Source organism: Caballeronia zhejiangensis (genome assembly GCF_022879815.1).
GTDB classification, from domain to species: Bacteria; Pseudomonadota; Gammaproteobacteria; order Burkholderiales; family Burkholderiaceae; genus Caballeronia; species Caballeronia zhejiangensis.
Genome location: NZ_CP084285.1, coordinates 961,702 through 1,076,434, shown reverse-complemented (window position 1 = coordinate 1,076,434; position 114,733 = coordinate 961,702). Strand labels below are relative to the sequence as shown.

General features: G+C 62.3%; 99 protein-coding genes and 3 pseudogenes. 49 read left to right on the top strand and 53 right to left on the bottom strand.

From position 1 onward, the window contains the following. The first annotated feature begins 122 nt into the window (after positions 1-122). Together LDZ23_RS26060 and LDZ23_RS26055 are read left to right on the top strand one after the other, a co-directional pair. Positions 123-878 carry a GntR family transcriptional regulator gene (locus LDZ23_RS26060; protein WP_034470980.1) on the top strand — a complete coding sequence of 252 codons (756 nt, stop codon included), beginning with the start codon at positions 123-125 and terminating at the stop codon, positions 876-878. Positions 879-956: 78 nt separating this feature from the next. Then, entirely contained in the window at positions 957-1,319 is a 363-nt protein-coding gene (locus tag LDZ23_RS26055) for a hypothetical protein (RefSeq protein ID WP_244808264.1), read from the top strand. Between the two features lie 12 nt (positions 1,320-1,331). Here LDZ23_RS26055 and LDZ23_RS26050 read toward each other — a convergent pair whose 3' ends face one another. Then, complete coding sequence (locus tag LDZ23_RS26050; RefSeq protein ID WP_167561845.1) at positions 1,332-1,499, bottom strand: hypothetical protein; 168 nt, start codon at positions 1,497-1,499, stop codon at positions 1,332-1,334. A 160-nt stretch (positions 1,500-1,659) separates the two neighbouring features. Here LDZ23_RS26050 and LDZ23_RS26045 point away from each other — a divergent pair, with 160 nt between their 5' ends. Together LDZ23_RS26045 and LDZ23_RS26040 are read left to right on the top strand one after the other, a co-directional pair. Further along, a complete protein-coding gene (locus LDZ23_RS26045) occupies positions 1,660-2,583 on the top strand; it encodes a DNA-3-methyladenine glycosylase family protein (protein WP_008347822.1) in 924 nt (307 codons plus the stop codon). A 193-nt stretch (positions 2,584-2,776) separates the two neighbouring features. Continuing rightward, positions 2,777-4,747: an MFS transporter gene (locus LDZ23_RS26040; protein ID WP_008347821.1), complete on the top strand. Its 1,971-nt coding sequence runs from the start codon at positions 2,777-2,779 to the stop codon at positions 4,745-4,747. Between the two features lie 5 nt (positions 4,748-4,752). Here LDZ23_RS26040 and LDZ23_RS26035 read toward each other — a convergent pair whose 3' ends face one another. Beyond that, the gene (locus tag LDZ23_RS26035; RefSeq protein ID WP_425306904.1) at positions 4,753-5,862 is read right to left on the bottom strand and encodes a peptidyl-alpha-hydroxyglycine alpha-amidating lyase family protein; all 1,110 of its coding nucleotides are present in this window, start codon (positions 5,860-5,862) and stop codon (positions 4,753-4,755) included. Between the two features lie 145 nt (positions 5,863-6,007). Here LDZ23_RS26035 and LDZ23_RS26030 point away from each other — a divergent pair, with 145 nt between their 5' ends. After that, on the top strand, positions 6,008-6,433 hold the full coding sequence (locus LDZ23_RS26030; RefSeq protein ID WP_008347819.1) for a hypothetical protein: 426 nt from the start codon (positions 6,008-6,010) through the stop codon (positions 6,431-6,433). 63 nt (positions 6,434-6,496) lie between these two features. Next, entirely contained in the window at positions 6,497-7,051 is a 555-nt protein-coding gene (locus LDZ23_RS26025; RefSeq protein WP_008347818.1) for a TetR/AcrR family transcriptional regulator, read from the top strand. A gap of 1 nt (position 7,052) precedes the next feature. Here LDZ23_RS26025 and LDZ23_RS26020 read toward each other — a convergent pair whose 3' ends face one another. Next, positions 7,053-8,006, bottom strand: coding sequence for a D-2-hydroxyacid dehydrogenase family protein (locus LDZ23_RS26020; protein ID WP_033536257.1), 954 nt, complete (start codon positions 8,004-8,006; stop codon positions 7,053-7,055). Between LDZ23_RS26020 and LDZ23_RS34885 the strand changes: the two genes are divergently transcribed. The 4 genes from LDZ23_RS34885 (at position 8,005) to LDZ23_RS26005 (ending at position 12,426) form a co-directional block, all read left to right on the top strand. Further along, on the top strand, positions 8,005-8,130 hold the full coding sequence (locus LDZ23_RS34885; RefSeq protein WP_268811657.1) for a hypothetical protein: 126 nt from the start codon (positions 8,005-8,007) through the stop codon (positions 8,128-8,130). The two genes, LDZ23_RS26020 and LDZ23_RS34885, sit on opposite strands and share 2 nt — an antisense overlap. A gap of 210 nt (positions 8,131-8,340) precedes the next feature. Beyond that, positions 8,341-9,330 carry a hypothetical protein gene (locus LDZ23_RS26015; RefSeq protein ID WP_008347816.1) on the top strand — a complete coding sequence of 330 codons (990 nt, stop codon included), beginning with the start codon at positions 8,341-8,343 and terminating at the stop codon, positions 9,328-9,330. Between the two features lie 171 nt (positions 9,331-9,501). Continuing rightward, positions 9,502-10,842 carry a TAXI family TRAP transporter solute-binding subunit gene (locus tag LDZ23_RS26010; protein ID WP_404989960.1) on the top strand — a complete coding sequence of 447 codons (1,341 nt, stop codon included), beginning with the start codon at positions 9,502-9,504 and terminating at the stop codon, positions 10,840-10,842. Positions 10,843-10,869: 27 nt separating this feature from the next. Beyond that, on the top strand, positions 10,870-12,426 hold the full coding sequence (locus tag LDZ23_RS26005; protein WP_034470988.1) for a phospholipase D family protein: 1,557 nt from the start codon (positions 10,870-10,872) through the stop codon (positions 12,424-12,426). 6 nt (positions 12,427-12,432) lie between these two features. On the opposite strand, the gene LDZ23_RS26000 is transcribed toward LDZ23_RS26005, so the two are convergent. From LDZ23_RS26000 to LDZ23_RS25985, 4 genes are all read right to left on the bottom strand, one after another. Beyond that, a complete protein-coding gene (locus LDZ23_RS26000; RefSeq protein WP_244808262.1) occupies positions 12,433-13,410 on the bottom strand; it encodes an aldo/keto reductase in 978 nt (325 codons plus the stop codon). 115 nt (positions 13,411-13,525) lie between these two features. After that, a complete protein-coding gene (locus LDZ23_RS25995) occupies positions 13,526-14,422 on the bottom strand; it encodes a transglutaminase family protein (protein WP_008347810.1) in 897 nt (298 codons plus the stop codon). After that, positions 14,419-17,043 (bottom strand): circularly permuted type 2 ATP-grasp protein, encoded by a 2,625-nt coding sequence (locus tag LDZ23_RS25990; RefSeq protein ID WP_008347809.1) that lies wholly within the window; start codon positions 17,041-17,043, stop codon positions 14,419-14,421. Before LDZ23_RS25990 ends, LDZ23_RS25995 begins: the two co-directional genes overlap by 4 nt. Before the next feature lie 37 nt (positions 17,044-17,080). Next, a complete protein-coding gene (locus tag LDZ23_RS25985) occupies positions 17,081-20,515 on the bottom strand; it encodes a transglutaminase family protein (RefSeq protein ID WP_008347808.1) in 3,435 nt (1,144 codons plus the stop codon). Positions 20,516-20,680: 165 nt separating this feature from the next. Between LDZ23_RS25985 and LDZ23_RS25980 the strand changes: the two genes are divergently transcribed. After that, on the top strand, positions 20,681-21,751 hold the full coding sequence (locus LDZ23_RS25980) for a zinc-binding metallopeptidase family protein (protein ID WP_008347807.1): 1,071 nt from the start codon (positions 20,681-20,683) through the stop codon (positions 21,749-21,751). Positions 21,752-21,761: 10 nt separating this feature from the next. Here the strand turns inward: LDZ23_RS25980 and LDZ23_RS25975 are convergent, their stop codons facing one another. After that, a complete protein-coding gene (locus tag LDZ23_RS25975) occupies positions 21,762-22,757 on the bottom strand; it encodes an alpha-E domain-containing protein (protein WP_008347806.1) in 996 nt (331 codons plus the stop codon). A 60-nt stretch (positions 22,758-22,817) separates the two neighbouring features. Next, positions 22,818-24,290 carry a circularly permuted type 2 ATP-grasp protein gene (locus LDZ23_RS25970; RefSeq protein WP_008347805.1) on the bottom strand — a complete coding sequence of 491 codons (1,473 nt, stop codon included), beginning with the start codon at positions 24,288-24,290 and terminating at the stop codon, positions 22,818-22,820. 430 nt (positions 24,291-24,720) lie between these two features. Between LDZ23_RS25970 and LDZ23_RS25965 the strand changes: the two genes are divergently transcribed. From LDZ23_RS25965 to LDZ23_RS25940, 6 genes and pseudogenes are all read left to right on the top strand, one after another. Continuing rightward, positions 24,721-25,428, top strand: coding sequence for a YceH family protein (locus tag LDZ23_RS25965; RefSeq protein ID WP_244808261.1), 708 nt, complete (start codon positions 24,721-24,723; stop codon positions 25,426-25,428). A gap of 3 nt (positions 25,429-25,431) precedes the next feature. Beyond that, positions 25,432-26,160 (top strand): annotated as a pseudogene (gene mnmC2 / locus LDZ23_RS25960) (tRNA (5-methylaminomethyl-2-thiouridine)(34)-methyltransferase MnmC2); the annotation flags it as partial. A gap of 270 nt (positions 26,161-26,430) precedes the next feature. Next, complete coding sequence (locus LDZ23_RS25955; RefSeq protein ID WP_008347802.1) at positions 26,431-26,631, top strand: DUF3311 domain-containing protein; 201 nt, start codon at positions 26,431-26,433, stop codon at positions 26,629-26,631. After that, on the top strand, positions 26,628-28,109 hold the full coding sequence (mctP, locus tag LDZ23_RS25950) for a monocarboxylate uptake permease MctP (RefSeq protein WP_008347801.1): 1,482 nt from the start codon (positions 26,628-26,630) through the stop codon (positions 28,107-28,109). The genes LDZ23_RS25955 and mctP overlap by 4 nt, the downstream gene beginning before the upstream one ends. 128 nt (positions 28,110-28,237) lie before the next feature. Further along, positions 28,238-29,173 (top strand): LLM class oxidoreductase, encoded by a 936-nt coding sequence (locus LDZ23_RS25945; RefSeq protein ID WP_008347800.1) that lies wholly within the window; start codon positions 28,238-28,240, stop codon positions 29,171-29,173. 26 nt (positions 29,174-29,199) lie between these two features. Beyond that, positions 29,200-30,672 (top strand): amidase, encoded by a 1,473-nt coding sequence (locus LDZ23_RS25940; RefSeq protein ID WP_008347799.1) that lies wholly within the window; start codon positions 29,200-29,202, stop codon positions 30,670-30,672. 14 nt (positions 30,673-30,686) lie between these two features. Here LDZ23_RS25940 and LDZ23_RS25935 read toward each other — a convergent pair whose 3' ends face one another. Continuing rightward, on the bottom strand, positions 30,687-31,088 hold the full coding sequence (locus LDZ23_RS25935; protein ID WP_008347797.1) for an H-NS histone family protein: 402 nt from the start codon (positions 31,086-31,088) through the stop codon (positions 30,687-30,689). A 296-nt stretch (positions 31,089-31,384) separates the two neighbouring features. Then, the gene (locus LDZ23_RS25930; protein ID WP_008347795.1) at positions 31,385-31,825 is read right to left on the bottom strand and encodes a DUF3331 domain-containing protein; all 441 of its coding nucleotides are present in this window, start codon (positions 31,823-31,825) and stop codon (positions 31,385-31,387) included. Positions 31,826-32,284: 459 nt separating this feature from the next. Here LDZ23_RS25930 and LDZ23_RS25925 point away from each other — a divergent pair, with 459 nt between their 5' ends. Beyond that, the gene (locus tag LDZ23_RS25925; RefSeq protein WP_008347794.1) at positions 32,285-32,554 is read left to right on the top strand and encodes a DUF1488 family protein; all 270 of its coding nucleotides are present in this window, start codon (positions 32,285-32,287) and stop codon (positions 32,552-32,554) included. 9 nt (positions 32,555-32,563) lie between these two features. Here LDZ23_RS25925 and LDZ23_RS25920 read toward each other — a convergent pair whose 3' ends face one another. Genes LDZ23_RS25920 through LDZ23_RS25910 form a run of 3 tightly spaced genes read right to left on the bottom strand, consistent with a single transcriptional unit; the run spans position 32,564 to position 36,525 of the window. Further along, on the bottom strand, positions 32,564-33,823 hold the full coding sequence (locus LDZ23_RS25920) for a c-type cytochrome (RefSeq protein WP_008347792.1): 1,260 nt from the start codon (positions 33,821-33,823) through the stop codon (positions 32,564-32,566). Positions 33,824-33,833: 10 nt separating this feature from the next. Further along, entirely contained in the window at positions 33,834-36,068 is a 2,235-nt protein-coding gene (locus tag LDZ23_RS25915; protein WP_008347790.1) for a xanthine dehydrogenase family protein molybdopterin-binding subunit, read from the bottom strand. A 1-nt stretch (position 36,069) separates the two neighbouring features. Continuing rightward, positions 36,070-36,525, bottom strand: a complete 456-nt coding sequence (locus LDZ23_RS25910; protein WP_008347788.1) for a (2Fe-2S)-binding protein — start codon at positions 36,523-36,525, stop codon at positions 36,070-36,072. Positions 36,526-37,294: 769 nt separating this feature from the next. Between LDZ23_RS25910 and LDZ23_RS25900 the strand changes: the two genes are divergently transcribed. After that, positions 37,295-38,419 carry a VIT1/CCC1 transporter family protein gene (locus tag LDZ23_RS25900; RefSeq protein ID WP_008347784.1) on the top strand — a complete coding sequence of 375 codons (1,125 nt, stop codon included), beginning with the start codon at positions 37,295-37,297 and terminating at the stop codon, positions 38,417-38,419. 120 nt (positions 38,420-38,539) lie between these two features. Here the strand turns inward: LDZ23_RS25900 and LDZ23_RS25895 are convergent, their stop codons facing one another. From LDZ23_RS25895 to LDZ23_RS25870, 6 genes are read right to left on the bottom strand one after another with little or no spacing between them, the layout of a single operon-like run. Further along, positions 38,540-39,610, bottom strand: coding sequence for an erythritol/L-threitol dehydrogenase (locus LDZ23_RS25895; RefSeq protein WP_008347782.1), 1,071 nt, complete (start codon positions 39,608-39,610; stop codon positions 38,540-38,542). A gap of 41 nt (positions 39,611-39,651) precedes the next feature. After that, positions 39,652-40,398, bottom strand: coding sequence for an SDR family oxidoreductase (locus LDZ23_RS25890; protein ID WP_008347780.1), 747 nt, complete (start codon positions 40,396-40,398; stop codon positions 39,652-39,654). 10 nt (positions 40,399-40,408) lie between these two features. Then, a complete protein-coding gene (locus LDZ23_RS25885) occupies positions 40,409-41,389 on the bottom strand; it encodes a sugar-binding transcriptional regulator (protein WP_008347778.1) in 981 nt (326 codons plus the stop codon). A gap of 34 nt (positions 41,390-41,423) precedes the next feature. Next, entirely contained in the window at positions 41,424-42,275 is an 852-nt protein-coding gene (locus LDZ23_RS25880; protein ID WP_008347776.1) for a carbohydrate ABC transporter permease, read from the bottom strand. Positions 42,276-42,286: 11 nt separating this feature from the next. Then, positions 42,287-43,201, bottom strand: coding sequence for a carbohydrate ABC transporter permease (locus tag LDZ23_RS25875; protein WP_008347774.1), 915 nt, complete (start codon positions 43,199-43,201; stop codon positions 42,287-42,289). A gap of 43 nt (positions 43,202-43,244) precedes the next feature. Beyond that, positions 43,245-44,615 carry an ABC transporter substrate-binding protein gene (locus tag LDZ23_RS25870; RefSeq protein WP_008347772.1) on the bottom strand — a complete coding sequence of 457 codons (1,371 nt, stop codon included), beginning with the start codon at positions 44,613-44,615 and terminating at the stop codon, positions 43,245-43,247. Positions 44,616-44,805: 190 nt separating this feature from the next. On the opposite strand from LDZ23_RS25870, the gene LDZ23_RS25865 reads away from it, so the two are divergent. Together LDZ23_RS25865 and LDZ23_RS25860 are read left to right on the top strand one after the other, a co-directional pair. Beyond that, positions 44,806-45,927 (top strand): ABC transporter ATP-binding protein, encoded by a 1,122-nt coding sequence (locus LDZ23_RS25865; protein ID WP_008347770.1) that lies wholly within the window; start codon positions 44,806-44,808, stop codon positions 45,925-45,927. Between the two features lie 452 nt (positions 45,928-46,379). Then, complete coding sequence (locus LDZ23_RS25860) at positions 46,380-47,249, top strand: EAL domain-containing protein (RefSeq protein WP_008347768.1); 870 nt, start codon at positions 46,380-46,382, stop codon at positions 47,247-47,249. A 77-nt stretch (positions 47,250-47,326) separates the two neighbouring features. Here the strand turns inward: LDZ23_RS25860 and LDZ23_RS25855 are convergent, their stop codons facing one another. After that, on the bottom strand, positions 47,327-49,234 hold the full coding sequence (locus LDZ23_RS25855; RefSeq protein WP_008347767.1) for a M60 family metallopeptidase: 1,908 nt from the start codon (positions 49,232-49,234) through the stop codon (positions 47,327-47,329). Here LDZ23_RS25855 and LDZ23_RS25850 point away from each other — a divergent pair. After that, positions 49,233-49,415 (top strand): hypothetical protein, encoded by a 183-nt coding sequence (locus LDZ23_RS25850; RefSeq protein ID WP_008347765.1) that lies wholly within the window; start codon positions 49,233-49,235, stop codon positions 49,413-49,415. The two genes, LDZ23_RS25855 and LDZ23_RS25850, sit on opposite strands and share 2 nt — an antisense overlap. A 45-nt stretch (positions 49,416-49,460) precedes the next feature. Here the strand turns inward: LDZ23_RS25850 and LDZ23_RS25845 are convergent, their stop codons facing one another. Together LDZ23_RS25845 and LDZ23_RS25840 are read right to left on the bottom strand one after the other, a co-directional pair. Further along, complete coding sequence (locus LDZ23_RS25845; protein WP_008347763.1) at positions 49,461-49,748, bottom strand: DUF4148 domain-containing protein; 288 nt, start codon at positions 49,746-49,748, stop codon at positions 49,461-49,463. Between the two features lie 87 nt (positions 49,749-49,835). After that, the gene (locus LDZ23_RS25840; RefSeq protein WP_008347760.1) at positions 49,836-50,279 is read right to left on the bottom strand and encodes a MarR family winged helix-turn-helix transcriptional regulator; all 444 of its coding nucleotides are present in this window, start codon (positions 50,277-50,279) and stop codon (positions 49,836-49,838) included. Positions 50,280-50,424: 145 nt separating this feature from the next. Between LDZ23_RS25840 and LDZ23_RS25835 the strand changes: the two genes are divergently transcribed. Next, positions 50,425-51,966, top strand: coding sequence for a DHA2 family efflux MFS transporter permease subunit (locus LDZ23_RS25835; RefSeq protein WP_033536180.1), 1,542 nt, complete (start codon positions 50,425-50,427; stop codon positions 51,964-51,966). An 83-nt stretch (positions 51,967-52,049) separates the two neighbouring features. Here LDZ23_RS25835 and LDZ23_RS25830 read toward each other — a convergent pair whose 3' ends face one another. From LDZ23_RS25830 to LDZ23_RS25820, 3 genes are all read right to left on the bottom strand, one after another. Next, positions 52,050-54,119: a putative bifunctional diguanylate cyclase/phosphodiesterase gene (locus LDZ23_RS25830; protein WP_008347756.1), complete on the bottom strand. Its 2,070-nt coding sequence runs from the start codon at positions 54,117-54,119 to the stop codon at positions 52,050-52,052. 106 nt (positions 54,120-54,225) lie between these two features. Beyond that, entirely contained in the window at positions 54,226-55,497 is a 1,272-nt protein-coding gene (gene cls / locus LDZ23_RS25825; RefSeq protein ID WP_008347754.1) for a cardiolipin synthase, read from the bottom strand. A 78-nt stretch (positions 55,498-55,575) separates the two neighbouring features. After that, positions 55,576-56,355: a DUF4410 domain-containing protein gene (locus LDZ23_RS25820; protein WP_008347752.1), complete on the bottom strand. Its 780-nt coding sequence runs from the start codon at positions 56,353-56,355 to the stop codon at positions 55,576-55,578. Positions 56,356-56,613: 258 nt separating this feature from the next. On the opposite strand from LDZ23_RS25820, the gene LDZ23_RS25815 reads away from it, so the two are divergent. Continuing rightward, positions 56,614-57,402, top strand: coding sequence for an SDR family NAD(P)-dependent oxidoreductase (locus LDZ23_RS25815; protein WP_008347750.1), 789 nt, complete (start codon positions 56,614-56,616; stop codon positions 57,400-57,402). A gap of 5 nt (positions 57,403-57,407) precedes the next feature. Here LDZ23_RS25815 and LDZ23_RS25810 read toward each other — a convergent pair whose 3' ends face one another. Continuing rightward, positions 57,408-58,829, bottom strand: coding sequence for a UdgX family uracil-DNA binding protein (locus LDZ23_RS25810; protein ID WP_034470996.1), 1,422 nt, complete (start codon positions 58,827-58,829; stop codon positions 57,408-57,410). Next, positions 58,829-60,040 (bottom strand): putative DNA modification/repair radical SAM protein, encoded by a 1,212-nt coding sequence (locus LDZ23_RS25805; protein WP_008347746.1) that lies wholly within the window; start codon positions 60,038-60,040, stop codon positions 58,829-58,831. The genes LDZ23_RS25810 and LDZ23_RS25805 overlap by 1 nt, the downstream gene beginning before the upstream one ends. 113 nt (positions 60,041-60,153) lie before the next feature. On the opposite strand from LDZ23_RS25805, the gene LDZ23_RS25800 reads away from it, so the two are divergent. The 3 genes from LDZ23_RS25800 (at position 60,154) to LDZ23_RS25790 (ending at position 61,411) form a co-directional block, all read left to right on the top strand. Then, positions 60,154-60,375 (top strand): hypothetical protein, encoded by a 222-nt coding sequence (locus LDZ23_RS25800; RefSeq protein WP_008347744.1) that lies wholly within the window; start codon positions 60,154-60,156, stop codon positions 60,373-60,375. Positions 60,376-60,482: 107 nt separating this feature from the next. Beyond that, on the top strand, positions 60,483-60,803 hold the full coding sequence (locus LDZ23_RS25795) for a hypothetical protein (RefSeq protein WP_033536253.1): 321 nt from the start codon (positions 60,483-60,485) through the stop codon (positions 60,801-60,803). A 308-nt stretch (positions 60,804-61,111) separates the two neighbouring features. Next, complete coding sequence (locus LDZ23_RS25790; RefSeq protein ID WP_008347741.1) at positions 61,112-61,411, top strand: hypothetical protein; 300 nt, start codon at positions 61,112-61,114, stop codon at positions 61,409-61,411. A gap of 10 nt (positions 61,412-61,421) precedes the next feature. On the opposite strand, the gene LDZ23_RS25785 is transcribed toward LDZ23_RS25790, so the two are convergent. Both LDZ23_RS25785 and LDZ23_RS25780 read right to left on the bottom strand, forming a co-directional pair. Further along, positions 61,422-62,354, bottom strand: a complete 933-nt coding sequence (locus LDZ23_RS25785; RefSeq protein WP_008347740.1) for an aldose 1-epimerase — start codon at positions 62,352-62,354, stop codon at positions 61,422-61,424. Further along, positions 62,351-63,151, bottom strand: a complete 801-nt coding sequence (locus LDZ23_RS25780) for a phytanoyl-CoA dioxygenase family protein (RefSeq protein WP_008347737.1) — start codon at positions 63,149-63,151, stop codon at positions 62,351-62,353. Before LDZ23_RS25780 ends, LDZ23_RS25785 begins: the two co-directional genes overlap by 4 nt. 211 nt (positions 63,152-63,362) lie before the next feature. On the opposite strand from LDZ23_RS25780, the gene LDZ23_RS25775 reads away from it, so the two are divergent. From LDZ23_RS25775 to LDZ23_RS25755, 5 genes are all read left to right on the top strand, one after another. Beyond that, positions 63,363-64,451: a LacI family DNA-binding transcriptional regulator gene (locus LDZ23_RS25775; protein WP_008347735.1), complete on the top strand. Its 1,089-nt coding sequence runs from the start codon at positions 63,363-63,365 to the stop codon at positions 64,449-64,451. Between the two features lie 138 nt (positions 64,452-64,589). Continuing rightward, the gene (locus tag LDZ23_RS25770) at positions 64,590-65,606 is read left to right on the top strand and encodes an ABC transporter substrate-binding protein (protein ID WP_008347733.1); all 1,017 of its coding nucleotides are present in this window, start codon (positions 64,590-64,592) and stop codon (positions 65,604-65,606) included. 71 nt (positions 65,607-65,677) lie between these two features. Beyond that, a complete protein-coding gene (locus tag LDZ23_RS25765) occupies positions 65,678-67,240 on the top strand; it encodes a sugar ABC transporter ATP-binding protein (protein WP_008347732.1) in 1,563 nt (520 codons plus the stop codon). After that, positions 67,230-68,210 carry an ABC transporter permease gene (locus LDZ23_RS25760; RefSeq protein ID WP_008347730.1) on the top strand — a complete coding sequence of 327 codons (981 nt, stop codon included), beginning with the start codon at positions 67,230-67,232 and terminating at the stop codon, positions 68,208-68,210. The genes LDZ23_RS25765 and LDZ23_RS25760 overlap by 11 nt, the downstream gene beginning before the upstream one ends. Before the next feature lie 8 nt (positions 68,211-68,218). Beyond that, on the top strand, positions 68,219-69,172 hold the full coding sequence (locus LDZ23_RS25755) for an ABC transporter permease (protein ID WP_033536250.1): 954 nt from the start codon (positions 68,219-68,221) through the stop codon (positions 69,170-69,172). 111 nt (positions 69,173-69,283) lie between these two features. Here the strand turns inward: LDZ23_RS25755 and LDZ23_RS25750 are convergent, their stop codons facing one another. Together LDZ23_RS25750 and LDZ23_RS25745 are read right to left on the bottom strand one after the other, a co-directional pair. Then, the gene (locus LDZ23_RS25750) at positions 69,284-70,705 is read right to left on the bottom strand and encodes an MFS transporter (protein WP_008347726.1); all 1,422 of its coding nucleotides are present in this window, start codon (positions 70,703-70,705) and stop codon (positions 69,284-69,286) included. A 278-nt stretch (positions 70,706-70,983) separates the two neighbouring features. Next, positions 70,984-71,238 carry a DUF6723 family protein gene (locus LDZ23_RS25745; protein ID WP_008347724.1) on the bottom strand — a complete coding sequence of 85 codons (255 nt, stop codon included), beginning with the start codon at positions 71,236-71,238 and terminating at the stop codon, positions 70,984-70,986. Positions 71,239-71,532: 294 nt separating this feature from the next. Between LDZ23_RS25745 and LDZ23_RS25740 the strand changes: the two genes are divergently transcribed. Beyond that, positions 71,533-76,404 (top strand): response regulator, encoded by a 4,872-nt coding sequence (locus LDZ23_RS25740; protein WP_008347722.1) that lies wholly within the window; start codon positions 71,533-71,535, stop codon positions 76,402-76,404. Positions 76,405-76,509: 105 nt separating this feature from the next. Here the strand turns inward: LDZ23_RS25740 and LDZ23_RS25735 are convergent, their stop codons facing one another. Continuing rightward, positions 76,510-77,628 carry a 3-deoxy-7-phosphoheptulonate synthase gene (locus LDZ23_RS25735; RefSeq protein ID WP_008347720.1) on the bottom strand — a complete coding sequence of 373 codons (1,119 nt, stop codon included), beginning with the start codon at positions 77,626-77,628 and terminating at the stop codon, positions 76,510-76,512. 176 nt (positions 77,629-77,804) lie between these two features. Here LDZ23_RS25735 and LDZ23_RS25730 point away from each other — a divergent pair, with 176 nt between their 5' ends. Together LDZ23_RS25730 and LDZ23_RS25725 are read left to right on the top strand one after the other, a co-directional pair. Beyond that, entirely contained in the window at positions 77,805-78,479 is a 675-nt protein-coding gene (locus LDZ23_RS25730; protein ID WP_008347718.1) for an HAD family hydrolase, read from the top strand. Positions 78,480-78,492: 13 nt separating this feature from the next. Continuing rightward, a complete protein-coding gene (locus tag LDZ23_RS25725) occupies positions 78,493-79,521 on the top strand; it encodes an aldose epimerase family protein (protein ID WP_174447711.1) in 1,029 nt (342 codons plus the stop codon). Between the two features lie 7 nt (positions 79,522-79,528). On the opposite strand, the gene LDZ23_RS25720 is transcribed toward LDZ23_RS25725, so the two are convergent. The 6 genes from LDZ23_RS25720 to LDZ23_RS25695 form a co-directional block, all read right to left on the bottom strand. Beyond that, on the bottom strand, positions 79,529-80,665 hold the full coding sequence (locus LDZ23_RS25720) for a porin (RefSeq protein ID WP_008347714.1): 1,137 nt from the start codon (positions 80,663-80,665) through the stop codon (positions 79,529-79,531). A 207-nt stretch (positions 80,666-80,872) separates the two neighbouring features. Beyond that, positions 80,873-82,387 carry an ATP-binding cassette domain-containing protein gene (locus LDZ23_RS25715; RefSeq protein WP_034470999.1) on the bottom strand — a complete coding sequence of 505 codons (1,515 nt, stop codon included), beginning with the start codon at positions 82,385-82,387 and terminating at the stop codon, positions 80,873-80,875. Then, positions 82,384-83,310: a branched-chain amino acid ABC transporter permease gene (locus LDZ23_RS25710; protein WP_008347710.1), complete on the bottom strand. Its 927-nt coding sequence runs from the start codon at positions 83,308-83,310 to the stop codon at positions 82,384-82,386. Before LDZ23_RS25710 ends, LDZ23_RS25715 begins: the two co-directional genes overlap by 4 nt. Beyond that, positions 83,307-84,188 carry a branched-chain amino acid ABC transporter permease gene (locus tag LDZ23_RS25705; RefSeq protein ID WP_244808260.1) on the bottom strand — a complete coding sequence of 294 codons (882 nt, stop codon included), beginning with the start codon at positions 84,186-84,188 and terminating at the stop codon, positions 83,307-83,309. The genes LDZ23_RS25710 and LDZ23_RS25705 overlap by 4 nt, the downstream gene beginning before the upstream one ends. A gap of 113 nt (positions 84,189-84,301) precedes the next feature. Continuing rightward, on the bottom strand, positions 84,302-85,540 hold the full coding sequence (locus LDZ23_RS25700; RefSeq protein ID WP_404989959.1) for an ABC transporter substrate-binding protein: 1,239 nt from the start codon (positions 85,538-85,540) through the stop codon (positions 84,302-84,304). A gap of 196 nt (positions 85,541-85,736) precedes the next feature. Continuing rightward, a complete protein-coding gene (locus LDZ23_RS25695) occupies positions 85,737-86,633 on the bottom strand; it encodes a LysR family transcriptional regulator (RefSeq protein ID WP_008347704.1) in 897 nt (298 codons plus the stop codon). Positions 86,634-86,725: 92 nt separating this feature from the next. Here LDZ23_RS25695 and LDZ23_RS25690 point away from each other — a divergent pair, with 92 nt between their 5' ends. The 5 genes from LDZ23_RS25690 (at position 86,726) to LDZ23_RS25670 (ending at position 91,397) form a co-directional block, all read left to right on the top strand. Further along, the gene (locus LDZ23_RS25690; protein WP_008347703.1) at positions 86,726-87,502 is read left to right on the top strand and encodes an NAD(P)H-dependent oxidoreductase; all 777 of its coding nucleotides are present in this window, start codon (positions 86,726-86,728) and stop codon (positions 87,500-87,502) included. 59 nt (positions 87,503-87,561) lie between these two features. Beyond that, positions 87,562-88,188 (top strand): glutathione S-transferase family protein, encoded by a 627-nt coding sequence (locus LDZ23_RS25685; RefSeq protein WP_008347701.1) that lies wholly within the window; start codon positions 87,562-87,564, stop codon positions 88,186-88,188. A 15-nt stretch (positions 88,189-88,203) separates the two neighbouring features. Further along, entirely contained in the window at positions 88,204-88,839 is a 636-nt protein-coding gene (locus LDZ23_RS25680) for a glutathione S-transferase family protein (protein ID WP_008347700.1), read from the top strand. 120 nt (positions 88,840-88,959) lie between these two features. After that, positions 88,960-90,603, top strand: a complete 1,644-nt coding sequence (locus tag LDZ23_RS25675; protein ID WP_008347698.1) for an acyl-CoA synthetase — start codon at positions 88,960-88,962, stop codon at positions 90,601-90,603. Positions 90,604-90,617: 14 nt separating this feature from the next. Further along, positions 90,618-91,397 (top strand): enoyl-CoA hydratase, encoded by a 780-nt coding sequence (locus tag LDZ23_RS25670; protein ID WP_008347695.1) that lies wholly within the window; start codon positions 90,618-90,620, stop codon positions 91,395-91,397. A gap of 3 nt (positions 91,398-91,400) precedes the next feature. On the opposite strand, the gene LDZ23_RS25665 is transcribed toward LDZ23_RS25670, so the two are convergent. Further along, on the bottom strand, positions 91,401-91,790 hold the full coding sequence (locus LDZ23_RS25665; RefSeq protein WP_033536247.1) for a DUF779 domain-containing protein: 390 nt from the start codon (positions 91,788-91,790) through the stop codon (positions 91,401-91,403). Between the two features lie 56 nt (positions 91,791-91,846). After that, a complete protein-coding gene (gene adh, locus LDZ23_RS25660) occupies positions 91,847-93,367 on the bottom strand; it encodes an aldehyde dehydrogenase (protein WP_008347691.1) in 1,521 nt (506 codons plus the stop codon). A gap of 552 nt (positions 93,368-93,919) precedes the next feature. Between adh and LDZ23_RS25655 the strand changes: the two genes are divergently transcribed. Both LDZ23_RS25655 and LDZ23_RS25650 read left to right on the top strand, forming a co-directional pair. Then, on the top strand, positions 93,920-95,317 hold the full coding sequence (locus LDZ23_RS25655) for an L-lactate MFS transporter (protein ID WP_008347689.1): 1,398 nt from the start codon (positions 93,920-93,922) through the stop codon (positions 95,315-95,317). 21 nt (positions 95,318-95,338) lie between these two features. Then, positions 95,339-95,476: an MFS transporter small subunit gene (locus LDZ23_RS25650; RefSeq protein WP_008347687.1), complete on the top strand. Its 138-nt coding sequence runs from the start codon at positions 95,339-95,341 to the stop codon at positions 95,474-95,476. An 82-nt stretch (positions 95,477-95,558) separates the two neighbouring features. Here LDZ23_RS25650 and LDZ23_RS25645 read toward each other — a convergent pair. After that, a pseudogene (locus LDZ23_RS25645) lies at positions 95,559-95,792 on the bottom strand (type II toxin-antitoxin system RelE/ParE family toxin); the annotation flags it as partial. Positions 95,793-95,854: 62 nt separating this feature from the next. Further along, positions 95,855-95,971 (bottom strand): annotated as a pseudogene (locus LDZ23_RS25640) (type II toxin-antitoxin system ParD family antitoxin); the annotation flags it as partial. A gap of 409 nt (positions 95,972-96,380) precedes the next feature. Between LDZ23_RS25640 and LDZ23_RS25635 the strand changes: the two are divergent. Next, on the top strand, positions 96,381-96,686 hold the full coding sequence (locus LDZ23_RS25635; RefSeq protein WP_034471001.1) for a high-potential iron-sulfur protein: 306 nt from the start codon (positions 96,381-96,383) through the stop codon (positions 96,684-96,686). Between the two features lie 7 nt (positions 96,687-96,693). Here LDZ23_RS25635 and LDZ23_RS25630 read toward each other — a convergent pair whose 3' ends face one another. After that, entirely contained in the window at positions 96,694-97,179 is a 486-nt protein-coding gene (locus tag LDZ23_RS25630; protein WP_008347679.1) for a DUF4019 domain-containing protein, read from the bottom strand. A 173-nt stretch (positions 97,180-97,352) separates the two neighbouring features. Here LDZ23_RS25630 and LDZ23_RS25625 point away from each other — a divergent pair, with 173 nt between their 5' ends. Continuing rightward, a complete protein-coding gene (locus LDZ23_RS25625) occupies positions 97,353-98,225 on the top strand; it encodes an endonuclease/exonuclease/phosphatase family protein (protein WP_008347677.1) in 873 nt (290 codons plus the stop codon). On the opposite strand, the gene LDZ23_RS25620 is transcribed toward LDZ23_RS25625, so the two are convergent. From LDZ23_RS25620 to LDZ23_RS25610, 3 genes are all read right to left on the bottom strand, one after another. After that, positions 98,222-99,289 carry a M14 family metallopeptidase gene (locus LDZ23_RS25620; protein ID WP_008347675.1) on the bottom strand — a complete coding sequence of 356 codons (1,068 nt, stop codon included), beginning with the start codon at positions 99,287-99,289 and terminating at the stop codon, positions 98,222-98,224. The genes LDZ23_RS25625 and LDZ23_RS25620 overlap by 4 nt on opposite strands. 9 nt (positions 99,290-99,298) lie before the next feature. Then, positions 99,299-100,492, bottom strand: coding sequence for a M20 aminoacylase family protein (locus tag LDZ23_RS25615; protein WP_008347674.1), 1,194 nt, complete (start codon positions 100,490-100,492; stop codon positions 99,299-99,301). Between the two features lie 95 nt (positions 100,493-100,587). Continuing rightward, positions 100,588-101,484, bottom strand: a complete 897-nt coding sequence (locus LDZ23_RS25610) for a LysR substrate-binding domain-containing protein (protein WP_008347672.1) — start codon at positions 101,482-101,484, stop codon at positions 100,588-100,590. 180 nt (positions 101,485-101,664) lie between these two features. Between LDZ23_RS25610 and LDZ23_RS25605 the strand changes: the two genes are divergently transcribed. From LDZ23_RS25605 to LDZ23_RS25585, 5 genes are all read left to right on the top strand, one after another. Further along, complete coding sequence (locus LDZ23_RS25605) at positions 101,665-102,981, top strand: MFS transporter (RefSeq protein ID WP_008347670.1); 1,317 nt, start codon at positions 101,665-101,667, stop codon at positions 102,979-102,981. 555 nt (positions 102,982-103,536) lie between these two features. After that, positions 103,537-104,097: a (2Fe-2S)-binding protein gene (locus LDZ23_RS25600; protein WP_033536177.1), complete on the top strand. Its 561-nt coding sequence runs from the start codon at positions 103,537-103,539 to the stop codon at positions 104,095-104,097. 10 nt (positions 104,098-104,107) lie between these two features. Further along, complete coding sequence (locus LDZ23_RS25595) at positions 104,108-105,115, top strand: FAD binding domain-containing protein (RefSeq protein ID WP_008347665.1); 1,008 nt, start codon at positions 104,108-104,110, stop codon at positions 105,113-105,115. 10 nt (positions 105,116-105,125) lie between these two features. Continuing rightward, positions 105,126-107,357 (top strand): xanthine dehydrogenase family protein molybdopterin-binding subunit, encoded by a 2,232-nt coding sequence (locus tag LDZ23_RS25590; RefSeq protein WP_008347664.1) that lies wholly within the window; start codon positions 105,126-105,128, stop codon positions 107,355-107,357. Between the two features lie 249 nt (positions 107,358-107,606). Further along, entirely contained in the window at positions 107,607-109,784 is a 2,178-nt protein-coding gene (locus LDZ23_RS25585; RefSeq protein WP_244808259.1) for a malate synthase G, read from the top strand. Positions 109,785-109,826: 42 nt separating this feature from the next. Here LDZ23_RS25585 and LDZ23_RS25580 read toward each other — a convergent pair whose 3' ends face one another. The 6 genes from LDZ23_RS25580 to LDZ23_RS25555 form a co-directional block, all read right to left on the bottom strand. Continuing rightward, entirely contained in the window at positions 109,827-110,012 is a 186-nt protein-coding gene (locus tag LDZ23_RS25580; protein WP_008347661.1) for a 4-oxalocrotonate tautomerase, read from the bottom strand. Between the two features lie 27 nt (positions 110,013-110,039). Next, the gene (locus tag LDZ23_RS25575; RefSeq protein WP_008347659.1) at positions 110,040-110,816 is read right to left on the bottom strand and encodes a class II aldolase/adducin family protein; all 777 of its coding nucleotides are present in this window, start codon (positions 110,814-110,816) and stop codon (positions 110,040-110,042) included. Continuing rightward, positions 110,794-111,705, bottom strand: a complete 912-nt coding sequence (locus LDZ23_RS25570) for an urea transporter (protein WP_033536176.1) — start codon at positions 111,703-111,705, stop codon at positions 110,794-110,796. The genes LDZ23_RS25575 and LDZ23_RS25570 overlap by 23 nt, the downstream gene beginning before the upstream one ends. Positions 111,706-111,837: 132 nt before the next feature. Further along, positions 111,838-112,044 carry a hypothetical protein gene (locus LDZ23_RS25565; protein ID WP_008347655.1) on the bottom strand — a complete coding sequence of 69 codons (207 nt, stop codon included), beginning with the start codon at positions 112,042-112,044 and terminating at the stop codon, positions 111,838-111,840. 112 nt (positions 112,045-112,156) lie between these two features. Continuing rightward, positions 112,157-113,296, bottom strand: coding sequence for a 4-hydroxybutyrate dehydrogenase (locus tag LDZ23_RS25560; RefSeq protein WP_008347652.1), 1,140 nt, complete (start codon positions 113,294-113,296; stop codon positions 112,157-112,159). A gap of 91 nt (positions 113,297-113,387) precedes the next feature. Continuing rightward, on the bottom strand, positions 113,388-114,335 hold the full coding sequence (locus tag LDZ23_RS25555) for a GNAT family N-acetyltransferase (RefSeq protein WP_008347650.1): 948 nt from the start codon (positions 114,333-114,335) through the stop codon (positions 113,388-113,390). Between the last annotated feature and the right edge of the window lie 398 nt (positions 114,336-114,733).

The window sequence follows — 114,733 nt, the reverse complement described above, 5'->3', positions numbered from 1 at the left end:
ATAACGCAGCGACAACCGCAGGTAAAGGAATACATAGACCGAACGGCCTAGGGATAACCCGCTGGCGGTTTTTTCCGCTGGCACTGCGTTAAAATTGCCGCAAATAGATTGCGAGGTATTGAATGCAAAATCCCGATTTACCAGACGTGCACGTTTCGTCCTCGCTTCCGAAGTTAGAGCGCCTGCGTCTGCACGACACCGTCGTCGATCACTTGCGCGGCTTCATCGTCGAAGGCTTGCTTGCTCCCGGCGTCAAGCTCAACGAGCGCAAGCTGTGTGAGACGCTCGGCATTTCGCGCACGCCGCTGCGCGAGGCGTTGAAGGTGCTCGCGGCCGAAGGGCTGATCGAGATTTCGCCGAACCGGGGGGCGTCGGTATCGCAGATGAGCGAGTTCGAAATTCGCGAGATGTTCGAATTGATGAGCGGGCTGGAGGCGTTCTCAGGCGAACTCGCGTGCGAGCGCATCACGCCGCTGGAGATCGCCGAGATCAAGGCGCTGCATTACGCGATGCTCGCGTGCCGCGCGCAGAACGATCTCTCCGGCTACTACAGCCGCAACCAGGCCATCCACGACAAGATCAACGAAGCGGCGCGCAATACGGCCTTGCGTCAGACTTACGTATCGATCAACCGGCGTCTCATGGCATTGCGCTTTCGTTCGAATTTCCAGACACCGAAGTGGGACAGCGCGATTCGCGATCACGAAGAAATGATCGAAGCGCTCGAAACGCGCGATGGCCGACGCATGGGCGAGATCCTGCGCAAGCATTTGCTCTCCAAGCGCGATGCGGTGCTCGCGGAGCGCACGTTGACGACGGTGAAGCCGGCGCCATCGAGAAAGCGCTCAACGGCCAAGCCGACGCCGGACGGGCGGTAGCGAATAGAACGGTCGCGTGATTTCGCGGAAGGTAAGGTATGGCGCGAAGGGCGTCAGAGCCTACCATCGGGGAAAACGATGACCAAGATTCGAGGGGCATGCATCGCACTCGGCGCGGCGTTCGTCATCACGGGCGTTACTTTCTATCACTCGACGGACTTCGACACTGCCCAAGCGGGAATGGACCGCGAGACCGTCGACTGTCTAACACGCGGACTCACGCGTGACGAGAAAGTCCGCATCGCCCGACTCACCACGGCGCACGACCGCGAAGGGCTTGATGTGATCTACGGCGATGTGCTCGCGCGCTGCGTCGTGCGCTCCGATCAGTGGGAGCGTCGCCCGCAACTGCTCACGAGCGCGCGCCAGATTCTTTCCCACGATCCCGAATTCAGACAGATGCTCAACGCGAGCACGATGGAACTGGCGACGCGCCGCTGATCGGCGCATCGATCACGCCGTCAGTCCGCTACCCGAGCCGATTTGGACTTCGGCGCGCGTGTTCGCGGCATGGGCGCTCAGCACGGCGATCTCACGCTGCGTGAAGTGCGTGACCGGCGCGATGGCCGCGAGCGCAGCGGTGATGACGATGGCGACGATGCTGATCGAGATGGCGTTCATGTTCGGCTCCTTCGGTTGGCTGAGATGGACTAGCTGCTGTCGATGTGAGGCATTGTCGTCGCCGAGGGTTAGCGAAGAATGAGCTTGGCGCCGCGACGGGCATCCGGTTCGCCGGAGTAACATTCGCATTCATTCGACCATCGCGCATTCGGCATTCAAAATGCATTCGACCATCAGCACATCGACCGCCACGCTCGAGCTGCCCTTCAAGCGGCCTTTCGACTGGACGCGGATGCTGAAATTTATCGGCGGTCGCGCGTCGGCGGGCGTCGAGTCGGTCGAGGACGGCGTGTATCGGCGCGCGATCGAATGGCAAGGCGCCGAGGGCACCGTCGAAGTCCGGCCGCATGAACGCAGGCATCGGCTCGTCGTGAATGTCGAGGGTGCGGTGGCGCAGCACGCCGGCGACCTCGCCGCGCCGCTCGCGCGCATGTTCGATCTGCACGCCGATCCGCACGAAATCGCTCGCTGTCTCGCCGGCGATCCGGTGCTCGCGCCGCTCGTCGAAGCCGCGCCCGGCCTGCGCGTGCCGGGTGCGTGGTCCGGCTTCGAACTTGTGGTGCGGACCATCGTCGGGCAGCAGGTGAGCGTCAAAGGCGCGTCGACGATCATGAACCGCATCGTGCAGCGCGCGGGCAAAAAGATCGAAGGCCATCCGCATGAGGGCACCGCGTGGCGCTTTCCGACGCCCGCCGAACTCGCCGCAGCGGATCTGGAGAAGATCGGCATGCCGACCAAGCGCATCGAGACCGTGCAGCGTTTCGCGCACGCGGTCGCAACCGGCGCGCTTCCTCTCGATGAACCCGGCGCCGATCCCGAACGCGTGAAACGCGACATGCTCGCCATGCCAGGCATCGGGCCGTGGACCGTCGGCTATGTCGCGATGCGTGCGCTGCGCGATCCCGACGCCTGGCCCGAAGCCGATCTCGTCCTGATGCAGGCGATCGCGCGCCGCGACCCATCGCTTGTGAAGCCCGCCCAGCAGCGCGCGCGTACCGAACGCTGGCGGCCCTGGAGAGCGTATGCGGCGATGCATCTGTGGAACGGCGTGGCAATGGAAACAGGACTTGCACACGGCGGCTGAACTCTCGGGCATGCAATCGACCGCTGTTGCATCCTGCATTCGGCATCACGCATGCAAAGTGCAAACACGGCGCCGATCATTTCGCACTATTGTCTAAAAAATGAACTAATCTGCTTCGAGCGGCCGGGCCGCTGCCGAAGCCGCAAAGCCGTGTACGTGAAAAGCGCTGACGAACCGTCATCGGGAGACGCTCATGGACGCATCATCGCAAACGACGCCCGCGCCCGAACTGCCGACAGCGCCGCGCGTGCAGAAGATCGTCGTCGCGATACACGGCATCGGCAATCAGTTGCACAGTGACACGGTGCGCTCGGTCGCGAGCCAGTTCGGCGCGCGTTATGACCCGCCGCTTCCCGTGATGCCACTCGGCTACTTCGATATCGCGGGCGTCGGCGAAGTCGACGTGCGCCAGCTCGATCTGCCGCCGGGCGGTCCCTATACCGCGGAGCAACGCGACTTCTATTCGGCGCTCGGTTTCGCGGAAGTGTATTGGGCCGACATTCCGCGCGAAGTCGTGAAGCAGGACGACACGCTCGAAGAGAGCAAGGCGTGGGGACTGTCGATCGTGAGTCGCGCGCAAGCGACCTACATGCTCAACGTCGATGAACGCAAGCTCGAACCCGCGGACTTTTCGCTCGCGTCGGGCGTCGTCGAAGAGATCGTCGAAACGGTGGCCGTCATGCAAAGCCTGCTCGCGGTGACGGAGAAAGCCGGCATTTTCAAGTTCGATCTCGCGCCGATGCTGCGCGATTATGTCGGCGACGTGCAGCTCGTCGCGGATTTCAGGCAGCATCGAGAGACCATCGTCTTTCGCTTTCATCGTGTGATGGAGCGGCTTGTCGCGCTCGCCACCGCGCGTTGTCAGTGTGCGCCCGAGGTGTATATCGTCGCGCATAGCGAAGGGACCGTGATCAGTTTTCTCGGCATCCTGCAGGCGCTATCGAGACCGACCGTCATCGACCCGAAGGACGGCAAGCAGATCATCGGTACTGACTGGGTGCAGAGTCTGCGTGGCTTCATGACCATCGGCTCGCCGATCGACAAGCACATCCTTTTATGGCCGAAGCTATGGGAAGGCATGGCGCTAAGGAGCGAACGCAAGGGCGATGCCGTCACGCAGATCGAGCGTCCAGGCGGCCCGATCACGCTGCCTTCACGCATCAGGTGGCGCAACTATTATGACTTCGGCGATCCCGTCGGCTTCGCACTCGATACGGCGCGCGCCTATCTCGGTCGTCATGGTTGTCTCGCATTCGAATTCGAGCCGGTGCATGACATTGGCTTTTCGCGCTACTGGCTGCCGGGGAAAGCGCACACCGATTACTGGACCGACGGCGATGTCTTCGGCCACTTCATCGAGAACGTCGTGCTCGACCGAAGCACCGCGAAAACCCCTCAAAACAGGCATTTTCGCGGCATCGTGAGCACGGCAATTCCTTATCTTCTGAGCTTCGCGCTGCATCTGCTCGCGGTGTTCTTCATCTATAAAGCTGTCACCGCAACTTCCGATTCGGGCGCGGGCGGCACGAGCACCGCGCCCGAATTCATCTATCTCACGCGCTCGGTGTTCGCGCTCGCCTGCCTTTTGATGGGAACGACGGTTGCCGCACGCCTTCCGCGTCTCGTCAAGGCGCGAGGCACAAATCGCACGGCCGCATGGCTGCGTTGGCGCATCGTCGCGCTACTGTCGTTCGTCGCAGGTGCGCTGATCTTCTGGTTCGTGCTGTTGAGCGGCGTGGCGGCTTTTCTCGCGAGCCCGTTCGCCGATATCCTGCATCGCGATAGCGCCGATCCTGTCGTCGGCAAGGCGGTCTTCGTACTTGCGGGCCTCGTCTGCGCAATAAGCGGCTGGCTCGCGCCGCGCAAACCGCACTGGGGACGGCGTATTCTCGTCGCGCTCGGCACGCTGATGATGGTGCTGATCGTGGGCGTCAGACTATGGGGCGATCTCGCGGGCAAACCCTTGTGGCCCGTCGTGCTTGGTGGCGCTTTCTTTCTCTATGCGTGGTGGCTCGCGATCCTGATCTTCGATCTCGCATTCGTGTGGCATCGCTATGTGCGCAATTCCGTCGCGCTCGATACGTTGCGCGCGTGGCGCGAAGATCGATGCGACGCGCAGCCCAAGCCCATTATGTCGATGCGATCCAAGCCCTCGAAGCAGTGATGCGATCACCCATGCAGTAGGAGCTTCTGCACGCGCCAATTGAGCAACTCCGCGACGAACAAAGTGCCTCCTGAAGGACACGCCATTTCATGAATCCATCCGAACTGCTTCAATTGCTTGCCGGATCGTCCGAGTACGCCGAGCAATCTTCCGTCGAGCGATAACTTGTAAATCCGGCCGGGAAACGCATCGGCGGAATACAGCACTTGATTCGGCCCCGGCGAAATGCAAATGGCCCAAGGTGAACCCGGCGCAAATGTTCCCGCTGCTATCGCCGCTTCGTCGGGCATGTTGCCGATAGCCGGACGCGCATCGGGCGGCACGGGTACATCGATCGTGAATTGCCGCTGAAAATTGCCTTCGTCGTCGAATACCTGAATGCGCCGGTTGCTTCGATCGGCGACATAGACAAGCCCGTTTCTATCGACAGCAATGCTATGCGGCGTATGGAATTGCCCCGGCTCCTTCCCGCGCTCGCCCCACGACTTGAGCCAGTTGCCGTCCTTGTCGACCTTCGCGACGCGCGAGTTGATGTATCCGTCGCTGATATAGGTATTTCCCGATGCGTCCCACGCGACGTCGGTGACTTGCCGGAAACGCCCCGGCTCCGAAGGCAGCGGCGGATTCGGATGCTTGAGCGGCGCAGTCTCTTCGTCCGACGCTTCCTGCTTGCGACCGAACACCATCGCGACGCGGCCTTCAGGCGTGAACTTGATGATCATGTCCGAGCCCTTGTCCGTTACCCAGACATTGTCTTGCCGATCCACTTTCACAGTATGGGCGAACGACCAGGCATAAAGGTTATGGCCGATTTCGCGCACGAAGCGTCCATTGCGATCGAATTCGAGCAGTTGCGCGGCGGCGGCGCCATAAGCGGGACCCGTGCTATTGCCGCGGGATAACACGAAGATATGCCCGGCCGAATTCAACGCCACGCCGGAGCATTCGCCGAAGTACATATCGCGAGGCAGGCGTACAGGGTCGGGGACGGAATCGTAGGCGATGGACGGTACGTCGTTATCGGCGTATGCGAGATGCGGAAAGAGCGCGAGCGCGGCGGCGCTTTGACCCGCGAGCGCAAGAAAGCGGCGGCGGCTTGCGGCGTTCGGCGCCATGTCGCAACATGGGCAATAGATCGAATGTCGAAGACTCACTGTTACTCTCCTCTTGTTCGATTCGCGATGCGAGAGGAAGTGTAGTGCATGAACTGCATTATTCACACGCGAAGTTATCAATAGCTTTCAACATGAAAAGGGCGTTATGACTGAATCCTTGCAATATCAAGTTCGAATCCGTCTCGCGCCCGAGTATGCGATGCTGGCGCGTCGAGATCCGGCAAACGAAAAGCTCGCGGCGATCAATGCGCTGCTGATCGAACACGACGCTCAATTGAAATGCCAGTACGACGCCTTCGTGGATTACGTCGCGCAGGCCGAAAGGGATGGCATCGAGCACTATCCGCTTTATCGGTGGACACGCGAAACCATCGAAAACCCGGCTAAAAAAGCGAAATATCTCGAAGCGTTCACGCTCTACGTGAATGGCGACGAAGTCTATGACAAGGCACTCGCCGATGCGCTCGAAGCCGATCTTCGATCGCTCGCGAGCGCTGCGATCACCGATATCCGCAAGTTCGACACGAACCCCGCGCATAATCCGCAACCACCGTCGTATGACAATTCATAAGGTTGACGCCGTGCATCGCCCGCGCTAAGGTTTGGTAATTCAACCAAACGTGGATCGCGCCCTGTGCAGGATCGTCGACAGACCATACTCGAAGCCGCCCTTGCCACTCTGCGCGAAGAAGGTTATTCGGGCTTCACGCAACCGCGCGTCGCTGCACGCGCGGGTCTGCGCCAGAGTCATCTGACTTATTATTTCCCCACGCGCCTCGCGTTGATCGAAGCTGTCGCGCGTACGGCCATCGATGGCCAGCTCGCCGCCGTCGATGCCTTCGCGGGCGAAGCATCGCCCAAGATCACAGCTGCATCGATCGCCAACGTCGCGATGCGCCACGAAAACACGCGCGTATTGATGGCGCTCGCGCAAGCCGCCGACGAAGAGCCAACCATTCGCAGCCTCTTTCGCGAGCTCGCGGAAGGCGTCGCGGTACGCATCACGCGCATGCTCGAAGCAATGGGTCTCGCCGTCACGAAAGAACATGTGTCGATGGTGCATGCGCTTGTCGTCGGGCTTGCGGTCATCGATCTCGCGATGGGCCGCGCGGATGGCAAGCGCCGCGCGAGCGCCGCTATCGAAACGTTGTTCTCGCTTCTGCCATCCGACAAATCGGGCGCGTCGTGATTCAACCCTGACGCGCATCGAGCCATTCGACGATATTGCGCACCGTATCGCCATAAAACGTGCGATACAACTCTTCCGCCACATAGCCGATATGCGGCGTCGCGAGCACGTTCGGCAGTGAACGCAGCACGTCGTTCGCAGCGAGCGGCTCTTCATCGTAGACGTCGATTGCCGCGCCCGCGAGCTTGCCCGACTTCAACGCATCGACGAGCGCGGCGCTATCGACGATCGGTCCGCGCGACGTGTTGACGATGCGGCTCGTCGGCTTCATCTGCGCAAATTCCCGTGCACCGACGAGATGTTGCGTGCGCTCGCTGAGGCGAACATGAATCGAGAGCACGTCGGAGGTCTTGAAGAGCGTGTCTTTGTCCACTAGTTGCACGCCCTTTTCTTCCGCGCGCTCACGTGTGAGGTTCTGGCTCCACGCGACCACGTTCATGCGAAACGCGCGGCCGATCACGCCGACGGCCGACCCCACGCGACCGAGACCCAGCAAGCCGAGTGTCTTGCCCGCGAGTTCGGTGCCGAGCGCAATCTGCCAGCCGCCCTCCTTGAGCGAGCGATTCTCGGCGGGAATGTTGCGCATCATCGAGAGAATGAGCGCCCACGTGAATTCGATCGTCGGTGTGGACGTATAGCCCGTATGCCGCACTTCGACGCCGCGTTCGGATGCGGCATCGAGATCGATCGATGCATTCGCCGCGCCCGTCGATGCAATCAGCTTAAGGTTAGGCAGGCTCTCGATGATGTCGCGCGAGAACGGCGTGCGTTCGCGCATCGCGCAGACAACATCGAAGGGGCGCAGACGTTCGAGCAACGCGCCGCGCTCCGCGATGTGATCGTTGAACACGGTAATTTCAGCGCGAGCCTCGAGCGGCGACCAGTCGGCCATCGAGAGCGCGATGTTCTGATAATCGTCGAGAACGGCGACTTTGATCGGAGTAGATGTGGCCATGATGATTTCGATTGTTATGACGATTAAGCCGGACGGCAGCAGCAAGTGTGACGCAATGCGCGAAATCGTGTTGCGCGCGCACTTCGCAAAGTTATTGGAAATGCTGCAAAAGCCCGTGCCATAAGGCATAGCACGATGCCATCAGCCATGACATGGCGTGAAATAAGTTACCGCGGGACTTCGCAAGACCGTTTCTCTATAGTCACTTCCGTCGCCACTCGAAACGCAACGTGGCCTAAGGAACCGAGAAGGACATCCCGTGAAAAACAGATCGACTTTCGCTTCAAACGCCCACGTTGCGTTCGCCTCCGACGCGCCCTCAAGCAAGCGCCGCGTGCGCAAGTTGCTCGTCGTCGCGGCGGCCGCCGCGCTTACGCTGTGCAGCAGCTCCGCCTTCGCGGGCTGGGCTCGTGGCGGCACGGCCTACACCGGTCGCGGCGAATATCAGGGCGCGCACGTCGGCTCGTGCGGCGGCGGCAGTTGCTCGCATGCGGGCGGCGTCGAGAATCCATGGGGCCGCGTCGGCACCAACTCCGGAACCGTTACGCGTACCGCGCCGGGCCAGTTCTCCAACTCCGGCACCGCATACGGCCCGAACGGCCGCTCGGTGCAACATGCGGGCGACACGAGCTGCGCGGGCGGCAGTTGCTCGCACACCGGCAGCGCGACCGGCCCGAACGGCAAGAGCGCCACCGGCAGCGATACCGTGACGCGTACTGCGCCCGGCCAATACTCGTCATCGGGATCGGTGACGGGACCGAACGGCAACACGTCGACGCACTCAGCATCGACGAATTGCGCGGGCTACACCTGCAATCGCTCGGGCACGGTCAACACGGCCAACGGCGGCACCGTCACGCATTCAGGCAGCGCGACGAGCGTCGCGCCGGGCGTGGTCACGACGTCGGGCACCGCGACGGTCTCGAACGGGTCGCATAGCACGACGGTAGTCGGCGGCGGCACGGTGACGTCGAGCACGACGGTGGTCGCGACGGCGCCGGTCGTCACCGGAACGACCGTCGTCGCTGCGCCCGTGATCGTGCCGCCGCCCCCGCCGCCTGCGACGACCGTGGTGTTCGCACCGCCCCCCGCTTCGTCGACGGTCGTCGTCACACCGCCTCCGCCGCCGCCCGCCAAGACGGTGGTCGTCGCTCCGCCGCCGGCCAAGACCGTGTACGTCGCGCCCGCGCCGGCTCCGGTCAGGACGGTGTATGTCGCGCCGCCCCCGCCGCCCGCGAAGACCGTCTACGTGGTCCCGCATCGCGCGGTCCTGATTCCGGGCCACTGGGTCGGCAGGTACTGGATTCCCGCACACTGGGCTTGATCGAGGATCGATTGAAAGCGAAGGCCGGCCGCATGCGAGCCGGCCTTGTCGTTTTGACCGCGCCGCGCGTTACACTGCGAAGCAACGCCGCTTCCGACATAGGCACGACATGCTCGATGTCTTTCCAGTCACGCAAGCAGTCACGAACGCACGCTCATGACGAGGCATCGCATGAAACGCCCGCATCTGCCTCGCGATCATGCGAAAGGCGTCCTGCATGACATTACATGGACGGTCGGTCCTGTCTTGCTGGTCATTGCGATCGTCGTCGCGCTCGTCTACTGGCTCGTCGATCCGGCGCCGCCCAAAGCCATCACGATGAGCGCGGGTCAACCCGACAGCTCGTTCTACGTCATCTCGCAGGAATACGCGAAACTGCTCGCGCGTAACGGCATCACGCTGAAGGTGCTGCCTTCGGATGGCTCCGTGCAAAATCTCGAACGCTTGCTCGATCCGAAGCAGCACGTCGACCTCGCGCTCGTGCAAGGCGGGATCGCGACGAAGGAACAGGCATCGCAACTGATGTCGCTCGGCAGCGTGTCGTATGTGCCGCTTGTCGTGTTCTATCGAGGCAAGGGTCTCACCCTCCTCTCGCAACTGGAAGGCAAGCGCATCGCGATAGGCCGCGAAGGCAGCGGCACGCGCACGCTGTCGCTCAAGCTGCTGGAAGCGAACGGCATCTATCCTGGCGGCGACACGCAGCTTCTTCCGAGCGACGGCCTGCAAGCCGCGACGCAACTCGTCAGCAACGAGGCCGACGCAGTGTTTCTCTCCGGCGATTCCGCAACGCGCGGCCTGATGTTGCGCCTCTTGCGCGTGCCCGGCATCTCGGTGATGGACTTCAAGGAATCGGGCGCCTATACGCGTCTTTTTCCCTATCTCGACGATATCGAATTGCCGCCCGGTGTGCTCGATCTCGGCCGCCGCATCCCGCCAGAGACCGTGCATCTGATCAGCCCCACGGTCGAACTCGTCGCGCGGCCAAGCCTGCATCCGGCGCTATCGGACTTGCTCATCGAAGCCGCGCAGGAAGTGCACGGCTCTGCCGGTCTGCTGCAACGCGCGGGGCAATTTCCGAGTCCCGTCGCGCATGAGTATCCGATCAGCGAAGACGCGAGCCGCTATTACCGCTCGGGCAAGAGCTTCCTCTATCGCACGCTGCCGTTCTGGCTCGCGAATATCGCGGACCGCGCCCTTGTGCTGTTGCTCCCGGTCGCCGTGCTCATCTTTCCTGCGCTGCGGCTCGTGCCCGCGCTGTATCGCTGGCGCGTGCGCTCGCGCATCTATCGCTACTACGGTGCGCTGATCGCGGTGGAACGCGGCGCGATGCGCGTCACCAGCGAAGACGAACGGCGGGCGCTCGTCATCGAACTCGATTACATCGAGGAATCGCTCGATACGCTCAAGCTGCCGCTCGCCTACGCCGATGCACTCTATGTGCTGCGCGAGCATGTCAGCTTCGTGCGCGCGCGTTTGAACGAAAATTCGCGGAAGGAAAAGAACATGGCATAGTACGGACTCCGTAATTGAGGTCACGCAATGAAACTTCGCACTTGGATCGCCTTTGCTTTGACACTGTTGATGAGCGCATGCGCGAGCCTTCCGCCGCAGACGGCACGCGTGCAAACGCATGCACTGGCCGACACCGCGAACACGCGCCTCGGCACGACCTTCGCAGCGAGCGAAGCGGCGCATCCTGGCGACAATGCGTTTCATTTGCTAGCGAACGGCATGGACGCGCTCATCGCGCGCGTGATTCTGAGTGAAGCCGCGGAGCGCACGCTCGACCTCCAGTACTACATCTGGCACGACGATCTGACTGGCCGCGAAATGGCCGCATCGATCATGCGCGCCGCCGATCGCGGCGTGCGCGTGCGCCTCCTGCTCGACGACCTCGGCACCAATGCGGACGATCAGTTCCTGCTCGCGCTCGCTTCGCATCCGAACGTGCAGGTGCGGCTTTTCAATCCCGTATCGAATCGCACGTTCAAGAAGCTAGGCTCCGCGATCGAGTTCTTTCGCGTGAATCGGCGGATGCACAACAAGGCGCTCATCGCCGATAACCAGGCCGCGATTCTCGGCGGACGCAATATCGGCGACGAATACTTCGGCGCGTCGAGCACGGTCGCGTTCGGCGATCTCGATGTGCTCGTGCATGGCCCCGTCGTGCGCGACGTATCGAGCGCATTCGACCTGTACTGGAACTCGGATGCAGCCTATCCGATCGATAACCTGATGCGACGTCACGCCGACCCCGGCGCGCTCGCCGGTTATCGCCAGAAGCTCGACACGTATTTGTTGTCGGAACAGAGTTCGCCCTATGTCGCGCAAGTTCGCGAGCGTTACACCAAAGTTATCGAGGCGCACGACACGGCTTTTTCGTGGGGCAAGGCCACGCTTCTGTATGACGATCCCGCAAAGATCACGCGCGCGCCCGGCGACAGCGAAGGCCATCTGATGTCGCAATTCAAGGCGTTGGATTTCGAACCCGCGCGGGAAATGCTGATCGTGTCGCCATACTTCGTCCCGCGCAAGGAAGGCGTGCGATGGCTGCAATCGATGACATCGCGTGGCGTGCGTGTCACCGTGCTCACGAATTCTCTCGCCGCCACCGATGTCGCCGCGGTGCATGCGGGCTATCAGCGCTATCGAAAGGATATGCTCGAAGCCGGCGTGAGGCTATATGAGCTGAAGCCCGTTGCATCGAGCGACGCCGACAAGACCGCGAAGAAAACGACATTCGGATCGTCGAAGGCGTCGCTTCATGCGAAGACATATGTGTTTGATCGCAAGCGCATCTTCATCGGCTCGATGAATCTCGATCCGCGTTCCGTTGAGTTGAACACGGAAATCGGCGTCTATTGCGAAAGCGCGGATGCGGCCGAGTATGTGACTGACGGCATCGGCACGAACATCGATCGCATTGCGTGGCGCGTCGAATTGCACGATGACGGCAACGGCAGCAAACGCATGGTGTGGATCGACACCGACGCAAACGGCAACACGACCGAACTCGATAGCGAGCCGGACGTGTCTGCGCTCAAACGCGCAGGGATCTGGATGCTCGGGATCTTGCCGATCGAATCGCAGTTATGAGTCGCGTCATTTGAAACCGGACACGGCATGCGGCACATACGGTGCTTCGAGTTGCGCGATCTCGTCCGCCGTGAGATTCAGCGATAAGGCCGCGACCGCATCGCTCACATGTCCCGGTTTCGATGCACCGATGATCGGCGCGCTCACTGGCGCCTTCTGCGCAACCCACGCGAGCGCCACTTGCGCACGCGGCACGCCGCGTGCCTTCGCGACTGCAGCCACGGCTTCGACGACCGCGCGATCGGCATCGTCGGTGCGATACAGCGTGCTGCCGAAGGTATCCGATTCCTGACGCGCGCTCGTCGCGTCCCATTCGCGCGTGAGACGGCCGCGCGCAAGCGGACTCCAGGGCAACACGCCGATGCCCTGATCCCTGCAAAGCGGCATCATCTCGCGTTCTTCCTCGCGATACAGCAGATTCAAATGATTCTGCATCGTTCTGAACTCGGTCCATCCGTTCGCGCGAGAGGTATAGAGCGCTTTGCTGAACTGCCACGCATACATCGACGATGCGCCGATATAACGCGCCTTGCCCGCCTTCACGACATCATGTAGTGCTTCGAGCGTTTCCTCAATCGGCGTCGTGTAATCCCATCGATGAATCTGATAGAGATCGACGTAATCGGTCCCGAGCCGCTTCAGGCTGTTATCGATTTCGTTGAAGATCGCCTTGCGCGAGAGCCCCGCGCCATTCGGACCGGGACGCATGCGATTGAATACCTTCGTCGCGATGACGATGTCGTCGCGCTTCGTGAAATCGCGCAGCGCACGTCCGACGATTTCCTCCGACGTGCCGTCCGAGTAAGTATTGGCCGTGTCGAAGAAATTGATGCCCGCGTCCAATGCTTCCTTGATGAGCGGACGGCTCTTTTCCTCATCGAGCGTCCAGGGATGCGTGCCACGATCGGGCGCGCCGTAGGTCATGCAACCAAGACAGAGCCGCGACACCTCGAGACCGGTCGCGCCCAGTTTCACGTATTCCATCGTGCGAATCTCCTTGCAAAGCGAAAGGCATGCGCTAAAGCCTGCGCATGGCGACGAAAGCCCTAAACATTAACGCAGTATGGGATCGCGTGCTTTCTTTGCATGGACATGCACCTTATAACGCCAGCACATTCACCGCCACATCCACATGGTGCGCGCCTCCGCCGAGAATCATCCCGCGCAGCAACGACACATCGCTGTAATCGCGCCCCGTCGCGAGCGTCACATGGTCGAGGTCCGCGAGCACATCATTGGTCGGATCGAGGTCGATCCATCCGCTTTGCGGACAATGCACCGACACCCACGCATGCGAAGCATCGGCGCCGATCAACCTCGGGTGCCCCGGCGGCGGATCGTTGCGCAGATAGCCGCTCACATAACGAGCAGGCAATCCAAGCGCACGCAGGCAGCCGATCATCACTTGCGAGAAGTCCTGACACACGCCATGACGCAATTCGAACGCACGCGATGCGGGCGTATCGAACGCAGTCGCAGACGGTTTGTAGTCGAAGTCCGCATGAATGCGATGCATCAGATCGATGGCGCCCGCGACGAGCGGCGTGCCCTTATCGAAGCTCGCTTGCGCATACGCGCGCAATGCATGATCGAGCGAGATATTGGGCGACGCATAACAGAATTCGCTTTCCGGATAGAACGAACCACTCGCGCTGTAGCGCAAGCGATCCGCGACATCTTCCCAAGGCGGCGTCGCTTCGGCATCGAGCGCATCCCAGCGCGGCGTAAGCCGGACCGTGGTTTCGCTCGTCATCGAAAGCCGTTCGTGCGGCGCATCGAGCGAGAAGTACAACACGTCATTGCCGAATGCATCGACGCGGCTATGCACATAAGACGGTACCGGATCGATGCGCTCGGTATGCGAGATAACCTGCTGCCAGGGACAATGCAGCGGACGGATCGTCGCCAGGTGCTGCGCGATTTCGACGGGCGTCGAGTATCGATAGGTGGTCCGATGCGTGACCGCGAGCACGGTATCGTTCAGGCCAAGGCTCATGACGACACCTGTGCGGCAAGCGTATTCGCGTGACTGAAGTAGCGCGCGCTGACTTCGTTCGATGCCGCGCTGACCGACGCAATGAGCCGGTCGCATACCGCGATCAGCGCATCGTGACGGCCATCGGCCCGCGTTTCGCAGAGCGCGGTGAGATCGGGCAACGCATCGGCGTGAACGAGAAGATCAGCGAAACGTGTCGCTTGTGCGCGGCGTGCGCCACCGGCTGCGGCAGCGATCTCATCGAGCTTCGTACGCAAGCGCGAGTACACCCCATAGAGTCCGCGCGGATTGGTTTGATCGACGACGATGAGATCGATCAACGCCGGCACTTCGAGTCTTCCCGGATAAAGCGAGCGATACGTGAGCGTGCTGTCGAAGAGTTGCAAGAGAAGATCGAAGCCCGCGGGCGACGCGAGCGTGCCCCGCTCGGCGACGACATGCAGGATCGTAGCCATCGTCGATACGCGTTCGATATGTCTTCCGATGAAGAGCAGCCGCCATGCTTCATCACGCGTCATGCGATCGCCTTGCGCGCCGCTGATTGCGGACAATTGCGTCGCAAGATGTTCGAGCGCGCCTGCAAGCATCACGCGATCGTAATCGCGGCCAATGCGAACCGTGCCTTCATCTGCCTTATCGCTCGGCGAGAGACGCGCGAGCGCATCACGAAAGTCGTTGCGCGATGCGAGGATCGTGCGCCAGTGGTCCGTCGAAAGCCGGTCGCGAATTTCGCCACATGCGCGCGCCTGATCCGCGAGATTGTCGCCGATGCTCGTCGCTTTGCTCGATTCCGGCAAGCCCGCGACGAGCACACGTTCGAACGCTTGCGGCGTGCTGCGCGCGAGCGTTTCGCCCGATGGGATGAGTCCGCATTGCGATGCGAGTTCAGTGAGCGTCGGAAAGAGTTCTTCAGCATCGTTGCCATCGAGCATGCCGAGCAGAAGGCGGCACAAGCGCACGTTGTTTTCCGCGCGCTCGCCATAACGACCCGCCCAGAAAAGATTCTCCGCGGCTCGGCTCGACACGATGCGATGCTTGCGCAGCTCGCCCGGCTTCATCGGCGTCGGTTGCAACGACACGGCGCTACCGGGCTGGCTCGACATCACCCATGTATCGACGCTGCTGCCGCCGAACTGCATGGACACGGTCGCGCGCTTGTCGGCCGCGAGCCGCGTGAAGCCGCCTGGCATCACGCTCCAGCTTCCGTCGATGTTGGCGATCGCATAGGCGCGCAGCACGCATGGACGCGAGCCGAGCGCGCCATCATGAAAGCGCGGCGCCGTGGAGAACGGCAGATTCTCCTGCACCGTGAAGACATCCGGCGCGCGTTCGATGCGTTCGCGCCATGCCGAAAGCGCCTGCACGCCCGCATCGATGCCCGGTGCGTGATCGGCCTGCGCGCCAGGCCATGTCGGCGCGATGAGCGCGTGATCGAGGCGCTCGAATACTTCGGACCGCGCGGCTTCTTCGCCGCACCACCATGTCGGCACCGTCGGCAATTCCAGAGTTTCATCCAGCAAGGCTTGCGCAATGCCCGGCAAAAACGCGTTGAGCGCGGGGGATTCCGTGAAGCCCGCGCCCGGCACGTTCGACACCATCACATTGCCCGCACGCATGACCTGCAGCAAGCCGGGCACGCCGATGGTGGAGTCCGCGCGCAATTCGACGGGATCGCAGAATGCATCGTCAAGACGCCGTATCACTGCGTGCACGCGCGACAGGCCGGCAAGCGTCTTCAGATAGAGCTTGTCGTGCCGCACCGTGAGGTCCTTGCCTTCGACGAGCGTCACGCCCAGATATCGCGCGAGAAACACATGCTCGAAGTAAGTCTCGCTGAATGGGCCGGGACTCAGCAACGCGATATGCGGCGCATCGTTCGATGCATCGCTGCGGCCGTCGTCGTCATCGTGCATCGTCGCGCGAGCCGCTTGCGCGATCGTCGCGATGAGTTGCGAATAGGTCGCCGCGAGACGGCTCACATGCATCGCGCGAAAGGGATCGGCGAAGAGGCTCGAGACGATCAATCTGTTTTCGAGCGCATAACCCAAACCGGAAGGCACTTCGGTGCGATGCGCGATGACCGTCCACGAGCCGGATGGCGCGCGCGCGAGATCGACAGCGACGATCTGCAGAAAGCGGCCGCACGGCGGCATGAAACCCTTCACCGCGCGCAAGTAGCCGGGATGCCCGAAGACGAGCGCGCCCGGCAGCAGGCCGCGATGCAGCAATGTCTGCGGACCATAGACATCCGCGACGATCGCTTCCATCAAGCGCGCGCGTTGCGCAACGCCGCGCTCGATCAGCGCCCACTCTTCTTCATCGATGATGAGCGGCAGGAGATCGAGCGACCACGCACGCGGCTTGCCGTTATCGGCATACACGTTGTACGTGATGTCGTTGTCGCGCACCTGCTGCGCGACGGCGGCGACGCCATCGTCGAGCCGCTCGACGCCCTGCTCGCCGAGCAATTCGAAAAACTGACGCCAGGGCTCACGCAACTGGCCTGCCGCGTCGCGCAATTCGTCCCAATGCCCTTCGCGCGCGGGCAGCGTGCGCAGCAGCGCGAGCGCATCGATGCGGGCCGAGGCGATGTCGAAAGGCAAGGTCGATTGATAGGCCAATGTCGTCTCTGTTCTTTATTCGAATGATGATTGCACTTCAACGATAGCGCAGGTCGAGCGTGAACGGGAATTCGAGGCTGCGTTCGCGGGCTTCGACATGCATCGCACCGGGCGTGTGTCCTGTCGCGAAGAAGCGTGCGCGCCTGCGGCTTTCGGCTTCATAGGCGTTGACCGGGAAGGTTTGATAGTTGCGTCCGCCCGGATGCGCGACGTGGTACTGACATCCCCCGATCGCGCGTCCGGTCCATGTATCGACGATATCGAAGGTAAGCGGCGCATGTACGTCGATGGTCGGATGCAGGGATGCGGCTTGCGACCACGCGCGAAAGCGCACGCCGGCCACGTATTCGCTTACGCGCCCTGTAGGTTGCAGCGGCAGCGTCTCGCCATTGACAGTTACGACATGCCGATTGCCATTCAGTCCGAGCACGCGCACTTCGAGACGTTCGACGGATGAATCGACGAAACGCACCGTGCCGCCGATCGCGCCCTCTTCGCCCATGACGTGCCACGGTTCGAGTGCATTGCGGATCGTGAGCGCGATGCCGTTCGTATCGTATGCGCCGACGAGTGGGAAGCGGAACTCGAAATGCGGCGCGAACCAGCTTCGCTCGAATGCGAAGCCCGCTTCGCGCAACTCGCTGAGCACGTCGTCGAAATCCATTTGCACGAAAGTGCCGAGCATGAACCGGTCATGCAGTTCGGTGCCCCAGCGCGTGAGTCGCGCGGTATAGGGGGCGTTCCAAAATCGTGCAACGAGCGCGCGCAACAACAGTTGTTGCACGAGACTCATGCGCGCGTGCGGCGGCATTTCGAAGCCGCGCAGTTCGAGCAGGCCGAGCCGGCCAGTGGGTCCGTCGGGCGAATACAGCTTGTCGATGCAAAACTCCGCGCGGTGCGTGTTGCCCGTTACGTCGATCAGGATGTTGCGCAAAATGCGGTCGATAAGCCACGGCGGCACAGTGGCATTGCCGCGTCCGCCGAGCATGTCGAGTTGTCTTTGCAGTTCGGCGAACGCGATCTCGAGTTCATAGACCTGATCGTTGCGTGCTTCGTCGACGCGCGGCGCCTGACTCGTCGGACCGATAAAAAGCCCTGAAAACAGCATCGACAGCGATGGATGGTTATGCCAGTACGCGATCAGGCTCGCAAGCAGATCGGGGCGACGAAGGAATGGACTGTCGGCGGGTGTCGCACCGCCAAGCACGAAGTGATTGCCGCCGCCGGTGCCGGTGTGCCGGCCATCGAGCATGAATTTCTCGGGGCTTAAATACGACTCGTGCGCCGCGTTGTACAAGAACTCCGTGTGTTCGACAAGATCGTTCCAGTTCGCAGCCGGATGAATGTTCACCTCGATCACGCCCGGATCCGGCGTCACCTGGAGCATCTTGAGACGCGCATCGCGCGGCGGCGGATAGCCTTCGACAATGACCGGAATCTTCAGATCGGAAGCCGTGGCTTCGATGGCCGCAAGCAGATCGAGATAGTCGTCGAGTTCGGTGAGCGGCGGCATGAAGACATGCATCAGCTTGTTGCCGTTGCCGAGCTTTTCGAGGGCGTCGGCTTCCGCTTTCGGACCGGCCGCGCGCGCGGGGTCACGCGCTTCCACGCACACAGCGGTCCGCGCGATCCAGCCAGCCGACTCGCCGCGTTGCGGGACGCGCTCCCGCGACGGACCCGTTGCCATTGCATGCCGCGTTCCGACCGCATCGGCATTTTGCATGCGCGATTCATTATCCAAATCCGCATATTGCATGCGTAATTCAGTCGCGGTGCGCAATGGCGTCGACGGCGCGAACGGATCGTGCGCGTGCTGCCACGGATAATCGCCTTCCGAAACCCACGGCAGCGAGTCGAGCGGCAAACGGTAGCCCATCGGCGAATCGCCCGGAATCAGGTACATGCGCTCGTCGCGGAAGAACCACGGACCGCTGGTCCAGCGGCCCGGCTGCATCGTGGGGGCGTCTTCGCGCGAAATCGGCAGCGCGTAGCCCGTAATCGACGGAAGTCCTGCATCGAACACACGCCGCAGCCGGGCGCGCTCGAGTTCGTCGTCCAGACGCGAGTCGAAAGGATCGACGTTCACCGGCAAGCGGCGTTCGCGCCACAGGTAGTACCACGTATCCTCGTAGGCGGGTTGAATGTATTTTGAATCCAAAGACAACTTGCCAGCGAGATGACGAATGAAGCGCGCGGCGTCATCCGATGTGTAAGACGCGGGCTGCCGCTCGTCCGCAAAAAGCGACGGATCGTGCCAGCACGGTTCGCCATCCGCGCGCCAGAAAAGCGACAGCGCCCAGCGCGGCAATTGCTCGCCCGGATACCACTTGCCCTGTCCGATGTGCAGGAAGCCGCTTGCGCCGTACTGCGCGCGCAGCTTGTCCATCAGCGAAACGGCGTAGGCGCGCTTCGTCGGGCCCAGCGCATCGGTGTTCCATTCCGGTTCATCGCGATCGCGAACCGAAACATAAGTCGGCTCGCCACCCATGGTGAGACGCACATCGGATGCATTCAATCGCGCATCCACCTGCTCGCCCATACGCAGCACCGCGTTCCAGTCTTCCTCGCTATAAGGCTTCGTCACGCGCGGCGTTTCGAGCACGCGCTCGATCGACATCGCATGAACGAATTCGACTTCGCATTTGTCAATCGCGCCAGAGACCGGTGCCGCACTGTCCGGCTCCGGCGTGCACGCGACCGGAATATGTCCTTCGCCGGCGAGCAGGCCGGAAGTAGGATCGAAGCCTATCCAGCCCGCTCCAGGCAGGAACACTTCGCACCACGCGTGCAGGTCGGTGAAGTCCACTTCGGTGCCGCTCGGGCCATCGAGCGATTTGGTATCCGGTGCGAGCTGCAACAGATAGCCCGACACGAAGCGCGCCGCCAGCCCGAGATGACGCAGCGTTTCCACGAGTAGCCAGCCCGAATCCCGGCACGAACCCGCCGCGCTTTCAAGCGTTTCCTCGGGCGTCTGCACGCCCGGCTCCATGCGGATCAGATAGCGAATCTCGTGGGATAGCCTTTGATTCAATTCGACGAGAAAATCGATCGTCGCGCGCGGGGAGCGATCGATACTTTCGACAAATGCGGCAAAGCGCGGAGTCGGCTCACGCTTGACCATGTAAGGCGCGAGATCATGCAGCAATTCTGGCGCATAGCTGAATGGAAACTTTTCGGCGGCCGGTTCGAGAAAAAAGTCGAACGGGTTATAGACGGCCATTTCCGCAACGAGATCGACCGTTACCTTGAATTCGCGCGTTTTCTCGGGGAAAACCAGTCGCGCCTGATAGTTCGCGAACGCGTCCTGCTGCCAGTTGATGAAATGATCCTCTGGCTCGACACGCATCGAATACGACACGATCGGCGTCCGGCAATGGGGCGCAGGCCGCAAGCGCACGACTTGCGGCGAAAGACCGACGAGCCGGTCATAGCGATAGTGCGTGACATGGTTCAACGCGACACGAATGGACACACCGGACTCCTTTGCTCAATTGACGCCGCGCACACAAGCCGCGCTGCAACGCGTTTTTCTGCTTGTCATGGAAAAAACGTTCTGACTACGGCACGATGTTTGCGACTGCTTCGCCGATAGCGCGCACACTGAACCTCGCGCAATAACACTTCCGCCGACCACACGATGAAGACCTTTCACTGCAATCGCTGCAACCAGCTCGTGTTCTTCGAGAACACGCATTGCGAAAACTGCGGCGCGCGGCTCGGCTATGTGCCCGAGATCAGTCAGATCAGCGCCTTCGAAGAAAACGGGGACGGTCGCTGGCGCAGCCTGCATCCGCTCGCCAAAGATCTCCTCTATCGGCCGTGCCATAACTACGTGGTCGAAAATGTCTGCAACTGGGTCGTTCCTGCGCCCGACGTCGATCCGGCCGACCCGCTGTGCTGCTCGTGCCAATTGACGAGCACCATTCCCAACCTCTCGAATCCGGAAAACCGCGTCTACTGGTATCGCATCGAAGCCGCGAAGCGCCGCCTGCTGTACACGTTTTCCGAGTTGGGCCTGCCCGTGAGGTCGCGTCAGGAAGATCCCGAGCGCGGCCTCGAATTCCAGTTTCTCGAAGCCGATGCGCAAGGCCATGGCGTAATGACGGGCCATAACAACGGCATCATCACGCTCAACATCGCTGAAGCTGACGATGCTCATCGCGAGAAAACGCGCTCTGCGCTTCACGAGCCGTATCGCACCTTGCTCGGTCATTTCCGTCATGAATCCGGGCATTACTTCTTTGATCGCCTGATCGCGGACACCGCCCGCATCGCACCGTTTCGCACTGCATTCGGCGACGAACAAGCCGACTACGCCGCCGCACTCGACCGCCATTACCAGGAAGGTCCGCCCGCTCAATGGGAAGACAACTTCATCAGTGCCTACGCCACGATGCATCCGTGGGAAGACTGGGCGGAGACCTGGGCGCATTATCTGCATATCGTCGACACGCTCGATACCGCCGTATCGTGCGGCCTCGTGCTCGTGCCCGATAGTCCGCACGAGCCGACGCTTACCGATCAGACGCCCGTCGACGAAACCACGTTTGATAACCTCATGAAACGCTGGTTTCCACTCACTTATGTCCTGAATAGCCTGAATCGCAGCCTCGGCATGCCCGACGGCTATCCGTTCACGCTCGCGCCGCCTGTCATCGACAAGCTCCGCTTCGTGCATCGTGTCGTCGCGGCGGCGGCCAAGCGCTGAACGCACGCGCTCAGCCTTTGCTTTGCGACTGCGACTGCGTTTGCGATTGCATCGGCGGTTCCGGCTCGATCGGCAACAGAAAGTCGCGGCTCACACGGCCTGCGAGATCGTTCACGCGCGCGAGGAAATCCACGAGATAAGCGTGCAATCCGCCTTTCAGGATGTCGACGATGCGCCCGTTCTTCAGTTCCGAACTCAATTGCGCGGCGAGCCTCGCCGCTTCCGTATCCCGCCCTTTCGTCACGTGGCCGATCAACTGCTCCACTTCTGCGATGCTCGCTGCAAGGGAACGCGGCCAGTCGCCATAAAGAATCAGCAGCCCCGCCACGCGTTCGGGCGTAATGACATCGCGATAAACGCGGCGATACACCTCAAAACCCGATACCGAACCGAGCACTGCCACCCAATGGTGATAATCGAACGGCTGTGCGGAAGTATCCGCGCGCTGTTCCATCATTTCAAACTTGACGTCGAGAATGCGCGCTGTATTGTCCGCCCGTTCGATGAAAGTGCCGAGACGCATGAAATAGAACGCATCGTCCTTTACGAGCGTGCCGAGCTGCACGCCGCGCGAAAGATGCGAGCGGAACTTCACCCATTCGAAGAACGTATAGGGTTCGCGCTCGAGAATGCCGTCGGCAAGCATGCGCTGACAGTCGAGCCACGTCGTGTTGAGCGATTCCCATAACTCGCTGTTGGTCGAACTGCGCACGGCCCGCGCATTTTCGCGTGCAGCACGCAAACAACTGACGATGGACGAAGGATTCGACAGATCGCGGGCCATGAAGTCGATCACGTCGCGGCTTTTCATGCCGTGATGCGCGGCTGAATAAATTCCGCTCAATTCCGATATCGACAACATCGCGCGCCATCCCAGTTCCGCATACTCATCGGACTGCGGCAAAAGCGAGAGCTGATAGTTCGCATCGAGCATCCGGGCGGTGTTTTCGGCGCGTTCGGTATAGCGCGCCATCCAGAAGAGATGATCCGCGGTACGGCTCAGCATGGGTGATCCCGGTTGTTTGTCGTTGTCTTTGGTGACGCAGCGCTTTATTTATGACTGACCTCAGCGCTCGAGTACCCACGTATCTTTTGTGCCACCGCCTTGCGATGAATTCACGACGAGCGAACCTTCCCGCAATGCAACCCGCGTCAGGCCTCCCGGCACCATTCGCACTTCAGTGCCCGATAGCACGAACGGACGCAGATCGATGTGACGCGGCGCGATTCCTGTCTCCACATATGTCGGACAGGTGGAAAGTGCGAGCGTCGGCTGCGCGATGTACTTCTCCGGATGCGCTTCGAGCACAGCACGAAACTCGGCAATCTGCGCCGCGGTCGAAGCCGGGCCGACCAGCATGCCGTAACCGCCCGCGCCATGCGTCTCCTTTACGACGAGTTCGGGAAGATGGTCGAGCACATACTTCAGATCATCCGGCTTGCGGCACATCCACGTCGGCACATTGTTGAGAATCGGCTCTTCGCCGAGATAAAAGCGCACCATGTCCGGCACATACGGATAGATCGATTTATCGTCCGCGATGCCCGTCCCCACCGCGTTGCATAACGAGACGTTACCCGCGCGGTATGCACCGATCAAACCCGGCACGCCGAGCGCGGAATCCGGCCGGAACACGAGCGGGTCGAGAAAATCATCGTCGATGCGGCGATAGATCACGTCGACGCGCTGCGGCCCTTGTGTCGTACGCATATACAGATAATCGTTCTCGACAAAGAGATCCTGCCCTTCGACGAGTTCGACGCCCATCTGCTGCGCCAGAAACGCGTGCTCGAAATAAGCCGAGTTATACATCCCCGGTGTCATCACGACGATGGTCGGATTTTCGACTGCCGCGGGCGCGGCCGCGCGCAAGGTATCGAGCAGCAAGTCCGGATAGTGCGCCACCGGCGCCACGCGATTGCGCGCGAATAGATCGGGAAATAGCCGCATCATCATCTTGCGGTTTTCGAGCATGTACGAAACGCCCGATGGCACGCGCAAGTTATCTTCGAGCACATAAAACTCACCCTGCCCGGCTCGCACGATATCGATGCCCGCGATGTGCGCGTAAATATCGCGCGCAACATCGACGCCACGCATCTCGGGACGATATTGAGCGTTGCCGAGTATCTGCGCCTCGGGAATGATGCCCGCGCGAATGATGTCCTGCTGATGATAGATATCGTGGATGAAGCGGTTGAGCGCGTTCACGCGCTGCCGCAGGCCGCGCTCCAACGCGCGCCATTCATCGGCGGGGAAGATGCGCGGAATGACATCGAATGGAATCGTGCGCTCCGGAATGATGCCGGGCAGATCGCTCGTTCCGTAGACCGCGAAGGTTATGCCGACACGCCTGAAGTTGAGATCCGCTTCGGCGCGTTTGAGATCGATCTGCTGCTCGCTTTGAGCGGAAAGCCAGGCCATGAAATCGCGGTAATGCGTGCGTGGATCACCCACGCCGCGAAATGCCACCGCCGGCAACCCGCGCGCCTCCAGATCGCTGCGCTCGAACATCTCGTTGAAGAATGCTTGCGTCATAGCCGGTCTTCCAAATGAAGTGCATGCCGGGGCGTCGATTCCCCTTCGCTCGTATTTCTGGTTGCACTCGCAAACGCTTGAAGAGCCCGAAAGACGCGACGCACCCGACCGCATGGTACGTCGATAGGCGACCTCGAAGCGCGATGCTCACTTATCCGTCACACCATTGCTGTGTGAAGCATCGATTGCGCGGGCAGCCCAGTGCCGATGCAGAAAAAGCAACTTCGATGCCAATGATTAAAGCGGTTCGCCTCCTTATATAAAGCACGCTACGAATACGCCGTCGCGATCTTTTGCACCAAAACAGCGCATCGCTGCCGGACAATGCACGTGCGCTGGATGAACTTCATGCTGCATCGAGGTGCGTGAATGACAGAAGCTTCCTGCGGCGCCGGTATGATAGGCGTCTTACTGCACGTCAATCACGCTTATGAACACGCCCTCTGAAGCCACACCCCGTCCCGCACTGCGCGAACTCACGCCGCTTGAAGCCCGCGTGCTCGGCGTGCTCGTCGAGAAACAGCATACCGTGCCTGACACCTATCCTCTTTCGTTGAATTCCCTAACCGCGGGATGCAATCAGAAGACCGCACGCGCCCCGGTGATGAGCGTAAGCGAGGACGAAGTGCTGACGACGATCGATGGCCTTGAACGCCTGAGTCTCGTCATCGAAGGCAGCAGCAGCCGTGTGCCGCGCTTCGAACATAACGTGAACCGCGTGCTCGGCGTGCCGAGTCAGTCAGTTGCGCTACTTGCCACGCTATTCCTGCGGGGCCCGCAAACCGCGGCGGAGTTGCGCGCGAACAGTGCGCGGCTGCATTCGTTCGCGGATATATCATCGGTCGAGAGCTTTCTGGATGAACTCGCCGCGAATGATCCGCCGCGTGTTGTGAAGCTGCCGCGCACACCGGGCGAGCGCGAAAGCCGCTGGATGCATCTGCTTTGCGGCGAAGTAAGCTTGAGCGATATGCCTTCGCGCGAAACTCAAGGCGGCGAATCTTATTCCCTTTCCGAATTCGAAGCGTTGAAGTCCGAGCAAAAGCGCCTTGCTCATGAAGTCACGCAATTGCGCGCAATGGTTCAGCAAATGGCAGGCGAACTGGGCATCACGCTCGATCAATCGTCGCCCGATGCCTGAACGATGGAAGCGCCGCTGATTCCGGCATCGCTCGTGTTCCGTGACGGAACCCCGTATTCGCCGCGTCACGACGACATATATCACAGCGCGGCGGGCGCGCTGGCTCAGGCGCGCCATGTCTTTCTCGATGGCAATGACTTGCCCGCGCGCTGGCGCGGCAAGCATGGCTTCACGGTGCTCGAGACCGGCTTCGGCATGGGCATCAATTTCCTTGCGACGTGGGCCGCGTGGCTCGACGATGCACATCGGCCGCCGACGCTCGAATACGTATCGATAGAAAAGCATCCATTCCGCGCAGACGATCTACGCGCGGCGCACGCGGCGATCATCGACGATGCCGCTATCGCGCCGCTGGCCGACGCGCTCATTCGCGCATGGCCTCTGCTCGAAGGCGGCGTGCATCGGCGAACGTTCGTTGCCGGCGCGGTCAGGTTGACGCTTGGCTATGGCGACGCCGCCGACTTCTTGCCACGCCTGGCCGATCATGGCGTTGCAGCGGACGCCATCTATCTCGACGGCTTTGCGCCAGCCAAGAATCCGGACATGTGGACGCCCGCCGTATTCGCTTCGCTGGCGCGCATGGCAAAAGACGACGCAACCTTCGCCACGTTCACCAGCGCGGGCATTGTCAAACGCGCACTCATCGAAAGCGGATTCGAATATCGCAAGCTTGCAGGCTTCGGCGGCAAGCGCGCGATGCTCGCCGGCATGCGAGCGAGTTCTCCGCGCGTCATAACTTCGTAAGCATGTATCGCGCGTTTTTGAAGGCATGAAATGACCAAAGCTATCGGCGATTCGTCGAATTCGGCGGACGCGGAAAGCCTTGCGTAAGCATCGATTGGCACAAGCCCTTTCCATCTCTTAGGCGTCCGGCAATAAAAGCGAATTAGTTGGATAATGCGCAGCCGTTCGCGGCGCGGCGCTCACTCCCATCGGCAGAACATTCGCGGAGGCCGCGCGCCGGCAAGTTCTTATCAGCGCCGATTCACGAGGAGAATAGCTTTGGAATCCGATAACGATGCGCCCCGTGGCCCATGGCTTTGGGTTGCGCTTTTTATACCCTACGTCGCACTGCTTTGGCTGCCGTTCTATAACGACACACGGCCTTCCTTCGCGGGCTTTCCGTTTTTCTATTGGTATCAGTTCTTGTGGGTGCCGCTCACTTCGCTCCTGCTTTACATCGTGCACAGGGGCCTGAAATGAACGATCTCACGCCAGTCGATCCGGTCGCGATGACCATCTTCATCGCATTCTTCGTGCTCGTGACCGTCGTCGGCTTCTTCGCCGCGCGCTGGAAGCGAGGCGATCTCACACAGCTTCACGAATGGGGCCTCGGCGGCCGCCAGTTCGGCGTATTGATTTCATGGTTTCTCGTCGGCGGCGATTTCTATACGGCCTATACCGTGATTGCCGTGCCGGCACTTGTGTATTCGGTCGGCGCGTATGGCTTCTTTGCACTGCCCTATACGATCATCGTCTATCCGTTCGTGTTTGCGGTGATGCCCAAACTGTGGAAGATCGCCCATGCGAAAAACCACATCACGGGCGCCGATTACGTGCAGGGCGAATACGGCGGCAAATGGTTTCCTGCTGCGGTGGCGATCACGGGCATCGTCGCAACGATGCCCTATATCGCGCTTCAGCTCGTCGGCATGCAAGTTGTCATCAAGGGCCTCGGCGTGACGGGCGAACTGCCGCTCATCATCGCATTCGTGATTCTTGCGCTTTATACCTATACGAGCGGGCTGCGCGCCCCCGCGATGATCGCCTTCGTGAAGGACATCATGATCTATATCGTCGTGATCGCGGCGGTATGGCTGATTCCTTTGAAGCTGGGCGGTTACGCGCATGTATTCGATTCGGCCGATCAATACTTCAAGGCGAAAGGTGGCCCGACGGGCATCATTCTCAAGCCGGGACAATTCACGGCTTATGCATCGCTCGCGCTCGGCTCCGCGCTCGCCGCATTCATGTATCCGCATACGATGACGGCCGTGCTCTCGTCTTCATCCGCGATGACGGTGCGCAAGAACGCCATCTTCCTGCCAGCCTATACGCTGCTTCTGGGCTTGATCGCGCTGCTGGGCTATATGGCGATCGCGGCGGGCGTGCATGTGAAGTCGGCATCGGATGTCGTGCCGGCGTTGTTCGGCACGCTGTTTCCCTCGTGGTTCGTGGGCTTCGCGGCTGCGGCTATCGCGATCAGCGCACTCGTGCCGGCGGCGATCATGTCGATCGGCGCAGCGAATCTGTTCACCCGTAACTTGTGGCGTCCACTCGTATCGCCTGACATGTCATCCACGGCTGAAGCATCGACGGCGAAGCTCGTATCGCTCGTCGTGAAATTCGGCGCGTTGCTATTCATCGTGTTCCTGCCGACACAGTATGCGATCGACCTGCAGTTGCTCGGCGGCGTATGGATTCTGCAGATATTCCCGGCCATCGTGTTCACGCTCTATACGCGCCGATTGACCACGCCCGGCCTATTTCTGGGTTGGCTGTTCGGTATCGTGCTGGGCACCGGCCTCGCGATCTCGCAAGGCCTCAAGCCGGTTTATGTCGTCCATCTCGGTGATGCTTCGTGGCCGGTCTATATCGGCCTGATTGCACTCGTCGTGAATGTCATCGTCACGTATGTCGTATCGATCGTCACTCGGCGCAGCCTAGTGCCCGCTGCTTAAAGACTCGCGCTTCAACGATGCCTGGTGCTTTATCGCGCCGGGCATCGTTTATCAAGGCAGTGATACCATCAGCGTCGGACCCTTTCCTCGACGCAACGCGTGTCATGAACGCTAGCGAAAACACTCCAATGTCGTCTCCGATCGCGAACTCGGTTTTCGCGCAAGACAAGCTCTCTATCGGCATCACGCTGCCGATCACGCGCGATAACGATAGCGTCGTCGACTACAGCGAACAGCTATCGCTGGCGCGGCTGGCCGACCGGCTCGGCTTTCGTGCGCTCTGGGTCCGCGACGTGCCGCTCAATAGTATCGAGTATCCCGATCCGGTCGGACATCTCGACCCTTGGGTGCTGCTCGGCGCGCTGGCATCGAACACGGAACGCATTGCGCTCATCAGCGGCGCAATCGTGTTGACGCTCAGACATCCCCTTCATGTCGCCAAAGGCGCAATCTCCGTCGACGCCCTGTCTCGGCAACGCTTCATACTGGGCGTCGGTTCAGGCGATCGTCCACCGGAATACGCCGCGTTCGGCCGCGATCCGGATACACGGCGCGATCTGTACAGGCAACATTGGGAAACGCTCGCCGCTGCCGTCACCGTGCCCTCTCGCGTGATCCCCGATCATGCACCTCGAGGCGCGCCCGACTTCTATCTTTTGCCTCGCCATAACACTTCCATTCCAATGCTCGCCGTCGGTTCGGGCGGTCAGAGCGTCGACTGGATTGCGCGTCATTCGCTTGGCTGGATGACTTATCATCGCGAGCCGCAAGCTCAGCGCGGGCGATATAGCATGTGGCGTGCTGCGGTCGATCGCGCGACGTCCGGCGCTTTTCGTGCATTCGGCGTCGCAATGCGGCTCGATCTCAGCGAAGATGCGAACGAACCCGCTGTCGACATATCGCTCGGCTATCGCACGGGACGTCGCGCGCTCGTTGCGCTCTTGCGCGAGATGCGCGAGAACGGAACGCATCATGTGACGCTCAACATCACATCGGAACGACGAGCCGCGCGCGATATCATCGAAGAAGTCGCCGCACATGTTCTTCCCGAGTTTCATTGCTGAATCCGTCTGCCATTCACGACATAGCCATGACCGCACTCGACGCAAAGTCCGTCTCAACGCCCGATAAGGATATTGTTTCGCTCGAAGCTATCGCGCTGACTCGAGCAATTCATGCGCGCGACGTCTCGTGCGTCGAAGTGATGAACGCCTATCTCGCGCAAATCGATCGCTTCAATCCTGTCGTGAATGCGATCGTTGCGATGCAGGATCGCGATGCACTACGCTCTCTCGCCGCCGAGCGCGATGCACAGCTATCCCGCGGAGAGAGCCTTGGACCTCTGCATGGCTTTCCACAAGCGCCCAAAGATATCCTTCCCGTCGCGGGAATGGTCACGACGAAAGGCTCTCCTCTCTATGCAGGCGAACTTTCGAAGATGGACGCCGTCATCTTCGAGCGCATGCGCAACGCGGGCGCGATATTCATTGGCCGCACTAATTCGCCGGAATTCGGCTTGGGCGGACATACCTATAACCCGGTGTATGGGACCACGCGCAACGCCTTCGACCAATCGCGTTCGGGGGGCGGAAGCAGCGGCGGCGCGGCGGTTTCCGTCGCGTTGCACATGCTGCCCTTCGCGGACGGCACCGACATGATGGGCTCACTGCGCACGCCCGCTGCATTCAATAACGTCTTCGGCTTTCGCACGACGCCAGGATGCGTGCCGTATGCGCCAAGCGACGACGTCTTCTTCCAGCAATTCAGCGTCGCCGGGCCGATCGCGCGAACCATTCCCGATCTGGGACTATTGTTGTCGGTACAGGCCGGCTTCGACGTCCGCGCGCCTCTTTCACGCAGAAACGACAAGCCCGCCGACTTCGCGAACGCGCTCGAGCGCGATGTGCGCGGCACGCGTATTGGCTGGCTCGGCGACCTGAACGGACATCTGCCGATGGAAGCGGGTTTGATGGAGACGTATTTATCGGCGCTGCGTCACTTCGAAACGGCGGGCTGCATCGTGGAGGCTGCCGATATCGACTTTGATCTCGACTGTCTATGGAAAGCCTGGATCGATTTGCGCAGCCTTACCTTCTCCGGCACCAATGCGCCGCTTTATCGCGACGCCGCCAAGAGAAAGTTGCTCAAACCGGAAGCGGTATGGGAGATTGAACGAGGTCTGAAGTTATCGGGAGAAGATGCGTCCCGTGCAATTCGCGATCGGACGGCCTGGTATCAGGCAATCAATGCGCTATTCGATCGTTTTGACCATCTCGTGTTTCCTTCGGCGCAGGTCTTTCCGTTTGATGCGGACTTGGACTGGCCGCATGTTATCGACGGCCGCGAGATGGATACCTATCATCGCTGGATGGAGACCGTCGTTCCGGCGACGATGGCATCGCTGCCCGCGCTAAGCGCGCCAGCCGGATTGGGTGCCGGCGGCTTGCCGGCCGGATTGCAAATCATTGGACCGACGCAAGGCGAACTTGGCGTATTGCAGATCGGGCTTGCTTATGATCGGGCAAGCGGTTTTTCCCGCGTGCGCAGTCCCTTGCTCGCCTAAGCCTTCCCTTACCTTTAGGCAGCGGCGTTCCGTGCACTCTTTCTTTTGCGCGCGCCGTTCTTGCTGGCAGCACCATTGATCAGATACACGCTGCGGTCAGGCGCATCCTTGATCCAAGCGGGCGGACGAGCATGTCCGCTCCAGGTGGCGCCCGATTCCGGGTCGCGATATTTCGGCGGCAACTTGGACTTGGTCGCTCCTTTTCTGGAAATGGCCGATTGACCAGAACCCGCAGGACGGCCGCGTGTTTTTCGCGTGCCTGAACCGGCCTTGGCGAGATCGGCAATGGTCAAGCCGAACTCGTCCATCATTGCCCGAATTTTGGCGATGACCTCGATCGACTTTCTTTCCCGCAATACATCCGCGCGACGCTGCAATTTCTGAATCTGGCTTTCCAACTGTGCCAATGTGGCCATAACTCCTCCCATAGATTTCTGCAAGCGGCGAATGGAATGAGCAATGTAATGCGTCCGCGCGACGCACGATTGCCATCCTTTGCAGATCTTATATGGATAACGCCCAAGCCAAGCGCTCTTGCAAGAAAAACGCAGATGTCGTTAGCGCGCTCGCAGATACACCTGAACTTGAACGAGCTTGGTCATCGTCCGCTCATCAGACGATACGCGATAACGCATCCCTTTGGATCATCAAGGCAGGTCGCGCATGGCCACAGACGCGTGCTTCGCGCACGCGTCTCGCGGACGAAAGCCGATCACTCGGAAACGAGGCTCGCTTCCTGTTCAGCCGGAGTGAGCGCAAGCGCCAGAATCATTGCGCCGCTATTGAGCGGGACCGAACTGCCGACACGCCTCGGCCTATAAACAGGCTGTCCGCGCCTGATCGCCTGACCGCTCAAGGCACACGTTCCGCGCTTGCGGGCAGTGCAAAGGGCCCAGACCTGCTCCGAGTAATTGAACGACGTGGGATCGTGCCAGGATAGCGAGAGCGTCGATTCGCTCAAGCGCTCCAGCACGCGAATATTGACGCAATGCCCGTCGGTGGATCCGATGCATGCGGTCTTGCCTTGGACATTCCGTACGAGCGGTCGTGTCATCAGTGAGAGCTTCTCGTTCGCTTCCGAAGGGCGGTTCGGAAGGCTGTCGAGCATTGCCAGGGTACGGCTCCAGGGATCCATCAACGATGGATGCTTCATGTTCCGCTCCTGCTGGCGACAACGCCCGCCGCAACAGAAGCCGCGTAGACGTTGCCGGTGAAGTTCCGGGAATGCGCCGCACGACCCGCTTGCTGATGCGGTGTGCCGCGCCGCTTCGGATGATCGTTCCTAGAGTAGTACACCTGAGCATGCTTTTCTTTTCATTTTTCATGGACATTCATGGACAACCCCGCCGTTGTTGCCGGTATGGGATCTCGCGCGGCGTCGAATCCCGCAGGTTGCACCTCAGACTACTCCGCAAATCTTTAACGTCGGTGAACGCCGAATACGAACGTTCGATTCATTCATATGAAGTTTGTCCCCGCGTTGGAACCGCCTTGAAGCGAAAAACGCCTGCTTCTGGCCGTTTGCGCACGTTTCCCGCTCATTCGAGGATTCGCGAGTTCACCAAATTCTGACACAATAAAATTCAGCGAAACGTATCTCTCCTGTCGAACCATGACGAGCAAGCTCCTGATCCATGCCACTATTTCGGCGGACCGCGCCTCCGTCAGCTTCGTCGCGTTCTCTCGCGAGCAGGCCATTCAATGCAACATCACGCGCAAGGCGTTGGAACAGTGCTTTTGGGCACCGACAGGAGCAAGCGACGAGCGCTTGCTAAAAGCCCTGAGCGATGGTTATGAGCGCATCAGTGCACGTGTGCATCGCAAATTCCTCGCGCATCCATCCAGTTCGATTCACCTGGATGTCATCGATTTTTCTTCCTGACCCATACACTCACTGCGTCGCCTTGCGCATCTTCGTCACGTCCGATGCCTGCACAGCCGGCGTGCCGTTGTTCCACGCGCCCCGGATGAAAGTAAGTACGTCCGCGATCTGCTGATCGTTCAGCACGGGTGCATAGCGCGGCATCGGGTAAGGCGCGGGCACGCCGCCGATAACCAGATCGCCGGTGCCGTTCAGCGTCACGTTGATCAGCGACGATGCATCCTTTTCCAGAACGTTTGGATTGCCCGCGAGCGGCGCAAGCATGGGTGCGAAGCCACGGCCGTCCGCACCATGACAATGCAAGCAATAGGCGGTATAGACCCGCGCTCCCGAATCCGATGCGGCCGGACGCGACAAGGACACTTTCGTCGCTTTGGGATCATATGAATAGCGCGGTCCGCCATTGCCCCCCGACGCGGGCAACGACTTCAAATAGCGCGCCATCGCGGCAAGATCGTCGTCACTCAACATCTGCGTGCTGTTGTTGACGACGCTCGTCATCGAGCCGAATGCAGACGCGTGCGCGTTCGCGCCCGTCTTGAGAAAGCTGGCAATGTCCTGCTCCGACCAGCGCCCGAGGCCAGTATTGTGCTCGCCCGTCAGGTTGGAAGCGAACCAGTTATCGAGCAAGCCGCCCGTCAAATAGGCGCTATTGCTTTCGTCGAGTCCTTTTTCCTGAAATGCGATGCCCCGCGGCGTGTGGCATGAGCCGCAATGTCCGAGTCCCTGAATGAGATAAGCGCCACGATTCCACGCGACATCCTTTCCGGATTTGTTCTGATAAACGCCCTTTTCCAGAAAGACCGCGTTCCATAGCTTAAGCGGCCAGCGCATATTGAGCGGCCATTTCATGTCCGGCTCACGATTGGCCTGCTTGACGGGTGTGACGCCATGCATGAAATACGCGTAAAGCGCATGCATGTCCTCGTCGTTTATCTTTGCATAAGAAGGGTAAGGCATTGCCGGATAAAGGTTATGCCCATCCTTCGCAACGCCCTCGCGCAAGGCGCGCGCGAAGTCCTCTTCCGTGTAGCGGCCGATTCCCGTGTCCGGATCGGGCGTGATATTGGTCGTATAGATCGCGCCCAACGGCGTCATCATCGGCAAACCGCCTGCGAGCGGCTTGCCTTTTTGAGTCGAGTGACAAGCGACGCAATCGCCTGCTCGCGCGAGATAGGCGCCACGCGTGACGAGTGCATCGTCGGCTGCATGAGCCGAGGACGCCAATGCAAACAGCATCGCAAAGAGAGGCTTGAATGCGTTCTTCATGACGGGCTCCTCAGGCGCTACGCAATTGATCGCCTACGGGCAAGCGCCTCAATCGCTTGCCCGTTGCGGCATGGATCGCATTCGTGATAGCCGGCGCAAGCGCCGCTGTGCCTGGTTCGCCGATGCCGCCAGGAGCTTCCGTGCTTTTGACGATATGCACCTCCACCGGCGGCGTTTCGTGAATGCGCAGCATTCGATAGTCGGTGAAATTGCTTTGTTCGACGCGTCCGTCCTTGATCGTGATTTCGCTATAGAGCGCGGCTGTAATGCCGAATATGATGCCGCCCTGCACTTGCGCTTCAACCGTATTGGGATTGACGACCATGCCGCAATCGACGGCGCACACGATGCGATTCACCTTCACCTCGCCGTCTTTGTCGACAGCGACATCCGCGACGATGGCGAAGAAACTGCCGAATGCGTGCATCACCGAAACGCCGCGCCCTTGTCCCTGCGGCACGGATTGCTGTCCCCAGCCCGCCGCCTGCGTCGCGACATCGAGCACGTTGCGTGCGCGCGGCGACTTGCCAAGCAGATCTCGCCGATACTTGACGGGGTCGACTTTCGCCTGCACGGCCAATTCGTCGATAAAGCTTTCCACGACGAACGTGCCACGCGTCGGTCCCACGCCGCGCCAGAATGCGGTGGGCACGTCATGCGGTTCGAGCCGCACATAGTCGACGAGCTGATTGGGCAAGTCGTACGGAAGATCGGATGCCACTTCGACGGCATCGGGATCGACCCCATCCTTTACTGCCGGCGGCGCAAAACGCGCAAGCACAGACGACCCGACGATGCGATGCGTCCATGCAACCGGCTTGCCGTTGGCATCGAGTCCCGCAGATAACTTGTCGTAATAGCACGGCCGATACATGTCGTGCTGAATGTCTTCCTCGCGCGACCACGTTACTTTGACTGGAACGCCGAGCGCCTTGCCGATCTTGAGCGCCTGCGTGGCCATGTCGAATTCGAGCCGCCTGCCGAAGCCGCCGCCGAGCAAATGGTTATGCACATGAATCTTTTCCGCAGGCAAGCCAGTCGCTTTCATTCCGGCATCGCGGATACGCGTGGGCACTTGTGTGCCAAGCCAAATATCGCAACCATCCGGGCGCACGTGCACCGTGCAGTTGATCGGCTCCATCGTCGCATGCGCGAGAAACGGCTGAACGTACACCGCATCGACGCGCGTCTTCGCATTGGAAAACGCATTGTCGACATTCCCTTCCTTACGCGCCACCGCGCCCGTGCGCTGCGATGCATTGGCCATGTCGTCGACGATCTGCTTCGTCGATACGTTGGCGCTCGCGCCTTCGTTCCATTGAATCTGCAAGGCAGCCGCGCCGCGTTTGGCGGCCCACGTATGATCGCCGATCACCGCGACGCCATTGTCGAACTTTACGATCTGACGCACGCCGGGAATCTTCTTCGCATTGCTGTCGTCGACGGATGCGAGCGTTCCGCCGAACACGGGGCAATTCACGATCGCTGCATACACCATGTCGGGTAAGCGCACATCGAGACCGAACATTGCAGTGCCATCGACCTTCTCTGGCGAATCGAGCCTTTTCGCCGGCGTGCCGACGATCTTGAAGTTATTCGGATCCTTTAATTTGATGTCTTGCGGAACGGGCAATTTCGCGGCCGCTTCGGCGAGCTCGCCATAACTCGCGCTACGTTCTCCCGATGCATGCATAACCTTGCCGCCTTGCGCCTGGCAAGACGATGGATCGCATTTCCATTCCTGCGCCGCCGCCGCGACGAGCATCATGCGTGCGGCCGCGCCCGCTTTGCGTAACGGCTCCCACGCATAGCGCACGGACGTCGAACCGCCTGTCAATTGACCGCCCAACAGCGGGTCCGTGAAAAGTTTTTCGTTCGGCGGCGCATGATCGATCGTGACGCTATCGAGCGGCACTTCGAGCTCCTCGGCTATCAACATGGGCAACGCGGTATAGACGCCTTGTCCCATTTCGACCTTCGGCATGATGAGCACGACCTTGCCGCTCTTGTCGATCTGCACGAACGCATTCGGTGCGAATACGCCTTCTTGCGCGGACTCGACGCCATCGCCTCCGATAACCGACTTGCCTTTGCCCTGATCCTGGCTCGCGGCCGGCAAGCTGAAGCCGATCAGCAATCCGCCGCTTGCAGCGACGCCGGCGGTCACGCCGAACTTCAGAAACGTGCGGCGCGACAATCCCGCGCGAGCCGCATGACGCCCCGCCTCGATCAATCCTTGCGACATGTCACGCCTCCTTTGCGGCCTGCTTGATGGCGGCGCGAATGCGGTGATAAGTGCCGCAGCGGCAGATGTTGCCCGCCATCGCGGCATCGATATCGGAGTCGTTGGGATCGGAGACTGTCGCGAGCAATGCCGCGGCGGACATGACTTGTCCAGACTGACAGTACCCGCATTGCACGACATCGAGCGAACGCCAGGCCGCTTGCACTTTCTTGCCGGCGGGTGTTTCGCCGATGCCTTCGATCGTCGTCACCTTGCGATCGCCAACGGCGGCAATCGGTAAAACGCATGAACGAACCGCGACGCCATCGAGGTGAACGGTACACGCACCGCATTGCGCAATGCCGCAGCCGAATTTGGTTCCTGTGAGTCCTACGATGTCGCGCAATACCCAGAGAAGCGGCATGTCGGGTGGCGCATCGACCGAATGATTCTGGCCGTTAATGGAAAGCGTGGTCATGAGCGCTCCGGCTTTTTGAGTGGTTTCAGCGGATATCGCAAATAGCCGACTGTGTGGGGCGCCAGTCGGTTTTAGGCATCGGGATTGTAGCGCCGCTTTAAAAATCGAGCTTGGATCGTGTAGCGCCTGCGGATAGCTTCGCTAATACGCATCGATTTGGTGCGCGGCCTTGAAGTAGTTCTTTGATTGCCTAAAACTCCGACTGCTCGCTCATTCGATTCTTTTGCTGGCCTGGGCTCGGATTCGAAGTGGATAAGTGCAAAGGACAGTTAGTTGCATCGCTAATCGATTGATACCGATTGATACCTTCGCCTAGCGTCGGCATCGTTTCGTTCAATAAAGCTCGCAAGCGCGCGACTCGCCTGAGATCGCGGTGATAACCAACCATACGTCTCTTCCGGCTGGCGCTACACCAACATCGAGGCGCTTGAGGCGCGCATCGGCATCGCCTGACGGACACGGCAATACCGCATAGCCGGCACCCGATGCGCACATCGTTGCCTGCGCATCGCGATTGTTGCTGCCGAAAACGATCTTCGCTTTAGGCGAAACACGCTCCTCGCTGCCGCGCCGAACGTACCGCTTCGCGCAGTCGCGAGAAAGATTCGCACGTCGCTCCATTCGAGATTCAATCAAGCCCCATCTAAACAATGACGACGATGAGACGCGATTCAATTCTCACTCAGCGCGCATCGTAGGGCTATTAGCAACGCGACATGTCGTTCGTCTTTACTCTTGAATCAACGAGACGAACGAAAAAGGTGACGTCATGGCGTCCCAGACGGAACTCAAGCGCTTTACCTCCAATCTCGCGGACGAACTCGACAGCGCCGCGCTCTACGACACGCTCGCACGAGCGGAAAAGCAGGACGACAAGCGGCGCGTCTATGCCGAGCTGGCCGAAGCGGAGCGCCGTCATGCGGACATATGGGCCGCGAAATTGCGCGCGAATGGCGTGTCCGTTCGAACGCATCGCATCAGCGCAAAAACGCGGATCATGCGTACGCTCGCACGCGCGTTCGGACCGGACTTCGTGTTGCGCTCGGTCGCCGCAAACGAAATGGCCGATCGCGATAAATATGCCGGCCAACCCGATGCCGCGCAGATGTCGGCGGAAGAGCGGCATCACGCGGATATCGTGCAGGAAGTCGCGAGTCGCAGCAAAGGGCTGAGTAAAGGCGGTGCGATCGCAGCGGCCGAGTCGTGGCATCGCGGCGTCGCATCGGGCAACGATTTACGTGCCGCAGTGCTCGGCGCGAACGATGGCCTCGTGTCGAACTTTTGCCTCATCATGGGCGTCGCGGGTGCAGGCAGCGATAGCAAAACGGTCCTGCTCACGGCGTTCGCGGGACTCATCGCGGGCGCGGCATCGATGGCGCTCGGCGAATGGCTCTCTGTCACGAATGCGCGCGAACTCGCGCGCACGCAAATCGCGCGGGAGAAGGACGAGCTCGATCATATGCCCGACGCGGAGCGGCATGAGCTCGCGCTCATCTATCAGGCAAAGGGCATCGATGCAGCCGAAGCGAAACGCGTCGCCGCGCAAATCATGCGCGACAAGGACAAGGCGCTCGACACGCTGACGCGCGAAGAACTCGGCCTCGATCCGCGCGAGTTGGGCGGCAATCCCTGGACGGCCGCGCTCGCATCGTTCACGTTGTTCGCCGTGGGCGCGATCATTCCGGCCATCGCCTTTCTTTGGGCAAGCGGTACGGAAGGCATCGTGCAATGCATCGTTTTGAGCGGACTCGGGCTTGCGGGCATCGGCGTGTTCACGTCGCTGTTCAATGGACGGGGCGCGCTGTTTTCCGCCGTGCGACAAGCGTTGATCGGAATGATCGCGGCCGCTTGCACATATGGAATCGGCAAGTTGCTGGGCGTGTCGCTTTCGTGAACGATGCGCCATGCAATGCAACGCATGGCGCATGGGTTTCACATCATCAGATCCTGAACGACTCGAACGTCTCCGGCGCGAACGCATGCATCGGAATCGCGACGCGCACGCCGGCAGTCGTTACGGCTTGAGCAGCACCTTGATCGAATCGAGCGAATTCGCGATCCTGATGGCTTCGTCCCACTCGTCGAGCGTGAAGCCATGCGTGACGATGCCCTTCGACGTGACGAGTCCGCGCGCGAGCAGATCGATCGCGATCGGATAGCAATACGGTCCGAGATGCGCGCCGCGCACGTCGAGCTCCTTGCGATCCCCGATGATCGACCAGTCGACGGTTGTATCCGCGCCGAACACGGAGAACTCGACGAAGCGGCCGAGCTTGCGAATCAGCTCCAGTCCTTGCGTAACGCCCGCAGGAACGCCGGTCGTTTCGATATATACGTCGCAGCCATAGCGATCGGTGATCGCGCGAATCGTTTCGAGCGCATCGTCGGTCTTCGGGTTGATCGTGATGTCCGCGCCGTACTCGCGCGCCAACGCGAGCCGCTCTTCGACGAGATCGATCACGACGAGCTTCTTCGGCGTCTTCAGATGCGCGACTTGCGTCATCATCAGACCGAGTGGCCCCGCGCCCGCGATCACAACGACATCGCTCAACTGGATATCGCCGCGATTTACCGTATGGATCGCGCACGCAAGCGGCTCGATGATCGCCGCATCTTCCAGTGAAATGCCGTCCGGAATCTTATGCACGATCGCCGTCGGCGGAAAGCGCATGTATTCGGCCATGCCGCCATCGGCGACTTCGCGCTGGAAGCCGAAGATGTTATGCACTTCGCACATCCAGTACTCGCCCGACTTGCAATAGCGGCATTTCGCACAAGGCACGATTTGCTCGGCAATCACGCGATCGCCCTTCTTCACGCCAAAATGTTCTTCCGCGCCCTCGCCCAGTTCTTCGACATAACCGAAGAACTCGTGTCCCGGAATGACCGGCGCCTTGACCCACGGATTCGGGCCGCCCCAGAACATCTTCGCGCCCGACCAGCATTTGCAATCGCTCGCGCAAATGCCGCATGCCGCAATGCGGATCACGAGTTCGTTTCTCGCCGCGCTCGGGCGTTGCACGCGTTCGACGCGATAGTCTTTCGGCGCGCGGCATACGATCGCGGTCATCTGTGAATCGGCCATTACAAGTCTCCGGTGTCGTTGATTGAATCGCGAAGCTAATCTCAGCGCGCCTGAAATCCGCCATCGACCAACAGGCTCACGCCGCTGACCATGCTCGAATCGTCGGAAAGCAGATAGGCAATCGTGCGCGCGACTTCCACCGGCTCCACGAAGCGGTTCATCGGAATGCGCGCAAGCATCGGTTCGGATTTTGCGGGATCGCTCCACGCTCTTTCACCCATCGGGGTCATCGTGACGGTCGGGAGCACCGCGTTCACGCGTATGCCGTGCGGGCCGAGCTCGTTGGCCATGACGCGCGTCATCGCGTCGAGTCCGCCTTTCGATGCGCAATACGACGCGTGCAGCGCGAAGCCCACATTCGCCGACAGGCTCGATACGTTCACGATCGAACCGCCCGCGCCACGCGCGATCATGTTCTTCGCGCACTCTTGCGCGACGATCATCGCTGCGCGCACGTTGACGTTCATCGTCAGATCGAAGGCTTCGACGGTCGTATCGAGAAACGGCTCCAACACCGCGATGCCCGCGTTGTTCACGAGCAGATCGACGGGCTGAACGGCGCGCGCCGCTTCGCGTGCGGCGTCGGCATCGGCGAGATCGGCGGCAATGATCTCGCAACCCGTCTCCTTCTTCAGCAGATCGAGATCGGCTGCGCTGCGGCTCAATGCAATGACACGCGCGCCACGCTCGATCAGCAGATGAACCGTTGCATGACCGATGCCCTTGCCCGCCCCCGTGACGAGCACGGTCTTGCCCGCGAATTCGCGATTTCTGTCGATGGTCGTCATGGTGTCGTCTTCAGGGCTCGTCGCACAGGCGTCTTGCGGTGTCCTCGTCGGTCACGAGCACGGATGGATAACGCCCGCGCAATGCCGCGCGCGTGACATGAAATTTCTTCTTGCCGCCGCTCACGAGAATCACGCGTTTGATCTTGCGCAGGTCGTCCAGCGTGATCGCAACGGTGCGTCGATTCAACGGATGATCGATCAGCTCCCCGTCTTCATCCATGAAGTGGCCGAGCATGTCGCCGACCGCGCCCGCCTTCTGCAACGTGCGCAATTGCTCCGGATTGTCGATGCCGTATGTCACGACGAGCGATTCCGTCAGATCGCCGCACGTCAGCAAGGCGAGATCGGCACTGCGCGCGAGTTCATAGGTCTCGCGCACGGTTTCTTCCTGCAGGATCACGTCGCGCGCTTTCTGGCTGCTCACGTAGATCGGCGCGGCGAACAGATAACTGTCGGCGCGGCAGATGTTCGCGAAGTCCGACACGATATCGAACGTATTGATACTCGGGCAATGCGACAGCCCGCCCTGCAGCGACACCGCCGACACCGCGCCGTACGTGCGCTGCGGCAGCGCGCGCAACACGGCGCGGATCGTGCGGCCCCAGCCGAGGCCGATAGTTTGCCCTGCAACTATCTGCCTCGCGAAGTACGACGCCGCGCCGATGCCGAGCGCCGCATTGTTCGCCTCGTTGTTCGCGCCGCTCGGCACGACCACCGCGCATTCGAGGCCGAAGCGTTTCGCGAGCGCTTCTTCCAGCGCGACGCATGGCACGATCTTGCTATTGATCGTGATCTGCACGAGGCCGGACTCGCGGCTCGCCGCAAGCAGCCGGTTCACGCGCACGCGATTGCTTCCGATCCGCTGCGCGATTTCCTGCTGCGTCAGATTGCCGACGTAGTAATGCCACGCGACGCGCGCCTGCAGTTCTTCTTCCGAATCGATGGAATCGTCCGCTTCCGCGATGGCGATGGGCGGTGCGCTCTTGCTCATGTTGTCCTGTTGTTCAATGAAAGGCCGCGCGATTTTATTTCACCGCGCCCATCGTGAGCCCTTGCACCAATCGCCCGGACACGGCCAGCGCGAACACGACCATGGGCAGCACGATCAGCGTGCCCGTCGCCATGATCTCGCCCCAGGGCAATTCATAACCGCTCATGTAGCTCGTTGCCGCAACCGGCGAGGTAATCGCGTCGCTGCGCGTGAGCACGAGCGCATAGAGCAGATCGTTCCACGAGAAGATGAACGCGAAGATCGCCGATACGACGATGCCCGGCATCGCGAGCGGCAGATTGATGCGCCAGAACACGCGCCACGGCGATGCGCCATCGAGACGCGCGGCTTCGTCGAGCTCGACGGGAATGTTGCGGAACTGGTCCGTGCAGATCCATACGACGATGGGCAGCGAGAACGTCAGATACAGCAGGATCAGCACGATATGCGTATCGACGAGATCGAGCTTCGTCGCGATCAGAAAGAACGGCACCGCGAGCACGACGGGGCTCACCATGCGGTTCGAGATGAACCAGAACCAGAGGTCTTCCTTGCCGCGAAATTCGTAGCGCGCGAGCGCATAAGCGGCTGGCGTGCCAAGCAGGATAGCGAGGACGGTCGTGCTGCTCGCGATGATGAGCGAGTTCAGCAAACTGCTCGCGACGTCATGTTCGAACAGTGCTGCCGAGTAGTGATGAAACGTCGGCGAGAACAGCCATTTCGGCGGATACGCGAGCGCATCGGCCTGACTCTTGAGGCTCGTCGTGACCATCCAGTAGAACGGAAACACCGACGACATGAACACTACGACGAGGCCCAGAAAGTGCCATACAGTAGCGCGTTTTCTTGCCGCGCGTGCGCGCTTTGCGCGTTGCGTGCCTTGCATGCCTATCGAACTCACGCGGCCTCCCGATACACGAAGCGAATATAGAGACGCGACAGCACGATCGTCAGAATGAGCAGGATGATCGCCTGTGCGGAAGCCATGCCCTGATCGAAGAGACGAAAGCCGACGCGCTGGATATAGACGCTGATGAATTCCGTCGCGGCGCCGGGCCCGCCGCGCGTCATCGTGAAGACGGCGTCGAACATCTTCAGCATATCGGCGGAACGAAGAATCAGAATCGCAGTGAGACCCGGAAGAAGATACGGACGCTGCAGGTGCCACAAAATCATGCTCCACTTCGGCGTTTCGAGGCGCGCTGCTTCTTCGGCTTCCTTCGGCACCATCGAAAGCCCGGCAAGCAGGATCAGCGCGCAGAAGGGCGTCCATTGCCAGATATCCATGATCATCACGGAGACGAACGCGAGCGTCGGGTCCGCAAGCCAGTCCTGCGGCGGAATGCCGATGAGACCTGTCAGATAGTTCGCCACGCCGAACTGCCGATTGAATATCAGGCGGCCGATGAGCCCGACCACCGCATACGTCGTCGCCATCGGAATGACGAGACTCACGCGCGCCGCCGCGCGCATCCACGGCAGCTCCGTGCGATGCAACAGCAGCGCTGCAAAGAGCCCGAGCGCGACTTCGATCGGCAAGGTCACGCACAGGAACAATGCCGTGCGTCCGAGCGCTTCCCAGAAGGTCGGATCGGTCAGCGTCGCGATGTAGTTATCGACGCCGACGAACGGCGTGCCCGAGGCCAGGTCCGCGAGCTTGTATTGATGAAACGAGTTATAGAGCGCAAGCAGTAGCGGATAGATGCCGATGATCGCGAGCGCCGCGATCGCGGGTATCAGGAACCAGAAGGCGGGCGAACGCGGCAGGACGCCGAAGTAGCGCGCGGGCTTGCGCGGTCCGCGCGCATGCATTACAGGTGATGCCATTCGATCGCCTCCGGTCCCGTGAACAGAATTACTTCAGCAAAGGCTTCTTGCCGTCGTAATAGCCCGCTTTCTTCAGGATGTCCTCGGTCTTCTGACCGATGGTCTGCGCGCCCTCCTTCACCGTCACCTGGCCGAGCATCATCTTGCTGCCCCATTCGCCGATAACTTCTGAAATCGCCGGCCACTCCGGGAAGCGCGGACGATAATCCGGCACGCCGCCCTGCCACGATTCGACCATCGGCTTCACGAACGGATACTTGTCCTGCACGGCCTTGTCCTCATAGATCGCCATGCGCGCCGGCACGCCGCCCGCTTCGAGATAAGGCTTCGCCATGGCTTCGGACGTGATCCATTGAATGAAGAGCCACGACGCGGCCTGCTTCTTCGCATTCGACTTCGCGTTCACTGCAAGCGAGAAGCCGCCGAGCGCGGGCTTAAGTCCGGCCGGTCCCTTCGGTTCGGTCGTGATCGCGAGACAGTTGCCGATCTTCGACTTGCTCGGATCGGTGAGCGTCGGATAGAACGCGGACCATTCGGTAATCATCGCGACCTGTCCTTGCGCAAGCGCGTTGACCGCTTCGGCGTGATCGAAGTCGACGATGCCCGGCGGCATGTACTTCATCAGCTTCTGCCGATATTCGAGGCCCGCCTGCGATTGCGGCGACATCAGATTCGACTTGAACTTCGCATCGAGAAGCGACCCGCCGTTCGGCCACAGCACGCGCATGAAGCTATCGGCCGACTGCGTTTCGCCTCGCCGCGATTGCAGCGCGAACGCGAACTTGTCGCCCTTCGTGAGCTTCGGCGCGTAGGTGTTGAGCAAGTCGTCCCAGGTCTTCGGCGGCTCGTCGAAGCCCGCGTCCTTCAACATGCACTTGTTGTAGAACATCAGGCCCGAGTAGTTATCGAACGGCAGGCCGTAGGTGACCTTGTCCCACGAGCCGAACGAATCGAGCAGGATCGGAAAGAAGCCCTTCAGGTTGAGATTCGGATCCGCGAGCTTCGGATCGTCGGTGAACTTCTTGATCGGCACGAGCCACTTGTTGCTCGCGAATTCGCCGATCCACACGACGTCCACGAGCACGATGTCCTGGTCGCCGCCGCCGACGAAGTTGAGCACTTCCTTTTCGCGCGTATTCTCATAGGGAATCACTTCCCAGCGCACCTTGATGCCCGTTTCCTTTTCGAACTGCGGAATGAGTTGCTGCGCGGCCTTGTAGCCGGGACGATCGAGAAAGATGGCCTTGATCGTGGTGCCCGAATACGGCTGCGCCGCTTCCTTCAGAGTCCAGGCCTGCGCGTTCGATGTTGCGAACGCCGCGCTCGCCGTGAGGAGCGCGACTGCCGCGGCGTGTTTGATCGGACCGGCTTGCATGGCCGGAATGAAGCGCTTCTTCATGCCTGTCTCCTTGGTATTTTTCGAGCGGATACGGCTTCTCTGGTGCGTTCCTTCGTGATCCCTGGTGCGCGTCGTTTCACTTGTAATTTCGGTTTTACAATTGTATATTTTGGCGCGAACAGCTTGTCAAGAACAAATTCGACGACGCATCGGATGCTGCGCTGCCGCAGCAGCAAACGGGAGACAACGCATGAGCGCAGTTCATTTGCAGCAGATCGGCAAGGCATTCGCTGGCGTCGACGTGCTGAAGGGCGTCGACATAGAAGTGACCGATCGCGAGTTCATGGTTTTCGTCGGTCCTTCGGGATGCGGAAAGTCGACCTTGCTTCGCACCATCGCCGGACTCGAACGCTGCGACTCAGGGCAAGTACTGATTGGCGGCGAGGACGTCACCGAACTCGAGCCTTCGCAACGCGGCGTCGCGATGGTGTTTCAGTCGTATGCGCTTTATCCGCACATGTCGGTGTACGAGAACATCGCGTTCGGTTTGCGCATGCTCAAGTTGCCCGAAGCGCAGATCAAGGAACGCGTGCATCGCGCGGCCGAGATCTTGCAGATCGGCCAGTTGCTCGAACGGCGTCCGCGCGCGCTGTCGGGCGGGCAGCGTCAGCGCGTGGCGATCGGCCGGTCCATCGTACGCGAGCCGAAAGTCTTTCTCTTCGACGAGCCGCTCTCCAATCTCGACGCCGCATTGCGCGTGCAGATGCGCCTCGAACTCATCAAGCTGCACAAGCAGCTCAATGCGACGATGATCTACGTCACGCACGATCAGACCGAAGCGATGACGATGGCCGATCGCATCGTCGTGCTGAATCATGGACGCGTCGAACAGATCGGCTCGCCGCTGGAGCTGTATCGCACGCCGCACAATCGCTTCGTCGCGGGTTTCATCGGCTCGCCGAAAATGAACTTCATGGATGTGCGCGTGATGCGCGTGGATGCTATGGGCGTCACCATCGAATTGCCGGGCGGCGAGTCGTTGACGCTGCCGTTCGCGGCTTCGTCCGTGCACGCGGGCGAGACGCTTACGCTTGGCATCCGGCCCGAGCATTTCGTCGAATCGGGCGGCGGCGATATCGACAGCGGCCTTGCAGGCGAAGTCATGGTGATCGAGCATCTCGGCGGCGAGACGCTGCTGCATGTCCGTTTGCCGAACGAACTCGTGATTCAGGTGAAAGGCTCGGGCGAATCGACGGCCGTCGAAGGACAGCGCCTGAACGCGGGCTTCAGCATTCGCCATGTGCATCTGTTCCGCGAGGATGGCAGCGCGCTGGAACGCATGCGCCCTGTCGCCGAAACCGCGACCGCCTGACGGTCGACGTCGCGGAAAGACTGTCGTAAGCGAAGACAGCGGCATACCCATGCTCATCGACCGGCGGTCGCCTGTGCGGAAGCGCCGCGTGTCCCATTTTTGGTGCGCGCCGCCGTTCGCAGCGATCATTTTCCCGGCGCCGGCACTAGTCGGGATTACAAATGTTCCGGAATCGCTATATACAAAACTGCAAAACGCCATGCCGATGCAGCGCAATATGTGCTTGCGTTATGTGCGCCAGCCCACACAGACCATCACGCGTTACGGTTGCGTACGTGACTAGGGATGGCTGAACGATGCGTCCACACGCAAGCGCAAACGCTCCCCTTAAGAGGCAAACGTTGTCTCCAAGGGGCTCACCGAATTTACTTGGATTGGACGACGCGCGATCATAGTTTCTGGCACGACTCGTGCAACCGCTTCCACGACCAACTGGGAGGGATGGCTAGAGCATGAAAAGAACGACACACGGCTCGCCTGTCGCGAAAGCCGCGCCGGAGTCAGATCATGCATTCAGGCATCGCATACTCGAAGGCCTAAAGGCCGGAGAATTCTGCATCGCCTATCAGGGAATCTACCGAGTCCACGGCGGCGAACTCGCGCAAATGGAAGCGCTCATTCGCTGGCGTCATCCGGAATACGGCGTATTGCTGCCAGGCGCATTCAGCGAGGCGTTCAAGGACGCCGACATCATGCGCGAACTGACATGGTTCGTGCTGGACGCGGTCGCGTCCGAAATTGGCGAGTGGCGCGAAAGTGGCGGCGCACACTATTCGGTCGCCGTGAACGTCCCGCCATCGGTCGCGGCGTTGCCGGGCTTCGCCGAGCGGATGGAATCGATTTGCCGCGCGCACGACATCACGCCCGATTGCATCGAACTCGAACTGCTGGAAAGCGAGGATCTCGCGCGCATGCCGGCGATGCGCAAGGTCGTGCGGCGTCTCAAGAACAAGGGCGTGAGCGTCGCGATGGACGATTTCGGCACCGGCTATTCATGTCTCGCCGCGCTCGGACCGATCGACTTCGGCACCGTCAAGATCGCGAAGGAACTGCTCGCCGAAGCGCCGCGCTGCCCGAACGCGTGTCTGGTCTTTTCGTCGGTGCTCACGCTTCTTACGCGGCTGAAGGTGGCGATCGTCGTCGAAGGTGTGGAAACGGCCGCGCAGGCGCAATGGATTGCGCAGTGGCCGCACGTGCTCGCGCAGGGTTTCTTTCTCGCGCGACCCGCGTTCGGCATCGGTAATGTGCCGGGCGCGCTCATCGGCCGGCCGGGGACGCGGCGCAAAGAACAGCAGACCATTCGGCTCGCGGATGCAGCATGAGGAACTGAAGCGTTTCTGGCAGCCCTCGTAAAAGCCAGGACTTCGCCGACGCGTGCATGCGTCGGCGTTTTTTTGCCTTAAATCCGCGTGCGCGTCAAATCGGTCTTCGGCGCGCTCAGCTTCAGCCCGGCAATCGCCGCACGCGTGCCAGCATCGACCGGCAGTCCCCATCGCTCGAAGAAATCCGTCAGATCGAGATTGGCCGCCATGCACGCACGCAGCACGAAGCGTTGCACTTCGTTCTGGTCGCCGCCTTCATCCTCCGTCAGCGGATGCCGCCGATACAGCTTGTGCAGCCGCGCATAGAAGCCGTTGCCGAGTGCGCGGCGCAACTGCTCGTACATGACGAGCCTGATCCAGAGCGCTTCCGATGGCATCGGAAACGACGCATCGTCGAGAAAATTGCGTGACGGCTGCGCGAAATACTGCGCCGCGAGATCGATGCGATTCTTCTTGCCGCGCGCATCGACGACTTGCAGCAGCGGCGAAGGCATCGGCGTGCCGAGGCGTTCCAGCGCATGCAGCGAATAGACGTTCACCGTCGTCTCCGTCACGCCCGGCCATGTCCAGTCCCATTGCTGATACATGTGTCCCATCTCGTGCCATACGCCCCATTCGTCGGCTTTCGCGGGCTTGAGCAAGGTCTCGGCCGCGCTATTGAGCGGCAGGCCGATCATGTAGTACGTCGCGTAGAGATACGTGTTCTGCAACTCGGCGTGGGTCGAAATCGCGTCCTGCACGAAATGCACGCGCAACGGCGACGGCGCATCGAGTGCTTCCGTGCCATCGAGTCCGGACAGTTCGTCGTGATAGCCCATGATGCGCTCGACATAATCGAGCAATGCGGCCGGATCCGCTGCGCCCGACTTGTCGTACATGGCGCGCGCGACGGTGAACATCGTGCGCTTGCCGACCATCTCGACGAGCGGCGCATCCGCATGACGCTGCAGCATCGCGCGCCATTCGGCGGGCGTCGTCGCACCTTCGACATAGAACGGCACCGGCTTGCCGCCTTCGCGCACGATGACATCGATCGACGTACGTGGCCGCTCGTTGTATCCGCTGTCGATGTATTCGAAGTAGAGCAAGCCATCGCGCGATGCGACGAACGCGTTGCGTCCTTCGGTCGCGAGGATCGTTTGCGGATCGCCCGCGGCTTGCCGCCGATAGAAGCCGTTCTTGTTGCCGACCATGACGATGAGGCCATCGGGACCATCGTCGGCGAGACCGTTCACATCGATCACGACGGTTTCGCCCTTCGACACATACAGCCCCGACGGATGATAGTCAGTCCAGCGAAAACCGCCGAGCCGTTCGGCCTCGATCGCATCGGGTGCATACGCGCTCAAGTGATAGCGCCTGCCGATGTTGTCGTAAGTCGAGCGCGCCGAAGCATCGAGCGTGCGATACGCATGATCGCCGCCATCGCTTCCGGTCTTGTACAGACGCCACTGTCCGGCCTGCGCACTGACTTCGACGGACGCACCGTCGCGCAACGCATGATGCCCGACGACGAGTCCCGTCTTCGTGCCGGTGGCCGCGATGGTCACGACGTTCGCATCGGCTTCGATGCTCCAGTTCTGCCGCGCATCGCCCGATGGCGCTTCGAGCTCGACACGCGCGCCGAGCGTCACGTAACGTCCATATAGCTTCGAGTAAAGACGAAAGCCGCTGCCTTCCTTGTCGATGGTCCAGATCTGGCTCGCGGCGCGTTCGGGCGTCCACTCGGACTGCACGAGCGCGATCGTGCCATCGCGTTGCACTTGCGCGGTCAGCGCCTTGAAAGTTGCATTCGAAACGATATAGAAGTCGCCTTCCTCGACTTTCGCGCCTGCGCCGTAAGGCACCTGCATCGCCCCGGTCTTCGATGCGAAACGCGATACCCGCACCGCGTCGTGCGGATAAAACGTCACGGGCGCGTAGTAGCGCGATGCCGCGTGTGCGTCGCACAGGGCGAAGATCAACAGCCATGACCGCCATCGCATGCGTGGCCTCCCCGATACATCGGCCGTATTCCGGCTCTTCGTCGCATATCTGGAACTTGCGCCTGATGCCGAGATACTGCCGTATCCCGCCGTCGGCGTCGAGCCCGGACATCACGCGATTGCCGCATCATGCGTCGCGCGCTTTGCGATCAACGCGATCTCGTCGTATCGACTGCCTTAATGACGCGGATGGCGTTTTCCGCGTCGTCCCGGAACAAGCGTCCGATTACGGCGTCGATGCGGGCGCCGGCTTGCCCGCCTTCTGCGCATTGATCTTCGACTGCGCGTTTTGCAGATTCTGCGGATAGTTGGTCTGCTCGCCAGCGGGGTTGTAGCCGTTCTGCTCGAGTTGCTTCAGCTCGGCGTTCTTCTTCGCGCGCGCTTCCTTTCGCTGGGCTTTCTTGATCTGCTTCGGCGTGGATGCGGCCGTGTCTTGCGCCTGCGCGATGGGCATCGAGACGAAAGCGGCGACGGACAGCGCGAGGACGGCCAACGGTGCGGTGCGTTTGTTCATGATCGATCTTCTCCGGATGGATGGCGGCGCTGGACAACGACGCTTGCGGACAACGTTAAAGCAATCGGCGATCCAAGCGCGGATGAATCACCGATCGACGATACGGCTCAGATTGCCGCGCACGCGTTGCAGAAGCGCGATCAATTGCTCGCTTTCCTGCCGGCTGAAGCCCGCGAGCGCTTCTGCTGCGATCTCGTCGCCGACGCGCCGCGCGCGGTCGAGCGCCTTCTCCGCCTTCGCGGTCATGCGAACCTGACGCTCGCGACGATCGTCGGGATTCGGGCGGCGCTCGATCCAGCCGCCCTCTTCCATGCGATCGAGCAGACGGCCGGCGGAAATCGGCGCGACTTCCAGCAGCTCGGCGAGCCGCGCCTGATTGACCTCGCCGTAATGCGAGAGATACGCGAGCACGCGGCATTGCGCGCGCGTCAGATTGAGCGATGACTTCGCCAGCACGTCGAAGCGGTTGCCGCACAGGCGGTCCACGTCCGCGACCAGAAAGCCGAAGCGTTTGTCGAGTTGGGTTTCCATCGCGCGATTATATGTAACGCCTTTCGATGCGCGCATCTCGTGTACACCCGGTAATTGACCGCATTGCGCGAGATCGCGGCCGCTCTATAATAAGCCTGCTTATCATCATCGTACTTACAAAAGCCGCCGCCTTGCGGCCACGTCCATGTCCCTCGAAGTCCCCACGGAACGCGCCGCAGCGCCATTGAACCGCGGCATGCTGACTGTCTCGATCATGCTCGCCACGCTGATCCAGACGCTCGACAGCACCATCGCGAACGTCGCGCTGCCGCATATGCAGGGCACGCTGTCGGCGTCCCAGGACGAAATCACCTGGGTGCTGACCTCGTATATCGTCGCCGCCGCGATCGCTACGCCGCTCACTGGCTGGCTCTCGGACCAGTTGAGCGTGAAGAAGCTGCTGTGTATTTCGATTGCGGGTTTCACCGTCGCGTCGGCGTTTTGCGGGCTGTCGGAGACGCTCACGCAGATCGTCGCGTCGCGGCTGTTGCAGGGCGTGTTCGGGGCGTCGCTCGTGCCGCTGTCGCAATCGATCCTGCTCGACATCAATCCACGCGAGAAACAGGGCCAGGCGATGGCCGTCTGGGGCATGGGGGTGATGGTCGGTCCGATTCTCGGTCCGACGCTCGGTGGCTGGCTCACGGACAGCTACAACTGGCGCTGGGTCTTTTTCATCAACGTGCCGATCGGTGCGTTCGCGCTCTTCGGCGTAGTGACGTTTCTGCCCGCGCAGATCGCGCGCCGCGCGGTGAAGTTCGACGCGTTCGGCTTCGCGACGCTCGGCCTTGCGATCGGCGCGTTCCAAGCGATGCTCGATCGCGGCGAACAACTCGACTGGTTCGGATCGATGGAAATCCGCATCGAGGCGATTCTCGCGGCGCTGAGTTTCGTGTTCTTCATCGCGCATACGGCGACGGCCGGGTCGCGCTCGTTCTTCAAATATCAGTTGCTGAAGGACCGCAACTTCGCGACCGGAACGTGCTTCATCTTCGTGATCGGCGCGGTGATGTACGCGACGCGCGCGCTGTTGCCGCCGATGTTGCAGAACCTGATGAACTATCCGGTCGCGACGACAGGCCTCGTCACGGCGCCGAGCGGCGCGGGCACGATGATCGCGATGCTCGTCGCCGGACGCCTGCTGAAGCACATCGATGCGCGTGTCCTGCTGCTGTCGGGATTTCTGATTTCGGCGTTCGCGCTCTGGCAGATGATGCATTACACGATCGTGCTGTCGGCATCGGATATCGTTTGGCCGGGCGTGATTCAGGGCTTCGGGCTGGGACTCGTGTTCGTGCCGCTGTCGGCGCTGACGTTTTCGACGCTCACGCCCGAGTTGCGCGCGGATGGCACCGCGACTTACAGCCTGATGCGCAATATCGGCAGCAGTATCGGTATTTCGATCGTGCAGACGCTGATGACGCGCAACACGCAGGTCGCCCACGCGGACCTCGCCGCGCAAGTGACGCCGTTCAATCCGGCGATGCAGCCGATGCTGTCCGGCGGCTCGATGACGGACATGGCGATGCTCAATCAAACGATCACGCAGCAGGCTTCGATGATTGCTTATCTCAACGACTTCAAGCTGATGTTTGTCGCGACGTTGTTGGTGGTGCCGTTGCTGCTGCTGATCCGGCCGGCGAAGAAGGCCGCGGCGGAGGAGTCGGTGGCGCATGCGGCGATGGATTGAGGTTCGTGTTTGCGTCTTTTGTGTGGCTTTCCCTCGGGCTCGTTTCGTGAAATCCTGATTTCACAGGATTCCACGACCAAAAATCAAACACCGACAGCAGCCTTCTCCAGCATCCCCCCAAACGCATCCGCCGACAAAGGCATCGCCAGCAAGAACCCCTGCATCTCATCGCACATCATGTCCTGCAAGCGATCGAGCTGCGACCCGGTCTCGACGCCTTCCGCCACGACATCCATATCGAGCGAATGCGCGAGCGCAATAATCGCCGATACGATCGCGCGCCCCTCCTGCCCGTTCTCATCCAGCCCGTTCGTGAAGAACCGATCGATCTTCAACTGCTTCGCGCGAAACCGCTGCAAATACGCGAGGCTCGAATATCCGGTGCCGAAATCGTCGATTGCGATCTCGAAACCATTCTCCTGAAACGCGCGAATCATCTCGATGGTGCGCGGCGCGTCCTGCATCGCCACCGACTCGGTGATCTCGAACATGATCTGCTCGCTCTCGACGCCTTCCTCGCGCACGATCGTCATGATGTTCGCGACAAGATCCGCCTCGTGCATCTGCCGCGGCGACAGGTTGATCGCCACCTTCACCGGCGGACGCCCTTCCGCGCGCCAACGCGACATGTGCCGGCACGTTTCGCGCACGACCCAGTATCCGATCTGCACGATCTGTCCGGAACGCTCCGCGATCGGGATGAACTCGAGCGGCGTCAACGTGCCGATCTCCGGATGATCCAGCCGGATCAACGCTTCCGCGCCCGCCAGTTCGCCGCTTTTGCCTCGGAACTTCGGCTGAAACAGAAGATAGAAATGGCCGCCATTCAGCGCCTCGTGCAACGCCTGCTGAATCTGCAGCGTCCGCACCGCCGCCTCGTTCATGCTCGCCTCGAAGAAGCGATAGGTGCTGCGCCCGCCGCGCTTCGCTTCGTACATCGCGACGTCCGCGTGCTTGAGCAGCGATTCGACGCTGTCGCCATCCTGCGAAAAGAGCGCAATGCCGATGCTCGGCATCACCTGCAACGGATGACTCCCGACGACGAGTCCCTTTTTCATCGTATCGAGGATGCGTTCGGCCATCTTCTCGGCATCCGTCGGCGCGTGCAGGTGTTCGAGCATCACGACGAACTCGTCGCCGCCCAGACGCGCCACCGTGTCGCCGCCGCGCACGCATTCCTGCAGACGTCGCGCGAATGCCTTCAGCACTTCGTCGCCGACCGTATGGCCCAACGAGTCGTTGATCGTCTTGAAGCCATCCAGGTCCATGAAGAGAATCGCGAAACGGCTGTCGCTGTGACGCGCGTTTCGGATCGCGCGATCGATGCGCTCGTTCATCGTGCGGCGGTTCGGCAGGTCCGTCAGCGTATCGAAGGTCGCCATGCGTACGATCTGCCCGTTCAGCCGCGACACCGAACCTGCAAGCAGCGCCGTGCGCGCATCGAAGCGCGACAGCACGAGCGTGATAATCAGAATGGTCAGCGTGAATAGCACGACAGTCGTCGCGAGCCAGCGCGAGTCGATGTCGTTGGCCGCGCCGCAGATCGAGCCCGGCAGAAACTCCGCCGCCGCGTTGCCCGTGTAGTGCATGCCGGTGATCGCGAGGCCCATCACCAGCGCCGACCCGAGTCGCTTGGCGAGCACGTTCGTCTGGTTCGCATCCGAGAGCGTATGGGCGATCCACAACGCCGCCCCCGATGCGACCACCGCAATCACGATCGACGCCGCGAACAGCAGCGGATCGTACGTGATCGCGGGCTGCATCCGCATCGCGGCATCGCCCGTGTAGTGCATCGCCGCGATGCCCGCGCCCATCAAGAGACTGCTCGCGACGAGGCGCTTCATCGTCAGACGCCTGCTCGTAATGACGAGCAGCGCGAAGAACGACACGAGCACCGCGATGCCGAGCGACCCGGCGGTGATCTTCAGGTCATAGCCGAGCGGGATAGGCAATTCGAACGCGAGTACGCCGATGAAATGCATCGACCAGATGCCGATGCCCATCGACGCCGCACCGCCCGCGAGCCAGACGTGCCGCGTGCGCGACTGCGCAAGCGATGCGATGCGGCCCGAGATATCGAGCGCAGTAAAGGAAGCGAGCGTGGCGACTACGAGCGATGCCGCGACCAGCCAAAAGTTATAGGTGCCGTGCATGATTGCCGTAGACCGAGAGACCCGTTTGCGTGAGCGTCTTATCGGCTTTCGTCAGGCGATCTTTAGGCCAAGATGAGAAATATTCGCAACACGGAATGCGCGAAAGTCAAAGCTGCGGATCGAGCAGCGCGGCCACGCGCTCCAGCAGCTTCTCGGTGAGCGAACGGCGGCGCCAGTCTTCGAACGTGATGCGTTTCGCGCGGGCGACGTCGTCATCGAAAATCGCCGTTTGCTGGCGCGCGAAGTCGCGGTCGTAGATGTTCAGATTGGCTTCGTCGTTCAGCTTGAAGGAGCGGCTGTCGAAATTCGTCGAGCCGACCGACACCAGGTACTCATCGACGACGATCAGCTTGCAGTGGAACATCGTCGGCTGATATTCGAACATTTCGACGCCCGCCGCGAGCAGGTCGCCCCAGCACGCGCGCGATGCCTCGCGCACCGTATGCGTGTCGATGCGCTTGCCCGGCGTGATGATGCGAACCCGCACGCCGCGCCGCGCCGCCTCGACGATCGCGTTGATCGTCAGCTTGTCCGGCACGAAGTACGCGCTCGACAAGTGGATGGAACGCGTCGCCGCGGTGATCGCCATGAGGTACATCAGCTGCATGTCGTCGCTGCCGCCGGACGGCGAGCTGCTGAACATGTGCGCGAAGCCGTCGCCCGCATCGTCGATGTCAGGAAAATAGCGCGGGCCGTGCAGCACGTTGCCCGTCGTCTTGATCCAGTTGTCCATGAACACGGCCTGCATCTGCCCGACGGCCGGGCCTTCGACGCGAAAATGCGTGTCGCGCCAGTGCTTCTCGTCCTGCGCGTGTCCGGTCCATTCCTCGGCAATGCCGACGCCGCCCGTGAAGCCGATGCGCCCGTCGATTACGAGCAGCTTGCGGTGCGTGCGGTCGTTCATGCGGCCGAGCCCGGTCCAGTGCGGCTTGTGATACTGGATCACTTCCGCGCCCGCGTCGCGCAGCATGCGCAGATAGCGCTTGTCCATCTTCGACGTGCCGACCCAGTCGAGCAGCACATGCACCGATACGCCCGCCCGAGCCTTGTCGGAGAGCGCCTGCGCGATTTGCTCGCCGATCGCGCCCGACCAGTAGATGAAGGTTTCGAAGGTGATCGTCTCTCGCGCCGCGCGAATGCCTTCGAGCATCGACGGGAAAATCTCGTCGCCGTTCACGAGCACCTCGAAGCGGTTGCCGCCGACCACGGGCGGACCGAGCAGCAAGCCCATCGAACGGAGAAACTGCGGGTCGTCGCTCGCGTACAGCCGTTCGATCCTGTGCTCGATCTTCTTTTCGCCGCTCGTCAGATTCGCGATCACCAACACGACGACGAGCGTCACGACAACGGTCAGGACAATCAGGGCAATCGTCGGCATGCGCGGCCTCGCGAAGCGAACATTCGTCCGGATTCTAGTGCAAGCACGTTCCGGACCGCGCAACGGCCGCCGCTTCCCTTAGCTCTTCGCCGGCATCCAGCCCTGCTCCTGGCCGAGCTTGGCGATCTGCTTGGCGATGGTGTCGCCGAGGCGCTTTTCATCGGACGACACATCCGCGTGCTTCGTCTCCGACACCGCGTGCAGCCCGCCCGACACCGCGAGCGATGTCGCGACGTGCCCCGCCGCCGCGCCGACGCCCGCCATTTCCGCGACGCCCGGCGCGTGGCCGCTGTCGGCTTTCGCGTCGAATTGTTCGAGCAGTTGCGGCACGCCGTTCGCGGGCTTGAGGACGACCTGCACCGTCGCGCCGACCTTGCTTTCGCCCGCGCCGAGGCCGATCACCATGCGGCGGCGGCGATTGCCCGCATCGATCGTATTGATGCTTCCTTCGACGACGAGCACGCTCCGATCTTGCGGCGGCGGCACGTCGGCGCGGATCGCGGGGAGACCCATCGATTGCAGTTTGGCGACGATTTCGTTCGCGACTTCCTCGCGCGCCGCGATGGCGTCTTGCGTCTGCTTCCGCGCTTGCGAATCGCCGGACATCGCCGAGCCGAGCTTCGAAATCAGGCCGTGATTGTCGAGCTTGACGTCGTTCGCATCGCTGGCGAATGCGTAGACGTAGATCGCGTCGGGGCGCACGGCGGGCGCAGCCGCGACGGTCTGCACGTACTGCCCGTACTGATTCGATGCCTGCGCCGGATTGCTCGCGCATCCCGCAAGCAGCGCCGTGCCGACGACGAAACCGGCGAGCGCCGCGCCGCGCACTTTCTTGAACAAGTTGATCGAGCTGGACATGTTGCACCTCCTGTGTGGATTCGTGGATGCGTGACACGGCTCGGTTCTCGCTGCTGCATCTGCTTCGTTTCACGCTGGACGCAACTATGGACGATGACCGCGGCGGAAGCCATCGAGCATTTATGTCGCGGGGTTTCACGGGCGGCGAACGCTTGCCGGACGCGGCTTCAGCAACGTACTGCGCTTATGGCTAACATCCCGGAACGCGTCGTGGCGAAATCGCCGGCGCATTCCGCCAACCCAATCGAAGGAGCAGACATGGATCTCAAGATCGGCAACAAGCTCGCGCTGGTATCCGGATCGACGAAGGGCATCGGACATGCCATTGCCGTGGCGCTCGCGCGTGAAGGCGCGCGCGTGATCATCAACGGCCGTTCGCAGGCGTCTGTCGATGCGGCGCTGGCTAAACTGCGCGAACTCGTGCCCAACGCACAGGGCGAAGGCTTCGCCGGCGACGTCTCCGACGCAGCGCAAGTCGACGCGCTCGTGAAGCGCTTTCCGCACGTCGATATTCTCGTGAACAACATGGGCATCTTCGATCCGAAGCCGTTCGAAGAGATTCCCGACGACGAATGGCTGCGCTTTTTCAACACCAACGTGATGTCGGGCGTGCGCCTGTCGCGCGCGTATCTGCCGAAGATGAAGGAGAAGAACTGGGGCCGCGTCGTGTTCATCAGCAGCGAGAGCGGCATTCAGATTCCCGTCGAGATGATTCATTACGGCGTGACCAAATCGGCGCAGATTTCGCTCGCGCGCGGCCTCGCGGAAACCTGCGCGGGCACCGGCGTGACCGTCAATTCGGTGCTGCCGGGGCCGACGAGCTCCGAAGGCGTCACCGAGTTCGTCGAGAAACTGTCGGGCGGCAAGAGCTTCGGCGAATTCGAGAAGCAGTTCTTCGAAGAAGCGCGGCCCACGTCGATTCTCAAGCGCTTCATCACGCCCGAGGAAATCGGCAGCATGGTGGCGTACGTGTGCTCGGAGCTTTCATCGGCGACGAACGGCGCGGCGTTGCGCGCGGATGGCGGCGTCGTGCGCGCGGCGTTCTGAGCGCGCTAGGCCTTCAACGACGACGCCAGCTCCAGCGCCGCAACGATAGCCGCGACGGTTTTTTCGCGCGCGGCTTCGTCGTTCTGGCGCAGCGCGTAGGACGGGTGATACGTCGCGACGACCAGCTTGTCCCGATACGGCACGACGCGCCCGACATGCGCCGAAAGCGTCGCGCGCCGTCCGAAAAGCGCGGCCAACGCGGTCGCGCCGAGCGTGACGATCACCTTCGCGCCGACGTCATGCAGTTCCTGTTCGAGCCAGTACGAACAGGCTTCGACCTCCTGCTGCGCGGGCGTCTTGTGCAGACGGCGCTTGCCGCGCGGCTCCCATTTGAAGTGCTTCACCGCGTTGGTCAGATAGACGTGCTCGCGCACGACGCCGGCACGCTGCATCGCGTCCTGAAGCAGTTGCCCGGCCGGTCCGACGAACGGCTCGCCCTTCAGATCCTCCTGATCGCCGGGCTGTTCGCCGAGCAGCATGATGCGCGCATCGGACGGACCGGCGCCATGCACCGCCTGCGTCGCGTTGCGCCACAGATCGCAGCGGCGGCAAGTATCGAGCGATGTGGGCGCGTCCCGCTCCGGCTGCGCTGCGAGCGCATCGACCTGAACCGCCTTGCCGCCGAGCGCGCCGACGTTTTGCGCCTGCGCGACGCGTCGCGCGCCGCCGCGCGCATCGCTGACGAGCTTCGGGATCAGTGCGCCTTCCGGCAGCCCTTTCCAGAAACGCACCGGCATATGCTGTTCGAGCGCGGATTCGTTCAGTCGCGCCGGATTGAAGATGCTGCGGTAGTAGGTCATCCAGAGCGCTTCGGCGGCATCCGGCAAGACCGCCGCATGATCCGACGCCAGCGCGCGGCCGCGCTCCAGTTGCAGGCGCTCGCCGTCGAACATCGCGGCGCCGTCGGGCGTTGCGATGAGCCACGTCGAGCGTCCCATGCGCGCGGCGAAATGCTCCGCGCCCCACGCGAGCACGTCGTGATCCGGCTCGTACCACGCGACGAATTCCGGCGCGCCGAGCGACGCGTCGCGCTGCCGGAAGCGCACATACGCGATCATGTCGTGCTGCGCGCGGCGCACCGCCTTCGCCATCTTGTAGAGGCGCGCGCCGTCTTCATCGGCGGGCGATGCCACCGAGCGGTCGCCCTGCGCCCAGCGCCACAGCACGCGATATAAAAAGCTCCAGCGGCGCGCGTCGCGAAAATGCGCGGCGTCTTTCAGCAGCGATGCGAGTTCGCGCGACACGCGGATAGGCGGCGCATCCGCTGCCTTCGCCGCTTTCGCCGATCGCGCCGACTCGTTGAACAACGCCGGCTCCGCCTGAGCCGTACGCCAGTCGATCGATTCGGGCGGGAGCTTTTGCGCGAGCGCATCGAGCGCGGCGACGCGCCAGGCGTCGAATTCGTCGTCGATGGCGATGACGTGCATCAGATCAGCGAAAGCTGCACCGGGCCGGTCGCGAGCGCGCGCCGCAGACTGTCCGAAGGCGCTTCGTCGAGCGGCGGCCGGTAATCCGCCGTGACGACGAACGGCTTCACCTTGTCCATGCCGCAGCGCAGCCGCACGAGATCGTGATAGCGCACGCGCCGCTCGCGCCGCAACTCCACGATGCGCTTCGCGTTGCGCATGCCGATGCCCGGCACGCGCGCGATCATGCGCGCGGGCGCGGCGTTCAGATCGACGGGAAAGCGCTCGCGATGCGCAAGCGCCCACGCGAGTTTCGGATCGACATCGAGCGGAAGATTGCCGGCATCGCCGAGCAGTTCGGCGGCGGCGAAACCGTAGCCGCGCATCAGAAAATCCGCCTGATACAGCCGATGCTCGCGCAAGAGCGGCGGCGCTTTCGACGGCACGCCCGAGGGGCTGTCAGGAATCGGGCTGAACGCCGAGTAATACACGCGCTTTAGCTGATAAGAGCCGTACAGCGTTTCGGCGGTGCCGAGGATCGTGCGGTCGTCGGTTTCATCGGCGCCGACGATCATCTGCGTGCTCTGCCCCGCCGGCGCGAACTTCGGCGCGCGCGGCTCCGCTTCCGATTCCTCGCGCGCGACGCGGATGTTGCCCATCGCCAGCTTGATCGTGCGGCCGCTCTTTTCCGGCGCGAGCCGCTCGAGGCTGATTTCCGTCGGCAATTCGATGTTCACGCTCAGACGGTCGGCATAGCGTCCCGCTTGCGCGATGAGTTCGGGATCGGCATCGGGAATCGTCTTCAGATGGATGTAGCCGCGAAATCCGTGCTTCTCACGCAGCAATTTCGCGACGAGGACGAGCTGCTCCATCGTGTAGTTCGACGAACGAATCACTCCGGAACTGAGAAACAACCCGTCGATGTAATTGCGACGGTAGAAATCCAGCGTGAGCGTAACAACTTCTTCCGGCGTGAAGCGCGCACGCGGCACGTTACTGGACCGGCGATTGATGCAGTACCGGCAGTCGTACAGACAAAAGTTCGTCAGCAAAATCTTGAGCAGCGAGACGCAGCGCCCGTCGGGCGTGAAGCTGTGGCAGATGCCGGAGCCGGTGCTCGCGCCGAGGCCATCGATGCCGCGCGACTCGCGTTTGGGCGCGCCGCCGCTCGCACACGACGCGTCGTATTTGGCGGCGTCGGCGAGAATTTCGAGCTTTTCGGAGAGATCCATCTTGATTATGATACTGTATGTTTATACAGTATCTCACGAGAGGCGCGGAGTCAAAGGTAATCACGGCATCGCACGCTTCGCGCCTGCCCTCGCAATCTCTTTCGGAGCCTTTCATGCGATTCGACTACAAGACGTTTCACATCGACTGCACCGCCCATCACGACGAAGACGGCAGCTACTACGCGCACGCACGCATCACGCGTCCGGCGGACGAGCGCACCGCGCATGCGGAAGTATTCGAATCCGGCGAGCTGGATGCGTTCGCGAGCGAGTCGGATGCCGTCCATTGCGCGCGGGCGTGGGCCATCGAGTGGTGTGACGAGGCGACTGCATGACAATTCGATTTCTTCCCGCGGCACGGTGATTGCGCAATGTAATCTGCGACGCCGCAGCTTTGCGCAAGGCGGCGCGCATCGAGATCATTGATCAACGGGAGGAAACCATGAAGAACGCAAAGAGAAGTTTGATTGTGTCGGCCATGATTCTGGGCTTGTCGGGCGCGGCATTCGCGCAAGGCGCGGGCGGCGGTGCCGGCGGCGGCGGCGCGGGTGGCGCAGGCGCGGGTGGCGGCACGGCGGGCGGCAACGGGGCCGGTCAGGGCGGCACCGGAATGGGCACGCCGAACAGCAACGGTGTAACCGGCTCGACGTCGGGCGCATCGGGCTCGAACACGATGGATTCGTCCAAGGGCAGCAGCAAGATGCACAAGAAGGGCAGCTCGGGATCGAACATGTCGAGCGGCACCTCCGGCAAGTCGGAATAAACGTATTGAGTTTCCGCATTTCGGCGCGCCCGGACTTTCGCAAGTCCGGGCGCGTTTTTCGTGCTTCTTCTTTAAACCCGCACGCCTATCCCCACCAAGGTATCCCTGCCAGATAGGGATTTCTCGCGCCTTCCCATCGCCGTAAGGTAATCCCCGAGCGCCATTCGTCGCGCCCGGTGCGTCGTCATTTGTCGCGTCGGACGAAGCGAGCCCGCGCTCGATCCATTCATCCGTCCATCGGCAAAGCGGCAAGGAGTCCGAGACTCGCGTTCCCGGCTGCTTGTGCATTCGTTTCAAGGAGCTGGAACATGAAGGCAAAGATCAACCCGAAATTTCTCGCGATGATGGCAGCATGCGCGGTCGTGTCAGGAATCGGTGTCGCGCACGCGCAAGGCATGCCCGCCGATGCGCAGCAACTCGTCCAGACGATGCGCCCGATGTACATGTCGCAGGCCATGCCCGATGAATCTCAGACGCAAACCGCCGCGACGCCGCAACAAGCCTCCGGCGGCGACTCCGCGTATGGCGGCATGAAGCCCGCCTCCGCGAGCGGACATCGCGATAGCGACTGCAGCCCGGCGAACTGCAACGTTTTCTTCGGTCAGTAGGCGCGACGCCTTATTCCGTGTGAGTCGTCCAGGCGAATGTCGCGCTGACCGACTCGCCCGGTTCCAGCACCGCGCCGCCCTTCGCGGCGCGGTCGACATCGAGATTGACCCAGTCCGCCACGTTGCTCACCGGCTCAACGCAGAGCAAATCGGGATGCGACTTCGGTGCATACACCACCAGGGCATCGAACGGCGCTTGCGCGCTGAGCGCGACCGCGCGGCGTTCGTCGGGCCACGCGATCGTCGCCGTGCGCGACCAACCGGCGAAGTTGTTGTCGAGATCGAAGGCATCGGCGGACATGCCTTCTTGCGACGCCATCGCATCGACGCACGGATGCGCGCCCGCATGCGTCGGCAGCAGATCGGGCGTGCTGTGCCACATCGACGCGACGCGTGCGTGAACGCGCGTATTGCGCGTGCGCGGATAGTACGGGTGATGTCCCATGCCGAACGGCATCGGCCGATCGGACAGGTTGCGCGCGGAGAGCGTCACGCTTAGCGTGTGGTCATCGAGCGCGATGTCCTGCGTCGCCTCGTATGCGAACGGCCAGTGACGCGCGGCATCGCGCGAGGGTTCGTGCAAAAAATGCAGACGCGCGCGGGCGTCCGACACATCGCCGACACGCCACGGCAAGCGCCACGCGTTGCCGTGCAGCGCGTGCGCAAAGGCGTTGCCGTCGCCGGAAAGATCGATGAGCGCACCGTCGAACACGAAGCGCGCTTCGCGGATGCGATTGCAGTACGGCAGGAGCGGAAAGCTCGCCATGCCGAGCGGATCGCGTGCGGCCAGCGCGGCGGGCGTCGCGGGACGCAACCAGTCGATCGTACGTCCGTCGCGCGTTTCGTCGAAGGCCGCGATCGATCCGCCCACGTGCGGCGCAAGCAGCACGCGCCGCGCGCCATGACGCAGTTCGACGAGCGGATCGGACGGCGCGGCGCTCAATATGCAAACTGCCGATAGCTTTCGTCGAAGGTGCGCGCCGTCGTTTCCACCTGAGGATTGAAGCGCAGCAGCCGCCGCGCGCGCGGAGGCAACGCGGCGAAGACGTCGCGCGGCACGTCGATATGCACCTCGGGCCGGAAATACCACGCGCGGCTGTAGCCGATCACGACCATCGGACGCGGCTCGCCGATGAGATTCGGCGTACCGCGATGCAGGCCGCGCACATCGCGAATCATCACGTCGCCGACTTTCATCGGCACGCGCTCGGCGGGGAAGCGCCCTGCTTCGAGACCGGCCAGCGCCTCATCGCGCGACATGCGATGCGTGCCACGCGTCGTTTCGAGCGGACCGTTGCGGTCATCGACATCGACGAGCGGGAAATTCACCGCGAGCTGGAACGAAGGCGTTTCCGGCGCATCGTCGAAGAGCGGCGGCGTATCGCGATGCCAGTCCTGGAACTCTGAACCGAGCACCGGCGTGTCGGTGGCGAGCTGGCACATCACCGGATCGCGCCCGGCCACGCGTTCGACGATCCCGACGATGTCTTCATCGCAGAAGACCGACGGGTCCGCGAACTCGCCTTCGAACGGCAGCGTGACGTAATAGCGGCCCGGTCCGCGATTGCCGCTCGCCGACGCCTCGCGCGCTGCATCGACGTGCGGTTGCAGAAGCGGCGCGAACGCATCGCGCCATGCGTCGATCGTCGCGCGCGGGAAATGATCGCGCAGCAGGACGAAGCCGTCTCGTTCGAACGCTTCGGCGAGCGCGTCTCGCGCGCTCTCGTCGTACTTGCCCATGCACTTTCTCCTCGTTGCGAGTGCGAAAACAGAATCGCATGCGTGTAATCCGCTCGTCAATATTATTAGTAATAACCAGTGAAAACCCTGAGCAGAAATGACCAATAAAAACGTGCTTTCCGCGTCGTTCATCACTAATATTAGTGGCAAGTTTCTCCGGCCCGCGAGACAGGTTTCGCGCAGAGTTCAGCCGCCCGGCGCGGCACGCACAATGAAAAAATCCACGCAACGCCGCCCGACGATGACCGACATCGCGAAGCTCACCGGAGTCTCGCAATCGACGGTCTCGCTCGTGCTGAACAACGCAAGCGGCGCGAAGTTCTCCGACACCACGCGCGACAAGGTGCTGCGCGCCGCGCAAGATCTCGGCTATCGCATGACGCAGCGCGAACCGGTCGCCGCGCTCGATAGCCAGCGCGAGCGCAATCTGATCGTCTATCTCGCCGACGAAATTTCGACGAGCCCGCATCCGGTCGTGAGCATCGACGGCGCGCGGGACGCGGCCTTCGCCAACGGGCGCATGCTCGCCGTCTATTCGACGCACGGCAATGCGGAGATCGAGGCGCGCGTGCTCGACGCGACGCTCGGCAATCCGAACGTGCTCGGCGTGATCTACGCGACGGTCTATACCCGCCGCGTCACGCTGCCGGCCGTGCTCGCCAAGGTGCCGACCGTGCTGCTCAACTGCTACACGAGCGATGCGAGCGTGTCCTCTGTGGTGCCGGCGGAAGTCGCGGGCGGGCACACCGCGACGGATCATCTGCTGGCCGCGGGGCACAAGCGCATTGGCTATATCAACGGCGAGCCGTGGCAGGACGCGGCGCGCGATCGTCTGAAGGGCTATCGGACCGCGCTCGCCACAGCCGATCTGCCGTTCGCGCCGGAACTGGTGCGCGAAGGGGACTGGAGTCCCGACACCGGTTTCGAACAGACGCTCTCGCTAATGCGCGAGCCGAATCCGCCGACCGCGATCTTTTGCGCGAACGACCTGATGGCGCTCGGCGCGATCGAGGCGTTGAAGCAGCTCGGACTGCGCGTGCCCGACGATGTATCCGTGCTCGGCTACGACGATCAGGAAATCGCGCGGCATACGCATCCGCCGCTTTCGACCGTCGTGCTGCCGAACTATGAGCTAGGGCGCTGGGCAGTCGAGACGCTGCTGCAGGAAGAAGAGAACCGGGCCGCGGGCGCACCCGTTCGGCGTCGCACCGTGAAGCTGGACGGACCGCTGATCGAGCGCGGCTCCGTCGCGGAAAACACCGAGGCCAAACAGTTGGCCATTAATAATATTAGCGATTGATCGTTAATGAAATGCGCTGAAGCAATCGCCGCATTCGCACGGAACGCGGTACGCAGTTTGACTCTCGCAGCAGGCAGACCGGGCAACACCAAGCATCGGCGTCATCAGAAAAAGCCTAACCATTCAATGGAGGAAGACATGCTGTCATTAGATAAGAAATCGCGCCTGGGCCTGCGCCCGCTCGCTGCCGCACTGACCGCCCTGACCGCACTCACGCTCGCGGCCGGCTTCACCGCCGCCCACGCCGCCGACGACGGCCTGCCGAAGATCCCGAACAAGAAGCCGTTGAAGGTCGGCTTTGCGCAGACCGAGAGCAATAATCCGTGGCGTCTCGCGGAGACGAAGAGCTTCAAGGACATCGCGGCGAAATGCGGCTGGCAGATGGTCATGACCGACGCCAACAGTTCCGCGGCGAAGCAGGTCTCGGACATCCAGAGCATGATCGCGCAGCACGTCGATCTGCTCGTCTTCCCGCCGCGCGAGGAAAAGCCGCTCGTGCCGGTCGTGATGCAGGCGAAGAAAGCGGGCATTCCCGTGATTCTGGTCGACCGCAACATCGATCAGTCGATGGCGAAGGCGGGCAAGGACTACATCACGTTCATCGGCTCGGACTTCATCGATCAGGGTCAGCGCGCCGCCGACTGGCTCGTGAAGGCGACCAACGGCAAGGCGACCATCATCGAGCTGGAAGGCTCGACGGGCGCGTCCGCCGCGAACGATCGCAAGAAAGGCTTCGACGATGTCATCGCGAAGAATCCCGGCATGAAGATCGTTGCGTCGCAAAGCGGCGACTTCGCGCGCGACAAGGGCCGTCAGGTGATGGAGACGCTCTTGCAGGCGCATCCCGACGTGACCGCGGTCTACGCGCACAACGACGAAATGGCGCTCGGCGCGATCGCGGCGATCAAGGCGGCGGGCAAGCAGCCGGGCAAGGATATCGTTCTCGTGACGATCGACGGCACCAAGGGCGGCCTCGAAGCGATCAAGGCGGGCGAGCTCGGCGCGAGCGTGCAATCCAGCCCGTTCTTCGGACCGCTCGCATGCGACGTCGCGCAGAAGTACGCGAAGGGCGAAACGGTGCCGCCGTGGGTGAAGGTCTCGGATCGCTTCTACGACAAGAGCAACGTCGACGCAAGCATGCAGTACGGGTACTGAGCGAAGTGTGTGTGTGACTTGCGGGCGTCTGATCGGAGGCGCTCGCTTTTTCATTTCGACGGATATCACGCATGGCTCAGACTCCCCTTCTCGACATGCAGGACATCGATATCGCGTTCGGCGGCGTCGCTGCGTTGAAGCGCGCGCGCCTGACCGTCGCAGCAGGCGAAGTGCACGCGCTCATCGGCCAGAACGGCGCGGGCAAGTCCACGCTCATCAAGATTCTCACGGGCGCGTATCGCAAGAGCGCGGGCACGATTCGCTTCGATGGCCGCGAAGTCGATTTCCGCACGCCGAAGGAAGCGCGCGAAGCGGGCATCAGCACGATCTATCAGGAGATCAATCTCGTGCCTTTCCGCTCCGTCGCGGAAAACATCTTTCTCGGGCGCGAGCCGCGCCGTTTCGGTCTCATCGACTGGAAGATAGTGCAACGGCGTGCGAGCGAATTGCTCGAATCGTTCGGATTGCGTATCGATGTGAGAAAGCCCGTGCGCGACTATTCCACCGCGATTCAGCAGATGGTCGCGCTCGCGCGCGCGGTGTCGTCGGATGCGAAGATGGTCATCATGGATGAATCGACGTCCTCGCTCGACGAGCGCGAAGTCGAGCTGCTCTTCACCGTCGTGCGCCGCTTGCGCGACGACGGGCGCGCGGTCATCTTCGTCTCGCATCGGCTCGATGAACTCTATGCGCTGTGCGATCGCGTCACGGTGATGCGCGACGGCCAGACCGTCGCTGAAAACACGATGCAGCAGATGGACAAGCTGAAGCTCGTCACGACGATGCTCGGCCGCACGCTCGCCGCCGTCGTGCATGAAGACAGCGCGGTGAAGGAAGCGAATCTCGCGAAGCGCGGTCCGGTCGCGCTCGCGGCGCAAGGGCTCGCGGCGGGCGCGAAGGTCACGGACGTATCGCTCGATGTTCACGCGGGCGAAGCGGTCGGCCTCGCGGGCCTGCTCGGCTCGGGCCGCACGGAAACGATGCGCCTGCTCTTCGGCGCGGATCGCCCGGCGAAAGGAACGCTCGATATAAACGGCGAGCCAGCATCGTTCAAATCGCCGAAAGATGCGATCGCGCGCGGCGTCGCGTATCTGACGGAAGATCGCAAGGCCGAAGGCATCGTGCCGGAGCTTTCCGTGCGCGACAACCTCACGCTCGTCTGCCTGCCTGCGCTGACGAAACGCGGCGTCGTCGATGTCGCGAAGCAGCGCGAGATCGTCGATGGCTTCATCGAATCGCTCGGCATCAAGCTACGCTCGCCCGATCAGCCGATACGCGAACTTTCCGGCGGCAATCAGCAGAAGGTGCTGCTCGCGCGCTGGCTCGCGACGCACCCTCGCCTCTTGCTGCTCGACGAGCCCACGCGCGGCATCGACGTGGGCGCGAAAGCCGACGTCGCGAAGATCGTGCGCGAATTGCGCGATGCCGGCATGGCGGTGCTGCTGTCCGCATCGGAACTGGAAGAACTCACGGCAGTGGCGGATCGCGCAGTCGTGATCCGCGACGGCGAAACGGTCGCGCAACTAGACGGCGCGCAGATGAACGAGGCGTCGATCATGGATGCGATCGCGTATGGCGCGGGCGCCGAGTCGACGCTCGCCGAGGCGGTAGAGGAAGCGAAACATGATCGATGATACGCAACGGGCCGCGCCGATCGTGCAGGCATCGGCAAAGAAGAAGCGTGGCGTGGCGATTCAGCGCGAAGTCGCCGTGCTGCTCGCGATGATCGTCTTCAATCTGATCTTCACGCAGCACTTCGTTTCGCTGCAGACGTTCAACGTGAATCTCACGCAAGTGGTGACGATCGTGATCGTCGGCATCGGCATGACGCTCGTCGTCGCGACGGGCGGCATCGACCTGTCCGTGGGCGCGTCGATGGCGATAGCCGGTGCGCTCGCGCCGATGCTCTTCATGAACATCGACGGGCCGCTCGGCATCGTGCTTGCGTTCACGCTGCCGATCGTCGCCGCCGCGTTATGCGGCGTCTTCAACGGCTTTCTCGTGACGCGACTGAACGTGCAGCCGATCGTCGCGACGCTCGTGCTCTTCATCGCGGGCCGCGGCATCGCGCAAGTCGTCACCGATGGGAGCCTTCAGGCGTTCACGAATCCCGCGTTTCAATGGATCGCGCTCGGCAAGATCGCGGGCGTGCCGTTCCAGATTCTCCTGATGCTCGTGCTCGTCGCACTCTTTACGTGGATCGTGCGCAAGACGCTGTTCGGCAAGTTCCTGCTCGTGACGGGCGGCAATGAGGACGCCGCGTATCTCTCGGGCATTCCGACCGCGCGCGTGAAGATGATCGCGTACACCGTATGCGCGGCGCTCGCCGGGCTAGCCGGGCTGATTTCGATCTCGGTGAATTCGTCGTCGGATGCGAATGTCGTCGGTCTCGGCGTGGAGCTCGATGCGATCGCGGCGGTCGCGGTCGGCGGCACCGCGTTGACGGGCGGCAAGGCGTATATCACGGGCACGCTGATCGGCGCGCTCATCATCCAGTTGCTGCGTTATACGCTGCTCGCGCACGGCATTCCGGATGCCGCCGCGCTGGTGCTGAAGGCCGCGATCATCATCGTCGCGGTGTACGTGCAACGCAAGCGAGGTTGAACGTCGACATGAAAAAGAACTTGCCGATTCTCATCGCGCTCGCGGCGCTGCTCGTGCTCGGCGTCATGCGTTACGAACATTTCGCGGACGCGTACAACATCACGTCGTTCTGGCGATACAACTCGATGTTCCTGCTGATCTCGATCGGCATGGCGTTCGTCATCATCACGGGCGGCATCGATCTGTCCGTCGGCGCGGTGGCCGCGCTCGCGAGCGTGGTGTCGGCGCTGGCGAGCCCGCATGGCGGGCTCGCCGCGGTGCTTTCCGGCTCGCTCGCAGGCCTCGCGGTGGGCGTGCTCAACGGGCTCGTCATCACGCATATGCGGATCCTGCCGTTCATCGTCACGCTCGCGACGAGTCTCGGCGCGCATGGGCTTGCGTTGCTGCTCGGGCATAACGACGCGGTCGGCATTTCATCGGATTCGAACTTCGCCGCATTCGGTCAGGGCGATCTGTTCGGCTTGCCGATACCGGGCATCGTGTCGGCGCTGACCGCGTTTGCCGGATGGATCGCGCTGCGCAGTTCGCGCTTCGGGCGGCATGCGCTCGCCATCGGCGGAAGTGAGGAAGCGTCGCGGCTGATGGGCCTGAACGTGGACCGCACGCTCGTCATGGTGTATGCGCTGAGCGGCTTGCTTGCGGGCATCGCCGGTGCGATTCTGGCCGCGCAGTTCGGCGCGGGACAGCCGAATGAAGGCGTCGGATGGGAGTTGTTCGCGATTTCCGCGGTCGTCCTCGGTGGCACGCGACTGACCGGCGGCGATGGGTCCATCGCGATGACCGTCGCGGGCGTCGCGTTGCTCGGGCTCGTGTTCAATCTGCTCAACTTCGAGAACGGGCTCGGGTTCATTTCGCTTTCCGCCTACTGGCAGTCGGTGATTCGCGGTGCGTTTCTACTGCTCGTGATCTTGCTGCAGGCGCGGGTTTTGAGTGGGAACAATAAGGTGAAAGTGGCGCACTGAGGTTTGCTTTCTCTACGGTGGATTTCGCCGGATCCCGTTTTGCTTTCGGCTTATTAGCGTTGCCCCTGTGCTAATAGTCCAACGCGAAAACGGGATCCGGCGAAAAAAACATCAAGCATGCCGATGCTCGGGCAACACGTCATGCGCCATATCGTCCCGCTGCGTCCCGGCACCAGCACCAGTCCCGGCCCCAGGAATCCCCCGCCCGCGCAGCGAACACCCGACCGTCTCGGTAACGAACACCAACGCAACCGCGCCAACCGCACAAGCCCCCATCATGTAATACGCCGGCACCAGCGTGCTGCCTGTGCGTCCGATCAGCCAATCGGTGACCATCGGCGCGGTGCCGCCGAAGATCGACGTCGACACGTTATAGGCGATCGCCATCCCCGCATACCGCGCCTGCGTCGGGAACATCGCCGGAAACATCGCGGAGATGCTCGCGAGTTGCGGCACATACAGCAGCCCCAGCACCGCAAGCCCGATCAGCGCGCCGGCAATGCCATGGGTCATCAGCGAGAACATCGGCACGGCCGCGACGAAGATGCCGACGAGCGAAAGCCACCACACCTTCTTGCGTCCGATACGATCCGACAGCGCGCCCGCGAACGGCAGCAGCACCATCATCGACAGCATGCCGATGAGCGGCAGCAGCAGCGAGAGGTTGTCGCTCATGCCGAGCTCCTTCTTCATGAACGTCGGCATATAGGCGAGCAGCACGTAGTTCACGACGTTGAGCGCCACGACGAGCCCGCCGAGCTGCAAGAGCGGCTTCCAGTAGCTCGCGAACAGTTCGCCCAACGACACACCCGTCTGATGCTCTCGCTCCGCCGCTTCGGCGCATTCGCGAAACACCGGCGTGTCCTCCATCTTCGAGCGCAGATACAGTCCGATGAGACCGAGCGGCGCCGCGACGAGAAACGGCAGGCGCCATCCCCACGCGTGCATCGCGTCGTTGCCGAGCAGCACCGAGCAGCCGAGCATCAGGAACGCGCCGAGCGAAAAGCCCGCGAGCGTGCCGAATTCGAGAAAGCTGCCGCAAAAGCCGCGCTTGTGATCGGGCGCGTATTCGGCCATGAACGTGGCCGCGCCGCCATACTCGCCGCCCGTCGAGAAGCCCTGGATCATGCGCAACGCGACGAGCGCCACGGGCGCCCATATGCCGATGCTTCCATATGAAGGCAGCAAGCCGACGAGCAGCGTCGCCATCGACATGATGATAATGGTCAGCGCGAGCACATGCTTGCGGCCGAGACGATCGCCGAGCGGTCCCCAGAAGAGGCCGCCGAGCGGACGCACGAGAAACGAAATCGCGAACGTGGCGAGGGCGAAGAGCGTGGCTTGCGCGGTGCTGCCGGGAAAGAGCGCGGCCGAAATGTAGGTCAGGCCGTAGCTGTAGATGCCGTAGTCGAACCACTCGGTCGCATTGCCTATTGCCGAGGCGGCCATGGCGCGTCGAATCGGCGCGCGCGAGGGCGTCTCATCGGGCGCCGCGTGTTGACCCTGCCTCGTGGATGGTTGCACGTCACTCATAGTCGTCTTCCGGATGCGTCATGGACCCGGTGCTGCGCTCGAGTTCGCGCGCCATGCACCGCCTTGAGATCAAGATACAGACGCATGCCGCTTGCCTGGCATGTCCTAGGACGATGACGGCGCTGGGGTTTTCCCGAGCGCGCGGGCCATTCTTGCCGATCGTCTGTGGACTCGCCGGGGCTTCTTACCGCGCGGCTCGCAGCCTCGACGCGCTCACGGGGATGAGACGTTCCGCCTGCGTCGAAAGCGCATGTCATAGGACAATGCGCGAGCGCGGATCATGGCTCCGGATTGGCGAGATCCGCCGCGACGATGCGGTGGCCGAGCGCTTCGGCCGCCCGCCGCGCGTCCTCGCTCGATTCGAACGGGCCGATGGTCTCGCAGCCATCGAACGGATAGAGCACGCGCTTGTCGCGCTTTCTCACGACCTTCAGCGTGCCGATGTGCAGGCCCGTCGCATTCACCACATACGACGCGTAGATATCGAAGTCTTCGTGCGCGCCTGCGCCTGATGTCGAGGGGGCTTTAGGCATCGGTCTGGACATGGTTTCGCTTGATGTGATGCTGGCGCCTGACGGTCACGCGCACGTTATCGATTTGAGCGACACGTCCAGCAAATCCCGTGCCGCACTGTCCCGAACGCCTTGCAGGACGGGGCTGACGCGCGTGCGGCCATTGCAAGAAAATGGGTTTTCCGTGCGAGAATCCGGTATCGTTCGCACCCGCGTCCGGAAGCGCACATGAACGATTCGAACCCTACGACGGGCAGCGTCCCTGACAAACCTGCATCGCCTTATCGAGAGGCCGGGCGAGGAGATCAAGCGTCGATGAAAGCCGAAAACCTGATCGCGGATACGAGGATGAACGGGCTCGACCCGAGCTTCCTCCTGGGCGGCGGCGAAATGGGCGCGCTCATCCGCGGTTTCGACTGGACGCAGACCGCGCTCGGCTCGCCCGAAAACTGGCCGCAAAGTCTCAAGACGGCCATCCGCATCATGCTGACGTCGCGCCAGCCGATCTGGGTCGGCTGGGGGTCGGACCTGCTTTTCTTCTACAACGACGCGTACAAGTCGATCATCGGCGGCAAGCATCCGCATGCGCTCGGCCAGCCGACCTCGGTCGTGTGGCGCGAAATCTGGAACGATATCGGCCCGCTGCTCGACACGGCGCTCGCGGGCATCGAAGGGACATTCGTCGAACAGAAGCTCCTCATCATGGAGCGCAACGGCTTTCCCGAGGAAACGTATTACACGTTCTCCTATAGCCCGATTCCCGATGACCGCGGCGGCGCGGGCGGCATCATCTGCGCGAACAGCGACGACACGCAGCGCGTCCTCGGCGAACGTCAACTTAACGTGCTGCGCGAGCTGGCCGCATCGGCGGCGGATGCGCGCTCGTGGCGCGAGGCATGCGAACTGTCGATGAACGCGCTCGCAGGCGCATCGCGCGACATGCCCTTCGCGCTGCTCTACATCGCCGAGCCGGGCGGCGACATGGCGACGCTCGCCGGCGCGTGCGGCATCGCGCCGGGCCACGCGGCCGCGCCCGCAACGCTGCATGCGTCGCACGCGGAGCTGTGGCCGTTTCAAAGCGTGCTGCGCGACGGCCAGGCGCGCGTGGTGACGAACCTCGAACGCCTCGTCGATGCGCCGCTGCCGACCGGCGCGTGGAACGTCGCGCCTTCGAGCGCGGTGCTCGCGCCCATCGCGCCTTCGGGCGAGACGGGCCGCGCGGGCGTGCTGATCGCGGCGTTGAACCCCTACCGGCTTTTCGACGACGCCTATCGCGCGTTCATGAATCTGGTCGCGGGCCAGATCGGCGCGGCGATCGGCTATGCGCACGCGTACGAGGAAGAGCGCCGCCGCGCCGAAGCGCTCTCCGAAATCGACCGCGCGAAAACCACGTTCTTCTCCAACATCAGCCACGAGTTCAGGACACCGCTCACGCTGATGCTCGGTCCGCTCGAAGAACTGCTGGCCAGTCCCGGACGCGTAGGCCGCGAGGATTTGCGGCTCGTCGAGATCATGCATCGCAATGGCCTGCGGCTCCTGAAGCTCGTCAACGCGCTGCTGGATTTCTCGCGCATCGAGGCCGGGCGCATCGAGATGCATCGTCAGCCGACCGATATCGCCGTATTCACCGCCGAGCTCGCGTCGCTGTTTCGCTCGGCGATCGAAACGGCCGGCCTGCGCCTCGAGATCGATATCGCGCAGGCGCCGGTGATCGCGGACATCGACCGCGACATGTGGGAAAAGATCGTGATGAACCTGCTGTCGAACGCGTTCAAGTTCACGTTCGATGGCGCCATCCGCATCTCGCTGCACGCGAACGCCGATCGCAGCATCGAAATGAGCGTGCGCGATACCGGCATCGGCATTCCCGAAGACGAGCTCACGCGCGTGTTCGAGCGCTTCCATCGCGTGACGGGCGCGGCGGGCCGTTCGGTGGAAGGCAGCGGCATCGGCCTTGCGATGGTGCACGAGCTCGTCAAGCTGCACGGCGGCATGATCCGCGTGCAAAGCACGCTCGGCGAAGGCGCGTGCTTCACCGTCACGCTGCCCTCGTCGCGCGAATCGGCGTTCGATGCGCAAGCCGCGCCCCATGCCGAAGCGAGCATCCGCGCGCGCTCGTATGTCGATGCCGCCATGCGCTGGATGCCGGACGGAGAGCCGCCGGTCGTCGAAAGCGAGGAAGACGCGCCGCTCGGCGCGGACGCGGCCGACGACCCGGCGCTCGCCAATGCGTTGCCGGGCCGCGTGCTGATCGTCGACGACAACGCCGATCTGCGCGACTACATGCGCCGCATGCTGATCGCGGCGGGCCACGACGTGAACGTCGCCGCCGACGGCGAAGCCGCGCTCGCGATCGCGCGCGACGTGCGACCGGAAGTCATCGTCTCCGACGTGATGATGCCGCGCCTCGACGGCTTCGCGCTCGTGCGCGCGCTGCGCGAAGACGAAGCGCTGCGCGAAACGCCTGTCGTGCTGCTCTCGGCGCGCGCGGGCGAGGAAGCGCGCGTCGACGGCCTCGAAGCGGGCGCGGACGACTATCTGACCAAGCCCTTTTCCGCACGCGAACTGCTCGCGCGCGTGGCGAGCAATCTGCGGCTCGCGCGGCTGCGTCGCGCGACCGAACAGAAGCTGCGCGACGAATCGCGCACGCTGGAGATTCTCAATCGCGTCGGCACGGCGGTCGCGGGCGAACTCGATCTGAGCCGCGCGGTGCAGGTCGTCGTCGATGCCGCGACGGAGCTGACCGGCGCCGCCTTCGGCTCGTTCTTCTACAACGTGCTCGACGACAAGGGCGGCAGCTACACGCTCTACACCCTGTCGGGCGTGCCGAAGGATACGTTCGCCAAATTTCCGATGCCGCGCAACACGGCCGTATTCGGTCCGACGTTCGCGGGCGAAGGCATCGTGCGCTCGGACGACATCACGAAAGATCCGCGCTATGGACACAACGCGCCGCATCACGGCATGCCGAAGGGCCATCTCGCGGTGTGCAGCTATCTCGCCGCGCCGGTCCTCTCGCGCACGGGCGAAGTGCTCGGCGGGCTGTTCTTCGGGCATCCCGAGCCGGGCGTCTTCACGGAGCGCTCGGAGCGCATTCTGACGGGCATCGCGTCGCAAGCGGCGATCGCCATCGACAATGCACGGCTCTTTCAGGCCGCGCAGGACGAGATCGCCCAGCGCACGAAGGCGCAGGACGCGCTGCGCGATCTGAACGAAACGCTGGAACGCCGCGTCGCGGATGCCGTCGCGGATCGCGATCGTTTGTGGGAGTTGAGCGAAGATCTGTTCTTCGTCGCGAGCTTCGAGGGCGCGCTGCTGCGCGTGAGTCCTTCATGGACGACGGTGCTCGGCTTCGACTCGCAGCGCCTGCATTCGCACACGGTGATGGACCTCCTTCATCCCGACGACGCGCCCGCCGCCGCCGAGGAACTCGGCAAGCTGCGCGCGAACGGCTTGCCGGTGCGCTACGAATGCCGGATGAACCGTTCGGACGGCGGCTGGCGCTGGATCGCGTGGACCGTATCGCTCGATCCGGCCACGCGGCGCATTCATGGCGTGGGCCGCGACGTCACATCCGACCGCGAAACCGCCGACGCGCTGCGCCACGCCGAAGAAGCGCTGCGCATGGCGCAAAAGATGGAAGCCATCGGCAAGCTGACGGGCGGCGTCGCGCACGACTTCAACAATCTGCTGCAGGTGATCGGCGGCAATCTGCAATTGCTCGCGAAAGACGTCGCCGGACAGGACAAGCCCGAGCAGCGCGTGCGAAGCGCGCTCGCGGGCGTCGCGCGCGGCGCGAATCTCGCGTCGCAATTGCTCGCGTTCGGCCGACGCCAGCCGCTCGCGCCGAAGGTCGTGAATCTGGGCCGCTTCGTGCGCGGCCTCGACGACATGTTCCGCCGTGCGCTCGGCGATGGCATCGAGATCGAAACCATCGTGTCGGGCGGATTGTGGAATACGCTCGTCGATCCATTCCAGGTCGAGAACGCGCTGCTCAATCTCGCGATCAACGCACGCGACGCGATGAACGGTCACGGCAAGCTCACGATCGAAGCCGGCAATGCATCGCTCGACGAAACCTACGCGATGCGCAACGCCGACGTCGCGCCCGGCCAGTACGTGATGGTCGCCGTGACCGACACCGGTTCGGGCATGTCGCCCGAAGTGCAGGAACGCGCGTTCGAGCCGTTCTTCACGACCAAGCGCGAAGGACAAGGCACGGGCCTCGGCCTTTCGATGGTGTACGGCTTCGTCAAGCAGTCCGGCGGCCACGTGAAGGTGTACAGCGAGCAAGGGCACGGTACGACGGTGCGTATCTATCTGCCGCGCGCGCGCGAGGAAGAGGATATCGAAACGACCATCGATGCCGGTCCGGCCAAGGGCGGCAGCGAGACCATTCTCGTCGTCGAGGACGATGAGGAAGTGCGCGCGACCGTCGTCGAGATGCTCGCGGATCTGGGCTATCGCGTATTGCGGGCAAAGGACGCGCAGAGCGCGCTGGCGATCGTCGAAAGCGGCGTGCCCGTCGATCTGCTCTTCACCGATGTCGTGATGCCCGGCCCGCTGCGCAGCAACGAAATGGCGCGCAAGGCGCGTGAACGCGTGCCGGGTATCGCGGTGCTGTTCACGTCGGGCTATACGGACAACGCGATCGTGCATGCGGGGCGGCTCGACGAAGGCATCGATCTGCTGAGCAAGCCTTATACGCATGAGGCTTTGGCGCGCAAGGTGCGGCAGGTTCTGGGACAACGCATGAGGGCATCGGCGGGCGCGCCTGCCAGCGCCGATGTCAGCGTGCCGAGCGTCGCGCAAAACGATGCGCTCTCGCGAATGCGCGTGCTGTTCGTCGAAGATAACGAACTCGTGCGCGATAGCACCGCCGAATTGCTGCGCACCTTCGGGCTGGATCTGACGGAAGCGGGCAGCGTCGATGAAGCGCTGGCGCTCATGCGCGAGCATCGCTTCGAATTGCTGCTGACGGATGTGGATCTTGCCGGGCAGTCCGGCGTGGAACTGGCTATCGCGGCGTGCCGCAAAACGCCGGGACTGGGCGTCGTGTTCGTGACGGGCTACGACCTCGCGCTCAGCGAGGACGAGCGTCGCGCATTGCCGAAGTCGATTCAGTTGAAGAAGCCATTCGATCCGCTGGCGTTGCTCAATGCGCTGAATGCGGCGGTGGCGCGGTAGGGGCTTGTCACATCACGCGATCATCGAACTTCGATGCATCGCCCGTCGTCGCCGTGAACGCGGCGAACGGAAACGCTTCCCTTGCCGCGCCCACGTTTTTTGTCATCACCCCGCGCGGCGTTTTCTCACTGCTTGAGCGAGCAGTTCGAGCACAGGTTCGCTTTGCGTCCAGCCAAGGCATGCATCGGTGATCGATACGCCGTGCTTGAGCGGCACGCCCGGCTTCTGATCCTGACGGCCCTCTTCCAGATGACTCTCGATCATCACGCCGGTAATGCGCCGTTCGCCCGCCTCCAGTTGCCGCGCGATGTCCTGCGCGACATCGACCTGACGCAGATGCGACTTGTTCGAGTTGGCGTGCGAGCAATCGATCATCACCTGTTCGCGCTGGCCGAGCTTGGAGAGCGCGCCGCACGCCGCCGCGACGCTTTCGGCGTCGTAGTTCGGCCCCTTCTTGCCGCCGCGCAGAATGACGTGGCAGTCGTCGTTTCCGCGCGTCTCGAAGATCGCCGCCATGCCCATCTTTGTCATGCCCATGAACGCGTGGCTCGCGCGCGCCGCGACGATTGCGTCGGCGGCAACCTGCACGCCGCCATCGGTGCCGTTCTTGAAGCCGATTGGACAAGAAAGCCCCGACGCAAGCTGACGATGACTCTGGCTCTCCGTCGTGCGCGCGCCGATCGCGCCCCACGCGATGAGATCGGCGATGTATTGCGGGCTGAGCAGATCGAGGAACTCGGTCGCGGTGGGCAGACCGAGGCCGCTGATGTCGAGAAGCAGTTCGCGCGCGCGGCGCAGTCCTTCGTTGATGCGGAAGCTGCCATCGAGACGCGGATCGTTGATATAGCCCTTCCAGCCTACCGTCGTGCGCGGCTTTTCGAAGTACACGCGCATCACGATGAAGAGATCGTTACGCAGTTCGTACGCCACTTTCTTCAGACGCTCTGCGTATTCCATCGCCTGATCGTGATCGTGGATGGAACACGGACCGATGACGACGACGAGCCTGTCATCGCGGCCATGCAGAATATTCGCAATGGCCGCGCGGCTTTCCTCGACGAGGGTCTGCACGCCGGGCGTGACCGGCAGTTCATCGAGCAGCAACGCGGGCGAGATCAGCGGACGCACCGCGCCGATGCGCGTATCGTCGATGCGGGTCGTGTCTTGCGTGGAGTCGGCCACGCCTGCCTCCTGATCGCGGGAGGGATTGTCGATGCGGGTCAAGATAGGCTCCGTGATGCGTAATTGATGCAAAATTCAGGGACTTCATGCGGCGATTCCGCGATATAACCGGCTCGCGGCGCAAACATCCATTATCGCACCTGGAACAGCCTGTTTGCCCGATCGTGCGTATGATGAAGCGATACGACACGCCCGAACTCGATCAAAGGGAGCAGACCATGCGCATCGAAACATCATTTCTATTCGACCTCGACGGCACGCTCGTCGACAGCGTCTATCAACATGTGCTCGCGTGGAAAGAAGCGCTCGACGCCGAGGGCATCGAGTTGTCGGTGTGGCGCATTCACCGCAAGATCGGCATGAGCGGCGGACTCTTCACCAATCAGTTACTGCGCGAGACGCACGGCGAGATCAGCGCGGATCGCGTCGAGCGGCTGCGTCAGTTGCATGCGGAGGCGTACAAGCGGCTGCGCGCGCAGGTGTGTCCGCTGCCCGGCGCGCGCGAATTGCTGCAAGCGTTGACGAACGCCGGCACGCGCTGGGCCATCGCGACGAGCGGGCGCATGGAAACCGCGCAGGTCAATCTCGAAGCATTGGGCGTCGATCCGTCGAAGCAAGTGGTCGTTACGCGCGACATGGTGAAGTACGCAAAGCCCGATCCGGATCTGTTCCTCGCCGCCGCCGAGCGTCTGAACGTGCCGATCGAGCATACGGTCGTCGTCGGCGACAGCATCTGGGACATGCTGGCCGCGCGCCGTTGCCGCTCGCTCGGCGTCGGCTTGCTATCGGGCGGTTATGGCAGCGATGAACTCGAGCGCTCCGGCGCGTTGCGCGTGTATGAAGATCCAGCGGACTTACTGTTGCATCTCGATGAAGTCGCGGCGCGGCCATGAGATGATCTCGCGCATGACGACCTCTTCTTCCATCGACGTTCGCCCCTGGGGCGACGCGAATCTCTACACGTTGCGCAATGCATCGGGCATGTCTGTCGATATCAGCGACCTCGGCGCGACGCTCGTTTCATGGCTCGCGCCCGATCGCGATGGACATCTCGCCAATGTCCTGCTCGGTCACGACATGCCCGACGATTACCGCAACGGCAGCGCGTTCATGGGCGCGATCATCGGGCGCTGGGCGAATCGCATCCGCGATGCGCGCTTCGTGCTCGATGGCATCGCGCATCAGGCGGAGCGCAACGAAGGCGCGAATCTTCTGCATGGCGGCTCGGCGGGTTTTCATCGGCAGATGTGGCGTGTGCAGGCGGCGAACGGCGCGCTCGTCATGACGCTGCAATCGCCTGCGGGCGCTTCTGGCTTTCCCGGCAATGTGGATGTGACCGTGCGCTATGCGCTCGATGACGACGGCACGTTATCGATCGACTACGAAGCTCGCACCGATGCGCCGACGCCCATCAACCTGACCAATCACGCGTACTTCAATTTGAACGACGGCGCGAGCATTCGCGACCATGAGATATCGATTGCATCGGATACGTACTTCGCAATCGATGCGACCTCGATTCCAATCGCGCGCGAAAGCGTCGGGGACAGCGCGTTCGATTTGCGCGGGCCTGCATCGATCGGTACGCGTCTCGATGCGGTTCATCCGCAACTCGCGATCGCGGGCGGCTTCGATCATTGCTACGTGTTGAGCGACCAAGCGAACGAACCGCGCACGGTCGCTGTGCTGTTCGATCCATCGAGCGGACGCGAACTGAGCGTGTCGACCGATGCGCGCGGCTTGCAGTTCTACTCGGGGAATTATCTGGAAGATGTGCCCGCGCGCGGCGGTTCGCGTTATCGCAAGCAGGCGGGACTGTGCCTGGAAGCGGGCGGCTTTCCCAACGAGATCAACATGCAAGACAGCGAGCGCGCTGTCTTGCGGCCCGGCGACGTGTATCGTCAGCGCACGCGCTATACATTGCGCGTGCGCTGAAGCGTCATCAGAAGATATTGCGCAAGCCGATCGACACGCCGGTCTGATTCGAGCGGCCCGGCAGTTCGACATCCGCCGCGCCCGTCACCTTGTTGAAGTCCACGGTGCCGTAGACTTCCGTGCGCTTCGACAGCGCGTACTCCGCCAGCGCGACACCTGTATAGCGATTGCCGCTGCCCGTCGCGCCGCCGCCGATGGCCGCGTTCTTCATGTGGTCGTAGTAGAACGCGCCCGTGAGCAACAGCGCCGGCGTGACCTGATAGGTGACGCCCGCGAACGGGCCATCGTCGCGACGGCCCGAGCCTTTCAGAATATCCGTGCCCGATACGAGGCCACGCTGTTGCAGGATGCTGTCGACGAAGCCGGTGTCATCGGTCGAATGCAGATAGCCGACATAGAGCTTCGCCGCGCCGATCGCATAGACCGCGTTCGCGTTCCAGATCTTCTGCTTGTTCGCGGCGTTGTCGCTGTTCTGCTGATAGCCGCCGCCGATGGACAGCGGGCCCATCGCATACGACGCCGTGAAGCCGTACATGTTGCCCGCGCCCATATGACCCGGAACCTGGCCCGAGAAGCCGCCCGCGCCCGTCGACGTATAGTTCGTGCCGAACGAGTACATCGCGCCGATCGTGAGGCCCGCGAACGTGCCGTTGTACTTGACGGCGTTATCCGCATAGAGACCCGCGCCCAACGCAACCGGCAACCATGCGTTCTCGAAGTAATTGCCGACCGTGAGCGGATCGTAGACGTCACCGAGCATGTCGAAGAGCGGCGTCTTCTGACGGCCGAGCGTCAGCGTGCCATATGGATTCGACAGGCCGACGAAAGCCGCGCGATTGAATGCGCGAGCGCTGTCGGAGTATTGGCCGTTTTCCAGTTCCACGCCGCTTTCCAGCTGGAAGATCGCTTTCAGGCCGCCACCGAGATCTTCGACGCCTTTGAAGCCGATGCGGCTATTGGTAATGGCGCCGTTCGTCATGAACAGCTTGCCGTCGTTGTTGGCGTTGGCGTTCGTGAGGTAACGCACGCTGACATCGGCGACGCCGTACAGCGTGACCGAGCTTTGCGCGAATGCGGATTGACACGCGAGCGCGACGACCGACGCGCCGATGCCCGCGATGGCACGCGATGTGAATGTCTTCATGATGTATTGGGAGCGCGTATTCGTTAGCCGTTTTTCATGGCTTCGACGCGTCGCCTTTCAGATAACTGTCTTGGCTAAAGCAGCTTGGCGCGACGCATCGAAAGCTCGCGGTTTTTTAACACATCAAATGACGCGATGCCCATTCGGTGCAATACGTGTGGCGTTTTAGGCAACAAGGCGCGCGTGTTTAGTTGCGCGCGCTACGCTTCAAACTTTCGCCTGCGCAATTTGCGCTGCCTCCGACGGCACCGCTTCGAGAAAGCCTCGTCCCATCTCCTTCTCGAAGCGCGACGGACTGCCCTCCCACACGATGCGCGCATGTTCGAGCACATACACGCGGTCCGCATGGGGCAACGCGAACGTCACGTTCTGCTCGCCCAGCAGCACGGTGATCGGCGTGGTCTTCTGCAGCCGTTCCATCGCCTTCGACAGTTGCTCGAGAATCACCGGCGCGAGGCCGAGCGTCGGCTCATCGAGGATGAGGAGCTTCGGCTGCATCATCAGCGCGCGCGCGATCGCGAGCATCTGCTGCTCGCCGCCCGATAACGTGCGCGCGGTCTGCGCCTGACGCGATTCGAGTATCGGAAAGAGTTCGAAGAGCCACTTGAGCTGATCGGCGCGCATCTTGTCGGAAAGATGATAGCCGCCGAGATCGAGATTCTCGCGCACGGTCATGTCGCCGAACAGCTCGCGCGTCTCCGGGCACTGCACGATGCCGCCACGCGCGATCGCCGCGCCGCTCATGCCTTTCAAATCGCGCGAGCCGTAGCGAATGGTTCCGTGATACGCCACGAGTCCGGAAATCGCATTGAAGAGCGTCGTCTTGCCCGCGCCGTTCAATCCGACGACCGATACGAATTCGCCTTCGCGCACATGCATGTCCACGCTATCGAGCGCGCGCGCCTTGCCGTACAACACGCCGACGCTCTCGACCTGAAGAATCGACGGCTTGTTGCTCACGACTTCCGCGCCACGCTCGCGTGCCTCGATCTTGCCGCCGAGATAGACGCGCCGCACGGTCTCGTTCTGCATCACTTCTTCGGCGGTGCCTTCCGCGACGTACTCGCCGAGATACATCGCAAGCACGCGATCCGCGAGCGCCGCGAGACTCTTCACGTTGTGATCGACGAGCAGCACCGCGCGCCCTTCCGCGCGAAAGCCGCGAATCAGTTCGGAGAACGCTTCCGATTCGGCAGCGGTGAGACCCGCGAAAGGCTCGTCGACGAGCACGACACGCGGATCGCGTGCGATCGCCTTCGCCATCTCCATGCGACGCAGATCGGCGAAGGGCAGCGTCGCCGGATGACGATGCATCACCTTGCCGAGTCCGACGCGCTCCGCGATCTCGCGTGCGCGGCGATTCACATGCGGATCGGCGGCGAGCTTCACGAGCGAATCGGGCAATAGCGCGAGCTTGATGTGTTCGAGCACTGTCTGCCGATGCAGCGGCCGCGAATGCTGGAACACGATGCCCACGCCCGCGCGCGCGATTCGATGCGGCAGCCATCCGGCCATCTCGACGCCATCGACCTTGATCGATCCCGCGTTGGGCCGCTCGATGCCCATGATGAGCTTCATCACCGTCGACTTGCCGGAACCGTTCGGACCGATGAGGCCGAGTATCTCGCCGGGCTCGATATCGAAGCCGATGTCCTTCACCGCGACGAGACCGCCGAAGCGCTTCGTGAGGCCGCGCACCGAAAGCAAAGGTGTATCGCTCATTCGCGCTCCCTCACACGCAGGATGTTGCCGAGCAATCCATCGGGAAAGAACAGGATGACCGCGAGCGCGACAGCCGCGACCACGAACGTATTGATCTGCCCGAGCGGACGCAGGAATTCGCCCGCGACGATGAGAAAGATCGAGCCGAGCACCGCGCCGAGTATCGTGCGCCGGCCGCCGAGCACAGCCGCGATGATGATCTGCACGCCGATGCCGATATCGACCACCGTGCTCACCGACGCCGTGCCCTGATAGAACACGAGCATCGCGCCCGCGACGCCTGAGAACACCGCGCTGATGCAGAACGCCGCGAGCTTGTGCTTCACGACGTTGAAGCCGAGCGCCTGCGCGCCGACGGTATCCTGCCCGCTCGCCTGCAGAATGAGACCGATGGCCGAGCGCGACAAGCCGAACAGAATGATCGCGCAGACGATGAGGAACGCGAGCGCGATCCAGTAGTTGTGGCTCGCATCGACGGACATCACGTCGGGCACCATCATGCCGATCTCGCCGCCGGTGACGCCCGCGAAGATCACGATCGCGTTCTGCAGCAGCAACACCGCGACGAGCGTGACGAGACCGAAGTACGGTCCGCGCAATCGCAATGCGGGCACGGCGAGCAGCAGGCCGCCGACGAGCGCGACGAGGCCGCCGGCCATCACGCATACCGGTATCGGCGCGGCGGCGTGCGCGTTCAGTATCGCGGCGGAATACGCTCCGAGCCCGATCAGGAACGTCGGTCCGAAATTCACTTCGCCCGCGAAGCCGAAGAGCAAGTCCCACGACATCGCGAAGACGCCGAAGTAATACGCGACCGTCAGCACGCCGAGGATATACCCGGTGAGCCACCACGGCAGCGTCGCGCCGACGATCGCGAGCAGGACCGCAGCCCAGATCAAGCGCGAACGAACGATGTCTTTCATGATGAGCGCCGTCCGAGAAAGCCTTGCGGCCGCACATATACGACGAGCACGAGCAGCAGCAGCGCGGGCAATGGCCGCAGCGTCGGCGAGATGAGGTACGCCGTGACGGTCTCCAGATAACCCACGACATACGCGGCCATCAACGAGCCCGACACGCTGCCCAGGCCGCCGAGCACGACGATGGAAAACGCGCTCGCCGTGAGCTGTCCGGTGTTGTTCGTGCTCACGCCAAGGAACGATGCGAGCAGCACGCCCGCGATGCCCGCGAGCACACCGTAGATGGTCCACGCAAGCAGATAGATATTCGACAGCTCGAAGCCGAGCAGCGTGAGACCGCGCGGATTCATCGACGCCGCGAGCAGCGCCTTGCCCGCCTTCGTGCGATTCACGAAGAGCCACAGCAATCCGATCACGACCCAGCACACGACCGCGATCATGATCTCGTTATAGGGCACGCGCACGCCCGCGACGCTCGCGACGCCGGGAATCAGCGGACGCATCGTGATGGGGTTATCGGAGAAGAGATACGCCATGCCCTGCTGGATCATGATGCCCCAGAGCAGCGTGCCCGTGAGCACGAAGATCTCTTTCTCTTCACGCGGGATCGCAGTCGAGCGTTGAATGGGCCGCACCACCATGAAATAGGTGACGTATGCGGCAATCATCCCGCAGACCACGCCGAGCGGCGTGCCGAGATAGGTGCCCAATCCGGCTTCGCCCGCGAGCGCCCAGCCGAGCAGCGCGGATACCAGCATCACGCCGCCATGCGCGAGATTGAGCACGCCGGATACGCCGAATATCAGCGTGAAGCCGATCGCGCCGAGCGCGTAGAGCGAGCTGATCGCGAAGCCATCGATGAGTATTTGCAGTGGCAACATAGCGGCCCTTTATGTCTTCCATGTCGATGCCAACGTGGAACCGGTCCCCGCAACATGCGCCGCAAGGCGCGCGCTATCGGCAGCGCACGCGCGTCGCGACGACGCAAACGCGCTTAGTTCGCGGCTGCCTGCACCTTCACGAAGGCCGGAAACTTGACCTTTGCGTTCGCCACCGACTTCGGCCATATCGCCACTTGCTTGCCGTTCTGCCATTGCAGGTTGATGCCGGTGATATAGCCTTCGCCGTACTTCAACGCGTGCGTGAACTGATCGTTCTTGCCGTAGAACTGCCAGCGTCCGATGGTGCCGACATAGTCGGTCTTTTCGAGCGCATCGACCATCTTGTCGGGATCGGTCGAGCCTTGATTGCGATGAATCGCATCCGCGATGATGTACACGAGGTCATAGCTCGTGAAGCCGTCATACGCGGGCGATACGCCGGCAAAGTGCTTCTGATACGACTCGACGAAGGGCACGGTCTTCGGCGTCAACGCGACGCCCGGCGCCGCCGCCGATGCGGTGATCACACCTTCGGTCGCGCCGTTGGTGTCCTTCCAGAAGCTCGTGGTCGTAGCTTGCGAGCTTTGGCCCGACATCGGAATCGGCACTTGCTGATCGTGCCACTGGACGGTCGGCTGCACGCCGACATGGCTGATGCCCGTCGTGATCGTGTCCGGATGCTTCGCTTCGATCTGGTTGAAGATCGGCGTGAAGTCCGACGTGTCCGGATTGAAGCGGATGTGATCCAGCACCTTGAGGCCCGCTTTCGGCAGGCACTCGAGGTAGCGCTCGTCGAGCGGCTTGGTCCACGCGGCGTCCTCGCTCATCACGACGGTCGTCTTCATCTTGAACTCGCCGACAAGCACGTCATGCGAGAAATCGCAGATCGATTGCGCGATGAACGCAGACGTCATCCAGCCGTGGAAGGTGTACTTGTAGTGATCGTAGTCGTCATGCACGCGCTTCGAGATTTCGTTGCTCGCCGCGCCCGGCGTGATGAAAGGCATCTTCAGGCGCGCGGACCATGGCTCCATCGCGAGCGCGACTTCGCTGATGTAGCTGCCGATGATCGCGACCACCTTGTCCTGACTCGCGGCGCGCTGAAAGGCACGCACGCCGTCCGATGCCGACGAGTGATCGTCATACGCGATGATCTGGATTTGCCGGCCATCGACACCGCCCTTCGCGTTGATCTCCTCCGCTGCGAGTTGCGCGGCCTTGCTGATCGAAGCGCCCGCCACCGCGGACTCTTCGCTGATGACGCCGATCCTGATCGGCTCCCCTGCCGCGTGCGCCGTGACCGTGAGACTCAAGGCCGCCATCGCCGTACCCGTTGCAATGACGGTACTCATTCCCCGCCACGTCTTGCGCTTTGACATCATCAGTCTCCTCTGTGTATTCGATCATGGAGCGACGCCAGCCAGACACATGACACATGCAGCAATTAAGGATTTGCCGACAAACAGTAGCACTCGCCTTTCGAGCACTGAATCAGTAATAACGATAAAGACGATCATGCGAAAAGATCATCAATGCAGCGTCATTCTTTCAAACAGCTTGCGCGATGAACTCACGCAGCCATCGATGCGCAGGATCGCGATGCACGCGTTCATGCCAGTACATCGACATCTCGTAGCCGGGCACGTCGACGGGCGGCGCGACGATGCGCAACTCCGGCCAGCGCTTCGCGAGCCTCGCCGGTTGCATCGAAACCAGATCGGTCGTCGCGAGCACGGAGCGCACGAAGAGGAAGTGCGGCACCGACAGCGCGACGTGCCGCTTCATGCCGAACGTTGCGAGCGTGTCATCCGTCGGGCCGAAGAATCCGCCGCCATCGGGCGACACGATCACATGCTCCAGTGCGCAGAACTGCGCGAGCGTCGGACGCCGCTTCAATCGCGGATGATCCTTGCGTCCCACGAGCACATAGCTTTCCGTGAAGAGCGCTTGCTGATGAAAATTGGCCATCTCGGGCGATGTGATGTGAAACGCGAGATCGATCTCGCCGTTCTCCGCCTGCTTCGCAAGACGCGGCGGCAACATCTCCAGCACGGCGATCCGCGTGTGCGGCGCGGCGGCGCGCAAGCCGCTCAACGCAGGCAGCAGCACGGTCGATTCGCTGTAGTCAGTGGCGGCGATGCGCCATGTGTTGTCGGCGATGGCGGGATCGAACGCGGCTTCCGGCGACACCGCGCGTTCGAGCGATGCCAGCGCTTCGCGCAACGGCTCGCGCAGACTTTCCGCTCGCGCTGTCGGGCGCATGCCACGCGGGCCGGGCAACAGCAGAGGATCGCCGAAGATGTCGCGCAGCTTCGACAGATGCACGCTCACGGAAGGTTGCGAAAAATGAAGGCGCTCGGCTGCACGCGTGACGTTCTGTTCGGCAAGCAAAACGTCGAGCGTGAGAAGCAAGTTCAGATCGAGCCTTCTCAAGGTATTAGTCATGGCAATTCCTGCAATTTCAGATATTCATTTCCAATATACCCGAGAGGCTCTTAAGCTGGTCTCCATTCCAGAAACGAAGTGGAGAAAGCCTCATGAATGTGCTGATCGTGTATGCCCATCCGGAACGCCGCTCGCTGAACGGCGCCATCAATGATTTCACCGTAGAGCGTTTGCGCGCGAACGGCCATAGCGTGCAAGTCTCCGACCTGTATGCAATGAACTGGAAGGCGCCGCTCGATGCGAACGACGTGCGCGACCGCAAGGCCGATACGCCGTTTCACGCGAGCCTCGATTCGAAGCACGCGTTCGAAAACGGCCTGCAAAGCCGCGACATCGAGCTGGAGCAGGACAAGCTGCGCTGGGCCGACGCGCTGATCCTGCAATTTCCGATGTGGTGGTTCTCGATGCCCGCGATCATGAAGGGCTGGGTCGAGCGCGTCTATGCGTACGGCTTCGGCTACGGCGTCGGCGAGCATTCGGACACGCATTGGGGCGACCGCTACGGCGAAGGTCTGATGGCGGGCAAGCGCGCGATGATCGTCGTCACGACGGGCGGTTGGGAATCGCATTACAGTCCGCGCGGCATCAATGGACCCATCGACGATATTCTCTTTCACATCCAGCACGGGATGCTTTTTTATCCAGGCTTCGATGTGCTGCCGCCGTTCGTTCTCTATGAAACGCATCGCATGGATGAAGCGCGCCTGCAAGCCACATACGATGCCCTCGGCCGGCGTCTCGACCGTCTCTGGGACGATGCGCCCATTGCATTCCGCAAGCAGAATCACGGCGACTACGCGATTCCTCAGCTCACGCTGCGCGACGAACTCGCAGCCGGAAAGACCGGTTTCGCGGCGCACATCGACTGAGGCAAAACGCGAAACACAGCTAAGATGGATCCTTCGACAAGTACGGAGGAAGACATCGAATGCTGACGATCTGGGGCCGGGCCAACTCGGTCAATGTGCAGAAAGTGCTGTGGTGCTGCGATGAACTGGGGCTCGCGTACGAGCGCATCGACGCGGGCCTGCAATTCGGGCGCAACAACGAGCCCGACTATCTCGCGATGAACCCGATGGGCCGCGTGCCCACGCTCGTCGACGGCGACTTCGTGCTGTGGGAGTCGAACTCGGTCATTCGCTATCTCGCGATGCAATACGGCGGTGCCAGCACGCTCTATCCCGCCGAGCCGAAAGTGCGCGCGAGCGCGGACCGCTGGCTCGACTGGACGCTTTCGACCCTGCAGCCCGCCGAACGTCCGGTTTTCTGGGGCTATATCCGCACGAGCGCCGCGGATCGCGATGCGCAGCAACTCGCCGCCGCCGCGAGCGAGGTGGAAAAGCTCTGGCGCGTTATCGATGCGCATCTGAAGGGCCGCGACTATCTCGAAGGCAACACGTTCACGCTCGCCGATCTCGTCGTCGCCGCGTATGCGCGCCGCTGGTTCGGCATCGCGGAGCTGGTTCGCCCCGCGCTTCCCGAACTCGAACGCTGGTATGTGGGCATCACGCAGCGTCCGGGCTTCGCGCGTCACGTCTCGCCTGCATTGACCTGAACGGGACGGACTGCCATGACCATCGAACTGCATACCTGGAACACGCCCAACGGACGCAAGATCAGCGTCGCGCTGGAGGAAATGCAACTGCCGTACACCGTGAAAACGGTGAACATCACGAAGGGCGAGCAGCATACGCCTGAGTTTCTGCGCATCAGCCCGAACAATCGCATTCCGGCGATCGTCGATCCGGACGGACCCGACGGCCAGCCGATCAGCGTGTTCGAGTCCGGCGCGATCCTGCTCTATCTCGGCGAGAAGACGGGCAAGTTTCTGCCCGCGAATTTGCGCGATCGCGTGCCCGTGCTCGAATGGCTGATGTGGCAGATGGGCGGCTTCGGCCCGATGCCGGGACAGGTGCATCACTTCCGCATGGTCGAAGCGGAAAGCGACCGGCGTTATGGTTTGAAGCGCTATTCCGACGAAACGCGCCGCCTGTACGGCGTGCTCGACAAGCGCCTCGCGCAAGTGGAATGCGTCGCGGGCGATATGTCCGTCGCGGATTTCGCGATTCTCGGCTGGGCGTGGCGGCATGAACGTCATCAGGTTTCGCTCGATGATTACCCTAACGTCAAGCGCTGGTACGAGGCGCTTTTCGCGCGCCCGGGCGTGAAGCGGGGCTTCGAAGTCAAGCTCGACGATCTCGGCTGATCAGGGCAAACCATGAGTCGGAGCGTCAGGCTAACGTAAGTTGCGCGCGTGATAACGATCTTCTAAGAAACGTGAGCGACACTGACGCCATCCGATGGATTCGCGCCCGAGGAGATAATCATGACCGCCAGCATGTACGACGATGGCCTTCCCAAAACTGCCGCCAACTACGCGGCGCTGACGCCACTCATGTTCATCGAGCGCGCGGCGTCCGTATATCCGACGCTTCCCGCTATCGTGCACGGCGATGTCCGGCGCAACTGGGCCGACACCTACGCGCGCACGCGGCGGCTCGCATCGGCGCTGGCGGCACGCGGCATCGGCCTCGGCGATACCGTCGCCGCGATGCTGCCGAACACGCCCGAAATGGTCGAAGCGCACTTCGGCGTGCCGATGACGGGCGCCGTGCTCAACACGCTCAACACGCGGCTCGACGCCGCCACGCTCGCGTTCATGCTCACGCACGGCGAAGCGAAGGCGGTGCTCGTCGATCGCGAGTTCTCGGACGTGACGCGCCGCGCGCTGAAAGACGTGCCGCAGGACGTGCTGGTCATCGATGTCGACGATCCGCAGTACGCGGGCGCGGGCGAGCGCATCGGCGAAATCGAATACGAAGCGCTGCTCGCGAGCGGCGATCCCGCATACGAATGGTCGCCGCCATCCGACGAGTGGAACGCAATCTGTCTGAATTACACGTCGGGCACGACAGGCAATCCGAAGGGCGTCGTGTATCACCATCGCGGCGCGTATACGAATGCGGTGAGCAATATCCTCGAATGGGACATGCCGAAGCATGCCGTGTACTTGTGGACGCTGCCCATGTTCCATTGCAACGGCTGGTGCTTTCCGTGGACCGTCGCCGCGCGCGCGGGCGTGAACGTGTGCCTGCGCCGCGTCGATGCGAAGACCATCTTCGATCTGATTCGCAGCGAGCGCGTCACGCATTATTGCGGCGCGCCGATCGTGCAGAACCTGCTCGTCAACGCGCCCGACGACATGAAGACCGGCTTCGATCAGAAAGTCCATGCGATGGTCGCGGGCGCCGCGCCGCCCGCCGCGATGATCGAAGGCATGGAGCGCATGGGCTTCGAACTGACGCATGTGTACGGGCTCACGGAAGTTTATGGCCCGGCCACGGTCTGCCCGCAGCAGGCCGAATGGAGCGCGCTCGATATCGGCGAGCGCGCGCGATTGAATGCGCGGCAAGGCGTGCGCTATCACTTGCAGGATGCGGTCACGGTGCGCGATCCGATATCGATGGAACTCGTGCCTTCCGATGGCGAGACCATCGGCGAGATCATGTTCCGCGGCAACATCGCGATGAAGGGTTATCTGAAGAACGCGGCCGCGACCGAAGAAGCGTTTCGCGGCGGCTGGTTCCATACCGGCGATCTCGCCGTCGCGTATCCGGACGGCTATGTACGCATCAAGGATCGCAGCAAGGACATCATCATCTCGGGCGGCGAGAACATATCGAGCATCGAAGTGGAGGACGTGCTGTACCGGCATCCGGCGGTGCTTGCCGTCGCGGTCGTCGCGAAGCCCGATACGCGCTGGGGCGAGACGCCCTGCGCTTTCGTCGAATTGAAAAGCGGCGCGCACGCGAGCGCGGATGAGTTGATCGCGCATTGCAAGAAGCATCTCGCCGGCTTCAAGGTGCCGCGCGCGATCGAGTTCTGCGAACTGCCGAAGACATCGACGGGAAAGATCCAGAAGTTCGAGTTGCGCAAGCGCGCGGGGTCCGTCACCGCGATCGACGTCTGATGGAGACCACGACAATGAGCGAACTCGTTCTGATCGAACGCGATGCGTATGACATCAAGGGTGCCGTCAGGCTCACGCTGAATCGGCCCGATGCGTTCAATGCCTTATCTGAATCGATGCTCGAAGCGCTCGAACGCGCATTGAAGGACATCGCCGAATCAGATGCGCGCGTGGTCGTGCTCGCAGGAGAAGGCCGCGCGTTTTGCGCCGGGCACGATCTCAAAGAGATGCGTGCGGAGCCCGCGCTCGATTACTATCGCGAGCTTTTCGCGCACTGCTCGCGCATCATGCTGACGATCCAGCGCATGCCGCAGCCCGTTATCGCGCGCGTGCAAGGCATCGCGACGGCGGCGGGTTGTCAGCTCGTCGCGATGTGCGATCTCGCGGTCGCATCGAGCGAAGCGCGTTTCGCGGTATCGGGCGTGAATCTCGGGCTCTTTTGCGCGACGCCGAGCGTGGCGCTGTCTCGCAACGTATCGCGCAAGGCCGCGTTCGAAATGCTCGTCACCGGCGAGTTCATCGATGCGGCCACCGCGCGCGAACGCGGCCTCGTGAATCGCGTCGCATCGCCTGGCGAACTCGACGATACCGTGCGCACGCTCGCCGCGACCATCGCCGCCAAGCCGCGCGAAGCGGTCGCGGCGGGCAAGGGCTTGTTCTATCGGCAACTCGAAACCGGCATCGAAGCGGCATACGCGCTCGCATCGGAAACGATGGCCTGCAACATGATGCACGACGCCACGCTCGAAGGCACGCAAGCCTTCATCGAAAAGCGCGCGCCGCGCTGGAAATGACGCTCAGCTCACGTGCTCGACCGGATGCCTGTCGAGCCACGCGTTCTCTTCGTCGCTGTACAGACGCGAGCGCGTAAGAAAGCGCAAACCGCTCGGGCGTTCCAGCGAAAACATGCCGCCATTGCCCGGCACGGCATCGATGATGAGCTGCGTATGCTGCCAGTACTCGTACTGCGATTCGGTCATGTAGAACGGCACGCCGCCGATCGCGCCGAGCTTCACGTCCGAGCCGCCGACCATGAATTCGCTGACTGGAAAGCACATCGGCGCGCTGCCGTCGCAGCATCCGCCGGATTGATGAAACAGCACCTCGCCATGCTCGGCCTTGAGCCTTTCGATCAAGTCGATGGCGGCGGGCGTCGCGGTCACGCGCTGCACTTCCTGTTCGCTCATGATGTCCCCGTCGGTTTGATCGGCCGCCGCGGGAAGCAGCGGCGGCCTCACACGCTTTAGAAGAAGCCGAGCGGCTTGTCGCTATAGCTGACGAGCATGTTCTTCGTCTGCTGATAGTGGTCGAGCATCATCTTGTGATTCTCACGGCCGATGCCCGATTGCTTGTAACCGCCGAACGCCGCGTGCGCCGGATACGCGTGATAACAGTTGGTCCACACGCGTCCCGCCTGAATCGCGCGGCCGAAGCGATACGCCCGCGTGCCGTCGCGCGTCCACACGCCCGCGCCGAGACCGTACAGCGTGTCGTTCGCGATCTCGAGCGCTTCTTCCTCGGTCTTGAACGTCGTCACCGAAAGCACCGGCCCGAAGATTTCCTCCTGGAAGATACGCATCTTGTTGTGGCCTTTGAAGACCGTCGGCTTGACGTAATAGCCGTTCTTCAGTTCGCCGTCGAAGGTGTTGCGCTCGCCGCCGGAGAGGCACTGCGCGCCTTCCTGCTTGCCGAGATCGATGTACGACAGGATCTTCTCCAGTTGCTCCTGCGAAGCCTGCGCGCCGATCATCGTCTTCGTATCGAGCGGATGGCCCTGCGCGATCGCCGCGACGCGCTTGAGCGCACGTTCCATGAAGCGCTCGTAAATCGATTCCTGCACGAGCGCGCGCGACGGGCACGTACACACTTCGCCCTGATTCAGCGCGAACATCGTGAAGCCTTCGAGCGCCTTGTCGAAGAAGCTGTCGTCGGCGTTGAGCACGTCTTCGAAGAAGATGTTCGGGCTCTTGCCGCCCAGTTCCAGCGTCACCGGAATGAGGTTCTGGCTCGCGTACTGCATGATGAGTCGGCCCGTCGTGGTCTCGCCGGTGAAAGCGATCTTCGCGATGCGCTTGTTCGATGCGAGCGGCTTGCCCGCTTCCAGACCGAAGCCGTTGACGACATTGAGCACGCCCGGCGGCAAGATGTCTTCGATGATTTCGAGCAGCACGAGAATCGACGCGGGCGTCTGCTCGGCCGGCTTCAGCACGACGCAGTTGCCGGCCGCGAGCGCGGGCGCGAGCTTCCACACGGCCATCAGGATCGGGAAATTCCACGGAATGATTTGCCCGACGACGCCAAGCGGCTCGTGGAAGTGATACGCGACCGTATCGTGATCGATCTCCGAAATGCCGCCTTCCTGCGAACGCGCGGCGCTCGCGAAATAGCGGAAGTGATCGATCGCGAGCGGAATGTCCGCGGCCATCGTCTCGCGCAGCGGCTTGCCGTTATCGATCGATTCGGCCAGCGCGAGACGCGACAGGTTCTGCTCCATGCGATCGGCGAGCTTCAGCAGCAGATTCGCGCGATCGGTGACGGAGGTTCTGCCCCACGACGTCTTCGCTGCGTGCGCGGCGTCGAGCGCGGCTTCGATGTCGGCTTCGCGCGAACGCGGAATCGACGTGAACGGCTCGCCGGTGATCGGCGAGATGTTGTCGAAATACTCACCGCCCGCCGGCGGCACCCACTTGCCACCGATGAAGTTGCCGTACTGCTTCTTGTACGGATATTCGGTGCTCAGGAACTGCATCTCCGCGTGATTCATTTCTATGTGCTCCTCGCATGTCGACGTGAACGGGCCGGCACTGCCGATGTCCGGCGCCGGTCGCTTCTGTTTGCGAGTTCCATGCCATCGCGCGCGGCACGATGCGACGCCCGCGCGAGCCGCATCGTCATGCGGTTTCGCGGCACATCGTCAGGGTTTGTACGAGGGCGATGGGACCTGTTCACATTCAGAACACCTGCCCCGCTCTGTAGCGATGCGGTACAGTGGCATCGACGGACGTCATCGCCTCCGCAATGCGCGCGGAGCGTGGCGCAAACCACAGACACGCTGCGGGCAAACGCTTATGGCACGAGTGTTCATATTGCAAAGGGCATCGCAGTTGTCTATGGTCATGCCCAACCGTGGCAAAGCGTCGCATCTATATGTGGTTCCATCGCATGTGAGCGGCGCGAAATGGCCTTGCGAGCGCGCGATGCGGACCGTATCGCCGAGCGCATGACCACGGCGGGCTGCTGTCCGGCGACCCCGGACGGCACGTCAAAGTAAACGATGTGCGCGCACGTGCATGCATGACGCGCCACGGAGACCACAATGAACAGCACAATCAATCAAGGGGCCGCCCACGGCCCGACAAATTTCTTTTCCAAGGAGGCGACCATCGCCCGGCCCGGATTTTCGCGCTGGATGGTGCCGCCCGCCGCGCTGGCTGTTCATCTGTGCATCGGGCAGGCATATGCGTTCTCGGTGTTCAATGCGCCGCTCACGAAGGTTATCGGTATCACGAAGTCCGCGCCGGATGACTGGTCGCTGACCACGCTCGGCTGGATTTTCTCGCTCGCGATCGTGTTTCTGGGCTTGTCGGCGGCATTCGCGGGCAAGTGGCTGGAAAAAGTCGGCCCGCGCCGCACGATGTTCACCGCGGCCTGCTGCTTCGGCGGCGGCTTTCTCGTCTCGGCGCTCGGCGTCTATCTGCATCAGATCTGGCTGCTGTATCTCGGCTATGGCGTGATCGGCGGCATCGGGCTCGGGCTCGGCTATGTGTCGCCGGTTTCGACGCTGATACGCTGGTTTCCGGACCGTCGCGGCATGGCAACCGGCATGGCGATCATGGGCTTCGGCGGCGGCGCGATGATCGCGGCGCCCGGCTCCGTCGCGCTGATGAACCACTTCAAGAGCGCGACGAGCTCGGGCGTTGCCGAGACGTTCCTCGTGCTCGGCGTGCTCTATTTCATCTCGATGACGATCGGCGCGCTCGCGATCCGCATCCCGCCGGCGGACTGGAAGCCGGCTGGCTGGACGCCGCCCGCGACGTCCAACAAGATGATCACGAAGAACCACGTGCATATCGATCAGGCGCTGAAGACGCCGCAGTTCTATCTGTTGTGGCTCGTGCTGTTCCTGAACGTGACGGCCGGCATCGGCGTGCTCGGCCAGGCGTCGGTGATGATTCAGGAAAGCTTCAAGGCGTCGATCACGGCGGGCGCGGCGGCGGGCTTCGTCGGGCTGCTGTCGCTCTTCAACATGGGCGGGCGATTCGCGTGGGCGTCGGCGTCGGACTGGATCGGCCGCAAGAATACGTACTTCGTGTTCTTCACGCTCGGCGCGGTGCTGTATTTCCTTGTGCCGCAATTCGCGGGCTCCGGCAATATCGCGCTTTTCGTGTTGGCGTACGGCATCATCCTTTCGATGTACGGCGGCGGCTTCGCGACGATTCCCGCGTATCTCGCCGACATGTTCGGCACGGCATTCGTCGGCGGCATTCACGGCCGGCTTCTCACCGCGTGGGCGGCGGCGGGCGTCGCGGGTCCGGTGCTCGTCAACTACGTGCGCGCGTTCCAGGTTTCGCACGGCGTCGTGGGCGCAGAGGCGTACACGATGACGCTGCATATCATGGCGGCGCTGCTGGTGATCGGCTTCGTCTGCAATCTGCTCGTCTCGCGCGTGCATGAGAAGCATCACATGAACACGTCGGCGCAGACCGCAATCTAGGAATCAACGAGGAGATCCGCGATGAATGACCGCATCGAAACTCAGCAAGTGCATCCGTCGAACAAGGGGTTGCTCCTGGTGTTCTGGGCCTACGTGCTGATTCCGCTCGCATGGGGCGTGACCAATACGCTCTCGCAGGCCGTCAAGCTGTTCCAGTAATTCTGTAGGTGAAGTCCACGCGCGCCGGATGGCCGATGTTTGAATCGGCTCACGGCGCGCGTTTTGTTTCTTGACGTCAATGCTATTCGGCTTCGCCGAGATGAGCGGGCAAATCCATCTGATGGGGAACGCGCACGATCTGGATCGTGTCCGCGGCCTCCTTGAAGAAAAGCACGTGCATTCCGACGAGCGCCTTGCGATAACCGGGCCGAACGTGTTCTGCGGACAGGCTGCGTTGTCTGCCCTTACCGAGTCCGATGACTGTGTCCTGAATCATGCGCAGATAGCGCTCCGCCTGAGCCGGCCCCCACTTCTCGAACGTGTAGTCTCAGATGCCGTCCAGATCCTGGACGGCGGCAGGCGTGAATACGCACTGCCTCACCGAGCGGACTTGCGCTTGCGAGCGACGAAGGCATCGAAATCCAGCGGCTTGGCGGGGCCGGAGCGCTCGCCGGCTTCGAGCGCCGAGCGCAACGCATCGAGCTTTGCTTCCTGTCGCCAGCGACGGGGACGTCGTGCACCGACGCTTCCGGAATGCTCAGTGCCCGCGATCCTCCGCCTTGTTCAAGCTGCGGCGCGCGAGGACGCTCATGAAAAGCGTGCCGCACACAAGCGCTGCCATATAAACGCCGGCCATCATCCAGTCGAGTTCACTCACGGTTGTTCTCCTTCGAATTGATCCGCGGCCGGGGCGCCGCAGGGGTGATCCACACGATTGCAACTACGTTCTGGCTGATTTACGGCACGCGCCCGCAAAGGTTTAGCGCGATGCAATGAACGACGTTGGCGGCGCGATGACCGAGGAAACCGACCGCTCGTTCGATTCGCCAACGTGGGCGTATCGTTCGACTAGCGCCCGAGAGCGCGCGACGACATCCCACATACGAACAACCGGTCCACGACAATGAACACGTCCCGCCGCAACTTCATGGTTGTCAGCATCGGCGCGGGCACGGCGCTATGGCTCTCGCGAGCACGCGCCGATGCGCCGCACTTAAGCGAATCCGATCCGGCGGCGGTCGCCGTCGGCTATAAGGAGAACGCCGCGAAAGTGGACAAAGCGAAGTACCCGAACTTCGCGGCCGATCAAACCTGCGCGAACTGCTCGCTGTATCAGGGCAAAGCGAGCGATGCCTGGGGCGGTTGCACGCTCTTCGGCGACAAGCTGGTAGCCGGAAAAGGATGGTGCTCGTCGTGGACGAACATGTGACGCGGCTTCAGCGCACCGAATAGCCGACGAAACGCCAGACCTTGTCCGAGTCGAGAATGAAGGTCACCATTTCTCGCGACGACTGACTCGCCTGGCCGAACTGAGTGTCGAAGAGAATGTTGATGTACGCGCCCGCGGGCATGTTGCCCGTGCCGTCATAACGGTAGTGCTTGACGCCCATCGGCATGCGCAGTCCCGGCGCGCCGAGCGGCGAACGGTCGCGCGCGACCTTCTTCATGAAGTCGTCGCGGGAAATGATCTGCTTTGCGATGGGCGAGGCTTGGTCCCACACGTCGCCCGCCCGGTTTTGATCGATCAACGCGATGATCTGCGACGCAACCTGCGCGATGTCCTGATCCTGTTTGTCGAGCGCGGCCTGCTGCTCCTTCGTGAGCGAACGAGTCGCCGAAGATTGAGTTTCCTGAGCGTGGCACGTAATGCTGCTCGATATCAGCAGGAACGCAGCCAGCGAAAAACGGATGCTTGCTTTCATGATTCGGACGACGTGAGGTTCTTTGGCGCCGATTGTATCGCCGCCCACGCTGCCTACGGTAAGAAATACTTATTTTCAGAATTTGGCGGTTCCGGCGTCCGTTGCCGGGCAAGCACACGCCTTGCTGCCGGAATAGCGAACGTCAATATCCGACGCTACCGTCGAGGTTCACCATGCGACTCGTCGACTGGAACATCCAATGGGGACGCGGCGTGGATGGCCGCGTCGATCTCGCGCGCATCGTCGCCGAGGCGAAAGCCCTGCACGACTTCGACGTCCTCTGTCTGCAGGAAGTGACGCGCGGCTTTCACGAAAGCGAGCAGGCCGGCGGACTCAAAGGCGGCCCCGGCGCCGACCAGTTCGCCGAGCTCGAAGCGCTGATTCCCGGCGCGACGGTCATCGACGGAATCGGCTCCGATCTTCCGCCAGTCGGTGCGGGCATCGCGCGCCGTCAGTTCGGCAACGCGATCGTGAGCCGTCTGCCGGTGCGCCAGGTGTTGCGCCATTCGCTGCCGTGGCCTGCCGATCCCGCGAAGCCGTCGATGCTTCGCGTCGCGCTCGAAGCCGTCATCGAGACCGACGTCGGACCGTTGCGCATCGTCAGCACGCATCTCGAGTTCTATTCGGAGAAGCAACGTCTCGCGCAAGTCGCGCGTCTGCGCGAGCTTCACGCCGAAGCGTGCGCGCACGAGCGTCAGCCCGCGAAGGCCGAGAGTCAGGCGAGCCCGTTCGCCGATACCGCGCGGCCCGCGTCCGCGATCGTCTGCGGCGACTTCAACAGCGCGTTCGATGGATCGGCGTATCGCGCGATGCTCGAACCGATTGCCGATGCGCCCGCGTTCGTCGATGCATGGACTTGCGCGCATCCGAACGAGCCGCGCGCGGCCACCGTCGGCCTGTACGATCGCGACCAGTGGCCCGATGGCCCGTTCGCATGCGACTTCATCTTCGTGAGCGAAGACCTGAAGGCGCGCATCGCCGGATGCGAAGCGGATCAGTCGAGCCGTTCATCGGATCATCAGCCGATGTGGCTCGAACTGCATTAAGCGCCCTCTTCGCGCGACAACCCGTATAGCGCCTGCAACACGGCAGCGCGCGCCTGACCCGCGATCATGCCGCGCCAGATATCGTCGTCGATGTAGAAGGCCGCGCGAATCTGGCGGCGAATGCCGGCTTTCAATGCGTCGGGCGCATCGGGATGATGACGCACCCAGACGTCCGCGCGCAGCATGTCGAGCATGTCGGTGAGCGGCACCGTTCCGTACTCGATCGCGATCGATGCGATCGCCGCATGGGCGCACGTCTGCCGCAACGTATCGAGCAACGGACCGGCTACATCGGCCGCGATCGACGTACCATCCGACGGACTCGTCACGTCCGCGCCCCACCAGCGCCGCGCACGCGCGACATCGCCGACGCATATCTTCGCGCCGAAGCCGCTCGGCCCGAGTCCCGTATGAAAATCGATCCAGCCGATCGCCGTGCACGTCTCGCCGTATTCCGCGAGCAGATTGCGCATGGTGCGCGTGCTCCACGCCGTTTCCGCGCCGCCATAGAACATGCCTTGCGCATGCGTGTACTGACCGGTTGTGACCGCTTGCTGATAAGCCCACTGTCCATGCCTGCCGATATACGCGCGAATCGCCGCGATATTCGCTTCGTCGGGCGGCCAGCTCGTCGGAATCAGCAAGTCGTGCAGTTCCGCGTAGCCGGGATTCTGCGGCAACGGCGCATCGAAATTCACGCTGTTGCGATTCAGATCGACATTGCCCTCCGTCGTGCGGCTCAGATAGGAAAAGCCATACGGATTGATCGCATGAACGAGCAGCATTGCGACGTCGAGCTTGTCCATCAACGCCGGCAATACTTCGTCGCGCATCAACGCGATCTGCGCGCCCGAGCCGCAAAAGCCTTCGACGCCGTGCGTGCCGGACGTGAGCACGAGCAGGCGCTTTGCATCTTTGGGACCGATGCGAACGACATCGGTTGCGAGCGTCTCGCCTTCCAGACCATCGAAGCCTTCGAGCACGCGCGTATCGACAGCGAGTTTTCGCGCGGCGGCGGTATCGAGAAATCTCTGGCGCGCTTCGCGATACGTCGATGAAAACATGTCGCCTCCTCAGACGCGTGCGAGAAACTTCTCGACGAGCCGCACCCAATACGTCGAGCCTAGCGTGAGTACATCGTCGTTGAAATCGTAGCTGCTGTTATGCAGCATGCAGGGTCCGATTCCGTGACCGTGATCGCGATGCGCGCCCAGTCCATTGCCGATATACGCATAGCAACCGGGACGCTCCATCAGCATGTACGAGAAGTCCTCCGCGCCCATCGTCGGATCGACGTTCGTGTTCACTTTGTCCGCGCCGGCGACATCGCGCATCACGCCGAGTGCGAAGTCCGTTTCCGCTTGCGTGTTCACCGTCGGCGGATAGTTGCGTACGAAACTGACTTCGGCCTTGCAGCGATACGCGGCCGCCGTCGCCGCGACGATCTCCTTCATGCGCGTCTCGATGAGATCGAGCACGTCGACGGAAAACGTGCGAACGGTCCCCGCGAGCGTCGCGGTCGTCGGGATCGCGTTGACCGCGTGGCCTGCCTGCATGCGCGTGATCGAGAGCACGGCGGCGTCGATCGGCCGCTTGTTGCGCGTCACGATGCTCTGCAGGCCCGTGCCGATCTGCAGCGCGGTGAACACGGGATCGACGCCATCGTGCGGAATCGCCGCATGCGCGCCCACGCCTTCGATACGAATCTCGAACTCGTTGCTCGATGCCTGCGTCGCGCCGACGCGCGCACCGAATCCGCCCGCCGGCATGCCCGGCCAGTTGTGCAGCGCGAACACGGCATCGACCGGAAAGCGCTCGAACAAGCCATCTTCGATCATCGCTTTCGCGCCGCCGCCGCCTTCTTCGGCAGGCTGAAAGATGAAGACGACGGTGCCGTCGAAGTCGCGATGCTTCGCGAGATATTGCGCCGCGCCGAGCAGCATCGCGGTGTGTCCGTCGTGACCGCACGCATGCATCTTGTTCTCGTGGCGCGATGCGTGCGCGAACGTGTTCAGCTCGGGAATGGGCAACGCGTCCATGTCGGCGCGCAGGCCGATCGCACGTTTGCTCGCGCCTTTCCTCAACACGCCGACGACGCCCGTCTTGCCGAGTCCGCACGTCACTTCGATATCCCAGCTTTCGAGCTTCCGAGCGACGAGTTCCGCCGTGCGCGCTTCTTCATAGCAGAGTTCGGGATGCGCGTGGATATCGCGGCGAATGGCCTGAATCTCGTCGCGCGACTGCGCGATCTCGGGAATGATCGACATGCTTTCCTCTTGCGTTGTTGAGTGACCGAAGCATTGTCGATGGCCGCAATTCACAGGGAAAGCTGATATTCCTTGTCCGTGACTTAAGGAAAGCTTTAGCTTTCACTCGGCTCGATCGCGCCGTGCGAACGCATCCGTATGCGTTCCTGCACGATGCTCATCACCGCGTGACGATCGTGGATCTTGCGCTCCAGCATGCCGACGACACGGCGCGGCGTGTTCTTCGCAAGCGATATCACGCGCAATGCGGGATCGCTCGCCCACGAGCCGTATTCGAGCAACGGCACGACCGAGACGCCCGCATCCTGCCGCACGAGCTCGACGATCACTTCGAGGGAATTGAGTTCGAGGAACTCGTTCACCGCGAGGCGATTGTGCTTCAACGCGCGATCGATCAGCGCGCCGGTGCGCTGCGCGCGATCGAAGCGCAGAAACGGACGGCTCGCCAGCATCTCGGCGGCATTCGCGGCCACGGCGCCCGGCGAACCGATCGCGACGAGCGGTTCCGAATAGAGCGGCGTCCAGTTGAGGCTCGCCGGCGTCTTGCCCGCCATCTCGACGATCACCGCCGCATCGATCTCGCCCGCCTCGACTTGCGGCGCGAGCGCGAGCGCCTTGCCGGTGAAGAGCCGCACATCGAGCCGTGGATACTGACCTTTCAATTCGGTGACGACGGATGCGAGCGCGCCCATCGCCGAATCGACCGCGCCGATGGAAACCGATCCGGCGATTTCATCATCGAGACCGGTGAGACGCATGCTGTCGTACAGCGCGACGATGCGCTCCGCTTGCGGCAACACCTGCTTGCCGATGCTCGTCAGCCGGTTCGTGCGCCCGACGCGATCGAACAGCGGCCGCTTCAGATCGTCTTCGAGCGACTGCATCTGCATGCTGACGGCGGCCTGCGTGAGCGCGACTTTTTCCGCGGCGGCGGCGAAAGAACCGTAACGCGCGACAGCGATAAACGTGCGCAAAAAGCGGATATTGCTCATCGTGCGTGAGGGTTATCCCGGATCGTTCGATCAGGTTTGCTTGTGTGTCAGTTCAGAAATTCTATATTTTCTTATTTCAACTCGGCGTAATGTTTGCGTGTTGCAGCGGCTCGCTCCGCTCGAAGCGAGTCATCCGAGAAGCGGATGTCGTCAACGAGAAAACCTCATGGAGTACATTCGATGAGCACCGTACTACCTGCAGCGCACGCGGCCGAACAAAACGCCGCATCGAATCTTTCGGGCCGACGAGCGATCGTCGTATCGACCATCGGCAACGCGCTCGAATGGTTCGACTTCATGGTTTACGGCTTCTTCGCCGTCATCATCGCCAAGCTGTACTTTCCCGCAACGAATCCCACTATTTCACTGCTCGCGACTTGGGCGACTTTCGGCGTCGGCTTTCTGACGCGTCCGCTCGGCGGCATCGTCTTGGGCGCGGTCGCGGATCGCGTCGGACGCAAATCAGCGCTCACGCTCACGATTTCGCTGATGGCGGTCGGCATCGCGATCATCGCGTTCGCGCCGACTTATGCGGCAATCGGCATCGCCGCGCCCTTGCTGATGCTGCTCGGCCGCCTGATTCAGGGCTTCTCCGCAGGCGGCGAAGTCGGCTGCGCGACGGCGTTTCTCGTCGAATACGCGCCCGCCAACAAGCGCGGTTATTTCGGCAGCTTCCAGATGGTCGCGCAGGCCGCCGCGAGTCTCGCCGGCTCGTTTTTCGGCGCCGTGCTCACGCGCACGCTGAGTCCCGAACATCTGAATAGCTGGGGCTGGCGCATTCCGTTCGTGATCGGTCTTCTGATCGTGCCCGTCGGCCTGTATCTGCGCTCGAAGCTCGATGAATCGCCGGTCTTCGTCGAGAAGGCGCAAAAGAACGAACTGAGCACACGCCCGATCCGCGATACCGCCACGAAACACTGGATGTCCGTGCTCGCTGGCTTCGGCCTGACGGTGTTCGGCACCATCGGCACGTACATCTTCCTGCTGTATCTGCCGACGCACGCCACGCGCGTGCTGCACATGGCGCTCACCGACGGCCTCATCAGCTCGACGATCGGCGCGCTCGTCTATCTCGTCTGCTGTCCGATATTCGGCCGGCTCTCGGACCGTATCGGCCGCAAGAAGCTGATGGCGACCGCGCTCACGCTGTCGCTCGTCACCGCATATCCGATCTTCGCCGTGCTCACCGCGCATCCGAGCCTGCCGATGCTGATCGTGTGTCAGGCGCTTTTGATGACTTATCTCGGCATCTTTCAGGGCTGCTATCCCGCGTTCATCTCCGAGTTGCTTCCTTCGAGCGTGCGTTCGACCGGCATCTCGGTGAGCTACAACGTCGCGGTGATGATCTTCGGCGGCTTCGCGCCCGCGATCGTGCAATGGCTCACGATGACCACGGGCGATCCGCTGTCGATCTGCTACTACGTGATCTTCGGCAGCGCGGTCGCGCTCGTGACGATCTTCCCGCTGCGCGACCGATACAGCGAGGCGCTGCGGTAAGTTCGCTGCATCCCGTTCCCAAAGGAAGGAGAATGGACGGCCCGCATGGAAGTCGCGCACGCTTAAGTCTGATTTAAGGAAGCGCGCTTAATCTGAAGTCTGACCGACCCACCCTCCTTCCGGCCGCGCAAGCGGCCATTTTTTTTGGAGCGACGCGATGCAGATGATTCTCCGCATGATCGTGATCCTCGTCGTGCTCGTTCTCTTCACGACGGTCGGCGTGTCCATCCTTTCCGTTTTCGCGCGCGGCCTGATTTCGCACTGAAGGCTTTCATCGGCTGCGGGCATGCTTCGTGCCCCTTCAGAATCTCGCGGCCCGCGCGGGCTTTCGACCGAGAAAGTTTCGCGGCGGATGCCTATACTGGCTGAGTGTCGTCTTTCGCCGCATTGCCGGCGCACGAAAGTCCTGCGCCGCCGCGCAGACCCTTTTCGCCGCCGTTCCTCCGCGCCACCGGCGCGCGACACGCTTCGCCGCATCTTCGCCTCTCTCATGTTCCGCCGCTTCATCGCCGCATTCGTGCAGCAGCTTGCTGCGCAATTCCAGGAGATTGCCCGATGCCACAACGTCCCATCCCCCAATCGAAAACCACGCACGCCGATACACCGAACAAGACGCTTCAAGCCGCACCCGCAGGCGACTCGACCGTCAGCTTCACCATGACCGTCAACGGCCGCAGCGAAACGCTTTCCCTCGACCCCCGCACCACGCTTTTAGATGCATTGCGCGAGCATCTTCATTTGACCGGCACGAAGAAAGGCTGCGATCACGGCCAATGCGGCGCATGCACCGTTCATGTGAACGGACGCCGCGTGAACTCGTGTCTGTGCTTCGCCGCCGCGTGCGAGGGCGACACCGTCACGACCATCGAAGGCATCGGCGAAATCGAGGCACTGCATCCGTTGCAGGCCGCGTTCGTCGAATGCGACGGCTATCAGTGCGGCTACTGCACGGCCGGCCAGTTGATGTCGGCGGTCGCGCTGCTCGATGAACCGATCGGCCCGAGCGACGACGACGTGCGCGAAGCGATGAGCGGCAACCTGTGCCGCTGCGGCGCGTATCAGAACATCGTCAGCGCGATCCAGTCGGTGCGCGCGAACAAGCCGTCGTCGAAATAAGGAGAGCGACATGGATATGTTCCAGCTCTCTCGCGCGCGCGACATGCGCGACGCGATCAATGCGGGCGCGCTCGCGCATACCGCGCAGCAAGGCGCCGAAGTGCGCTTTCTCGCGGGCGGCACGACGCTGCTCGATCTCATGAAGCTCAACGTCGAGCGGCCGATGCGCGTCGTCGATATCAGCCGTTTGCCGCTCGACAAGATCGAGGAAACGAAGGACGGCGGCGTGCGTATCGGCGCGACTTCGCGCAACTCCGATCTCGCGCATCATCCGCTGATCCGCGATCGTTATGCGGTGCTGTCGCAAGCGGTGCTCGCGGGCGCGTCGGTGCAGTTGCGCAACATGGCGACGACGGGCGGCAACATCCTGCAGCGCACGCGTTGCGTGTACTTCCGCGATACGACCTCGCCGTGCAACAAGCGCGAGCCCGGCAGCGGCTGCTCCGCGATTCAGGGCTTCAATCGCATGATGGCGATCATGGGCACGAGCGAATCGTGCATCGCGAGCAATCCGTCGGACATGTGCGTCGCGTTGCAGGCGCTCGAAGCGACGATCCACGTCGAAGGCACGGGCGGCAAGCGCGCGATCCCCATCGACGAGTTCTTCCTGTTGCCGGGCACGACGCCCGATCGCGAGAACGTGCTCGATGCCGGCGATCTCGTCACGCATGTCACGTTGCCGCCGCCGGTCGACGGCGCGCGCTCGGCTTATCTGAAGCTGCGCGATCGCGCATCGTACGAGTTCGCGCTGGCGTCGGCGGGTGTCGTGATCGGCGTGAAGGACGGGCGCATCGAGCATGCGCGCGTCGCGCTCGGCGGCGTCGGCACGAAGCCGTGGCGCTCGCGTGAAGCGGAGAAGGAGCTGATGAACGCGACGCCCGATGAAGCCACGTTCAAACGCGCTGCCGATGCTGCGCTCGCCGATGCGAAGCCGCAAAGCGAGAACGGCTTCAAGGTCGAGTTGTCCAAGCGCTGCATCGTTCATACGCTCAAGCTCGTTACCACGCAAACTTCCTGAGGATCGCGACATGTCCACGGCGCCCGATATCAAACCGTCCGCATTCATCGGACGGCCTCAGTCGCGCATCGACGGACCGCTGAAGGTTTGCGGCCGCGCGACCTATACGACCGACGTCGATCTGCCCGGCATGCTCCATGCCGTGCCGGTCGGCAGCACCATCGCGAGCGGCAGGATCACGTCGCTCGAGTTCGCCGCCGCGCAAGCGATGCCCGGCGTGAAGCTGATTCTTCATCGCGGCAATATCGGCCGCTTCTATCGCATCGCCGGCAACTCGATCGATACCGGCTACGTCGATGAAAACCGTCCGCCTTTCGAAGACGACATCATTCGCTATTACGGGCAGTATGTCGCGCTCGTCGTTGCGGAGACGTTCGAAGCGGCGAGCGCCGCGGCTGCCGCGGTCAAGGTCAGTTACGACAAGACGCCGCACGATGTGAGCGCAAAGCTCGATGCCGGCGACAAGCTCGACACGCACAGCGAACGCGGCGATCCCGACAAGGCGTTCGACGATGCGCCCGTGAAGATCGATGAAACGTACGTGACGCCCGTCGAAACGCATAATCCGATCGAGCTGCACGCGACCATCGCGCACTGGAACGGCGAGAGCTACACCTTCTACGAAACGAGCCAGGCGGTCGCGAATCATCAGGGCACGCTGATGCAGATGATGGGCCTGCCGAAAGAGAAAGTGCGCGTGATTTCGCGCTATCTCGGCTCGGGCTTCGGCGGCAAGCTGTGGATGTGGCCGCATTCGCTGCTCGCCGCGGCCGCGACGCGCCAACTGGAGCGCCCGGTCAAGCTCGTGCTCTCGCGCAAGATGATGTTCCAGAACGTCGGGCACAGGCCGACCACGCAGCAGCGCGTGCGGCTCGCGGCGACGCAGGACGGCAAGCTCGTGTCGCTACGGCATGACTTCGTGAATCACGCGGCCATCGCCGACGATTACACGGAAGATTGCGGCGAAGCGACGCCTTCGATGTACAGCACGCCCAATCTGCGCGTGACGGGCGGCACGGTGAAACGCAATGTCGGCTCGCCGACGTCGATGCGCGGACCCGGCGCGGTGCCCGGCCTCTTCGCGCTCGAATCGGCGATGGACGAGCTGGCCATTGCGTTGAAGATGGATCCGGTCGAACTGCGCCTGCGCAACGAGCCCGAAGTGGATGAAAGCAGCGGCTTGCCGTTTTCGTCGCGGCATTTCGTCGAATGCCTGAAGACCGGTGCGGAGAAATTCGGCTGGTCGAAGCGCACGCCGGACGTAGGCTCGATGAAGCGCGACGGCCTCACGCTCGGCTGGGGCGTGGGCGCGTGCAGTTGGCCGGGGCTGCGCTTCTCGGCGGACGCGACGGTCGATCTTCGTGCGGACGGCACCGCGCGCGTCGCGTGCGGCACGCAGGATATCGGCACGGGCACGTACACGATCCTCGCGCAGATCGTCGCGGAACATACGGGCATCCCGCTCGACAAGATCGAAGTCGGCCTCGGCGATACGGCGCTGCCGCTCGGTCCTGTTTCGGGCGGATCGGCGGCGACGGCATCGGTGATTCCGGCGGTATCGGATGCGGTGCGCGAGGCGATCAAGACGCTGCTGGCGCGCGCCGCGAAGATCGAGGGATCGCCATTCGCGGGCGCGAAGGCCGACGAGCTTGCGATGAGCAACGGACATGTGCATCGCAAGAACGAAGCGCCGGAAAGCGGCGTGCCGTTCGCGCGCATTCTCGACGCGGCGAAACTGCATGCGGCATCGGGCAGCGGCAGCGCGAAAGGCGGCTTCGACGATCCGCTCAAGAAGGACTGGTCGATCCATTCGTATGGCGCGCATTTCGCCGAGGTGACATGGGAGCCGGCGACCGCGCGCCTGCGCGTGAGCCGCGTCGTGACCGTGATCGATGCGGGCAAGATCCTGAATCCGCGCGCGGGGCGTAATCAGATCGAAGGCGCGGTCGTGATGGGCGTCGGCATGGCGCTTTTCGAGCACACGGTATACGACGAGCGAAGCGGCGCGCCGGTGAACAGCAGCCTCGCGGATTACGTCGTCGCGACCAATGCCGACACGCCGAAGATGGACGTCACGTTTCTCGATTATCCCGATACGGTCTTCAACGAACTGGGCGCGCGCGGCATCGCGGAGATCGGGCTGGCGGGCATCGCGGCGGCGATTACGGGTGCCGTGTATCACGCGACGGGCGTGCGTGTGCGAAAGCTGCCGGTGATGATCGAGGATTTGTTGAAGGCGTAGCGTCGGTCTCGTCGCGCTGTTCGAGCGGCCCGGTTTTTCGCGCGGTTTGTTTGCGCGAGGCCGGGCCGATGCACTGAGAACGCTATCCGTCGACGGCTACCCCGCCCTCACGGGACGCTAAACGGGCGGCCCGTCCAGGCACGCGCATTGCACCTCCCCCACGCTTCGCCCCTCCCCCAAGACGCGCTACCATAGGCACCAGCCCATTCCCCAAACCCCTGTGTAGCAGCCATCTCAGCCGGAGTGCCCATGAACGACATGATCAAACAACACGGCCTGCAGGTCGACGCGAATCTCGCGAAGTTCGTCGACGAAGAAGCCATCCCCGGCACGGGCGTCGATAGCGCGTCCTTCTGGAAGGGATTCGATGCCATCGTTCACGATCTCGCGCCGAAGAACCGCGCACTGCTCGCCGAACGCGACCGCCTCCAGACCGAGCTCGACAACTGGCATCGCAGCACCCCCGGCCCCGTGCGCGATCTACGCGCCTATCGCAAGTTTCTCGAAGAGATCGGCTATATCGTGCCCGCGCCCGCGCATGTGAAGGCCAGCACCGCCAATGTCGATCGCGAAATCGCCGAGCAGGCCGGCCCGCAACTCGTCGTGCCGCTCTCGAATCTGCGCTATGCGCTCAACGCGGCCAACGCGCGTTGGGGCAGCCTCTACGATGCGCTCTACGGCACCGATGCCATCGACGAAAACGACGGCGCCGAGCGCACGGCGCAGTTCAATCCGAAGCGCGGCGCGAAAGTGATCGCCTATGCGCGCGCGTTCCTCGACGACAACGCCCCGCTCGATCACGGCTCGCACGCCGACGCGACCAAATACAGCGTCGAGCAAGGCAAGCTCGTCGTCACGCTGAAGGACGGCGGCAAGACCGGCCTTGCGAACGCCGAGCAGTTCGCGGGCTTTCAGGGCGACGCGAAAGAGCCGTCCGCGATTCTGCTCAAGCACAACGACCTGCACTTCGAGATTCAGATCGACGCGGACAACTTCATCGGCAAGACCGATGCGGCGCACGTGAAGGACGTGCTGATGGAAGCGGCCGTGAGCACGATCATCGATTGCGAAGATTCGGTCGCGGCCGTCGATGCCGCCGACAAGACGCAGCTCTATCGCAACTGGCTCGGCCTGATGCAAGGCAATCTCGCCGAGCAGGTCACGAAGAACGGCAAGACCTTCACGCGCGCGATGAACCCGGACCGCGAGTACGCCGCGCCGAACGGCGGAACCGTCAAGCTGCACGGACGTTCGCTGCTGTTCGTGCGCAACGTCGGCCATCTGATGACGAATCCCGCGGTGCTCGACCGAGATGGCAACGAGATTCCCGAAGGCATCCTCGATGCGGTGATGACCGTGCTCGGCTCGATGCACGATCTCAAGAACAAGATGAACTCGCGCACGGGGTCGATCTATATCGTGAAGCCGAAGATGCACGGCCCCGCCGAAGTGGCGTTCGCGGACGAGCTCTTCACGCGCGTCGAAGACCTGCTCGGCCTGCCGCGTCACACGATCAAGATGGGCATCATGGACGAAGAGCGACGCACGAGCGTGAACCTCAAGGCGTGTATCGCGGCGGCGGGCGCGCGCGTCGCATTCATCAATACGGGCTTCCTCGACCGCACCGGCGACGAAATGCATTCGTCGATGGAAGCCGGCCCGATGATGCGCAAGGGCGACATGAAGTCCTCTAAGTGGATTGCCGCGTACGAACGCAGCAATGTGCTCGTCGGCCTGAACACCGGCTTGCGCGGTCGCGCGCAGATCGGCAAGGGCATGTGGGCGATGCCCGATCTGATGCACGCGATGCTCGAACAGAAGATCGCGCATCCGAAGGCAGGCGCCAACACCGCATGGGTGCCCTCGCCCACCGCGGCCACGCTACACGCGCTGCACTATCACATGGTCGACGTGCAACAGGTTCAGCAGGAACTCGAAAGCGTCGACTACGAAAGTCAGAAGAACGAGTTGCTCGATGGCTTGCTGACGATTCCCGTCGTCGACAAGCCGTCATGGTCGGAAGACGACATCAGGAACGAAATCGAAAACAACGCGCAGGGCATTCTGGGTTATGTGGTGCGCTGGGTCGATCAGGGCGTCGGTTGCTCGAAGGTGCCGGACATTCACGATGTCGGCCTGATGGAAGACCGCGCGACGCTGCGCATTTCGAGCCAGCATATCGCGAACTGGCTGCGTCACGGCATCGTCACGGAAGAGCAGGTTCGCGCGACGCTCGAACGCATGGCCGCCGTCGTCGACAAGCAGAATGAAGCCGATCCGTACTATCGCCCGATGTCGCCCGCGTTCGACAGTTCGTTCGCATTCAAGGCCGCGTGCGCGCTCGTCTTCGAAGGACGCACGCAACCGAGCGGCTATACGGAACCGCTGCTGCACAAGTTCCGTCTCGCCGCGAAGGAATCGATGTAACGGTCAAAGCGCGCGCACGAATCGGCGTGCGCGCGCTGTCTTTCACTGCTCCGACCAGAGTTTGCCCGCGGTCGCCCAGTTCTCGCGTTTCACGTCCGTCAGAATGATGTCCACCGAGCCCGGCTCGCAGCCGAGCGTTTCGCACGTCGTGCGCGTGATCGCTTCGACGAACTTGCGCTTCTCTTCCACCGTGCGGCCTTCGAACAGTTGAATGTTGAATGTCGGCATTGCGTTGATCTCCTTTTGAAAGCGGTATTAGTCGCGATACGACGCGTCGATGCGATCGAGCTTGCGCAATAGCGCCGGCCATTCGAGCGCGCCTTCGACGGCGTCATCGTCATGCAGTTGCGCCGCGGTGCGCGTGACGACTTCCGGCGTCGGCACGATCATCTTGCCCACGCCCGCAAGCGCGCGAAGCTGAATATCGCATGCCTTGACGAGCATATCCATCAGCACATAAGCCTCGGCGATCGTGCGCCCGAGCGTGACCGGTCCATGATTGCGCAGCAACATCGCACGATGCGCGCCGAGACTGTTTACGAGCCGCTCGCCTTCCGCGGGCGAGAACGCGAGCCCTTCGTAATCGTGATACGCGAGATGCCCATGAAAGCGCATCGCGTGTTGCGATGCGGGCAGCAGGCCGTGCGGTTGCGTCGATACCGCGATCGCCTCGCGCACGTGAAGATGCATCACGCACACGGCGTCCTCCCGCGCGGCATGGACGGCGCCGTGCAGCGCGAAGCCCGTCGCGTTCACCGGATGCGCGCTCTCGCCGATCACGTTGCCGTCGATATCGATCTTCACGAGATTGCTCGCCGTGACTTCATCGAACGAAAGCCCGAACGGATTGATGAGAAAGCGCCCCGGCTCGCCCGGCACGCTCGCGGAAATGTGCGTGTAGACGATATCGTCCCAGCCGTTGAGCGCGACCAGCCGATACGCTGCCGCGAGATCGACGCGCGTGGCCTGTTCGGCTGCCGATCGCGGCCCGCTTTCCGCGATTCTGCGCTCAGGCGTGTGGGTGAACGACATGCGAGTCTCCTTGTTTGGATGATCCGGACAGACGCCGCTCGAGCAGAATCACCGCCCAGGACGCAAGCACGAACGGCGCGGTCAACGCAGCGATGCCGATGCAATCGATCACGCGCTCGATCAGCACCGCCGCGACGATCGCGACGAGCGCATAACGCGTGCCGAGCTTCGCGGCCGCGAGTGCCGCAAGCGCCGCATTGAAGCCGCACGCGCCCGAGAGCACGACGGCATCGCTTGCACCGCCGAGTGCGTGCAACATGGCGCCGAGCGCACTGCCCGCGAGCGCCCAGCCCGCCTGCGCGGGCCGCGACGCGAACAATCCCGCCGCGATCAGCGCGCCGGCGAGCGCGCCGGTCGCGAAGGTGATCGGCGCGAGACCCGCGAACGCGGCCTGAAGCATTGGAATGAAACCGGCGGCGACTTGGGGAATCGCGCCCGTGTCGCCGCGCTCGGTCAAAAGCGGCAGCCAGCACCACGTCACGATGATGGCGGGGCTGGAGAAGATCGGCAACCGGTAGCGCGAGAGCACGCGCGAAAGCACGTTGGCGAGGAAAGTGGCGAACATCGCCGCGACGATCGCGACGGCCGCGGCGCGCGATGCATCGTCGAGAAACGTGAATGCGGCGAGCGCCGCGAGCGCGCCGTTGAAACCGTAGAGATCGTCGCGGAACGCGGGTGCGTCGTCGTTTTCGACGATCACGCTGATGACATTGCCCGTCAGCGTGCCGATCAGAAGGCCGCACGCGAGGCGCGGACTCGCGCTCAGCACCGCGAGGAACAGCAGCGCGCCGGTCGCGGCGTTGCGCTGAAGGACGATCTGTCCTATCGCGCGAGCGAAGCTGCGGAGTTGATCGCCGAAGGCGGCGTTCGATTGGAGAGCGGTGGACATGCTGGACGGCGACGGCATGGAAAGCCGCCAGCATAAAGCAGCCGGCGCGCGCCGTGCGGCGGCGGGCCGAATAACCTGTATGTGGCTTGACGCAGAAGGCGCGACGAGTGTCGCGCCGGGTAAAACCGAAACTTAGTTGAACGCCATCGGGACGAGCGGCGTCGAATCGCCTACACCCGGGTTCGCCAAAGACAGATCGGCGCTGATCTTCACGATCTCCGTGACGTTTTCGCGGAAATTCGGATGTTTTTCCCAGGTGATGTAGCTGGCGTCCATGACAGCGGAAAGCGTAAGCAAGGCGAAAGCGATTTTTTCGAGCACTTCGTAGCGGCGGCGCATGATTTGTTCCTCAAACTTTGCGACATTGTAACAGACTTAAGGGTTTTCCCCTATCTCACTGTTGCAATGCCGCAAATCACACGCCGTTACTGTCGTTGCGCTCCGGCCCTTTTCACATCGACGTTTCGAGCATCGCCTCATAATCCGCGCTCGACGCCTCGCGCGGATTCGTCTTATGACTGTGATCCTTGAGCGCGCCCGCGATGATGCGCGGAAACATCTCGCGCGTCACGCCGAGTTCAGCGAGGCCGCGTGGCAGGCCGAGCGTCGCGGTCATCGAGCGCAGCGCACCGCCGACTTCATCGCCGGACTTCAGGCCCATTGCCTGCGCGATGCGGTCGAGCTTGCCTTCTTCGCGCATCGTCGGCGCGCTGCTGTTGAACGCGATCACCGCCGGCAAAAAGATTGCGTTGAGCGTGCCGTGATGCAGTTTCGGATTGATGCCGCCGAGCGAGTGGCTCAGGCTATGCACGCAACCGAGGCCCTTCTGGAACGCGAGCGCGCCCTGCATCGATGCGCTCATCATGTTCCAGCGCGCGGTGCGATCGGAGCCGTCCCGCGTCGCGCGCTCGATGTGCCGCCACGCGCGCCACAATCCGTCGAGCGCGATGCCATCGGCGGGTGCGTTGAACGCGGGCGCCATGAACGTTTCGAGGCAATGCGCGATGGCATCCATGCCGGTCGCGGCGGTAAGCATCGGCGGCAGGCCGAGCGTCAGTTCCGGATCGCAGATCGCGACCTTCGGCACGACGTGCGGCGAGATCACGCCGACCTTGCGGCCATCGTCGAGAATCAGGATCGCGCCGCGGCCCACTTCGCTGCCGGTGCCCGCGGTCGTCGGAATGGCGATGACGGGCGCGGTCTTCGCCGTGATGCGCGCGAGGCCGCCTTCGATGACCGCGAAGCCTTGTAGCGGACCGTCGTGCGTCGCGCACACGGCCACGCCCTTCGCGAGATCGATCGATGAACCGCCGCCCGCCGCGATCACGCCGTCGCATTGATTCTCCTTGTACATCGCGACGGCTTCGCGCACGGCGGCTTCGTTCGGATTGGGCGGCGTCGAATCGAACACGGGTACGGCCGACGATGAACCGAGCGCGCCGAGCACCTTGTCGAGCAGGCCGGCCGCGCGGATGCCGGCATCGGTCACGATCAGCGGACGATGAATGCCGATGCGTTCGCACTCGCCCGCAAGCAGGCGCACCGCGCCGAAATCGAATTGAATCTGCGTGATGTAGTTGATGAGGGGCATGGGTGTCTGAGGGAAAGTTAGGGTCGGAGGCAGCGCGGTGACGTCAGTATAAGAGCGCGCTGTTACCGGTACAACTTTCCCTCGACGCCGGTCAAAAGCGAAAATCGTCGAAGAACTTTTCGCGTTCCATCACGGTGAGCGCGGCGCGCTTGTGCGGAAAGTCGAATTCCTTCAGCGTATAAAAGCCCATGCGATGCATGTAAGCGATATGTCGCACATGATCGACGCGCGGTTCGCCAACGAGGCGTTCCGTGCGCGGATCGTCGATGAACATGTAGTGCAGTACGCCGCTCCACCATGCCTTGAGCTTGCCTGCGCTCTGGAATTGCGCATCGCCGATCAGCAGATGCAGCCCGCGATCGAAGTCGCCTGCATCATAGAACGGGCCCAGGCGATCTTCTTTCGCCCAATAGAACTCGAAGTAGCCGAAGGGCTTGTCGTCGAAATAGCCGATCATCGGATGCATGTGCGGATCTTCGCGGCGTTCCGCGAGATAAGCGGCGTGTTCGGCGCGCGTGCCGCGCTGATCCCAGAAGTATGCGACGCGATCGAGATTCATCCATTCGCTGAAGACTTCGGAATCGGCGTCGGGGTCAGCTGTGCGCAGGCTGAAGGTCATGTCGATCTGCGGGAAGTGACGTTCGTAGATCGTGCCTTCGGCGTTCGTTGGTCTTTGCGGATGTGTGACGCCGTTGGTTTGCGTATAGCGCAGCAGCGTGTCGCTCGATGCGGGCGCCTTGAGCCATGGGCGCGCGATTTGCCAGAACGTTTTGCGTGATGTCGTCAGGAGAAGGTGATCTTCGTGCTGCTGTGCGATGTCGATCAGGTTCTCATTTCGCGCTTGCGAGATGAAGGTTCTTGTGCGGTGGGCTTCGTTGGAAGCGTGTGGAAGTGCGATCGTTGCCGTGCGGCGCTCAGGGTCGTTGCAGTAGATTTCGCATAGGGCCGTCAGTAACGCGTCGGTGTGACACGCTGTCAGCGTGCGGTCAGGCGATTGTTCGACAGTCGCCGCTACTTCGGGATCGAAACGTATGTTCATCGGTGAGTCTCCGGATTTGCTTCAAGTATTCGGCTTTCGCTTCTGGTTTCGCTTCTGGCTTCGCTTCTGCTTTCGTGGAATCCTGTAATCGCGTCGGTCTATTAGCACTGCCCCTGTGCGGGGCGGCAGTCACTTTCTTTGCTGCTGCAAAGAAAGTAACCAAAGAAAGCAGCTTCCGATACGCCCGCGGTCACACGCAATTTGGGTAGTCCTCTCGTCCATCGTGGGCTGCCTAACGAGTGCCCTCATAGGCCCAACCGGGCTTGGATCGCGCACGGTCCGTCTCATCGCACCACACACCAAACTGGTTCAGCACCAAATAGCTCCAGCCCGCTTCGCGGCCGACCGGTCAATCGGGACCGCGTGTGCTTCCCTACTAACGCCTCGATCTCGCCGCC

Bases quoted from the DNA above. Each gene is read 5' to 3' on its own strand.
- LDZ23_RS26060 (WP_034470980.1), top strand. From the start codon at position 123: ATGCAAAATCCCGATTTACCAGACGTGCACGTTTCGTCCTCGCTTCCG.
- LDZ23_RS26055 (WP_244808264.1), top strand. From the start codon at position 957: ATGACCAAGATTCGAGGGGCATGCATCGCACTCGGCGCGGCGTTCGTC.
- LDZ23_RS26050 (WP_167561845.1), bottom strand. From the start codon at position 1,499: ATGAACGCCATCTCGATCAGCATCGTCGCCATCGTCATCACCGCTGCG.
- LDZ23_RS26045 (WP_008347822.1), top strand. From the start codon at position 1,660: ATGCATTCGACCATCAGCACATCGACCGCCACGCTCGAGCTGCCCTTC.
- LDZ23_RS26040 (WP_008347821.1), top strand. From the start codon at position 2,777: ATGGACGCATCATCGCAAACGACGCCCGCGCCCGAACTGCCGACAGCG.
- LDZ23_RS26035 (WP_425306904.1), bottom strand. From the start codon at position 5,862: ATGGCGCCGAACGCCGCAAGCCGCCGCCGCTTTCTTGCGCTCGCGGGT.
- LDZ23_RS26030 (WP_008347819.1), top strand. From the start codon at position 6,008: ATGACTGAATCCTTGCAATATCAAGTTCGAATCCGTCTCGCGCCCGAG.
- LDZ23_RS34885 (WP_268811657.1), top strand. From the start codon at position 8,005: ATGATGATTTCGATTGTTATGACGATTAAGCCGGACGGCAGCAGCAAG.
- LDZ23_RS26020 (WP_033536257.1), bottom strand. From the start codon at position 8,006: ATGGCCACATCTACTCCGATCAAAGTCGCCGTTCTCGACGATTATCAG.
- LDZ23_RS26010 (WP_404989960.1), top strand. From the start codon at position 9,502: ATGAAACGCCCGCATCTGCCTCGCGATCATGCGAAAGGCGTCCTGCAT.
- LDZ23_RS26005 (WP_034470988.1), top strand. From the start codon at position 10,870: ATGAAACTTCGCACTTGGATCGCCTTTGCTTTGACACTGTTGATGAGC.
- LDZ23_RS26000 (WP_244808262.1), bottom strand. From the start codon at position 13,410: ATGGAATACGTGAAACTGGGCGCGACCGGTCTCGAGGTGTCGCGGCTC.
- LDZ23_RS25995 (WP_008347810.1), bottom strand. From the start codon at position 14,422: ATGAGCCTTGGCCTGAACGATACCGTGCTCGCGGTCACGCATCGGACC.
- LDZ23_RS25980 (WP_008347807.1), top strand. From the start codon at position 20,681: ATGAAGACCTTTCACTGCAATCGCTGCAACCAGCTCGTGTTCTTCGAG.
- LDZ23_RS25975 (WP_008347806.1), bottom strand. From the start codon at position 22,757: ATGCTGAGCCGTACCGCGGATCATCTCTTCTGGATGGCGCGCTATACC.
- LDZ23_RS25970 (WP_008347805.1), bottom strand. From the start codon at position 24,290: ATGACGCAAGCATTCTTCAACGAGATGTTCGAGCGCAGCGATCTGGAG.
- LDZ23_RS25965 (WP_244808261.1), top strand. From the start codon at position 24,721: ATGAACACGCCCTCTGAAGCCACACCCCGTCCCGCACTGCGCGAACTC.
- mctP (WP_008347801.1), top strand. From the start codon at position 26,628: ATGAACGATCTCACGCCAGTCGATCCGGTCGCGATGACCATCTTCATC.
- LDZ23_RS25945 (WP_008347800.1), top strand. From the start codon at position 28,238: ATGTCGTCTCCGATCGCGAACTCGGTTTTCGCGCAAGACAAGCTCTCT.
- LDZ23_RS25940 (WP_008347799.1), top strand. From the start codon at position 29,200: ATGACCGCACTCGACGCAAAGTCCGTCTCAACGCCCGATAAGGATATT.
- LDZ23_RS25935 (WP_008347797.1), bottom strand. From the start codon at position 31,088: ATGGCCACATTGGCACAGTTGGAAAGCCAGATTCAGAAATTGCAGCGT.
- LDZ23_RS25930 (WP_008347795.1), bottom strand. From the start codon at position 31,825: ATGAAGCATCCATCGTTGATGGATCCCTGGAGCCGTACCCTGGCAATG.
- LDZ23_RS25925 (WP_008347794.1), top strand. From the start codon at position 32,285: ATGACGAGCAAGCTCCTGATCCATGCCACTATTTCGGCGGACCGCGCC.
- LDZ23_RS25920 (WP_008347792.1), bottom strand. From the start codon at position 33,823: ATGAAGAACGCATTCAAGCCTCTCTTTGCGATGCTGTTTGCATTGGCG.
- LDZ23_RS25915 (WP_008347790.1), bottom strand. From the start codon at position 36,068: ATGTCGCAAGGATTGATCGAGGCGGGGCGTCATGCGGCTCGCGCGGGA.
- LDZ23_RS25910 (WP_008347788.1), bottom strand. From the start codon at position 36,525: ATGACCACGCTTTCCATTAACGGCCAGAATCATTCGGTCGATGCGCCA.
- LDZ23_RS25900 (WP_008347784.1), top strand. From the start codon at position 37,295: ATGGCGTCCCAGACGGAACTCAAGCGCTTTACCTCCAATCTCGCGGAC.
- LDZ23_RS25895 (WP_008347782.1), bottom strand. From the start codon at position 39,610: ATGGCCGATTCACAGATGACCGCGATCGTATGCCGCGCGCCGAAAGAC.
- LDZ23_RS25890 (WP_008347780.1), bottom strand. From the start codon at position 40,398: ATGACGACCATCGACAGAAATCGCGAATTCGCGGGCAAGACCGTGCTC.
- LDZ23_RS25885 (WP_008347778.1), bottom strand. From the start codon at position 41,389: ATGAGCAAGAGCGCACCGCCCATCGCCATCGCGGAAGCGGACGATTCC.
- LDZ23_RS25880 (WP_008347776.1), bottom strand. From the start codon at position 42,275: ATGCAAGGCACGCAACGCGCAAAGCGCGCACGCGCGGCAAGAAAACGC.
- LDZ23_RS25875 (WP_008347774.1), bottom strand. From the start codon at position 43,201: ATGCATGCGCGCGGACCGCGCAAGCCCGCGCGCTACTTCGGCGTCCTG.
- LDZ23_RS25870 (WP_008347772.1), bottom strand. From the start codon at position 44,615: ATGAAGAAGCGCTTCATTCCGGCCATGCAAGCCGGTCCGATCAAACAC.
- LDZ23_RS25865 (WP_008347770.1), top strand. From the start codon at position 44,806: ATGAGCGCAGTTCATTTGCAGCAGATCGGCAAGGCATTCGCTGGCGTC.
- LDZ23_RS25860 (WP_008347768.1), top strand. From the start codon at position 46,380: ATGAAAAGAACGACACACGGCTCGCCTGTCGCGAAAGCCGCGCCGGAG.
- LDZ23_RS25850 (WP_008347765.1), top strand. From the start codon at position 49,233: ATGCGTGGCCTCCCCGATACATCGGCCGTATTCCGGCTCTTCGTCGCA.
- LDZ23_RS25855 (WP_008347767.1), bottom strand. From the start codon at position 49,234: ATGCGATGGCGGTCATGGCTGTTGATCTTCGCCCTGTGCGACGCACAC.
- LDZ23_RS25845 (WP_008347763.1), bottom strand. From the start codon at position 49,748: ATGAACAAACGCACCGCACCGTTGGCCGTCCTCGCGCTGTCCGTCGCC.
- LDZ23_RS25840 (WP_008347760.1), bottom strand. From the start codon at position 50,279: ATGGAAACCCAACTCGACAAACGCTTCGGCTTTCTGGTCGCGGACGTG.
- LDZ23_RS25835 (WP_033536180.1), top strand. From the start codon at position 50,425: ATGTCCCTCGAAGTCCCCACGGAACGCGCCGCAGCGCCATTGAACCGC.
- LDZ23_RS25830 (WP_008347756.1), bottom strand. From the start codon at position 54,119: ATGCACGGCACCTATAACTTTTGGCTGGTCGCGGCATCGCTCGTAGTC.
- cls (WP_008347754.1), bottom strand. From the start codon at position 55,497: ATGCCGACGATTGCCCTGATTGTCCTGACCGTTGTCGTGACGCTCGTC.
- LDZ23_RS25820 (WP_008347752.1), bottom strand. From the start codon at position 56,355: ATGTCCAGCTCGATCAACTTGTTCAAGAAAGTGCGCGGCGCGGCGCTC.
- LDZ23_RS25815 (WP_008347750.1), top strand. From the start codon at position 56,614: ATGGATCTCAAGATCGGCAACAAGCTCGCGCTGGTATCCGGATCGACG.
- LDZ23_RS25810 (WP_034470996.1), bottom strand. From the start codon at position 58,829: ATGCACGTCATCGCCATCGACGACGAATTCGACGCCTGGCGCGTCGCC.
- LDZ23_RS25805 (WP_008347746.1), bottom strand. From the start codon at position 60,040: ATGGATCTCTCCGAAAAGCTCGAAATTCTCGCCGACGCCGCCAAATAC.
- LDZ23_RS25800 (WP_008347744.1), top strand. From the start codon at position 60,154: ATGCGATTCGACTACAAGACGTTTCACATCGACTGCACCGCCCATCAC.
- LDZ23_RS25795 (WP_033536253.1), top strand. From the start codon at position 60,483: ATGAAGAACGCAAAGAGAAGTTTGATTGTGTCGGCCATGATTCTGGGC.
- LDZ23_RS25790 (WP_008347741.1), top strand. From the start codon at position 61,112: ATGAAGGCAAAGATCAACCCGAAATTTCTCGCGATGATGGCAGCATGC.
- LDZ23_RS25780 (WP_008347737.1), bottom strand. From the start codon at position 63,151: ATGGGCAAGTACGACGAGAGCGCGCGAGACGCGCTCGCCGAAGCGTTC.
- LDZ23_RS25775 (WP_008347735.1), top strand. From the start codon at position 63,363: ATGAAAAAATCCACGCAACGCCGCCCGACGATGACCGACATCGCGAAG.
- LDZ23_RS25770 (WP_008347733.1), top strand. From the start codon at position 64,590: ATGCTGTCATTAGATAAGAAATCGCGCCTGGGCCTGCGCCCGCTCGCT.
- LDZ23_RS25765 (WP_008347732.1), top strand. From the start codon at position 65,678: ATGGCTCAGACTCCCCTTCTCGACATGCAGGACATCGATATCGCGTTC.
- LDZ23_RS25760 (WP_008347730.1), top strand. From the start codon at position 67,230: ATGATCGATGATACGCAACGGGCCGCGCCGATCGTGCAGGCATCGGCA.
- LDZ23_RS25755 (WP_033536250.1), top strand. From the start codon at position 68,219: ATGAAAAAGAACTTGCCGATTCTCATCGCGCTCGCGGCGCTGCTCGTG.
- LDZ23_RS25750 (WP_008347726.1), bottom strand. From the start codon at position 70,705: ATGAGTGACGTGCAACCATCCACGAGGCAGGGTCAACACGCGGCGCCC.
- LDZ23_RS25745 (WP_008347724.1), bottom strand. From the start codon at position 71,238: ATGCCTAAAGCCCCCTCGACATCAGGCGCAGGCGCGCACGAAGACTTC.
- LDZ23_RS25740 (WP_008347722.1), top strand. From the start codon at position 71,533: ATGAAAGCCGAAAACCTGATCGCGGATACGAGGATGAACGGGCTCGAC.
- LDZ23_RS25730 (WP_008347718.1), top strand. From the start codon at position 77,805: ATGCGCATCGAAACATCATTTCTATTCGACCTCGACGGCACGCTCGTC.
- LDZ23_RS25725 (WP_174447711.1), top strand. From the start codon at position 78,493: ATGACGACCTCTTCTTCCATCGACGTTCGCCCCTGGGGCGACGCGAAT.
- LDZ23_RS25720 (WP_008347714.1), bottom strand. From the start codon at position 80,665: ATGAAGACATTCACATCGCGTGCCATCGCGGGCATCGGCGCGTCGGTC.
- LDZ23_RS25715 (WP_034470999.1), bottom strand. From the start codon at position 82,387: ATGAGCGATACACCTTTGCTTTCGGTGCGCGGCCTCACGAAGCGCTTC.
- LDZ23_RS25710 (WP_008347710.1), bottom strand. From the start codon at position 83,310: ATGAAAGACATCGTTCGTTCGCGCTTGATCTGGGCTGCGGTCCTGCTC.
- LDZ23_RS25705 (WP_244808260.1), bottom strand. From the start codon at position 84,188: ATGTTGCCACTGCAAATACTCATCGATGGCTTCGCGATCAGCTCGCTC.
- LDZ23_RS25700 (WP_404989959.1), bottom strand. From the start codon at position 85,540: ATGAGTACCGTCATTGCAACGGGTACGGCGATGGCGGCCTTGAGTCTC.
- LDZ23_RS25695 (WP_008347704.1), bottom strand. From the start codon at position 86,633: ATGACTAATACCTTGAGAAGGCTCGATCTGAACTTGCTTCTCACGCTC.
- LDZ23_RS25690 (WP_008347703.1), top strand. From the start codon at position 86,726: ATGAATGTGCTGATCGTGTATGCCCATCCGGAACGCCGCTCGCTGAAC.
- LDZ23_RS25685 (WP_008347701.1), top strand. From the start codon at position 87,562: ATGCTGACGATCTGGGGCCGGGCCAACTCGGTCAATGTGCAGAAAGTG.
- LDZ23_RS25680 (WP_008347700.1), top strand. From the start codon at position 88,204: ATGACCATCGAACTGCATACCTGGAACACGCCCAACGGACGCAAGATC.
- LDZ23_RS25675 (WP_008347698.1), top strand. From the start codon at position 88,960: ATGACCGCCAGCATGTACGACGATGGCCTTCCCAAAACTGCCGCCAAC.
- LDZ23_RS25670 (WP_008347695.1), top strand. From the start codon at position 90,618: ATGAGCGAACTCGTTCTGATCGAACGCGATGCGTATGACATCAAGGGT.
- LDZ23_RS25665 (WP_033536247.1), bottom strand. From the start codon at position 91,790: ATGAGCGAACAGGAAGTGCAGCGCGTGACCGCGACGCCCGCCGCCATC.
- adh (WP_008347691.1), bottom strand. From the start codon at position 93,367: ATGAATCACGCGGAGATGCAGTTCCTGAGCACCGAATATCCGTACAAG.
- LDZ23_RS25655 (WP_008347689.1), top strand. From the start codon at position 93,920: ATGAACAGCACAATCAATCAAGGGGCCGCCCACGGCCCGACAAATTTC.
- LDZ23_RS25650 (WP_008347687.1), top strand. From the start codon at position 95,339: ATGAATGACCGCATCGAAACTCAGCAAGTGCATCCGTCGAACAAGGGG.
- LDZ23_RS25635 (WP_034471001.1), top strand. From the start codon at position 96,381: ATGAACACGTCCCGCCGCAACTTCATGGTTGTCAGCATCGGCGCGGGC.
- LDZ23_RS25630 (WP_008347679.1), bottom strand. From the start codon at position 97,179: ATGAAAGCAAGCATCCGTTTTTCGCTGGCTGCGTTCCTGCTGATATCG.
- LDZ23_RS25625 (WP_008347677.1), top strand. From the start codon at position 97,353: ATGCGACTCGTCGACTGGAACATCCAATGGGGACGCGGCGTGGATGGC.
- LDZ23_RS25620 (WP_008347675.1), bottom strand. From the start codon at position 99,289: ATGTTTTCATCGACGTATCGCGAAGCGCGCCAGAGATTTCTCGATACC.
- LDZ23_RS25615 (WP_008347674.1), bottom strand. From the start codon at position 100,492: ATGTCGATCATTCCCGAGATCGCGCAGTCGCGCGACGAGATTCAGGCC.
- LDZ23_RS25610 (WP_008347672.1), bottom strand. From the start codon at position 101,484: ATGAGCAATATCCGCTTTTTGCGCACGTTTATCGCTGTCGCGCGTTAC.
- LDZ23_RS25605 (WP_008347670.1), top strand. From the start codon at position 101,665: ATGAGCACCGTACTACCTGCAGCGCACGCGGCCGAACAAAACGCCGCA.
- LDZ23_RS25600 (WP_033536177.1), top strand. From the start codon at position 103,537: ATGCCACAACGTCCCATCCCCCAATCGAAAACCACGCACGCCGATACA.
- LDZ23_RS25595 (WP_008347665.1), top strand. From the start codon at position 104,108: ATGGATATGTTCCAGCTCTCTCGCGCGCGCGACATGCGCGACGCGATC.
- LDZ23_RS25590 (WP_008347664.1), top strand. From the start codon at position 105,126: ATGTCCACGGCGCCCGATATCAAACCGTCCGCATTCATCGGACGGCCT.
- LDZ23_RS25585 (WP_244808259.1), top strand. From the start codon at position 107,607: ATGAACGACATGATCAAACAACACGGCCTGCAGGTCGACGCGAATCTC.
- LDZ23_RS25580 (WP_008347661.1), bottom strand. From the start codon at position 110,012: ATGCCGACATTCAACATTCAACTGTTCGAAGGCCGCACGGTGGAAGAG.
- LDZ23_RS25575 (WP_008347659.1), bottom strand. From the start codon at position 110,816: ATGTCGTTCACCCACACGCCTGAGCGCAGAATCGCGGAAAGCGGGCCG.
- LDZ23_RS25570 (WP_033536176.1), bottom strand. From the start codon at position 111,705: ATGTCCACCGCTCTCCAATCGAACGCCGCCTTCGGCGATCAACTCCGC.
- LDZ23_RS25565 (WP_008347655.1), bottom strand. From the start codon at position 112,044: ATGCGCCGCCGCTACGAAGTGCTCGAAAAAATCGCTTTCGCCTTGCTT.
- LDZ23_RS25560 (WP_008347652.1), bottom strand. From the start codon at position 113,296: ATGCCCCTCATCAACTACATCACGCAGATTCAATTCGATTTCGGCGCG.
- LDZ23_RS25555 (WP_008347650.1), bottom strand. From the start codon at position 114,335: ATGAACATACGTTTCGATCCCGAAGTAGCGGCGACTGTCGAACAATCG.